Here is a 111,932-nt window from a genome sequence, read left to right on the forward strand (position 1 = left end):
CCTGTTCGAGGACGCCGCCCCGGTCTGTGTGCTCACCGATTCCGCGACGGGTGCGACGCTCCCTGCCGGGCCGCTGCGCCTGGCGCTGGACGACCCCGCGGTGCGGGCGGAATGGACCGCGGCAGAACCGTTCTCCGGCGCGCCGGACCTGCCCGCGGACCGGCTCGCCTACGTCATCTACACCTCCGGCTCGACCGGACGGCCCAAGGGCGTCGCGGTCCCGCAGTCCACCGTGGCCGATCTGGTCTGCTGGGCGACCGAGTACTTCACGGCCGAACAGCTGGCTTCGGTGCTGCTGTCGACGTCGCTGAACTTCGACGTCTCGGTGTTCGAGTTGTTTGCTCCGCTGGCCGCGGGCGGGTCGGTCGAGCTGGTCGAGAACCTGACCGCGCTGGTGGACCGGGGCTGGTCGGGCGGACTGGTGTCCGGCGTGCCCTCGGTGTTCGCGCAGGTGCTGAGCGCCGGCGTCGACTTGTCGGCGCGGAGTGTGGTGCTGGCCGGGGAAGGCTTGCCGGCGCGGGTGTTCAACCAGGTGCGGGAGGTCGTGCCCGGGGCGGAGATCGCCAACATTTACGGGCCGACCGAAGCGACGGTGTACTGCCTGGAATGGCGGTCGGCCGGCGACGAGACGCTGACCCGCCCTGCGCTGACCGGACGGCCGCTGGCGAATCACCAGGCGTACGTGCTGGACGCGCGGTTGCGCCCGGTGCCGCCGGGCGTCGCGGGCGAGCTGTACATCGCCGGAGCCGGGCTGGCCCGTGGATACCTGGGCCGGGCGGCGCTGACCGGCGAGCGGTTCGTCGCGAACCCGTTCGGCGCCAGCGGCGAGCGGATGTACCGGACCGGCGACCTGGTGCGCTGGACGGCGACCGGCGACCTCGAATACCTCGGCCGCGCCGACGATCAGGTCAAGGTGCGCGGGTTCCGGATCGAACTCGGCGAGATCGAATCGGTGCTGTCCCGGCACGACGGCCTCGAGCAGGTCGCCGTACTGGTGCGCGAGGATCGGCGCGGGGACAAGCAACTCGTCGCGTATGTCGTCGGCTCGACCGATGGCCTGCGGGACTATGCCGCGGCACAGCTGCCGGGCTACATGGTGCCCGCGGTGTTTGTCGCGCTTCCGGAATTCCCGTTGAACGCCAACGGAAAGCTGGACCGTCGCGCACTGCCGGACCCGGAGTTCGCGGTGGCCGGAGAGAGCCGGGAACCGCGCACGCGCGACGAGACCGTGCTGTGCGAGGTCTTCGCCGAAGTGCTGGAGCTGGAGAAGGTCGGCGTCGAGGACAGCTTCTTCGACCTCGGCGGCCACTCGCTGCTGGCGACGAAGCTGATCAGCCGGGTGCGCGCGGCGCTGAGAGTCGAGCTGCCGATCCGCGCGGTGTTCGAGACGCCGACCCCGGCCGGGCTCGCCCGTGCCGCGGGCGAATCGGGTGCTGCCCGGCAGGCACTGTCGGTCCGGGAACGTCCGGCCGAACTGCCGCTTTCCTTCGCGCAGCGGCGGCTGTGGTTCCTCGACCGGCTGGACGAGGAGGGCGGCATGTACAACATCCCGCTCGCCCTCCGGCTTTCCGGCGAGCTGAACGCCGAAGCGCTGGCCGCGGCCCTGCGCGACGTGGTGACCCGGCACGAGGCCCTGCGGACCGTCTTCCCGGACGTCGACGGCCGCCCGCACCAGCGGATTCTCGCCCCGGCCGACGCCGCGGACCTGCTCGTCCTGGAAACCGCCCCGGTGACTGACCTCGCCAGTCAGCTGGACGCGGCCGCCGCGACCCGGTTCGACCTCGCCCGGGAACTGCCGCTTAAGACGTGGCTGTTCGAGCTCGACGCGACCGAGCACGTTCTCCTCGTCGTGCTGCACCACATCGCCGGGGACGGCTGGTCGCTCACCCCACTGCTGCGGGACCTGAGCACGGCGTACCGGGCGCGGCACGCTGGTGCGGCCCCGGAGTTCCCGCCGCTGCCGGTGCAGTACGCGGATTACACGTTGTGGCAGCGGGAAGTCCTCGGGTCAGAAGAGGACAACGACAGCCCGCTGGCCGGTCAGGTGCGCTTCTGGCGCGACCGGCTCGCAGGCGCCCCAGACGTGCTGGAGCTGCCGACCGACCGCCCCCGTCCGGCAGTCGCCACGCACCGGCCCGGCTCGGTCGAATGGCGGCTGCCCGCCGAGGTGCACGGCCGCCTCGCGGAGCTGGCTCGCGAACACCGAGCGAGCCTGTTCATGGTGCTGCAAGCGGGAATCTCCGCTCTGCTGTCGCGGCTCGGCGCCGGCCCCGACGTCGTGCTCGGCACGGTGGTCGCCGGACGCACCGACCGGGCGGTGGAGGACTTGGTCGGGTTCTTCGTGAACACGCTGGTCCTGCGTACCGACACGGCAGACGGCCCGACGTTCGGGGAGCTGCTCGACCGGGTCCGCGACGACGATCTGGCCGTGTTCGCCAACCAGGATCTGCCGTTCGACCGGCTGGTGGAGCTGCTGAAGCCAGACCGTTCGCTGGCCCGGCACCCGCTGTTCCAGGTCATGCTCGTCCTGCAGAACACCCCCGAGCCGGACCTGGAGCTGCCCGGCCTCACCCCGGCGCTCGCCGACCTCCGCACGGCTCCGGCGAAGTTCGACCTGTCCTTCGACCTGAACGAGACCTTCGCCGAGGACGGCACCCCGGCAGGCATCGAAGGCGTCATCGGATTCGCCGCCGACCTGTTCGACGAGTCCACAGTGGATGGTTTGGGCGCGCGCCTTGCCCGGCTGCTCGACGCCGCGGTCCGCGGGCCGGACCGGCCGGTGGACCGGATCGGACTGCTCGACAGCGCCGAACGCAACCGCGAACTGGTGCGCTGGAACGACACCGACGTCCCGGTCGCGGGCACGTCCGTGGTGCAGCTGTTCGAGGAGCGCGCCGCCGAGACGCCGGACGCCCCGGCGGTGGTTTCCGCCGCCGGGACGCTCAGCTACCGGCAACTCGACGCGCAGGCGAACCGCTGGGCACATCGCCTGCTCGCCGCGGGCGTCGAGGCGGAAACCCCAGTCGCGTTGCTGCTGGAGCGTTCGCCCGAGCTGATCGCCGCGGTTCTCGGCGTGCTCAAGGCGGGCGGGGCATACCTGCCGCTGCACGAGTCGTACCCGGCCGAGCGGCTGGAGTTGATCCTGGACGAGGTCGGCGTGCCGGTGCTGATCACCGACCGGCCGGAGCTGCCCGCCGGGCTGACTCCACCGCCGCACGTGCTGCGCGCCGCCGACCCGGCGGACAGCCCGGAGCACGCGCCGGACCAGGAGATCCAGCTCGACCGGCTCGCCTACCTGATGTACACCTCCGGCTCGACCGGCCGGCCGAAGGGCGTCGCGGTCACCCACGCCAACGTGGTCGAGCTGGCTACCGACCGGGCTTTCGGCACCGCGCACCACCGGGTGCTGCTGCACTCGTCGCACGCGTTCGACGCCACCACCTATGAACTGTGGACGCCCCTGCTCAGCGGCGGCACCGTCGTGGTGGCCCCGCCGGGCGAACTCGACCTGCCCGGACTGTCCCGGCTGATCAGCACGTACGGCGTCACCGCGCTGTGGTTGACCGCTGGCCTGTTCCGCCTGGTAGCCGAGGAAGCGCCGGAGTGCCTGGCCGGGGTTCAGGAGCTGTGGACCGGCGGCGACGTCGTCCCGGCGGGAGCAGTCGCCGCGGTCCGGGCGCACTGCCCGGAGCTGACCGTGGTCGACGGATACGGCCCGACCGAGACCACCACGTTCGCCACGCACCACCGCGTCCGTCCGAGTGAGCCGGTGCCGGAGCCGATGCCGATCGGCTCGCCGCTGGACAACACCCGCGCCTACGTCCTGGACCGCCGGCTCGGCTTGGTCCCGCCAGGCGCCCCGGGGGAGCTGTACCTGGCGGGCACCGGTCTCGGCCGGGGCTACCACGACCGTCCGGCGGAAACGGCCGCGCGCTTCGTCGCCGACCCGTACGGTCCGCCGGGCTCCCGGCTCTACCGGACCGGCGACCTGGTCCGCCGCCGCGCGGACGGCGCGCTGGAATTCCTCGGCCGAGCCGACGACCAGGTGAAACTGCGCGGATTCCGGATCGAATTGGGCGAGATCGAATCGGTGCTTTCGCGCCACGACTCGGTGGCGCAGGCGGTCGTGCTGGTCCGCGACCGGCGGCTGGTGGCATATCTGGTCGGACCGGCCGAAAAGGACCTCGCCGGGATCCGCGAGGCCGTCGCGGCCACGCTGCCCGGCTACCAGGTCCCGGCCGCGTTCGTCGTGCTCGACGAGATCCCGTTGACTGTCAACGGGAAGATCGACCGGGCCGCGCTGCCGGATCCGGAACGCGCGGCGGCAGTGGACGCCGCTCCGCCGCGGACCGCGTTCGAGGATCTCCTCTCCGGAGTCTTCGCCGACGTGCTCGGCCTGGAGAAAGTCAGCGTCGAGGACGACTTCTTCGACCTCGGCGGCGACAGCATCGTCTCCATCCAGCTGGTCAGCCGCGCCCGCAAGGCCGGGATAGTCCTGACGCCGCGCGAAGTGTTCCAGGGCAAGACGGTGCGTGCGCTCGCCGCTGTCGCCCGCCCGGCCAGCGCCGAGGAACTGGCGGCGGACGACGGCGTGGGCGAGCTGCCGCTGACCCCGATCGTCGAATGGCTGAAGGCCGGCGGCGGGGCGATCGACGGCTTCAACCAGTCCTATGTGGTCACTACCCCGGCCGAGCTGACGCTGCCGGACCTGACCGAGGCGTTCGCCGCGGTGCTGGCGCACCACGACGCACTCCGGATGCAGCTGACCCGGACGGACGGCTGGGCACTGCACACCCTGCCGGCCGCGGATCTCGACGCCGCGCAAGCCGTCCGCCGGATCGACGCGACTGGCCTGGCCGGAGCCGAACTGGCTGGTCTGGTAGCCCGGGAAAGCGAACTTGCCCGCCGCGAACTGGACCCGGACGCCGCCCGGATGATCCGGCTGGTCTGGTTCGACAACGGCGACGCCCCCGGCCGCTTGCTGATCATCGCGCACCACCTGGTGGTCGACGGCGTGTCGTGGCGGGTTCTGCTGCCGGACCTGGCGGAAGCGTGGGCCGCGGTCCGCGCGGCAACGCGGCCGCAGCTGCAGCCGGTGCACACCTCGCTGCGGCGGTGGGCGAAGCTGCTCGCGGACGCCGCCGTGCGCGAGCGCTGGACGAGCCAGCTGCGCTTCTGGCTCGACGTCGCGGACACCGCACAGCCGAGAATCGGTTCCGTCGCGCTGGATCCGGAGCGGGACACGCTGGCCACCGCGCGGACCGTCGACCTCGACTTGGCTCCCGGCCTCACCGCCCGGTTGCTCACCACGGTTCCGGCGGCATTCCGCGCCGGAGTGGACGACGTGCTGCTCGCCGGTCTGGGACTCGCGGTCCGGGAATGGCTCCTGCGCCGCGACGAACAGCTGCCGGGCGCATTGCTGGTCGACCTGGAAGGCCATGGCCGGCAAGAGGAAACGGTGGCACCGGGGGTGGACCTGTCGCGTACCGTCGGCTGGTTCACCACGCTGTTCCCGGTGCGGCTGGACGTCGCCCCGCTGTCCTGGACCGAGGTCACCGCGGCTGGTCCGGGTCTCGGCGAAGCGTTGAAGCGGGCCAAGGAATCGCTGCGCGCGGTGCCCGACCACGGACTGGGCTACGGCCTGCTCCGCCACCTCAACCCGGAGACCGCGGACAAGCTCGGCTCCTGCGCCCCGCCGCAATTGGGCTTCAACTACCTCGGCCGCATTTCCGCGGGCGCGGCAGGCGGGTACTGGGCCCCGGCGGCGGACCACGAAGGCGACAGCGAGATCGGCGACGGTTCGCTCCCGTTCGGCCACGTGCTGGAGATCAACGCGGTCACCGAGGACGGACCCGACGGCCCCCGGCTGCGAGCGAGCCTCGCGTGGCCGGCCGCGTTGCTCGCCGAACCCGCCGTCGCGGAACTGGCGCGGCTGTGGCGGGACGCGCTGACCGCGCTCGCCGAGCACGTGCGGGAGCCGGACGCGGGCGGGCTCACCCCGTCGGACGTGGCGATGGTTTCGCTGTCCCAGCGCAAGATCGACCAGCTGGAGGCCAAGTTGAGGAAGGCAGGGCGACGCTCGTGACCAGGATCGACGACATCCTCCCGCTCTCTCCGCTGCAGCAGGGAATGCTCTTCCACTCGCTGTACGAGACCGAGGGCCTGGACTTCTACACCGTGCAGCTCTACGTCGAATTGCACGGCACTCTCGACGCGGACCGGCTTCGCGCGGCGGCGGAAGCGCTGGTGCGCCGGCACGCCAATCTGCGCGCGTTGTTCGTGCATGAGGGCGTAGACGAACCGCTGCAGGTGATCCCCAGCGAAGTCGAGCTGCCCTGGGACACCGTCGACTTGTCCGCTCTGGACGCGTCGGTGGCCGAGGCGCAGTTCATCGCCCGCTACGACGCCGACCGGCTCGAACGGTTCGCGCTCGGCGACGAGGTCCTGCTTCGGTTCGTGCTGTTCCAGTTGCCGGACGCGCAGTGGCGGCTCGCGCTGACCATGCACCACATCCTGCTCGACGGCTGGTCCGTCCCGGTGCTGCTGGACGAGCTGTTCGAGCTCTACGAGAACGGTGCCGATCCGGGTGCGCTGCCGCCGGTGACGCCGTTCCGGGATTACCTCCGCTGGCTTTCCGCGCAGGATTCCGAGGCCGCGCTCGCCGCGTGGAACCGGGTGCTGGACGCCACCGCCGAGCCGACCCTGGTCGCTCCGTTCGACCGCGGCGGTGCGCTGGCCCCGCATTCGCACCTGCTGGAACTCCCGGAAGACCTGACCACCCGGCTGTCCACAGTCGCCCGCCGTCGCGGCTGGACTCTGAACACGGTCGCGCAGACGATGTGGGGGCTGGTGCTCGGCCGGCTGCTCGGCCGCACTGACGTGCTGTTCGGCGGCACCGTGTCCGGACGCCCGCCGGAACTGCCCGGAGTCGAGCGCATGGTCGGGCTGTTCATCAACACGCTGCCAGTGCGCATCGCCTGGCAGTCCGGACAGTCGTTGGCGGCGCTGCTCGACGCGGTCCAGGACCGGCAGACGGAACTGCTGCCGCACCAGCACGCCGGGCTCGCTGAGATCCAGCGGCAGGCCGGGCTGGGCGAGCTGTTCGACACCAGCCTGGTGTTCGAGAACTACCCGGCGGACGCGGCCGACGGCGGGGCGGAGCTGACCGGCGGCGTGCGGGTGACCGAACTGGAGGCCCGCGATTCGACGCACTACGCGGTCACCCTGCTCGGCGTTCCCGGCCGCCGGCTGAAGTTCCGGATCGACTACCGGCCGGACGCGTTCGAGCCCGCACTGGTCACCCGGCTCGGCGACTGGCTGACGCGACTGGCCGAAGCCATTGCCGCCGACCCGGACCAGGCCGTCGACGCGCTCGAGCTGATCTCGCCCGCCGAGCGCACCCGCGTCCTGCGCGAGTGGAACGACACCGCGCACCCGCGCAGCCGGGAGACCCTGTCCGCGTTGCTGTCCGCGCAGGCGATACGCACGCCGGACGCGCTGGCTCTGCAGTCGGAGAGCGGCACGCTGACCTACGCGGAGCTGCACGCTCAGGTCAACCAGCTGGCCCGTGTCCTGCTCGCCCGCGGCGCCGGTCCGGAGCGGCTGGTCGCGGTGTCACTGCCGCGTTCGGCGGACCTGGTCGTCACGTTGCTGGCGGTGCTGCAGACCGGTGCCGGCTACCTGCCGATCGATCCCGCACTCCCGGAAAGCCGGATCTCGTTGATGCTCAACGATTCCCAGCCCGCGTGCGTGGTCACCGACACCGCCGAGCCGCCAGCGGGGCTGCTGGTGCGGCTGAGCGACCCGGCGCTGCGCGCGGAATGGGCGGCCGCGTCCCCAGCCCCGCTTACCGATGCGGAACGTGGCGGCCCGATCCTTCCGCAGCAGCTCGCCTACGTCATCTACACCTCCGGTTCGACCGGCACGCCCAAGGGTGTCGGCGTCGCACATTCCGCGATCGTGAACCGGCTGGAGTGGATGCAGGCGGAGTACCGGTTGGGCGCGGACGACCGAGTGCTGCAGAAGACTCCCTTCGGCTTCGACGTCTCGGTCTGGGAGTTCTTCTGGCCGCTGCTCACCGGTGCCGCGCTCGTGGTGGCCCGGCCGGACGGGCACCGGGACCCGGCGTACCTGGCTCAGCTGATCCGGGAACAGCGCGTCACAACTGTCCATTTCGTACCGTCCATGTTGGAAGTCTTCCTCGCCGAACCGACGACCGCCGGCTGCCGGGGCGTGCTGCGCCGCGTCGTGTGCAGCGGCGAAGAACTCCCAGCCGCCGCGAAGGACGCCTGCCTCGACCTGCTCGGCGCGGAACTGCACAACCTCTACGGCCCGACCGAGGCCGCGGTGGACGTCACGTACTGGGCCTGCACCCGCAACCTGGCCACCGTGCCGATCGGCCGTCCGGTGTGGAACACCGCGACCTACGTGCTGGACGCGCACCTGGCCCCGGTGCCGCCGGGCGTTCCCGGCGAGCTGTACCTCGCCGGCGACCAGCTAGCTCGCGGGTACGTCGGTCGCGCGGGCCTGACCGCGGAACGGTTCGTGGCGAACCCGTACGGTCCGCCGGGTGCGCGGATGTACCGCACCGGCGACCTGGCGCGCTGGCGCGAGGACGGGACACTCGGCTACCTCGGCCGCACCGACGACCAAGTGAAGATTCGCGGCCAGCGCATCGAGCCGGGGGAGATCCAGGCCGCGCTGTTGCGGCACCCGGCGCTGAGCCAGGTCGCGGTCGTGGTCCGCGCGGACCGGCCCGGCGACCAGCGGCTCGTCGCGTACGTCGTGCCGTCCGCCGAGCCCGCTCCCAGCGCCGCCGAGCTGGCCGAGTTCGCCGCCGCCACGCTGCCCCCGCACCTGGTGCCCAGCGCGTTCCTGACGCTGGCCGAGCTGCCGGTCAGCGTGAACGGGAAGCTCGACCGCCGGGCGCTGCCCGCACCGGAGCTGACCACCGCCGCCGGACGGGAAGCGCGCACGGTACCCGAAGAGCTGCTCTGTCAGGCGTTCGCCGAGGTCCTGGGCGTCGACCGGGTCGGCCCGGAGGACGGATTCTTCACTCTCGGCGGCCACTCTCTGCTCGCCACTCGGCTGGTCAGCGCGGTCCGCGCGCGGCTTGGCGTCGACCTGAGCGTGCGGACGGTGTTCGAAGCGCCGACTCCGGCCGCGCTCGCGCACCGGCTGGACGGCGGAGAACCGGCGGGCGACGCCCTCGACGTCCTGCTGCCGCTGCGGCGCGGCGGATCGCGGCCGCCGCTGTTCTGCCTGCCCCCAGCAGCCGGGCTGTCGTGGTGCTACACCGGGTTGCTCGGCGAACTGGACCCGGAGATCCCGGTGTACGGGCTGCAGACCCGTGACCCGCGCGACCCGCTCGCACCGCGGTCGATCGCCGACCGCGCGGCCGACTTCGCCGAACGCATCCGCACTATCGCGCCGCACGGCCCGTACCGGCTGCTCGGCTGGTCGCTCGGCGGCCACTTGGCCCAGGAAATCGCGGTGCAGCTCCAGGAAAAGGGCGAAGAAGTCGATCTGCTGGTGCTCCTGGACTCCTACCCGGCACCGGCCGCCGCGCCGCTGCGCCGCGACGAGATCTTCGCCGACGCGTTCGGCCCGGCCGGGCTCGTGCCGTCCGATCTGGACAGCCCGGAAGGCCGGGCCAAGGTGTTCGCGGTGCTGCGGAGGGAACTCGGCGACCACGACTGGGTCACCGACGAAGTCGCCGAAACCGTGCTGGAGAACTACCTCTCCGGCACCCGCGCGATGCTCGAACACCCGCCGCGCCGGTTTCGCGGACGGCTGCTGTTCTTCGCCGCGGATGCCCCGGCGGGCGACCCGGTCCGGCGGCCGGAGCGCTGGGAGTCCGTTGTGGACGGCCCGATCACGGTGCGCCGCACCGGCTGCAGCCATGAAGAAATGACCGGTCGGGAAACGCTCGACACGGTCGCCGAGGCGATCAACCAGGCCCTGGCAGACAACCCTGAGAAAGGAACCCGATGACGAACCCGTTCGAAGACCCCGAAGGCTCCTACTACGTCCTGGTGAACGACGAGGGCCAGCACTCGCTGTGGCCGGTCTTCGTGGACGTGCCCGCCGGCTGGCGGGTGAACTTCGGTGCGGAGAACCGCCAGGCATGCCTCGACTACATCGAGCAGAACTGGACCGACCTGCGGCCGAAGAGCCTCGTCGACGCGATGGACTCCTGACCTTCTCCCAAGCCGGTCTCCCGCGGTGGTCGACAAGGCTCGGGGCTGGGCCGTGAAGGGAACATTAAGGAACTCAGAGTCCCTCAATGTTCCCTTCACGGATCGCCCAGAGCCGCGCCCGCCCGCCCGAGACGAACTCTCGACTGGAAAGGCGGCCCGATGATGGCTGGAAACTCCGCGGAGTGGCTCCGCGTGCGCACCCCGCGCCCGCACGCCCGGTGCACTCTCGTCTGCCTGCCGCACGCGGGCGGAGCGGCGAGCTTCTTCCGCGACTGGGGAAGCGGCTTGCCCGCGGAGGTCGAGGTCCAGACGGTGCAGTACCCGGGCCGGGAAAACCGGTTGGGGACCGCGCCGCTGCTCTCGATGGCCGACCTGGCCGACGCGGTCGCCGAGGCGATCGAGCCGCTGTTCGCCCGGCCAGTCGTCCTTTTCGGACACAGTATGGGCGCTTCGCTGATGTATGAAACGACCCGTCGGCTGGAGGCGGCCGGACGGGAACCCGCGCTGCTCATCGCGTCCGGACACGCGGCCCCGCACCGGCGCGAACCCAAAGCGCTGCACCTGGGCAGCGACGACGACCTGGTGGCCGAACTGCGCCGCTACGAGACCGGACCGTCCGCGTTGGACGATCCGGACCTGCGGGAGATGCTGCTGCCCGCCATCCGTGCCGACTACCAGGTGATCGAGACCTACCGGCCTTCTTCTCCGGTCCCGGTGCGCGCTCCGCTGGCAGTGTTCCGCGGAGCGGTCGACGAGGACGTCACCGAGGACCAGGCGAACGGCTGGGCCGACCTCACCGCCGCCGGTCCGCTGCGCGCCCACCGGGTCTTCCCCGGCGGCCACTTCTACCTGCGCGAGCATCCCGGCGAGGTGCTCGCCGCGGTCTCCGCCGAGATCGCCACCGCCTATCGCTCTTGTCAGCCGGTCTGACCGGCCGTCCGTTTTCTCTGGAGGGACAATGCAAACCGTCGAAGACGGAGCGCTGGCCACGGCCACGCTCGACCTCGCCGAGCACCGCGAATTCGAACGGCTCGCCCGCACTCTGCTGCCGCTTTACGGCGGCAAGGTCGATTCGCCTGCCTGGGTCGCCGCGACCCGGCAAGCCTGGGAGGACTCGCCGATCGGGCTGCGCCGCAGCCTGCGCGAGTTCCGCCGGCACTCCGGCGAGGGCGGCGCGCTGCTGGTGCGCAACCTGCCGGTGGACGTCGAAAACCTGCCGGACACGCCGGTCGAGGACGGTTCGGTGCTGCGCGAAGCGACCGTGTCGGCCGCCGTGCTGATGCTGATCGCGCACGGCCTCGGCGACCCGGCCGCGTTCCGCCCGGAGAAGACCGGCGCGCTCGTGCAGAACGTGGTTCCGGTGCCGGGCAAAGAAAAGTTCCAGGGCAACGCGGGATCGGTGCGGCTGACCTTTCACACCGAGAACGCCTTTCACGCGCACCGCCCGGATTTCGTGATGCTGCTGTGCGTGCGGCCGGACCACGAGCGGATCGCCGAACTGCGCACGGTCTGCTCGCGGCAGGTGCTGCCGAAGCTGAGCGAATCCGCGCTGGCCACCTTGCGCTCGCCGCAGTTCGTCACCGAGGCCCCGCCCTCGTTCGGCGAAGGCGCCGGCCGGGCCGAACCGCACCCGGTGCTGCCCGGCAACCTCGACGACCCGGACCTGCGCATCGACGAGGCGGCCACCCGGCCGGTCACCGGAGAGGCAGCCGAAGCGATGGCCGAGCTGAGCGGGCTGTTCGAAGCCTCGTTCAGCCGGATCCGGCTGCGCGCCGGCGATCTGGCCATTGTGGACAACCGGGTCACCGTGCACGGCCGGTCCGCCTTCACGCCCCGCTACGACGGCCGGGACCGGTGGCTGCAGCGCACCCACGTGCTGGCCGACTTCCGCCGTTCGCGCGATTTCCGCACGAACGACGGATACGTGCTGGAAAAATGAGGCTCAGCCCCGGTTGCGGCGGTTGCGCCGCACCCGGAAGCTGAACCACAGCACGAGAATGCCGAGCACGCCTAGCAGGATACTCGCGTACGGCTGGTATTGCGGAACGTAATTCACGACGAAGAAACTCTCGGTGGTGTCCTTTCCCGCGATGCGCTGGCCCAGGGAACCGAATCCCTGGATCAGCAGGAGGACGCCGATGATGTCGACCAGAACCATTGAGCACCTTTTCGACAGGGGTTTTCCGCGGACGCGGCCGGGATGGCAGCCAGGATTGCAGAAAACCAGGGGAACAGGCAAACCGGCCGGCGGCCGGAAGGGGATGACATGGATCTGCTGAAAGGTAAGAGCCTTTTGGTGACCGGGGTGCTCACCACCTCCTCGATCGCGTTTCACGTCGCGCGTGCGGCACAGGAACAGGGCGCGCGGGTGGTGCTCACCGGATACGGCCGGCTGCGGCTGGTCGAACGGCTGGCCCAGCGGCTGCCCGAACCCGCGCCGGTAGTCGAGCTGGATGTCGCCGATCCGGCGCATCTCGAACGGCTGCCGGAGCTGGTCGGCGAGCACGTCGAAAGTCTCGACGGGGTGCTGCACTCGATCGCGTACGCGCCGGTCGAGGCCATGGGCGGGAACTTCATGACCGCGCACTGGACCGACGTCGCCCCGGCGCTGCAGGTGTCCGCGTATTCGCTGCAGGCGGTGGTGCGCTCGGTGCTGCCGATGCTCAACCGCGGTTCGTCGGTGGTCGGCCTCGACTTCGACGCGGCCCGGGCGTTCGCCGAGTACGACTGGATGGGAGTCGCGAAGGCCGGGCTCGAATCGTGTGCCCGGTACCTCGCGTCCTACCTCGGTCCGGCCGGAATCCGGGTGAACCTCGTCGCGGCCGGGCCATTGCGCACCACCGCGGCGAAGGCGATCGGCCCCGGCGGCAATGAAGCCGCTCGTGCGGAAGGCCAGCGCTGGGCCGCACGTGCCCCGCTGGGCTGGGACGACCAGGAATTCGATCCGGTCGCCCGCGCCTGCGTCGCACTGCTGTCCGACTGGTTTCCCGCCACCACCGGCGAAATCCTGCACGTGGACGGCGGAGTGCACGCGATCGGCGACCGGCCGGGCACGCCGCTGGCTCCGCTGCCGGTCCGGGCGGAGCAGCATGACTGAGCAGTACGCGGTCGAGGCGCGCGGCATCGTGAAGAACTTCGGCACGCACCGCGCCCTCGACGGGGTGGATCTGCTGGTGCCCAAGGGATCCGTGCTCGGACTGCTCGGTCCGAACGGTGCCGGCAAGACCACTATGGTCCGGGTGCTCACCACGCTGCTGGACCCGGACGAGGGCGAAGCCACCGTCGCCGGCCACGACCTGCGCACCGACCCGGGGGAGGTGCGCCGGTCGATCGGCCTGTCCGGCCAGTACGCGGCAGTGGACGAAGCACTGACCGGGTACGAAAACCTGTACCTGGTCGGCCGGCTGTACGGGCTGGGGCGCAAGGGATCCGCCGCGCGGGCCCGCGAGCTGCTCGGCCGGTTCCGGCTGACCGACGCGGCGGAGCGGCCGGCCAAGACGTATTCCGGCGGGATGCGCCGGCGGCTCGACCTGGCCGGCGCGCTGGTGGCGAGCCCGTCGCTGGTGGTGCTGGACGAACCGACGACCGGACTGGACCCGCGGTCCCGGATGGACACCTGGGACCTGGTCCGGGAATTGGTTTCCGACGGTACTTCGGTGCTGCTGACCACCCAGTACCTGGAGGAAGCCGACCAGCTCGCGGACTCGATCACCGTGCTGGACCGGGGCCGCATCATCGAACAGGGCACCGCGGACGAACTGAAGGCGCGAGTGGGCAGCGAACGACTGGAGTTCGTGGTCGCCACGGCGGCCGAGCTGCCCGCGCTGCGCGAGGTGCTGGCCGAGGTCGGCGCCGCCGAGCCGGTCGTCGAGAACCACCTGCGGCGCGGGCACGTGCTGGTGCACGCGGGGACCAAAACGGTGGTGGAAGCGTTGCAGCGGCTGGAGGACCGCGGCGTGCGCGTGCTGGACGTGTCGCTGCACCGGCCGCGGCTGGACGACGTTTTCCTCACCCTGACCGAAACCAGCGCGGACGGAGCGGCGGAATGACGACCCTGGCCAAGGGAGTGACCGACGGCTACATGATCGCCTGGCGGAACCTGCTGCACGTGCGCCGCAGCATGGACTGGGTGTTCGCCGCGGTGGTGCAGCCGATCATGTTCGTGCTGCTGTTCGGGTTCGTCTTCGGCGGGTTGCTCGGCGGCGCCTCCTACCGCGAGTTCCTGCTCGCCGGGATCCTCGCCCAGACGCTGGCGTTCAACTCCGCGTTCACCGTGATGGGGCTGTCCACCGACCTGGGCAAGGGCGTCATCGACCGGCTGCGCTCGCTGCCGATTTCGCGGGTCGCGGTGATGGTCGGGCGCACCGCGTCCGACCTCGCGGTGAGCGTGGTCGCGCTGCTGGTGATGTCGGTGTGCGGCCTGGTGATCGGCTGGCGCATCCGCGGCAGCGTGCTGGACGCGATCGGCGCGTACCTGCTGCTGTTGCTGTTCGCGTTCGCCATGTCGTGGATCGGCGCGCTGATCGGCCTGCTCGCGCCGAGTCCGGAAGTCGCGCAGAGCGCGGGGCTGATCTGGCTGACTCCGCTGACCTTCGTCTCCTCCGGTTTCGTGCCGGAGGCGTCGATGCCGGGACCGTTGCGGGTCATCGCGGAGTGGAATCCGGTGACCGCGGTCATCAACGCGGTGCGCGGGCTTTTCGGCAATCCGAGCCCGGCCGGCGTGCCGCGGTTGAGCGGCTGGCCGGTCGAGCACGCCACCCTGTACGCGTTGCTGTGGTCGGTCGCGATCATCGTGGTCTTCGTGCCGCTGAGCATGCGCGCCTACCGCCGCGTCGCGGCGCGCTGAGCAGGGCACGAAAAGAGAGGCAGGTGCCGGACTGCTCCCGGCACCTGCCTCCGGTGTCTGCGCCCTAGGGGGTACGGCGCAGACGGCTGTGGTCACCGCTGCCGCTGCCGTCCCCCGGTCATCGCGCGGTAGACCGCGGTGATCCCGACGATGAGCGCCGCGACGAGCACCAGGGTGATGGCGATGTTGGCGATCGCGGGCACGCCCTCGATCAGCTTCTGTTTCAGCAGGTTGGCGCCGACGATGAGCACCACGTAGACGTACCACGGAGCCCACTTGCCTTCGTTTTCGTTCTTTTCCGCATTCATGGTCAGGTCCCCTGGGTTTCAGCAGTACTTTTCGATTTTGCGTTTCGCGGCCGCGGTCTGGACGCCGTGCAGCAGGTTCTTGGCGGCCGACAGCACGTATTTCGTGGCGTTCGAACGGTCCGCTTCCTTGGTCGAGGACTCGGCTTTCTGCACCGCCGAGGTCAGCTCGCCGTCGACTTTCTTTTTCACCGAAGGATCGGCGGCGATCCAGGCTTTGGCGGCCGAGCAGACGAGATCCTTCTTGTCCCCCATGCCCAGCGGGTTGACTCTGCACCCGCTCACCAGCAACGCCGTCGCCACGACCAGCGCGATCAGTGCGATTCTCATCCCGCGATCCACTCCTCTGGCCGCCGGAAGGATTTCGGCGGTTCGGTGCAACCGGACGAGATCGAGTATGGCGAGGGGGCGTTCGGCGACGCATCGCCGAACGGACTGAGCCGGGGCTCATCAATTCGTAGGATGTGGCCGTTGCCGGGCCCATGCTGGGATGGTGTCGTGTTCGCCCGTCTCTGCGGCTTCCGCGCGGTGCTCGCTCGCCTGCGGACTCTTCCGCCGCGCAGCCAGGATCTGCTGATCGTCGCGAGTTCGGTGGCGTCCGGCACGGTGATGTACCTGGTCGGGCTTTATCCGTTGTACGAGACCGGAACCACGGATCTGACCCCGGGGTGGCTGCGCCCGACGCTGTTCGCCGCGATCTGTTTCGTCGAGGTGTTCCGCCGGCGTGCGCCGGTCGTCGCGCTCACCGCCGGCAGCGTGCTGCTCGTCGCGGACAGTCTTTTCGGGGTCAGCATGCCGATTCTCGTGGTGTTCGCGGATTTGCTGTACGCGGCGACGCTGTACGGTCCGCGGCGGCTGGGCCGGGGAATCCTCCCGCCGGCGGCGTTGGGTTTGGCCGGGGTGCTGCTGATCGGCCTGCTCTTCGACCCGGACTGGTGGGTGACGGTCATCGGCAGTTTCGTCGCGGTCCCGTTCGCGGTGATCCCGGTCTGGTGGGCGACGAGCATCCGCCAGCACCGCGAGATCGCCGACGCGGCCCGCACGAACGCGGAGCATCTGGCGAAGATCGGCGAACTGGACCGCACCGCGGCGGTGGCCGCCGAGCGGTCCCGAATGGCACGCGATCTGCACGACGTGATCGCCGGCCATCTGTCGGCGATCGCGATCCAGTCCGAGGCCGTGCTCACGATGAACAGCGAGGACCCGGCGACGGCGCGAAGGGTGCTGGTCGCGGTGCGCGAGAACAGCGTCCGTGCATTGGAGGAAATGCGCGCGATCATCCATCTGCTGCGCACCGACGCCGCGGAGCCGGACGAAACGACCGCTCCGGCCCGGCTGGCCGACCTGTCGAAACTGGTGGAGTCGGCCCGGGCCACCGGCGTCGAGGTGGACGTCGACATCGACGCCGCGGTGGCCGGTCTGCCGGATTTGCCCGCCGCGGTGGACTTGACGGCCTACCGGATCGCGCAAGAAGCGTTGACGAACGCGGTGAAACACGCGCCGCACAGTAAGGTTCGAGTGGAAATCAGCCGACGGGACGGCTCGCTCACCGTAGAGGTGGCCAATAAGCTGACCCGACGGCCCGGAACAACCGGCGACACCGGAACGGGGCTGCTGAACATGCGGGAGCGAGCAGCCGCCGTCGGCGGCACGGTGTCGGCCGGACCGTCCGAAGCCGGCTGGCTGGTCCGGGCCATCCTGCCCGTCGTGGAGGTGAACGCGTGACGATCGACGTGCTGGTCGCCGACGACCACAGCGCGGTACGGGCCGGGCTGGTGCTGATCCTGGACAACGCCAAGGGCATCCGGGTGGTCGGCGAAGCGTCGAACGGAACGGAAGCGGTAGCCCGGGCCCGGGAACTGCGCCCGGACGTGACCTTGATGGACGTCCGGATGCCTGGCGTCGACGGCATCGCGGCCACCCGCGAACTGGTGTCCGAGCGCCTGGGCGAGGTACTCGTGCTGACGGCGTTCGACCTGGACGAGTACGTGTACGCCGCGCTCCGCGCCGGTGCCGCGGGTTTTTTGCTGAAGTCGGTCGAAGCCCCGCGCCTGGTGGAAGCGGTCCGGCTGGTGGCGTCGGGCGAGGGGGTGCTGGCCCCGCAGGTGACGCGCAAGCTGATCGCCGCGTTCGCCGGTTCGGCTCAACCGCCGGAGCCCGCACAGCCGGGCGTCCCGTTGGACGGTTTGACCGACCGAGAGCGCGACGTTTTGACCTGCCTGGGCAAAGGCTTGTCCAACGCCCAGATCGCCAGCCGGTTGTTCATCGGCGAGACCACGGTGAAGACGCACGTCTCGAAGGTGCTCGCCAAGCTCAATCTCCGCTCGAGGGTCCAGGCGGCGATCGTCGCGCAGGAGGCCGGGCTGGCTGAGCGGTAGGGCTCTCGCCCGGGTCCTCCCGGCGTCCCGCCCCGCCCGGCTCCCGTCGTCGTCTCGGCGTGGTCCTGCCCCGCCCGGCTCCCTTCGTCGTCTCGACGTGGTCCGGCTCGCCGGTTCCGTCGTAGTCGGGCGATGGTCCGGCTCGCCCGGTTCCCGCTGTCGTCCGGCTCGCCCTATCCCGCCCCGCCTTCGTCGCCCTGCCATGGTCCTGCTCGGTCAGCGCCCGCTAGACCCTCCTGAAACCCGTTCCAGCCTCGCGATCGTCGGCGCGCGCATTCTGGCCAGTGCGCTGGCCGAAGCCCCCGGTCACGCGGAGGCTTTCGCGCGCTACGAAACCGAGCACCGGGTGCGCGTGAACTCCAAGCGACGCGGGGTTCAGACCGCGGCGGCGATGCTGGTCCCGCGGACCAAGACCGCGCTGCTGGCCCGCAACCTCGCTGCCCGGCTGCCACCCTGGCGAAAGAATTCCTTGACAAGAATATTCTGATCGATGAATACTTCTCTTCATGGACGGGATAGCCTCAGCGCTCGCCGACCCAGCCCGGTGGCGGCTGGTCGGACTGCTCGCCGAACGACCCCGGTCGGTCGGCGAACTGGCCGAGCTGACCGGGTTGCGCCAGCCGCAGGCGACCAAGCATCTGCAGACCCTCGCCCGCGCCGGCCTGGTCGCCATGGCCCCGCTCGGGCAACGGCGGGTCTACGCGGCCGAATCGGGTCCGCTGCGGGAGTTCGCGGACCGGCTCCGGGACCTGGCGGAGACGATCGACGCGCATGCGGGGGAGCGGGACGTGCTCGACCGCTACCGCGCGGCCATCGAGGCCGACACCGCTGCCGCCGATCAGGATCGCTGGGCCGACGGCCGGGCGTTCGTCTTCGAACGCGTGCTGCCGGTGCCGCCGGAAACCGTCTGGCAGTACTGGACGGACGCCGTGCGGCTGACCTCCTGGTGGGTCCCGCCGTCGTTGACCGTCACCGAATGCGTCCTCGAACCGACTCCGGGCGGACGCGTCGTGCTCGCCTACCGCGACGCCGAAGCCGACTACCGATCGGAAGGACAGGTCCGGACCGCCGTCGCCGCCGAGCGGCTCGAGTTCGACCTGTCGGTGCTGGACGCGGCGGGCGCTGTGGCGTTTCGCGGCCGCTACGACCTGGCACTCGCCGCAGCTGGCGAGGGCACCCGGCTGCGGCTGGATTTGGAGATCACCGAAACGACCGTCGAAGCCGTGTCCGCCATCGCCGGGATCGAAACCGGCTGGGGGCAGGTGCTCGACCACCTCATCGAAGTCATTGCCGGAAAGGAAGTCCAGTCATGAACGAACGCCGCGTCACCGCCAATCTCGCCCTCACCCTCGACGGCCGCTACCACGGTCCGGGCGGCCCCGGCGACCTGAGCGCGATCATCCCGTACGTCACCACCGACGTCGCCCGCGATCAGCTGACCCGGATCTGGGAGAACGCGACCACCGTGCTGCTCGGTCGCCGCAACGCGGAAGGATTCCTCGGCTTCTGGCCGACGGTCGCCGCCGACGAGAACGCGGACCCGCGCGACCGCGGCTACGCGAAGTGGTTGGTGGACACGGAAAAGGTGGTGCTGTCGAGCACTCTCGCCGAATCGCCGTGGGAGGGCGCGCGCATCGTGAACGCGCCGGCCGCCGAGGTCGTCGCCGAGCTCAAGGCGGCGGGGGAGGGCGACATCCTGGTCAACAGCAGCGTCAGCGTGATCAAGGCGCTGCTGGCCGCCGACCTCGTGGACCGCCTCTACCTGACCATCTGCCCGGAAATCGCCGGTGGCGGCCCACGGCTGTTCGACGACGGGCTGCCGGGAACGAAGTGGACTGTCGCGCATCAGGAGACCGGGGCGCAGGGCGAACTGGCACTCGTCTACGACCGCGCGCGCTGACCGGGCGCGCGGTGCTGTTCGCCTGAGTTTCTTGACCTTCACGCTTACGTCAATGTTTAGCGTCGGGTGTCATGACTGATGGACAGTTCACAGGCAAGACAGTGCTGGTCACCGGCGGTGGCACCGGGATCGGACGGTCGACCGCGCAAGCATTCGCCCAGCAGGGCGCGGATGTGCTGATCGTCGGCCGGACCGCGGCCAGTCTGGCCGCGACCGCCGCGACTCACCCCGCCATCCGCACGTTCGTCGCCGATGTCAGCGCACCGGAGTCGGCCGACGCGATCATCGAAGCGGCCGCCGGCGCGTCCGGTCGCCTCGACGTCCTGGTCAACAACGCCGGCATCGTCCGTCCGCGGCCGCTCGGCGAGATCCGGCCCGCCGAACTCGCCGAAGTCGTGGCGACGAACCTGCTCGCGCCGGTCTACCTCGTCCAAGCCGCGCTGCCGCACCTGACCGGTGGGCTGGTCGTCAACGTGACCACCGCGATCGGACAGCGCGGCTGGCCGATGCCCGGCCGCGAGTTCTACGCGGCGACCAAAGCCGCGCTGGACTCGCTGACCCGCAGCTGGGCGGTGCAACTCGCCCCGCGCGGCATCCGGGTCGCCGCGGTGGCGCCCGGACCGATCACCGCCACCGAGATCACCGCGAACGAAGGACTCTCAGCGGAGCAGACCCGCGCCCAACATGACCAGCTCGCGTCCTACGTTCCGTTGCGGCGCTTGGGTGAACCGGAGGAAGTCGCCTACTGGATCGTCCAGCTCGCCCGTCCTGAGGCCGCCTTCGCGACCGGCGTGGTCCTGCCCGTCGACGGCGGCGCGGTGATCGGCTAGCCGCGTACGCTCGGCTAGGTGCGGATCGGAGAGCTGGCGAAAGCAACCGGCACCACCACCTGAGCGTTGCGGTTCTACGAGGAGCAGGGCTCGTCCGGAACCACCCCGGTCCGGCGCTCCAGTGCGGCCCGCACCGTGTCGAACCCGGCAACGGCTCGCCGTCTGGCTGCGCACCGCACCCGGCCGATACCGCAAGGCCATCGCGGGTCTGTGGGGCTACCTCACCGTCCCGGTCGTCGTCGGGATCCTCGCGCTCGTCGGGGTCCACATCGACGGCGACACCGCGGCCTGGATCATCGCCGCCGGTGCAGCGATCCTCGGCACCGGTGCGGTCGTCCGGGCCAAGCCGAACGACGCGCCGCCGGCCGTCGACCCGCTGTACGCGGAGGACGTGCCGCGACTCCCGAACCCGGGCTGCAACAACGGGTAGCTCACTATCTGCAGATACAACGACGAGGGTCCCCGCGCACGCGCGGAGGGCCCTCAATTTGCGTGTGTCAGGAGCCCTTGTTGGCAGCGTCGCAGTAGTTGAGAACGGCGTTGTGGGCTGCGCCCTTGTTCACGGACCCACCGTCCATGGTCCGGAAGTCGATGGCGAGGTCGACGTATGTCATCAGGCCGGTTCGGCAGACGTCGCGACCGCTGCCTAGGGAACTCATCTTGCTGCGGTAGTCGTTCTCGTCAAGATTCAGACCTGCGGCATTGGCCTCGACGATGAAGGTGTGCACAGGTTCCGGCGCTGCTGGGGCCGGAGCTGCAGACGTCGTCGCAGACGGTGGGGAAGCGGCCGCAGGTTCCTCTTGGCCGCCCGACGAGCATCCAGCGGTCGCGAGCGTCGCAACACCTGCAAAGGCGATTGCAGCGGATACACGGATGGCCCGCCGGAACTTCATCTCGACTCCCGATTGTCGGCTATGTCCACCAATCTTGTTCGCGTCAACCGACGGTCGTGTTACAGCAGATGGGGCCAGGGCGCGGCCGGTCAGCCAGTCAGGCGGGCCCGGCGACCCGAGGGGGAGGGTGGGCACCGAGCCCGCGTCCCGAACGTTACCGAACACAACTCCGCCCCGCCGTGCAACCGAGGGGGAAGCACAGCGGGGCGGAGCTGTGCGGTGCTCACGTCTCGGTGCGATGGCGGACGTACTGTCGGGCCACCTCGGTGAGCTGGGGGAATGCCCCTCGATACGCCCACATGCCCATGATCAGGACTGCGAAGGCGGTCACCCCGTCGGCCGGCGCTTCCCGGTACGGCGCAATCTGCTGTGCCCATTCCTCGGCCTCGGCCGGGGCGTGGCCGCCCGCAACGAGCCGCAGCGTCAACGCGACGCCGTCGAGCCACGGTGCGCCGATGCTCGACCATGCCCAGTCGACCACGTGCGCGCGGTCCGAGACCAGGATGTTGAGGGGGTGCAGGTCTCCGTGCACGAGACTGTCCCCGCGTAGGAGGTCGATCCCTTTGCGTTCCCAGTCCACGAGCTCTTCGAGGTGCTGGTGATCCCACGCGTCTAGGTCGCGGTCCGTTGCTTTGGACAGCCGCCGCCACGGCGCGTTCCAGGCCCACTGCTCGGCCGCGGCGGGAAGGTCGAGCGTGCATCGCCCGAGCGTGCGCGCCATTGTGGCGGCGCTGTCGGCGACCAAAGCGAGGTCCGGGGAGCCGGGCGCGAGATTCGCGTGGTGCCCGGCGACGTGCTCGAACCCCAGCACCGACCACCCGCTCGACTCGGCCTCCCAGAGAAGACGCGGAGCAACGGAGTGCGGCAGGGCAGGATTCACCCTGGCCTCAACCTGCTGCATCCGCGCCCTCCGGGAGTCAGCCAGAACCCCTTTGACGAAGAAGCATCCGCGCTCGGCCCGGAGCGTCGCCAAGAAGTCCGAGTTGCGTCCGTCCTCCGGCGATACCGAAGACGACACAGGGCCCGTCTCGTTTTCGATCGCGCGACGGACCGCGGCGGGAATGTCCTCCCAGCTCTGACTGGTCATCGATGTCCCCTCGGATTATTTCCGCGCGGCTGCCGGGGGCGGGTCGTCGGTGCATCCGTTCTTGCACTGCGAGCATTTTGCGCACTTGGCGGCCCCAGTGAACCACAGCTCGTCGTCCACGACGAACCCGGCAGACGCGATCGCGACCGTTGTGCACGCCAGCATGTCAACGAGGGGAGTGTCGCTCAATTCCTCGCTGTCGTTAGGGACATGATGGATGAAGCTCCCCGAGATCCGGTCGCAGAAGTCCGCGTACTCGTGCGTGTAGAGGATGAACGTGTGCCAGCCAATATCGACCGTGTCGCTCGGCGCGAGCGGCTGGTCGGTCCGGGCGCAGGCGGCGAGAAATGCCAGAGCCTGATCCATGATTCGCCCCGCATATTCCAGAGGAACCGAATTCTCTTTCGCGACGCGGGCAGTGAGGCGATGGAACAGGTCTTCCGGGATCAGTCCACGGCCGGTAGGAGTTTCAACGACAACGGTCATTTCGTTCCTTTCGTGTTCGCCTGTTCAGGGGTGGAACCCCGGCCGCCACGCCACGTCGGGGAAACGCCGCGACCGGGAGACTCGTGCGCGGCTAGTCGCCGGCGTCGGTTTGAGCCGTGGCGATGACTTCGCCCGTGTCCGGGTCGGTGTCGGTTTCAGTGCCGTAGTGGTCGATCCACCAGCCCATGCCGATCACCACCAGACCTGTCGCGGTCCGCGCGGTCCGGTCCAGAAGCACGTCCGGCAGTCCTCGGCGCGGTCGCGGTCGTCGCCCAGTTCCGCCGACAGCTCCGAGGCGAAGCACGTGCGCTGCGGAACCCGCTTGCCCCGGGTGCACTTCGGCCAGAACACCTCGGCGCCCGGGTAGAACAGCTCTCGGTCGAACCGGTGATTACGGCCGTCCTTCGCCCACCGGTGCACGGCGTAGGTCGCCGCGGCTACCTCGTCGGCGGGCAGCTGGCCCGCGATCCGTGCTGTCATGCCAAGGACGGTAAGAACGATCTCCGGCTATCCGTGTCCCTCAGGGACACACGGACCACTGATCACCCGATAGGTGCAATGCCCATCCGCCACGCTAGCCCGCGCAGCTCTCGCCCGAACGCGTCACGTCCGACGGACGCGAGTTGGCTCATCACCGCCTCGCGCACAAAAACATCCCGGTACAGCTGATGCGGCGCAAGGGTTTCAGCTTTGAGCAGCGCCGCTAGTCCCTGCTCGCGGTGCGACCGCTCCGTCATCAACGCGCGACCGAGGTCGGTCCAGAAGCTGGCCTGCCGTCCGGTCGAGATAGTGCCCGGCCGGACTTTCCGTGCCACTTCAGCGATCCGGGCACCCTCGCCCAGTTCGACCCCGATGGACACACGGAAAATCCCGGCATTGGTGCGTCCGAACTGCATGATGCCGGACGGCCAGGGGCTGGTGTCCGGTCCGATTTCCTCGGCAATCCGCGCGGCCTCTGAGAGGTGGGTGAGCGCAGTGTCGCCGTCGCCTTGTGCCGCGGCCGCGAGCGCGGCGGTCAGGTTGGCCATGCCCCGAGTCTCTGGCCGATCCGGCGGAGCAGCATCCGCCACCTTCACCGCCAACTCGTATTGCCGCGGCCGGCTCGTGCTGGAGATGAAATGGGCACGGCCCCACCGGGCGACGGCCTGCCATACCGGGTCGTCGAGGTCGTCGGCGACCTGCTGCATCCGCTCCGCAGCCATCGAAGGCATCCCGGGCAGGCGCAGCCGAGCCGAGATGCTGCCCGCGACGTGGTAGGCGGTGAGCAGCGGCGCGAGAGCTTCCCGGCCGGTCGTCGGGTCGGCCGCCGCGGCCAACAGGTCGCGGATCAACGGGCCGAGTTTCGCCACCTGAGTCGGGTAGTCACCGGCGCCGGTCTGGCCGCTGCGGTTGCGGGACGCGTGGAACGCACGCAGGTCGGCCAGCACTTCCGCCAGCGGCCGCCCGGGCGCGTCCGGCACCTCGCCGACCCACCAGTCGCCGAGCAAGTCGGCGAGCGCGGTGGCAGCGTCGTGCAAGGCGGGCTCGACGTCGACCGGCGGGGCCGGGGAGATCCCGGTGATCTCATCCGGGGCGACGCGCAGCGCTCCCGCGATCGCTTCGAGCGTTTTCCTGCTGTTGATGGGTTTCTCGCCGCGTTCGAGCTTCCCGAGATACCCATAGGACAGGCCCGCGAGGTCGGCGGTGACGCGCAGATCGAGGCTCCGCCATGCGCGCAGTTCGCGGATCCGGCGGCCGACGTTGTGCATGAGGCCTCCTTCGCCGAGGACAGCGGGCTTGCTGTCCATCTGCTGTCCGCGGTGGTTCTCTAGCTCCTGCGTGCTCTGCTCCGACGCTGGTCAGAGCGTGATCGTGGGGCCGGAGAGACTCGAACTCTCACTGGCACGGACCTAAACCGTGTGCCTCTGCCAATTGGGCTACGGCCCCCAGGGGAACTTGGAAGAATCGTAGCGTGCGCCACGTTCGGGTCGGCTCGGCGTGGCCAGTCGACGTCCCGCACCCGATGTCCTCTACCGTGGAGCGCCTACAGTCCGATGCGGCGAGGAGGGCACGTGGCTCGCGACCCCGAGACCATCGAGCGTGAGATCGAGCAGGCGAGGACCGCCCTGGTGGCGACCCTCGATCAGCTGGGCACCAAAGCCAACCCGCAGAAACTCGCTGAACAGGCGAAGGACAGCGCACGGGCGAAGCTCGACAACCCGAAGGTCAAGTACCCGCTGATCGGCGCCGGCGTACTGATCGCCGTGCTGCTGGTGCGCAAGCTCTTCCGCTGACGGTTCCAGCCGGCGCGCCTACGGTTCCGCAGTTCAGTTCGCGGCCGTAGGCGCTGGCCGTCCCGAAGCGGTTGCAGTGTCGTGGCCCTGTTCGTAGTCGCGAGGCTTGCCCAGCCCACACTCGGCCCTGCCGTCCGTGCTGCGGACGTGCGTTGCCGGTGGGCGGCCGCGACCTTGCTGCCGGACTTGGTGGCGTAGTGACGGACCTATGCCGTGGGCTGCGATCGCGGACTATGCCCCGGATGCGCGCAAAGCCGCTGGTCGGCCGTGTGCTCCCCGCAATGGCGGCTCGGCAGCCGATGTGGTCACCGTCGGTCAGTTCCGTGCCCGACCGGACCACATCGACGGTCACCCGTTTGGCGGTCGCTCACCTGGGTCGCCCTACGGCTTGACGGCACCGAATTGGGCTACCCCGCATGGGTGAACGTCAGGTTCGCCCCGGGCGCGCTGGGCCTCGCCAGATCGGCCGCGAACGGGACCGTCGGCAGGTCGCGGCCAGTCGTTCGCGAGCGCGCGTGCGCGAGCGCGAACCGACTACTCGATCAACCAAGCAACGCCGCAGGTCAGGCGCGTGCGGCCGGCGGCGTTGCCGACGCGCCAGCGGTCACACCAGGGCGTTTGGCCTCCCCGGGCTTGCGGTCCTCGACCTCTTTCGGAAGCCGTTTGCCCGGCGGCATCGTCGGCTTGACCGGCTCCGCCTTCTCGACGGCAGCGGCGGCGGACGCCGGGCCGGCGGGAGCCTTCCCGTCCGGGGCGGCCGGCTCGTCCTTGTCGGAAGAGTCGGAGGAAGCTGCGTCCGAGCTGGGTTTGGCGTCGGCCGAGGCGTCCGCTTCGGACTCCTTCGCGGCCTTCGCCCCGCCGGACGGCGGGATCTCCAGCGGCTCGATCTCCGGCAGCGTCAGCCGGGCAGCCATGTACGCGCTGGTGAACTCAAGCGCGTTGCCGTTCAGCAGGTGCACGACTGTGGGACGCTCGTTCGGGGCGATCTTCTCCACGAGCTGGTCCGCCGCGTCGCGTGCGGCGATGATGCCCGGCGCTTTGCCGGTCAGCTCCTTGCCGTTGCCGCTGACGGTGATCGTCCAGTCGTCGTTGTCGTGCTCGTATGTCGCCGTGATCGTTTCCACCACTGCCTCACCCCTCTCGTCATCAGAATGCGTCACAGACCGAGACCCGGCCACCGCAGACTCATGACGCGATTCCCGCTCCCCCGCCGCTGGCGCGACACTCAGTGTGTCTTTCTACCGTGTCATCGATACCGCAAGGAAACTCTGTGTCACAAGTAACGAGACGAGATGCGCGCTGAGTAACGACCGAATGGCCTAATGCACGGTTGTCCTCACGTGCACGTCAGATCGCGCGCTGTGACAACCCCGCCCAGAGGAGATCCATCGCGTACTCGGTGGCCCGCTCGGGTGTCACCTCGGGAAACCGCTCGCACCAGATCGCCAGTCGTTCGCAGGCGCCGACCACGAACTCAGCCGAGGCTTCGGCGCGCAGGGTGTCGTCGCTGTCGAAGTAGCCGCTCATCAGGGCGGTGATCAGGTCGGTCTGCTGGCGACGGGTCTCCTCTATCTCGTCGGCGGCCGGAGTTCCGATCAGTGCCATCTCGTGCCGGAGCAGTGACCACGCCTGCCGGCGCTCCCGGATGAACACGAAGAACGACAGCAATCCGCGGCGCAGCGCCTCGTTGGCGGTCGGCGCGCCGACGATCGCCTGCTCAGTGGCCTGTTGCAGGGCGGATCGCGACTCGCGGATGCATGCCAGCAGCAGACCCTCTTTGGAGTTGAAGTACTCGTACAGCATCGGCTTGGACACGCCGACCAGTTCGGCGATCTCGTCCATCGACGCCATCGCGTAGCCGCGCTCGCCGAAAACCTGCTCGGCCACCTCGATCATCTGCCGTTCGCGTTCGGCTCGGGGCATGCGCTTGCGCTTCGCGGTGGTCATGCCGCACACTCTACCGGCAGTAACCTACTCCGAGTAAGCTGGACTTCGGGTAACAGTTAATGGGAGGACGCATGGGCAACCGCACCGAGACCGGGGTGATCGTGGTCGGCACCGGGTTCTCCGGGCTGGGCATGGCGATCCGGTTGCGCGAGGACGGCCGCGACGACTTCGTGGTGCTGGAGAAGGCGGACGATGTCGGCGGCACCTGGCGCGACAACAGCTACCCCGGTTGCGCGTGCGACATCCCGTCGCACATGTACTCCTTCTCCTTCGAGCAGAACCCAGGCTGGTCGCGGGCGTACTCGCCGCAGCCGGAGATTCACCGGTACCTGCGCGGCGTCTCGGACAAGCACGAGCTGCGCCGCTTCATCCGGTTCGGCCAGGAGATGACCGGTGCGCGCTGGGACGCCGAGGAAAGCCGCTGGCACGTCAGCACCCGCGGCGGCGACGAGTTCGTCGCACCGGTGCTGGTCGCGGGCGTCGGCGCGCTGCACCGGCCGATGATCCCGGAACTGCCCGGCATCGAGCGGTTCCAGGGCAAGGCGTTCCACTCCGCCGAGTGGGACCACGACTTCGACTTCGCGGGCAAGCGCGTCGCCGTGGTCGGCACCGGGGCCAGCGCGATCCAGTTCGTGCCGAAGATCGCGCCGCAGGTCGCGGAGCTGACCCTGTTCCAGCGGACCCCGCCGTGGGTGCTGCCCAAGGCGGACCGGGACATGCCGGGCTGGCTGCGCGGATTGTTCCGTGCGGTGCCGCCAGTGCAGCGTGTGTACCGGAATTTCCTTTACTGGACACTGGAAGCGCGGGCGATCGGGTTCAACGGGCAACCGTGGATCATGCGGCTCGGGCAGCGGATGGCCAAGGCGAACATCGATCGTGCGGTGTCGGATCCGCAGCTGCGGGCCAAGCTGACGCCGGACTACACCATGGGCTGCAAGCGGGTCTTGATCTCCAACGACTACTACCCGGCGCTGGCGCGCGACAACGTCGACGTCGTCACGGACGGGGTAGCGGAGGTTCGCGAGCACAGCGTGGTCGACCGGGCCGGGGTGGAACACGAGGTCGACGCGATCGTTTACGGGACCGGGTTCCACGTGACGGACGCGTTCGACAGCCTGGAGATCGTCGGGCTGGACGGGCGGAACCTCGCCAAGGAGTGGGCCGAGGAGGGAATGCGGACCCATCTGGGGATCACCGTGCACGGGTTCCCTAATCTGTTCTTCCTGCTGGGGCCGAACACCGGGCTGGGGCACAACTCGGTGGTGTTCATGATCGAGGCGCAGGTTTCCTATGTGTCGCAGGCACTTCGGCTCGCGCGGGGCCAGGCGCTGGAGCCCCGGGCCGAGGTGCAGGAGCGGTTCAACGCCGAAGTGCAGCGGAAGCTGGGGCAGGGGATCTGGACGCAAGGCGGATGCAAGAGCTGGTACTTGGACGCCAAGGGGGTCAACCGGACGTTGTGGCCTGGGTTCACCTGGCGGTACTGGCTCGATACCCGGCGGGTTCGGCGCGAGGATTTCGAGCTGCTCGGCTGAGGTTTGGGGGGGCGGGGCGAACCCGACGGCTCAGCAGAGCTTGCCGGCGGGACGGGATGTCTTGACGAGCGGTCCTGACCCGCGGTGCCGACTTCGGATGGCCGCGGGTACGAGGGGGACTTTCGCGACGGGGGTGGAGTCGCGAAAGTCCCCTCGTGATGGAGCGGCCGCGAGAGGCGGCCGGCGTGGTTCGGGTTTTGTGCTGGCACGGGCGGTATCCGGCTCAGGGTGAGCGGGCGGTGGCGTGCTGCGGAACGAGGGCTGCGGTGGTGCCCGAGTGCGGCGCGCGGAACGGCTGGGTGCGAGAGGGACTTTCGCGGCAGGGGAGGAGGCGCGAAAGTCCCCCTCGCAGTCTGGGGGCGTGCGGCAGTCGGGTGCGGTCCGTGGGTGCGGAACGGTTTACCAGGAAGAGAATCGATCGCCGGGCGTGACCCGCTTGCCGGGCAGCAACCCGCCTACCAGGGCAACCCGTCGACTCGCTGGGTGCGCTGAGCCGATTGCCGAGGGGCAATCCGATTGCCGGGAAGAAACTCCGTCGTGGAGCGGGAATCGCTTACCACGCAACGGAAGCGGAGGTACGAGGGCTTTCGCGGCAGGGGCGGAGTCGCGAACGTCTCGCTCGTAGTCCGTGCGGCCGGGATCAGGCCGGGGCGAGCTTGCGCAGGTGCGAGACCAGCTCGGCGGTCGGGAGCCCGCACAGCTCGGCCATCCGTTCCAGCGCCGCGAAGTCGAACGACACCTCGCCGTCCGACTGGGAGGCCGGCGCGTGGCTCGGTTGGCTTGGCGTGCTTGCGGATCCGGCGGCGGGGCCAAGTCCGCCGCCGGGAGTCTGGGAGGCACTGGAACCAGCACCGGAACCCGCCACGCCGCCGGAAGAACGAGTCCGCGAAGGGGCGACCCCGAGCTGCCGCAACCGGCCTTCGGCCCAGCGGCGCAACGGAGTCAGCTCCGGTCCGGCCTCCTCGACCACCCGGCGCAGGTCCACCCGGACCCGTCCGGGCTCTTCGGTGAACACCCGGCTGTGCACCTTCGCCAGCAGATCCTGCGGAAGCTCGTCCATCGCCACGCACAGTTCCACCAGGCGCACCACCGAACATTGCCGCGTGCCCAGCTCGTACGTCGCCAGTGTCTGCAGCGAGATTTCGCTCTGCAGATGAGCGTTCAGCTCCTTGCGCGTCCATCCTCGGCCACGCCTGAGCTTGCGCAGCTCGTCTCCCAGCACCCGCTGGTAGTGCTCAGCGTCGATCACGGCCCCTGCCCCTCACCAACATCGTGGACGCGGGCTTGCGTCCCGCCGGTGAAACGGCCGAAGTTACTGCTCATTACGCGGGTTTCGCGAAGAGTTCTCCACTTACCCCGAATGGAGCAACGACGTCAGTTGACGCAGGGCACGCCCGCGGCGGTGATGGTCTGGTCATCGGCCCCGGAAGCGGGCGGGGACGAGGGCGGCGGGGCCTGTGCGGCGCCGGTGCCGCTGGACGCACCGCTGGGCGGCTGGTAGTCCGAGCCCAGGAAAACCTTCACATGGCCCTTCGGCACGCTCTTGTCTTCCTGCACCGTCGCCTTCGTGCCGAGCGCGTCGGCGACCGCCTTGCCCGCCTCCTCGCCGCCGGCGGGGACCCAGATCACAGTGGTCTTGCGCGAGGACGCGTTATCGGTCGTCCCGGCGGTGAAGCCCTTGTCGCTCAACTGCTTCGACACGCTCGCCGCCAGTCCGGTACGGCCCGAGGCGTTGCGCACGTCGACCGTGACGGCTTTGTTCGCGTCGTTCTGCTGCGCCGCCTGGTCCGGTGCCGGCGCCTGGGCCGGTCCGGCCTGCGGACCGGCCAGGCCCTGCACGAAAGCCTTCACCTTCGCCGGGTCGACCTTGATCGCGGAGCCGTCGCTCGGGGTGCGGTAGTCGACGTTGTCGATCGGGATGGTCCGGAACTCCAGCTGGCCGCCGGTAAGGCCCTTCATCTGCTGGGCGAAGCTGAAGATGTCCCAGTTCTGGTTCAGCACCACGGACTTCTTGATCGCGTCGATCAGCGCGTTCAGCTTGCCCGGGTCGGTGAGCGTGCCCGCGGAAAGGACCTTCCGCGCCATGCCGGCCATGAACACCTGCTGGCGCACCACCCGGTCGAGGTCGCCGCGCGGCAGGCCGTGCCGCTGCCGGACGAACTCGAGCGCCTGTACGCCGTCGATGGTGTGCTGTCCCTTGGTGAACTTCGCGCCCGAGTACTCGTCGTCGACGTTGTCGTTCAGGCAGACGTCCACGCCGCCGATCGCCTTGGTGATGTCGCTGAAGCCGAGCAGGTTGATCGCGGCGTAGTTGTCGATGGTGGCGCCGGTCAGGTTCTGGACGGTCGCGATCAGGTTCTTCGCACCGGCCTGGTTCGCCTTGACGTCCAGTTCCTTCGGGTCCGTCACGCCCTGCGCCTGCAAGTCCTTGCGCGCGGTCAGCATCGCGCGGGCGTACGCGGAGTTGATCTTGTGCTTCCCGTATCCGCCGGCGATGTCGACGTAGGAGTCGCGCGGCAGCGACATCGCGACCGCTTTGCTGCCGTCGTTCGGGATGTGCACCAGGATGAGCGTGTCGGTGTTCAGCTCGCCGTCCGACTCGCCCGCGTTGAGCTGGGCGAGCTGGTCCGCGGGCAGCGGGTTGCCCTGCATGTCGGTCCGGCTGTCGAGACCGACCAGGAGGATGTCGCGGGCACCGTCGGCGGGCTGGTCGCCGCCTCCGCCGTCCCCGATGACGTCGGCGTAGTTGAGGCCGTTGACCAGGCCCTGCATCGCCGCCCATGCGTATCCGGTGAGGCCCATGACCAGCAGCGACACCACGGCGACGGCGATCTTCGCACCGCGCATCCCGCCGCGGCGGCGCCGGGGCGGCGGTCCGGACCGGCGGACCGGCCGGTACTCGTCCGGGTCTTCGCGGCGCGTCCGGGGCGGCGCGGGCTGCCGCGCCGGCGGCCGGCCGCGCTCGTCCTGCCACGAGCGGGCTGGGCGGCGATCGCCTTGCCCGTACCGAGGCGGGTAGTCCACGCGGTCGGCTCCTTCTCGTCGTACTGGTCTCCGGTTCTGAAGACGCATGGTGCCGGTCCGGGGTTGCGGCCGGTTCGCACCTCCCCCGGGCGGTGTGGTGTGCACCACCCATGGTCCGGTATCCGAAGCGGTTTCGCCCGGTTGGCGGTACGCGTGTCGCGGCTCAGCCCGCGGCCCTTGCCGCCGGTCTCGCCGGGACCAGGCAGGTGCCCGCCGCGACCAGCGCAAACACCGCGGTGGCGGTCTGCAGGACGAGCAGGACGGTGCTGTGCGCGTCGTCGGCCGCGGCGGCCACCAGGGACGGCACGCAAGTCAGCGCGGCGACGAACCAGGTTCCGGCGGAAGTCGCGGCGCCGGTCCGGACGGTGTGCAGCAGGAGCATCCCGAGCAAGAGGTGCACGAGGCTCTGGACTGGGTCCAGCTGCAGGCCGAGGAGGTCGGCGTCGGCGGAGGCGGCCCCGAACCGGGCGAGCGCGAGCCCGAAGACTCCGAGCGTCGCGTAACCGATGCCGAGGGCCGCGGCGGCGCGGGCGATCAGCACCTGACGGCCGGTGGTCGCGACACGCGGGCGAGCCGGCGGCGGCAGCGGGACGCCGGGCCTGGCCGGGTGCCGCTCGAACCACCAGAAGACGAGAGCCGCCGGTACGAGCAACAGCGCAATGGCGAGCAGCATCCGGGGACGCAAGAGCCAGCTGAGCCCGGTCGCGATCGGACCGGGCAGGTAGACGACGGCGACCAGCAGCAGCATCGTCGCGAGGAACGCGAGGTACAGGCTCATCGGAGCACGTAGTACCGCGGCGGCAGCTTGTGTGACGCGCGCGTTCGCGGCCCAGCGGCGTAGTGGCTTCGCGAGAAGGCCAAACACGCCTAGCTGCGAGACGCCGAGCAGCAGCACTGTCCACGGCCGTGCCGACAGCGCAGCCGGCGCGCCCGGGTTGCCGAGCAGCGTCGGCGAAGCGTGGAAGGCGACGACGGCTACCGAGAGAGCGCCGACGCCGATTACTGCGGCGGTAGTGAGGACGGCGCGGGGCAGACGGACGCCGCCTGCGTAGGCGAAAGCAGCCTGCTGCGCGAGGAGCGCGAGGGCCAGCGTCGCGACGTACCGCGGCCACGGGGCGTGTGCCCAGGCAGCGGTGAGTTCTCCGGCGACGACCGCGGCCGTCAACGCTGCCACTGACCACAGCCGCGTACGGCGGTACAGCGCTAGGAACGCGGGCGCGCAGACGACGGTCAGCAGGTAGACGCCGAGCAGCCACAGGGGGTGGAGCGCGATGCGCATGACGGTCGCATTGGTGCCTGCCGGGATGCCCAGGATCTCTAGCGCGAGCGGGACGATCAAGGCCACCACGGCGAAGATCAGCGCGGGGCGGAGCAACGGGCTGGAACGCTCAGCGAGGTAATGCCGGTAGCCGCGTCCGGCCTGCCAATCGGCGGCGTTCGCGAGCCCGCCGGCGAAGAAGAGCAACGGGGTCAGCTGGGCCAGCCAGGTCAACGGCCACCAGGTGCTCGGCGGCGCGCCCGCCCAGTCGGCTAGCGCGGTCACCGACTCGCCGACGATCAGGAGCACCGCGCTGGCGACCCCCAGAACAGCCCACGGACGCGGCATCCCGGCCGGACGCCGCCGGGGGACGGTGCGCCGGGTGAGGTGCCAGCCGCGCAATCGCATGACCAGCAGACAGCCGATCACGAGAACACCGGCGATCATCGGACCGAGCGGGTCGCCGACCGGCGGGCCCCAGCGCTGGTGCCACGAGTTGAGTACCAGGCCGGCCTCATAGAGGGACGCGACCGCGTGGCAGGTCCCCGCCGAGCCCATCGGGTTCAGGTCGCAGGTGTGGTGCATGTCCTGGATCAGCCGGTCGTCCAGGTCGGTGCGGGCCCACTGGTCGAGCGGATGGCCTTTGACGTTGGCATAGCGGAGGAGGTCGTAGCCGAGGTCGTGGGCACGGCAGGGGACAGCGAAGTCCCATTTGGTGTTGTCGTCGCCCCAAGGAGCGGAGCAGCCGCCGTCGGGGTGGACCGCTCGGACGGTGCCGTCGCGGGCGGGTTGCGCGGCGGGATGGCCGCCCATGACCTTGGTGAAGTCGTGCGGGAGAAGGGGGAGCGCGGTGGCGTCGGGGCCGGGATGGGTGAGCGCGACGATGGCGTTCTGCGCGGCCAGGACGTCGCCGGTCGGGGGGCCTTGGTCAGGCGGGGAAGCGGGACGGGAAGCGATCAGGCCGAAGGCGAAGACGGTCAGCAGGACCAGGAAGAGCCAGCCGGAGGCGGCCCAGGGGCGGCGAGTGGTCGCGGCGGCCTGGGGGCGGGTGGCGAGCGCTGGCATGGGGTCCAGGGTGCCAGGTGAGGTTCGGCGGGGGGAGGTGGACGGCCCCCGTTTGTGGGTGGGGTTGTCCAGGGGGCTTGGCCGGGTCTTGTGCGAGGGGCTTCCGCGGCGGCTGGGGTTCGCGGGGCCTGGGTGGCGATTGGGTTGTCGATTGGGTTGTCGTGGCTTGTGCGGTCGGACCTTCTGTACGCGGAGCATGCGGGGGTGCCGGGCGTGGGCAGGCGGGCGGTCCCCCGGGCGGGCGGGCGCCCGGCGGTGAGGTCGCCGGACGGCGAGGTCCCCAGGGCGGGCGGGCTCCCGGCGGACCGGTCGCCCGGCGGTCAGGTCGCCCGGCGGTGCGGTCGCCCGGGCGGACCGGTCGCAGGGGTGGTGAGGCCTCCGGGCGAGAGGTCGGCATTCCGTGAGGGGCCCCTTGAGGGACTTAGATTCCCTCAAGGGGCCCCTCACGGACATCGCCGGGAGGGCCGCGCAAGCCGGCGTAAGGCTGCACGCCGGTAAGTCCACAACCCGTGAGCCCGACAAGCCCGCACCCGAGCAAGCCCCAGAACCACCGATTCCGCCATCGCGGCCCGAAATCCGCACTCTCGGTTCACCAAACGGCCGCATCCGGCAACCCATGGCTTCTGAATCGTTTCGCGATTAATCGCAAAGCCGTCTCGATCGCCGGAATTGTGGATCACTCAAGAAGTCGGATTCGCATCCGCGAACCGAACCTGGTTCCGGCCGCCTTCCTTCGCCGTGTACACCGCGGCGTCGGCGGCGTGCAGCAACTGTTCCAGTGTCGTTCCGTTCACGCCGAGCAATGCGACCCCGATCGACGCCGTCCGGCCGGTGATCAATGCCGAACCGCCGCGTTTGTCGGTTGTCGAGATGCGTTGGTCGGCTACCGCGGCGCGGATGCGTTCCGCGGTCACCTTCGCGGCCGTAGTGTCCACATCGGGCAGCAGGATCAGGAACTCCTCGCCGCCGAAGCGGCCGAGGATGTCCTTGGGGCGGGTGATCTCGTCCAGTGTCTGCGCGACGGTCCGGAGGACGTCGTCGCCCGCCGGGTGGCCGAAGGTGTCGTTGATCCACTTGAAGTGGTCCAGATCGATCATCAGCAGGGCCAGGGTTTCCCCGCCGCGGGCGGACCGGGTCAGTGCCCGCTCCGCGGATTCCGACCAGCCGCGCACGTTGAAGATCCCGGTTTTCGGATCCGTTCGCGCCTCGGACTGCAGTTGGTTGATTTCCGCCAGCCGGTTGCCCAGCACCGTGATCAGCACCAGGATCACGATCGCCGGCGGAATGTCCACGAGCAGGATCGTCGCGATCGTGCCCAGGCCGATGGTCGACAGTTCCAGCAGGTTGTCGTCCTTGGTGCCCAGCACGTTGCTCAGCGTGGGCGAGGACGTGCCGCCCAGTGCGAGCAGTCCTCCGATGACCACGGCCTGCAATGCGGCGTAACAGAAACCAACCACCATCAGGATGCCGAAGACCTGCACCGAGTTCGCCGGCGACAGCTGGGCCAGTTCGGCCGACGCGAACGTCTGGAACAGGTAGTGTGCCAGCAACGCCGAGACCGCGTGCGTGAACGAGGTGAACACGAACTTGTGCGGCGGCCGGCGGGAGTTGAACCAGCGCTGCACGCGAAGCAGCACGATCAGCAGCAGAGTCAGCGGGATCGGCAGCAGCAGCGCGGCGGGGAACACCCAGATGCCGGACAGGTCGATGTGGACGGCGGTGACCCGGTTGCGCCGCCGTTCCTCCTGCCTGCGGGTGAGCTGGATGTGCACCGTGGCGCAGCCGGCGAGGATGCCGAATCTGGCCCAGTCCACGAGAGTCGGGCCCGGCGACGAGACCACGCCGAAGGTCAGCAGCGCGACCGCGATCGCTTCCCACGCCAGCAGGAACGCGACCATCCGGCGAGGTTTCGTCCAGAGATCCCATGACGGCACCGGATTCCCGGCGATGAGCGCGCGCGCCCGCTCGGCCAGTCCCCTCGCCCTGGTCGTCTCCTCCCCGGGGGCGCGGTGCTCACCGCTCGCCGGTTCGGTTCCGGGCATCGGGCCGTGCCTCCTCGGGTGTGCGATGCGGTTCCCGGAAGGTTCCCGCTTCTGTGTTGTTATCGTTTGCCGGTATCATCTCACTTACCGACTTCCCGAGCAGTATTCGGTCGCAGTCCCCGAACCCCGGAGACGTCTTCCGCGAGACCTGGTGTATCCATGAAGGGAATTGCGGAGGAGAGTCCGCCCGTCCCCCCGAGCGAGGTGTTTTCCGTGCGCGACCGCGAAGCCTGAATCGAGCTGTTGTCATTTTCCGATGAATTGTCAGCGAGCTGAGGTGAACAGCAGTGCGTGACCGCGAGGCGTGAGTTCCGTGACCGAACCAGGAGCAGATTCGTGACAATGCGAGCGGAGGTGTGTTCCGTGCGTGACCGCGAGGCGTGAAAAGACTTCCGGCCCGACAGCTTCGGGCCGTACCGGACCAGACTGCGACACTGTCGCGGCGTGTCCGGGCGACCACGACCGGCAACCATGTCAGGCTCCGGCCGCGACGGCGTGCCGCACCCGGATCCAGGAGAACGCGGTGGGGATCGCCAGCGCTACCCCGGCCAGCCCGGCCAGTGCGATGGCGGTGATCGCGGACCCGGTGAACTGGGCGACCACCCCTCCGAGAGCCACCCCGATGCCCTGCGCGACCCGCAGCCCGGTGCGGTACAACCCGCCGGCGCCGCCGCGCAGTTCGTTCGGAACCCAGGTGGAGAACGTCGCGGTCACGGTGATGATGTAGGCGCCCATCGCACCGGCGAGCGCGAGCAGGACGAGCGCGACCACCAGGTTCGGTTCCAGCAGGAACAGGGCGAGCAAGGCGAGCGAAGCGATCGCCAGCACGCCGAGCAGCCGCTGACGGACGTCGGCGGACGCGAACTTCGACAGCAAGTAGGCCCCGGCGACGAAGCCGAGCGGGTCGGCGGCGAGCAGCCAGCCGACCGCGGCGGACGGCGCGTTCAGCTGCTGGGCCAGCGGCGCGGCCAGGCCCTCGGGCACCACGGCGAGTCCCACCAGCCACGACAACGCGATCAGCACGCGCAGCTTGCGCTGCCCGAACACCCAGCGGGTCGCGGAGAACCACGTGGAGTGCTCGCCGCCCGCGGCGGGCCGGTTGTGCACCCAGCCCCGCACGATCGCCGCGGCGATCGCGAAGCTGACCGCGTCGATCGCCAGCGCCCAGGACGTGCCCACCGCAGTCACCAGCACGCCGCCACCGGCCAGGCCGAGCAGTTGCACGGTATTCGTGGTGATGCCGCGGAGGTCCTGGCTGCGCAGATACAGCTCGTCGTCGAGGAACACCTCGCGGGTGATCGCGTTCTGCGCCGCGTTCGCCGGGGAAGCCGCCAGCTGCACCGCGACCAGTAACAGGCACAGCACGACCAGTGGCATCCCGGGCAGGCTCATCAGCCCTACCAGCACCGCCTGCACCGCCGCGCTGACGCTCAGCACCGCGCGACGCGGATAGCGGTCGGCGAGGAACGACAGCCCGAGCCCGCCGGCGAGGGCGGGCAGGAAGGTGAGTGCGTAGACGACCGCGGCCCACAGCGCCGAACCGGTGCGGTGGTAGACGAGGATGGACAGCGCCACCTTCGCCAGCTGGTCGCCCGCGCTCGAGACGGCTTCCGCCGCCCAGAGAACGCGGTATTCGACATTCCGCAGCGGTGCTGTGAGCCGTGAAGTCGCTTCGGTCGTCACGGGGTGACCACTGCCCCCTCCCCGATCGAGTGAATGCAGGTGTTCCCGCATTGTGCCTTCGCCAGTGACGCTCCCGACCGGGAGTGTCACCGAGCCGGCCGAGGGTCCACCCTCAGTATGCCGCCGATCACACCAGGGTGAACAGCCGGGAAGAATCCGGTGGCCGGAACGCGCACGCCGTTCGTCGGGGGTCCGCGCCGGTCAGCCGGGCGACCGCCGGGCCGGAGCGCGCGACCGCCGGACCCCGGCCTGGGTGATCTGTCGCGGGGTATCGCCGAGCTGATCAGCCGTCCCGCGTTCGGCGCAGCACGCCCACCGTTCGCCGCGACCCCGGGGATCGGCCGTTCCGGTTGCGCCGAACGGGCGAACACTGGAAGGGACCCGGCGGAGCGGCCGTCGTCCTGCCGGGGCGCCAGTGGGGAGTGAGCATGGACAGGCTCTTGCCGGACAAGGCAGTGGTGGTGACCGGGGCCGGCCGCGGGCTCGGGGAAGCGTTCGCCGGGCACGTGGCACAGGCCGGCGGTGCGGTGGTGGTCAACGACATCGACCTCGAAATGGCGGAACGCGTCGCGGCGGCGATCCGCGCCCGGGGCGGGCGGGCGGTCGCCAGCGGGCACGACGTGGCGGACGCGGCGCAGGCGCAGGCGATCGTCGACCAGTGCGTCGGCGAGTTCGGCCGGATCGACGGGCTGGTCAACAACGCGGGCCTCAACTACGAAGCGCTGCCCTGGGAGGACGACGCCGAGCAGGCCCGGCAGCTGGTCGAGGTCAACGTGCTGGGCGTGATGTACACCGGGCTGGCCGCGATCCGCGCGATGGTCGACGCGGGCGGCGGCGGGGCGATCGTCAACATCTCCTCCGGCGCGTCGCTCGGGCAGCGGAAGCTGGGCGTGTACGCGGCGAGCAAGGGCGCGGTCGCGTCGCTGACCTACTCGTGGGCGCTGGACCTCGAAGAGTCCGGCATCCGGGTGAACGCGGTGTGCCCGGTGGCGCACACCCGGATGGTCTGGAAATCGGAACGCGCGCTGCGAGCCTGTCCGCCGGAGCGCACCCCGGACAAAATCGCGCCGGTCGTGGTGTTCCTGCTCGGCGCGGGCTCGGAAGGGATCACCGGGCAGCTGATCCGGTGCAACGGCCCGCAGCTGCACGTGATGGGCCAGCCGTATCTGAAGCAGCCGATCCTGGAACGGCCGGGCTGGGACGACGAAACCGTGCAGCAGGCGTTCGACGAGGTGTTCTCCGCCCACCTGGAGAACTACGGCCTGGAGAAGCGGGTGCCGCCGCGGCTGCGGAAGTGGACGGAGAACTCGATCCGGGCGTCGTGATCAGCGGGCTTTGGCGGCGGCCTCGCGGCAACCGGGCAGGTCGGCCGAGCGCAGGGTCGCGCCGACGGCGGCGAGGGCCGCGGAGTTCATCGACAGGCTGGTCACCCCGAGCCCGGCGAGGATCGGAGCGAGGGCCGGATCGGCGGCGGCCTCCCCGCAGACGCCGACCGGCTTCCCGGCGACGGCCCCGGCCTCGGCGACCAATCCGACGAGCCGCAGCAGCGCGGGCTGACCCGGGTCGTTGAGCGCGGCGACCGCGCCGAGCTGGCGGTCGGCGGCGAAAACGTACTGCGCGAGATCGTTCGTGCCCAGCGAAACAAAATCCACCTCGGCGAGGATTTCCTTGGCGCACAAGGCTGCAGCCGGGATCTCGATCATCACGCCGGCCCGGGCGATCCCGGCCGCTCGCGCTCGCTCGGCGAACCAGCGCGCTTCCGCGGCGGTCGCGATCATCGGGGCCATCACGGAAAGTTCGGCCCCGGTGTCGGCGGCGGCCGCCGCGATCGCGGTCAGCTGCCGGTCCAGCAGCTCCGGCCGGTCGAACGCGACGCGCACCCCGCGTACTCCCAGCGCCGGGTTCGGTTCGTCGCCCATGTCCAGGAACGCCAGCGGTTTGTCCGAACCGGCGTCGAGCGTGCGGACGATCACCGGCTTCCCGGCGAACGGTTCGAGCACGGCCGCATAGGCCGCTCGCTGCGCGTCCACGGTCGGCTCTTCGGTCGCGGCGAGATAGCAGAATTCCGTGCGGAACAAGCCGATTCCCTCCGCTCCCGCCTCCGCCGCAGCACGCGCGTCCGCGGCCGAGCCGACGTTCGCGAGCAGCTTCACCGGATGCCCGTCGGCCAGCGCGCCGACGCCGTCCCACTCCGCCCGCGGCTTCCGGGCCACCGCACGCACGGTGCCATCCGACGGCGAAACCGTGCCGGCGGCACCGTCCACTTCGAGGCCCGGACTGTCCACGGCGAGCACTCCGGCGCACGCGACGACGGCCGGAATTCCCAAGGCGCGAGCGAGAATCGCGGTGTGGCTCGTCGGCCCGCCTTCTTCGGTCACCAGGGCGAGAACCAGGGCCGGATCGAGCCCGGCGGTGTCCGCGGGGGCGAGGTCTCGGGCGACCAGGACGCTTGGCGACGTCAGCTCGGGCACGCCCGGCGGCGTCACGCCGAGCAGGTCGGCGACGATCCGGTCGCGGACGTCGGCGATGTCGCGGACGCGTTCGGCCAGGTAGCCGCCCGCGGCTTCGAGCGCCGTCATGAATTCCGCCGCGGCCTCCCAGACCGCGCGCGGGGCAGGAAGCGACTGCGCGCGGACGAACCGTTCGGCGGACGCGAGCAGCGCCGGGTCCGCGGCCATCGCAGCGGTCGTTTCCAGCACCGACCGGGCATCACCGGACACAGAACGGGCACGATCGGACAACCGGGCAGCGACCCGGGCGGCGGCCGGGCCGATCCGGCCGGACTCCACGTCCAGGTCGCCGGGAACCGGGCGGTCGGTGGGTTGGTGCAGCTCAGTGGCCACGACGACGCGTGGGCCCGCGGCTTGACCGGCGCTGACTCCGACTCCGGACAACGACATGACGAGACCTCCGAGAGCAAAGGATCTTGTAACTGGGGATTGACACTACGGTAACAACGGGCACAATCAAATGACAACGGGCAAACAGCGGAGAGGAACGGGCATGTACGCCGCCGAACGGCACCAGCTCCTGGCACAACGGGCACGCCGCGACGGACGGGTCGACGTGGGCGACCTCGCCGCCGAACTGGGGGTCGCCCCCGAGACGATCCGCCGCGATCTCGGTGTGCTCGAACGCCAAGGCGTCGTCCGCCGGGTCTACGGCGGCGCGGTCGCGGTGGACCGGCTGGACTTCGAACCCGAGGTCGCCCAACGAGACCAGACCAACGCCGCGGAGAAGGACGCGATCGCCCGAGCCGCTCTCGACCAGCTGCCCGAACGCGGTTCGGTGCTGCTCGACGCGGGCACCACGACCAGCCGCCTGGCGACGCTGCTCCCGGCCGACCGGGACCTCACCGTCTTCACGAACTCGATCCCGATCGCCTCGATCCTCGCCACTCGCCCGGGAATCACGTTGCAGATCCTCGGCGGCCGGGTCCGCGGCACGACGCTCGCCACCGTCGGCACCGGCTCCCTGCACGCGCTCGACGGGCTGCTCGCCGACGTCGCTTTCCTCGGCGCGAACGGGTTTTCCGCCGAGCACGGCTGCACCACCCCGGACCTCGAAGAGGCCGCGGTGAAGTCCGCGCTCGTCTCGGCCGCCCGCCGGCGCGTCCTGCTCGCCGACCACAGCAAGTACGGCACCGACCAGCTCAGCCGGTTCGCGCGGCTGTCGGAGATCGACGTCCTGGTGACCGACGGCGGGATCGACGCGGGCGCGGTCGCCGAGCTCGAAGAAGCCGGCCCCGAGGTGGTGCTCGCATGATCGTCACCGTCACGCCCAACCCGAGCCTCGACCGCACTGCGCAGCTCGGCGTGCTGCGCCGCGGCGAGGTGCTGCGGGCCTCCCGCGTCCGCCTCGATCCCGGCGGCAAGGGCGTCAACGTCTCCCGGGCGCTGGCCGCCGCCGGGTCGCCGACCGTCGCGCTGCTCCCTGCGGGCGGCCCGGTCGGCGAACGGCTGGCCGACCTGCTCGCGCCGGAGGGCGTCCCGGTCGTCGCGGTGCCGATCGCCGGCACCACCCGCAGCAACATCACCCTGGTCGAAGCGGACGGAACCACCACCAAAATCAACGAGCCCGGCCCGGAGATCTCCCCGGCCGAGCTGGCTGTCCTCGAACAACGCACCGTCGAACTCGCCGGCCGCGCCGAGTGGCTGGTGTGCTGTGGCAGCCTGCCGGCCGGAGTGCCGGACGACTTCTACGCCCGGCTCGGCAAACTCGCCCACGACGCCGGCGCGAAGGTCGCCGTCGACTCTTCCGGAGCGCCGCTGGCCGCCGCGCTCGCCGCCGGTCCCGACCTGATCAAACCGAACCTCGACGAGCTGGCCGAGCTGGCGGGCCGCGCGTTGCCGCTGCTCGGCGACGTCGTCGAGGTGTGCGAGGACCTGGTCGCCGACGGCGTCGGCGCGGTGCTGGTCAGCCTCGGCGCACGCGGCGCCGTGCTGGTCGGCCGAACCGAGACCCGCCACGCGCTCGGCCCGCTGGTCGCCGTGCGCAGCACCGTCGGCGCCGGAGACGCCGCACTCGCCGGGTTCCTCCACGCGGGAGGAACCGGCCCCCGAGCCCTGCGCGCCGCGGTCGCCTACGGCACCGCCGCGGTCGCGCAGGAGGGCAGCCGCATGCCCGCCCCGGAGCACGTGCACCCGGACCAGGTGCGCCTGCTCGCCGCCGATCCCACCCTCACCCTCAGCGGAGCCGCCGCATGACCACGCCAGACCTGATCACCGCCGACCTGGTCGACCTCGAGCTCGCCGCCGCGGACAAAAACGCCGCGGTTCGCGCGCTCGCCGGACGGCTCGTCTCCGCCGGGCGGGTGACCGACCTCGACCTCTTCCTCAAGGACGTCGCTGCCCGCGAAGAGCAGATGGCCACCGGACTGGAAGGCGGGATCGGCATCCCGCATTGCCGTTCGGTCGCCGTCACCACGCCCACGCTCGCCTTCGGCCGCAGTGCCGGGGGAATCGACTTCGGCGCGCCGGACGGACCGGCGAAGCTGATCTTCCTGATCGCCGCGCCCGACGGCGCGGATTCCGCTCACCTGAAGGTTCTCGCCGCGCTCGCCCGCCGGCTCGTCCGCGCCGAGTTCAAGCAGACGCTGCTGGACGCCGCCGATCCGGCGGCGGTCGCGGCCTACATCAGCGAGGAGGTGGCCTGACATGAAGTTCGTCGCCATCACCGCGTGCCCCACCGGCATCGCGCACACCTACATGGCCGCCGAATCGCTGGAGCAGACCGCGAAGGCCAACGGCGACACGATCGTGGTCGAGACACAGGGTTCCGCAGGTTCCGAGCCGCTGTCCGCGGCGGACATCGCGGAAGCCGACGCGGTCATCTTCGCCGCCGACCTCGCCGTGCAGGGCCGGGAGCGGTTCGACGGCAAGCCGATCGTCGAGGCTCCGGTCAAGGCCGCCATCAACGACGCGGCCGGGCTGTTCGCGCAGGCGAAAGCGGCGGCCGCGAATCCGCCGGCGGCGAGCCCGGCCAAGACCGGACCCGAACTGGCCACCAAGGTCGGCGAGCACGACCGGCTCGGCACGCGCATCCGCCAGTGGCTGATGACCGGTGTCAGTTACCTCATCCCGTTCGTCGCCGCGGGCGGCTTGCTCATCGCGGTGAGCTTCGCGCTCGGCGGATACCAGGTCGCCAACGCGCCCAAAGTCACCGAGCATTTCGACGCGGGTTCGGTCGCGGGCTGGGCCGCGCTGATGTTCCAGATCGGCAGCGTCGCGTTCCAGTTCCTGGTGCCGGTGCTGGCCGGGTTCATCGCGTTCGCGATGGCGGACCGGCCCGCCATCGCCCCCGGTTTCGTCGGCGGCGCGATTTCGGTCGCCATCGGCGCCGGCTTCCTAGGCGGTCTGGTGGCCGGTCTGTTCGCCGGCGGCGTCGTGCTGGCGCTCAAGAAGATCCGGGTGCCGAAAGCGATGCGCGGGATCATGCCGGTGGTCGTCTACCCGCTGCTCGGGTCCGTGGTGGTCGGGGTCCTGATGTACGTCGTGGTCGGCAAGCCGATCGCGATTGCCACGACCGGCCTCACCCACTGGCTCAACAGCCTCAGCGGCACCAGCGCGGTGCTGCTGGGCGCGCTGCTCGGCCTGATGATGGCGTTCGACATGGGCGGGCCGGTGAACAAGGCGGCCTACGCGTTCGCCGTCGGCGGTCTCACCACCGGCAGCGCCGGCTCGCTGCAGATCATGGCGGCGGTGATGGCGGCCGGGATGGTGCCGCCGCTCGCCCTCGCACTGGCCTCCACTGTCCGGAAGAAGCTGTTCACGGCCGCGGAGCGGGAGAACGGCCGGGCCGCGTGGCTGCTCGGCGCGTCGTTCATCACCGAAGGCGCGATTCCGTTCGCCGCGGCGGATCCGTTCCGGGTGATCCCGTCGATCATGTTCGGTTCGGCCGTCACCGGTGCGCTGTCGATGGCGTTCGGCACCACGCTGCGCGCGCCGCACGGCGGAATCTTCGTGCTGCCGCTGATCGGCAACCCGCTGCTGTTCCTGGTCGCGCTCGTCGCCGGGACGCTGGTCGCCACCGCTTCGGTGATCTTGCTCAAGCAAGTGCGGTCCCGCTCCGCCGACGAGACCGCCGTCGTTTCCGCCCAGCCGATTAACGCCTGAGGAGGCCACTGTGTATCAGCGCCGCATTGCCGTTGCCAGCAGCGTCGGATTGCACGCCCGTCCGGCCGGGCTGGTCGCGCAGGCCGCCGCCGCCCAGCCCGCGAAGGTCCGCATCGCCAAGGTGTCCGGCGGAGCTGCCGGTGACCCGGTCGACGCGGGCAGCGTGCTCAGCCTGATGACGCTCGGCGCCGCGTACGGCGACGAGGTGGAGCTGAGCGCGGACGGCGAACAGGCCAGGGAATCGGTCGACGTGCTGGTCGAGCTGATCGCCCGGGACCTGGACGCCTGACGCTTGTTTCCCGTGGTGCTGTCGTGATGTCTGGGCGGCCGGTGTGCCGGTCTGTCCGTGAAGGGCCCCTTCAGGGACTTGGATTCCCTCAAGGGGTCCTTCACGGATAGGTCAGCGGACCGTTCGGCGCGCACCACATGAGACAAGCTCTTGGCGAATGGCTGGGGCCGGTTTTGACCGGCCCCAGCCATTCACGCGTACAGGGAGGCGATGTCCGGCTCGTACCGGTCGTTGATCACCCGCCGCTTGAGCTTCAGGGTCGGGGTCAGCTCGCCGGTTTCCGGCGTCCACGCGGTGGTGATCACGTGGTACCGCTTGATCTGCTCGACCCGGGCGAGCCTGCTGTTGGCGGATTCCACGGCCCGGTCGATCTCCGCGCGCACCGCCTCGTGCCGGGCCAGGACTTCGATGTCCGCCGCCTCGACGCCGTTCGCCGCGGCCCAGCCGGGAGCGATCTCGTCGTCCAGCACGATCAGCGCGGTCACGTAGGGGCGGCGGTCGCCGATCGCGACCGCCTGGCCGATCAGCGGGTGTTCCTTCAGCAAGCCCTCGATCCGGGTCGGCGCGATGTTCTTGCCGCTCGACGTGATGATCAGTTCCTTCTTGCGGTCGGTGATCGTGACGTAGCCGTCCTCGTCGATCGTGCCGATGTCGCCGGTCGCGAACCAGCCCTCGTCGTCGGTCGCCGGCTCGATCGTGCCGTCCTCCTGCAGATAGCCCAGGAAGACGATCGGGCCGCGGACGAACAGTTCGCCGTCTTCGCCGACCTTCACCTCGACGCCGTCGATCGGCCGGCCGACGGTGCCGGCCCGGAACGCTTCGGCACTGTTGGCGGTCGCCGCTCCGGTGGTCTCGGACAGGCCCCAGACCTCGCGGATCTCCACGCCCAGCCCGGCCAGGAAGTACAGCACCTCCACCGGCAGCGCGGCCGCGCCGCTGGACGCGACCGCCAGCTTGTCCAGCCCGAGCAGGCCGCGCACCGGGGCGAGCACGGCCTCGTCGGTCTTCGCGATCCGCTCGGCCAGGTCGGCGGGCACCTCCTCGCCGGCGCTGCGGAGTTTGTAGCCTTCCTGCAGCAGTTCGTTGGCCGCGAGCAGCGCGTCGCGCCGGTCTTCGGGGACGCCGGCGAGCATGTTCTTCAAGCCCGCCACCATTTTCTCCCACACCCGCGGCACGCCGAAGAAGCTCTGCGGACGCACCTGGCCGAGCGCGGCGACCACCCCGGACGGGTCGCCGACGGTGTGCACGTGCCCGGCGGCGACGATCGGAAGATAGATCGACAATTCGCGTTCGGCGATGTGCGCCAGCGGCAGGTACGCGATGTTCGTGGCGTGCCACGGTGCTTGGTGGAGGGTGTGCACCGCGAGTCCTTCGTGGATCGCGTTGCGGTGCGAGAGGACGACGCCCTTGGGGTCGCCGGTGGTGCCGGAGGTGTAGATCATCGCGAGCGGGTCGTCCGGGCGGATCGCTTGCCAAGCTCGGTCGAACGCGCCCGGATCGGCGGCCAGCGCGGCGCGGCCGGCTTCGCGGACGGCGGAGTAGGCGATGAACCGGTCGTCGCCCTCCGGAATCGCGGTCTCGTCGAACAGGACGATGCGGCGCAGCGCGGGCAGCTCGCCGAGGACCGGCAGCCAGCGGGACAGTTCGTCCTCGCCGGCCAGTACGACGACCGGCGCGGCGCTGTGCTTCGCGACGTAGCCGATCTGCGACGGGCTCAGCGTCGCGTACGCGGTGCACGGGATGGCGGCGAGGTGCACTGCGGCCAGATCGGCGATCAAGTGGTCCGGCGAGCTGGGGGCCATGATCAGCATGCGGTCGCCGGCACCGAGACCCAGCTCGGCGAGCCCGCGGGACACTTCGGCGATCGCGGTGCGGAACTCGGCCCAGGTGAGGGTGGGCCGTCCTTCGAGATCCAGCGAAGTGAGCGCGGGCTGGTCGCCGTACTCGACGGCGTTGCGCCGCAGCAACAGCGGGATGGTCTGGCCTTCGGTCTGCTCGGCAATCGACTGGGTCAACGCTGACCTCCTCCATGGCGCCTGGTGAGGGTCACTGTAGGTGCTCGGGGCCGGTGCGGATAGAGAATCCCGGCCAGCCTCGGCCCTCGATATCCGCGGTCCGGTCCTGTTTCAATGAGTCCGACCCGGTACCTGAGGAGCATGTGATGACCGAAACCGCCGCGCCTGTCGCGAGTCTCGCCGCCGAGGCGGCCGCGCTGGACGGTGCCGACCCGCTCGCCGCGAAGCGCGCGGAGTTCGACCTTGACCCGGAAGTGGCCTACTTCGACGGGAATTCCCTTGGCGCGCCGCCGAAAAACGTGGCCGAACGGGTGACCGAGGTGATCCGGCAGCAGTGGGGACGGCGGCTGATCCGGTCCTGGGAGGAGACCTGGTGGGCGGCCCCGCAGCGGATCGGGGAACGGATCGCGCCGCTGGTCGGCGCGGCGGCCGGACAGGTCGTGGTGGCTGATTCCACCAGCGTCGACGTGTTCAAGCTGCTGGTCGCGGCGGTCCGGGCGAATCCGGGTCGCGACGAGATCCTGGTGGACGCGGGCACCTTCCCGACCGACGGCTACCTGGCCGACCAGGTCGCCCGGCTGACCGGGCACACCGTGCGCCGGGTGCCGGTGGCGCGGATGCCCGGCGAGGCGAACGAGCGGACCGCGGCGGTGCTCGCCAATCACGTGGACTACGTGAGCGGCCAGTTGCACGACATGCCGTCGGTGACCGAGGCGGTGCACGCCGCCGGCGCGCTGGCGGTGTGGGATCTCTGCCACAGCGTCGGCGCCATCCCGGTGCGGCTCGACGCGTGCGCGGCCGACTTCGCGGTCGGCTGTACGTACAAGTTCCTCAACGGCGGTCCGGGTTCGCCCGCGTTCGTCTACGTGGCGCAGCGGCATCAGGCGGAGTTCGACCAGCCGCTGGCGGGCTGGGCCGGGCACGCGGACCCGTTCGGGATGGAGCCGGGATACCGGGCGAATCCGGGAATCGAGCGGGCCCGGACCGGCACTCCGGACATCCTGTCGATGCTCGCGCTCGACGCGGCGCTGGACGTGTGGGACGGCCTGGATCTCGCGGTGCTGCGGGCGAAGGGGCTGGCGCTGGGAGACTTCTTCTTCCGGTGCCTGGACGAGCTGATTCCGGACGCGGACGTGGTGACGCCCCGGAACCACGCGCGGGGCCACCAGGTTTCGGTTCGCGATCCCGGCGGGCGGAAGACGATGGACGCGTTGTACGCACGCGGAGTGCTCGGCGATTTCCGGCCGCCGGACGTGCTGCGGTTCGGGCTGGCGCCGCTGTACACGACGTTCGGCGAGGTGCTGCGCGCGGTGACCGTGTTGCGCGAGGTCCGCTGAGGTGCTCGTCCGTGAAGGGCCCCTGCGGGAATCTGAGTCCGGTAAGGGTCCTTCCCGGACCGCGTCGTCCGGCCGGCGCGGAACGCAACCGCGGCTGGACGGCGCGGCGCTGCTTTTCGGGAACCGTCCGCAGAATGGTGTCCGCCGCTGAATTCGGGAGCTATTTCTTCAATTTCCGGTCGATTCCGCCGCCAATGTCAAAATGCGCATGTGGTTCTTGTTAATTCGATCTTGCTGGAGGTGCGCGCGTTTTCGTGATGGACCTCACGTGAGGGGCGCGTCGACGGGCCGGATCGGCGGTGCGAGCAAGATCACGTTCGGCAGTGATCGGTTTTCCCAGCGTGCCGGTAGGTTACTGACAGGTAGCCAGAATTGTACGGTCATTTGGTCCCGGACTTGACTCACCCGTCCGGGTTGCTTACCTTCGTTGGGGGCAACACAGACCACGGTGAGTTGTGATCCGGCTGGTCGGACCGGTGTGAAAACACCGAGGACCCGAATACCTGATACGGCCGGAAAGGTTAATAGATCACGGTGGAACAGAATTCCGGGCGACGCGGCCGCGGCTCGTCGATCCGCTCGCGCGTCCTCTCGATCGCGTTGATTCCGAGCGTGGCACTGCTTCTCGTCGGCATCGCGCTCGCCGGCTATCTGATCGTCGACGCGCTGCAGGCACGCAGCTACGCGCAGAAGATCCGCACCGCAGAAGGGCCGGCCATCCCGTTCCTGCTGGCCGCCGAACAAGAACGCCAGCTGTCGATGAGCGTGCTCGCCGGGCAGGAACCGGCGCGCGTGGCGCTGCAGGCCGTCCGGCAGAAGACAGACACCGTTGCCGCGCAGACCGCCGCAGTGCTGGAGGGAAGCTTCGCGACCGACTCGAAGGTGCCGGTCAGCGTCAAGCAGAACATCGCGCAGTTCGTGGCGCTGTACGCGAAACTGCCGCAGCTGCGCCAGCAGGTGGACGCGGGCCAGGTGCCGCGGCTGGAAGTCTTTTCTTTCTACAACAAGGTCATCGACCAGTTCACTCAGGGCGTGACTGGGCTGGCGCAGGCCGCCCGCGACGCGGGCAACGCGTTCGCCCGGCTGTCCGCGATCCCGATTTTCAACGCGGCCGAGGAAATGCAGCGCAGCGACGCGCTCGCGTCGGCCGGACTCGCCTCCGGCGGGCTGGCCGGCGACGAGCAGCGCGCCTACCTCAGCGAGATCGGCGCGTACCACGCGCAGCTGGAACAGTCCGTGCCGCAGATGATCCCGGAAGTACGGGCGAACTACGACAAGCTCGTCAGCGGGGCGGCGTGGCAGACGGTCACCCAGGTCGAGAACGCGCTGCTGGCCGGTGCGAAGCAGTTGCCGGTGCCGATGGACCAGTGGCGCACCGACGCCATCCAGGTCGGCACCACCTTGATGACCATGTTCGCCGCGCAGAGTTCGCACGCGACGAACGCGGCGATCACCGACGCGGACGAGACGCTGCGGAACTCGATCATCGCTGGTGTGGCGGCAGTGCTCTTCGCGCTCGCGGTGGTGCTGATCGCGCTGCGGCTGTCGAACCGGTTCATCGGCCGGCTCGCCCGGCTGCGCGAGGACACCCTCGACGCGGCCGAGGTGCGGCTGCCGGAACTCGTGAGCCGGGTGCGCGCCGGCGAACCGGTCGACCTCGACGAGGGCGGGCACCTGCTCGACCACGGCACGGACGAGATCGGCGAGGTCGCCGAGGCGTTCAACCTGGCGCAGCAGTCCGCGATCGCCGCCGCCGTCGAAGAAGCCAAGACCCGAGAGGGAACGAAGGCGGTGTTCCTCAACATCGCGCACCGCAGCCAGGTGATCGTGCACCGGCAGCTGAAGGTGCTTGACGCGGCCGAGCGCAAGCAGGAGGACCCGGACCAGCTGGACACCCTGTTCCAGCTCGACCACCTCTCCACCCGGGCCCGCCGCAACGCGGAAAACCTGATCATCCTCGGCGGCGGCCAGCCGGGACGGCAGTGGCGGAACCCGGTGTCGCTGGTGGAACTCGTGCGCGGCGCGGCGGCCGAGACGGAGGACTTCGCGCGGGTCAAGACCGCCAAGCTGCCAGACGCCGCGGTGCGCGGCCCGGTCGTCGGCGACCTCGTGCACCTGCTCGCCGAGCTGATCGACAACGCGACCTCGTTCTCGCCGCCGGAAGCGCGCGTCGAACTGCGCGGCAACGTGGTGGGCAAGGGCGTGGTGATCGAGGTCGAGGACCAGGGCCTCGGCATGGAGCCCGAGCAGGCCGAGGAGTTCAACGCGATGCTCGCCGACCCGCCGGACTTCGGGATCATGGCGCTGTCCGAGGAACCGCGACTCGGCCTGTTCGTGGTCGCGCGGCTGGCGTCGCGGCACGGGATCTCCGTGCACCTGCAGGACTCGGCGTACGGCGGTACCCGGGCGATCGTGCTGGTGCGCAAGGAATTGCTCGCGCCGTTGAGCGAGGCCGACGACCAGCCGGCCGACGCCGGCGAGATCGCGGAAGCCGCCGAGGTACCGGTGGAGTCCGGGCCGGCGGAAGTGCGGCAGGAGTTGCCGCGGCGGCCGCGTTCGGAAGTGCCGCCGCGGGCCGAGCAGCCGCGGTTGGTGCCGGACGCACCGCGATCGGCCCCCGAACAGCCGCGCCTGACGGAGAAGCCACGAGTTGACCAGCCGCGTCCGGCGGAACAGCCGCGACCGGTGGACCAGCAGCAGCCGCAGCCGCCGACCCGGCGGGCGACGCGCCCGGCAGCCGACGCGTCGCAGCCGCCGGGCCGTCCGCCGCGGCCGCCGCAAGCCCGGCCGCAGCACGCGCAGCGGCCGGTCGCGGAGAACGGCCGTGCGAAGGCGACCCCGCCGCCGCGTCCGGCGGCCGACAACGGCCGCGCCGCACTCGCCGGGCCGCCCGGACGTCCGCCGTTGCCGCAGCGGCATCGCCAGCAGAACCTGGTGCCGCAGCTGCGCAGCGACCGTCCGGTCGCGGAGACCGAAGAGGTCCGGGAGGACTCGCCGGAGCAGGCGCGTTCCCGGCTCACCGCGTTCCAGCAAGGCACGAGGCGGGCCCGCGAAACCGATCAGGAGCACGACAACAGGTACGGAGACCGCGACTGATGGCGAACAACGGCCTCAATGAGCTCGACTGGCTGCTGGACGACCTCGTACAGCGGGTGACCGGCGCGGACCGCGCCGTGGTGCTTTCTTCGGACGGGTTGCTGATCGGCCGGTCCGGCAATCTGTCCGAGGCGGACGCGGAGCACCTGTCCGCGGTGGCTTCGGCGTTCCAGAGCCTCGCCCGCGGCACCGGACGGCATTTCGGCGGCGGCAACGTGCGGCAGACGATGGTCGAGATGGACCACGCGTTCCTGTTCGTCACCGCGGCCGGCCGAGGCGCCTGCCTCGCGCTGCTGGCCGGCGTGGAAGCGGACATGGGCTTGGTCGGCTACGAGATGAACCTGATGATCAAACGAGTCGGGGCGGTGCTCACCTCCGCGCCGCGGACGTCTCCGTGATGGCCGAGCCGCGCGAGTCCTGGTACGAGGACGAGGCCGGCCCGCTGGTGCGGTCCTACGCCGTCACCGGCGGCCGGACCCGGTCGGACACCCGCGGGCTGGACCTCATCACGCTCGTGGTCGCGTTGCGCACCGCGGCCGACGCGCCCGGACTCGAACCGGAGTACGGGCGGATCCTTTCGCTGTGCCAGCGCCCGGTTTCGGTGGCCGAGGTGGCCGCGCTGGTCGATCTGCCGCTGCCGGTGGTGAAGGTGCTGCTGAGCGATCTGATCGAACACAACCTTGTGCTGTTCCGCACCGCCGAGCCGGTGACCGACGCCCCCAACCCCCACATCCTCCAGGCGGTTCTCGATGGCATCCGAAAGCTCTGAGCCCCGGCGGTCGCTGACCGCACAGGCGGTAAAGGTGCTCATCGCCGGCGGATTCGGGGTCGGCAAGACGACCATGGTCGGCTCGGTCAGCGAGGTGCCGCCGCTGCGCACCGAAGAGGTCATCACCGCCGCGTCCGAGGGCGTTGACGACCTCTCCGGGGTCGAAGGGAAGACGACCACGACGGTCGCCCTCGACTTCGGCCGCATCACCATCAATCCGGAACTGATCCTCTACCTGTTCGGCACGCCCGGACAGGACCGGTTCTGGTTCATGTGGGACGAACTGGCCGAGGGCGCGCTCGGCGCGGTGGTGCTCGCGGACACCCGGCGGCTCGACTCCTGTTTCCCCGCAGTGGATTTCTTCGAACGGCGCGGGTTGCCGTTCGTGGTCGGCGTCAACTGCTTCGACAACGCCTACCGCTACGGGACCGAGGAGCTGCGCGCCGCGCTGGACCTCGACCCGGAGGTGCCGTTGCTGCTGTGCGACGCGCGAGAGCGGGACTCCACCAAGCAGGTGCTGACGGTGCTGCTGGAGAAGGTGTTAGCGACGGCGCTGCTGGTCCAGTGACACCGCGCCCGGGCCGACGACCGCGATGACCAGGAAGATCCAGGAATACAGCGCGGCCGGCTCGCCCAGGTTGTGCAGCGGCAGCAAGCCTTCCGGGGCGTGCACGGTGAAGTACGCGTAGGCCATCACTCCGGAGAGCACGATCGCGGAGATCCGGGTGCACAGCCCGGCGAACACCAGCACCGCGCCGACGACCTCGATCACGCTCGCCCACCAGCCCGGCCACTGGCCGAGCGGCAGCGCGCCGCCGGCGTTGTCGATGCCGCCGAAGAGGCCGAAGCCCATCAGGGCGTGGCAGAGGAAGAGGAACGACACGACCGCGCGGAACAGAGCGAGGACGGCTGGTCGGGCGCGGTCGGCGAGGCGGGCGGCGGTCTTGGCGACGGACGTCTCGGCAGGGTGGGAGGTGGCTGTCGTCGTGGTCATCGCAGTGGTCCTTCCGAGGTGGCTGCTGGCTGCTTTCCCCTGTCCGTCGAACGGCTCGGCCGCGGATCGACACCGACCCGGAAACTTTTTTCGCGCCCGTGTCGAGCCTGGTCAGCGGCACCCGGCAGACTGGGCGGATGGCTGTCAGGCGTAGCGCGGGGCTGTTGCTTTTCCGTCGGTCCTCCGACCGGCCCGAGGTGCTGCTCGCGCACATGGGCGGACCGTTCTGGGCTAAGAAGGACGAGGCCGCCTGGTCGCTGCCCAAGGGCGAACTCGACGAGGGCGAGGACGCCGAGGCGGCGGCGCGGCGCGAGTTCGCTGAGGAACTGGGCCTGCCGGTCCCGGACGGCCGGTTGCGGCCGCTGGGCGAAGTGCGCCAGTCCGGCAAGGTCGTGGCCGCGTGGGCGGTCGAGGCGGACCTCGACCCGGCGACCGTCGTGCCGGGCACCTTCGATCTGGAGTGGCCGCCTCGGTCCGGGAAGGTCCAGCAGTTCCCGGAGGTGGACCGGGTCGAGTGGTTCGACCTGGACACCGCGCGGGAGAAGCTGGTCAAGGGCCAGCGGGCGTTCCTCGACCGGTTCGCCGAGCTGGAACTGGACGAGGCGGACCTGGACGCCGGTGCAGGCGCGGCGACGCAGGTCAGGGAAGGGCCCGTTGAGGGAATCTGATTCCGGCAGGGGCCCCTTCACGGCAGTTCCGCCGTAGAGCGGACAGAATCACGCGCCACTAGCCAAAGGCGTGAAGGGAACATGCACCGACGCTGATTCCCTCCGGATTCTCTTCACGAACCGAACTGCGCCAGCAGCGCGCTGAGCGGTTTCGCGGCGAAGGACGGCAGAACCAGGTCCGCCTTGCCGAAGTCGAGTGCCGCGGTGATCGGGTTCGGCACTGCCACGGTGATGATCCCGGCCGCCTTCGCCGCGCTGACTCCGTGCGGCGAATCCTCGAACGCGAGCGCCTCTTCCGCGGTGACACCAAGGGCGCGCAGTGCCGCGAGATAGGTGTCCGGCCGCGGTTTGGCCGCGTGCCGGTCGCCGGTTTCCACCGAAGCGAACCGGCTGGCGAGACCGAGCCGTTCGAGCTGCGCGTGCACCCAGGTGCTCGACGAACTCGACGCGACGCCCAGTGCCAGCCCGCGCTCGGCGGCTTCGTCGAGGTAGCTGAGCACGCCTTCGCGGGGTCCGTCGGCGACGAGCAGCTCCTGCACCCGGGCGCGCATCGCGGGACGCAGCGCTGCCGGGTCCACGTTTTCGACGTGCTCGGCCAGCAGCGCGAACATCGTCGTCGCGGTATTCTGGGTGCCGATCACCGTGTGCCAGACGTCCAGCGGAAGCTCGACGCCGTGTGCGGTGAACATTTCCTGCCATGACCGGAGCACGGCGGCCTCGGTGTCGGCGAGCGTGCCGTCGAAATCGAAGATCAATGCTTTCGTGGCCACGTCAGGCAGCCTGCCGCACGCCGCGCGGCCGGGGACCAGCGGGTCAGCTCGCCGCGAAGAACTCGGCCAGAACTGGGGCGAGCGCGGCGGTTTTCACCAGGTGGGTCTGGCCGGGAAGGGTGCGGTACCGGGCGCCGGGCAGCTGGGCAGCCGCGGCCGCGACGCCGTTGCGCATCCAGCCCGGGCTCTTGCCGCCGTCGGCGATCAGCGTCGGCGCGGTGATACCGGACCAGCGACCCTTCGGCAGCGGACGGCCGGCCTGGTTGTCGTCCATGATCCGGGCGTCGTAGGCGAGGGTGTGCGCGACGCGCTTCATCCGCGGCCACGCGGGCATCAGGCGCATCATCACGACCATCAGGGCGGGGAGCCCGACGCCTTCGGTCATGAAGGTCTTGATCGCGGCGCCCGGCTTCCCGGCGTTCGTCGCCGCTTCGAGCTTCGCCTGGTAGTCGGCGGGAACGCGCTTGCGCGTGGCGTCCACGATGAACGGCGGTTCGTAAACGGCGACCTTCTTCACCGGAACGCCCCGGTGCGCGGCTTCGAGCACGAGGGCGGCGCCGGAGGAGATGCCGTAGAGCCCGACCTCGCCGCCGGCTTCCTTGACGATGGCCGCGATGTCTTCGATTTCCCGCTCGACGTCGTAGGGCGCGGTGTCTCCGCTCTCGCCTCGGCCACGCCGGTCGAAGGTGTAGACGGTGAAGCGGTCGGAAAGTGCTTTGGCGAGGTCGTCGTTGGGGGTGGAGCCGCGGTAGCAGAGCGCGCCGTCGACGAGCACGAGCGCGGGGCCGGTGCCGATCCGGGAGTAGGCGATCAGGGTGCCGTCGGCGGAGGTGACAGTGGACATGGCTGCCTCCTAGGGCAGTGCGGGTGCGGTGGTTCGGTGTCGAGGAAACTCTCGCATCCGATGGTTTGAGTTGTCAAGACAAAAAAAGTTTTCGGTGGGACGGCGGGCGAAGGACAAGGGGGAAGGAAGAAGCGCTGTCGGCGTGCCCGCCCGATCAGCCAGCGCGCAGGGTCAGCAACGCGATCTCGTTGGGCGCGAAAACCCGGAACGGCGGACCCCAGAACCCGGACCCGCGGCTGTTGTAGAGCTGGGTCGGGCCGTGCCGGGTGAGGCCGGAGAGGGTGGGCTGGTCCAGCCGGACCAGCAGGTGGAACGGCCAGATCTGGCCGCCGTGCGTGTGGCCGGAGATCTGCAGGTCGATGTTCTCCGCCTGCGCCTGGACGACCTGTTTCGGCTGGTGCGCGAGCAGGACGACGGGCACGTCCGGGTCGGCGCCGTCCAGGGCGGCGGCCAGGTCGGGGCCGTGCCCGGGCAGTCCGGAGGCGGCGCCGGTCGGGTCGTCGATGCCGGCGAAGAGGAGCTGGGCGCCGTCGCGTTCCACCAGGGTCGAGCGGTTGTGCAGGGTGTCCCAGCCGAGGCTCGCCATGTGGTCCAGCCAGGCTTGCGCCTCGCCGAAGTACTCGTGGTTGCCGGTGATGTAGAACCGGCCCATCGGCGCTTGCACGCCGCCCAGCGGGTCGACCTGCTTGCGCCGTTTGGCGACTGACCCGTCGGCCAGGTCGCCGGCGTGGCAGACGACGTCGGGTTCGAGCTGGTTCACCTTGGCGACCAGGCGTTCGGACCAGCGGGTGCGGTCGAGCGGGCCGTAGTGGGTGTCGGTGATGACGGCGACGCGCAGGCCGTCGAGACCCTTGCCGAGCCGGGGAATGCGCACGTCGACCGGCTTGACCGGCGGGACGCGCATCGCGATCCGGTTGCCGGCGACGAGGAGAACGGCGGCGACGGCGAGGGTGGCCGCGGCTACGATCCGTGGCCGGGTCGGAGCGGCCACGCCGGAGAGGTCCAGGGCCAGCCGGAGGACGTGGGTGAGGACGCTCCAGGAGAACAGCACCCAGATCGTGCCCAGCGTGACGTCGCTGACCTTGGCCGCGGTGTCGTTCTGGCGCGGGCCGTGGCCCAGGAACATCAAGGCCGGGAAGGCGAGCGCGGCGACGGCGAAGATCGTGGTGCCGGCGATGGTGACCGCGGCGGGCCAGTCCGGGAGCAGGATCAGGACCGACCAGGGTTCGCCGAAGAGCAGGAGAACGGCGGCGAGGAGGAAGGTTGCTCTGCGGATGCCGCTCATGGTGCTGCCTTCCCTTCGGCGTGGTGCTACCTAGCGTAGCCGTTTCGCTGGGAGCGGCGGGTCCGGTTCCGGTTGCGGCGGCGGCCCGGTGGCGCGGCCCGGTGGATCGTTCCTCGTGGCTGGGGTTCCCGCGGCGCACACCGCGGCACTCGGCGTCAGCCTTCGCCGCGCCCGTTCCGCCAGCTCGCCACCGTCTCCTCCACGTCCAGCGGCCGTGCACGCAGCGGCGGTCCGGCTTGCGGGCGCGCGTGCGCCTCCCGGATCCGCGCGTTCAAGTCCTGCACGATCTCCCGCACTTGCCGTTCCGCGCGCACTTTCGCAAGTTTCCCGGGCAGATCCTGGATCTCCCTCGGGATCGACAGAGACGGGGGCAGAAACGCGGACCTGTCCAGGTCGCCTTCCTTCGCTCGGCGCAGCGCCCAGTCCGTCGCGGCGTCGCGGCCGGTCGGCGGAGGGAGGGGTTTTCCGGCTCCCGGAAGGTTTTCGAAGGCGCCGCGGGCTTCCGCCTCGGCTATCTGCCGGTCTGCCCACGAGCCGAAAGACGCGCCGGGCGGCTTGCGTTCCGTCACGGGAACCACCTCCGTCGCCGCCCACCGTAACGGCGATCGCGGCGGTGCGGAGGGGACGAAGGTCCTGAAACGGCAGGTAGGATCCCGCGTTGAGGCGAAAAACTGCCGGAGGGGGCGCGGGATGACCGTCGGGAGCACGGCGGGCGGCGGTTCCGCGGCACGAGAGCCGGGCGGCGAAGAAATCGCCCGCACGCTCGAATTGCTGTGGCGCGCCCAGCCGGAACCGTCGGCGCGCGGGCGGCGGCCGGCGTTCACGATCGAGCGGATCGTCGCGGCGGCGATCGGGGTGGCCGACGCGGACGGGCTCGTCGCGACGTCGATGCATCGGGTCGCGAAAGAACTCGGCGCGGGGACGATGACGCTCTACACCTACGTCCCGGGCAAGAACGAACTGGTCGATCTGATGGTCGACACGGTGCTGCGGGAACGGAACCTTCCCGCGCCCGGCGAGGAGCGCCCGCCCGAGTGGCGTGCGCAGGTGCGGGTCTACGCCGACCGGACGCGCGAGAGCTACCGCAAGCATCCTTGGCTGCGCGAGACTTCCCGGGTCAGGCCGGCGCTGGGACCGGGCCAGCTCGCCGGGCAGGAGTATTTGCTGTCCATTATGGACAATCTGGGGCTGCCGGCGAAAGAAGCGGCCGCGGCCGCGAACTCGGTGGCCGGTTACGTCGCCGCCAACGCGGCCGTCGAGGCGGAGAGCATTCACCTCGAACGCAGCACCGGCCAGACCAACGACGCCTGGTGGGGACAGCGTTCGTCGTTCTGGCACACCTACTTCGACGTCGAGTCCCATCCGTCGATGAACCGGATCTGGCTCGCCGGCGGGTTCGACAAGCCGACCGCGCAGCAGGCGGCGGACGCGTCGGAATTCGGGCTGGACCGGTTGCTCGACGGGATCGCCGCCCGGGTCGGCCGGGATTAGCCGGCGGGCGGCGAGTCAGGAACCCCCGAGCGCGAACGTGATCCCGGTGGCTTCCTCCGAAAGCGCCCACAGCTGACGCGCTTTCGCCTGGTCGCGGGACGCGGCGGGCGGCCGTCCCGACCGCGTGCGGCCGACGCTGCCGAACGCGGGACCGTAGTAGGAACCGCTGGTCGCGGCCGGATCGACGGCGGCTTGGACGAATGGCCAAGCCCCGCGGTCTTTGCCGTGCGTGCCGGGAGCGAGCACCCGCATGATCGGGACCGGCGTGGTGATCCCGGGCCGCGCCGGGCTGGTGCGGTCGAGGCTGAAGCCGGGGTGCGCGAGGATGGACCGCACCGGTGAACCGGCGGCGCGCAGCCGCCGGTCGAGCTCGAAGGCGAATGACTGGACGGCGTGCTTCGACAGCGCGTAGGCGCGAAAATCCGAGTACTTCCGGGAACTCTGGAGATCGGCTACGTCGTACGGGTACATCCGGGTGATCAGGCTGCCGGCCAGCACGACCCGCGCCGAGGACGCGGTCAACGCGGGCATGGCCAGCGCGGTGAGCGCGAAGTGGCCGAAGTGGTTGGTGCCGACTGCCAGCTCGAGGCCCTGGCGAGTGGTCCGGCGCACCGGACCGGGCGCGGTGAGGCCGGCGTTCTCAATCAGCGCGTCGATGCGATCAAGCCTGCCGAGGGCGTCGGCCGCCGCCGGGACCGTGTCCAGATCGGCGAGGTCCAGCGGAATGGTGCTCAGCGACGCGGAATCCCCGACCTGGGCACGGACCATGGCGACCGCCGTTCGCAGCCGGGCCGGGTCGCGTCCGAGCAGTGCGACGTGCGCCCCGGCCGCGGCCAGCTGTTCGGTGATGAAGTAGCCGATCCCGGCATTGCCGCCGGTCACCGCGTACACCCGGCCGGACAGGTCGGGCAGGGCCCGGGGATTCCACGACATGAAGATCTCCCCGGGTCCGGCGATTCGGTCTGCCCGGACTATACGAACCCGGTCGTCACTTCGACGGGGTGGTCCCGGTGGTGGTGCTGGAGCTGGTCGTGCTCGGGTTCGCCGGCGCGGCTGAGCTGGTCGGGGCGCCACTCGGCGTCGGGCAGGCGGCCGTGCCGCTCGTCGGGGTAGCCGGAGTGGCCGGGGTGCTAGTCGGCGTCGGGCAGGTGGGCGTGCTGCTCGTCGGGGTGGTCGACGTCGTCGACGAGGGTGCGGTGCTGGTCGGCTTCGACGACTCGCTGCTGGTCGGCACGGTGCTGCTGCCAGGAAGGTGCGTCGGCGTGCCCGGTGCGGGCGGGGTGACGCTCGGCTGGCCGGGAATCGCCGGTGGGGCGGACGGGGCGACGTCGCCGGCCGGGCTGCCGGCCGCCGCGTCGACCGCGCCGGGGCCGGGCGGGGCGCCGACCGGGACCGGGCTGTCCGGCAGCTTCGAGACGCTGCCGCTGCGGTAGCCATTCGCGTACGCCATTACCAGGTCGACGTAGGACTGCGAATTGTTGTACCGGCGCACCGCCAGCCGCTGTGCCGCGTCGCTGGACAGGTCCATGCCGCCGGAGCACAGGTAGCGCGCGGTCGCGAGGGTCTCGTCGTAGACGTTGTTCGGGTCGGAGACGCCGTCGCCGTTGCCGTCGGACGCGTAGGAAGCCCAGGTGGACGGAATGAACTGGGTGGCGCCGACCGCGCGGTCCCACACCGGGTCGCCGTCGTAGCGGCCTCCGTCGGTGTCGCGGATCGCCGCGAACCCGCCGGAACCGTCGAGCACCGGGCCGAGGATGCGTTCCAGGGTGTTGCCGCGGCTGTCGACGTAGCCGCCGCGCGCGTGGTTCGACTCGACCCGGCCGATAGCGGCGATCAGCTGCCAGTCGACATGGCAGTTCGGCTGCTCGCGGGCCATGATGTCCGCCGCGTTCTGGTACGCCTTCAGCATGCTGTCCGGGATGCCCAGCGGGCCGGCGGTGGTCGCCGAACCGGGGCTGTTCGCGTAGCCCGGCACGCCCAGCGCCTCGGGGACCGGCGGTTGCGGCAGGCTGCCGTCCACACCGATCGGCGGGATGGTGACCCCCGGCGGCAGCGACGGCAGGTTCGGCGCGGCCTGCGCGACCGGGGCCGCGGGAGCCCCGCTCAGCGCGACCGGAATACCGGACGAAGTGACGGTCGGCAGCACCACCAGGGCACCTCCGGCGAGGGCCGCGATTGCCCGGCTCCGGGCCTTCCGTCCCTCCTGGCGGTGTGACCCGCGAGCGGCCATGTTCTTCTCCCCGTTCTGTTCTGCCGGACAGTCGCCAAGCTATCCGATCGTCCCGCCTTCGCGAGAGGGGTCAGCGGATTTCTGTCCTTTCCGGCCAACTTTCGTTCGTCTGGCATAAAACCTTCGGCGGGTTCTGGTCATCGAGACTTAACCGTGTCTTTTCCGGATTACGCCGAATGGTCTAATCCGTTCGTAGGGTCCACTGTGGACTCGCGGCGGATCCGCCGCGGGCGTGTTGCCCTCAACCGGGCAGCCGGAACCGTTTCCGGTACTCCGACGGTGACAACCCAGTGTGCTTGCGCAGGTGCAGACGGAGATTCGCGCTGGTGCCGAGCCCGCTGCGGGCGGCGATCCGGTCCAGACCATGCTCGCCTCGTTCGATCAGCCTGCGCGCCAGGCTTACGCGTTCCGTGGTGAGCCAAGCGAGCGGGGTAGTGCCGAGTTCGGCGCGAAACCGGCGATGCAGCGTCGCGGCACTGGTAGCTGCCCGGGCGGCGAGGTCATTGACGGACAACGGCTGGTCAAGACGTTCGCGCGCCCATTCCAGTACCGGCCCGAGCGAGGCGTCCGGGACGTGCGGTAGCGGCCGTTGCACGAATTGTCGCTGGCCGCCGTCCCGGTGACCGGTGAATACCAGTCGCCGGCTCACCGCATTGGTGATTTCCGCACCGTAGTCCCGCTGAATGACATGCAACGACAAATCCAGCGCCGCCGCGCTGCCGGCGGCGGTGAGCACCCGGCCGTCGTCGACGAACAGCACGTCCGGTTCCAGCCGGACCTCGGGGTAACGCGCGACGAATTCGCCGGCCCACCGCCAGTGCGTGGTCGCGCGTCGGCCGTTCAGCACGCCCGCGGCGGCGAGGGTGAACGCGCCGGTGCAGAAACTCATCAGCCGGGCGCCGCGGGCGTCGGCGCGGCGGATCGCGTCGAGCACGCCGGGATGGACGGCCTCGGCCGGGTCCGGCCGGTTCGGGACGATCACCGTGTCCGCGGTGTCAACGGCGTCGAGGTCGGCGACGCCGGACAGGGTGAACATGCCGAGATGCATCCGTGCCCGGCCGCCTGGCGCGGCGAGCGCGAACTCGTACCACGGGCGGTCCAGTTCCGGCCGGCGCAGGCCGAACAGTTCGGTCGCGACACCCATTTCGAACGGGTTCGAGCCGTCGCCGACGAGCAGCACCACGCGGTGCGAGGATTCTTGCGACATGTGCGATTCCTAGCACTCCCTGCGTCGCGAGGCCAGGTCGATGATCAGCACATGACGACTCAGCCCCTTGACCTGTCGGACGTGCTCGCCGGATTCAGTGAGCCGTGGAGCCCGCGCATCGTCGCCACCGTCAACGACTACGACGTCCGGCTCGCCCGGTTCGCCGGCGAGCACGTGTGGCACAAGCACGATCACACCGACGAGTTCTTCCTGGTCCTTGACGGCAGCATCGAACTCGGCCTGCGCGAAGCGAACGGGGAGCGGACCGTGAAGCTCACCCGTGAGCAGCTGTTCGTGGTGCCGCGCGGCACGTTCCACAAGCCGTCGTCGGCCGACGGCGCGGTGGTGCTGCTGGTGGAGCCGTCCGGCACGCTTTCCGTCGGCGACGAGCACGAACAAGTGCCGGACACCGTGGACGTGACCGTCGGCCATCGGGTCTGACCTGCTGGGTTGCACTCTCGGACCGGCGTACGCTCGCGGCATGAAACGCACTTCCTTCGCGCAGTGGCCGTGCTCGATCGCGCGGACCATGGACCTGCTCGGGGACTGGTGGACGCCGCTCGTGCTGCGCGACGCCTTCTACGGGGTCCGCCGCTTCGACGAGTTCCAGCAAGCGCTCGGCATCGCGCGCAACACCCTCGCCGACCGGCTGCGCCGGCTGGTCGACGAGGGACTGCTGGAGAAGCGCGCCTACCAGAACGAGCCGGTGCGCTACGACTACCTGCTCACCGAGAAGGGCCGCGATTTCTGGAGCGTCCTGGCGGCGATGACGGCGTGGGGGGACCGCTGGCTGTCGACCGAGGCGGGCCCGCCGATCACCCTGCACCACGAGAGGTGCGGGCACGACACTCAGGCGCGGGTGGTGTGCGCGGAATGCGGCGAGCCATTGGCGGCCGACGACACGCAGATGCGGCGCGGGCCGGGCTTTCCGGAACGGCTGGCGTCGCGGCCGGATGTGCAGGCGCGGTTCGCTCCGCAGGAGAAGTGAGGAACCTGGCGTGAAGGACCCCTTCCGGGAATCTGATTCCGGGAAGGGTCCTTCACGGCTTCTTGGGGCGAGCTGATTGACAATGACGGTCTTTCTACGCAACTATGCTGGTCAAGCTGCTAATGGAGGAGTACCACGATGGAGTGGACCGGCGCGCGGTACGCGGACGCCCCGACCGTTCAGGTGGACGCCTGGATCGACGGGCCGCCCGAACAGGTGTGGGAGCTGGCGTCCGACGTCCGCCTGATGCCCGAGCTGAGCGGCGAGCTGCAGACGGTCGAATGGACCGGCGAGGCCCCGGCGATCGGGCAGACCTTCATCGGGCGCAATCACCACCAGGCACGCGGCGAGTGGGAGACCATCTCGCACATCATCGAGTGCGAACAACCGCGCGTGTTCGCCTGGGCGGTCACCGATCCGGCCAATCCCACGGCGGTCTGGCGGTTCACACTCACCCCGGAGAACGGCGGCACCCGGCTGACCCAGTGGGTGCAGATGGGTCCCGGACCGTCCGGCGTGTCCCAGGTGATCGCCCGGATGCCGGAGAAGGAACAGAAGATCGTGTACGTCCGGCTGCAGGAGTTCGAGGCGGCGATGACCGCCACCGTCGGCGCGATCAAGGAGCGCGTGGAGACCGCCGGATGATGCGGACGGCCACCACGGTCGAGGCTTCCGCCGGCTGGCCGGCGACCCGGGACTTCGTGCTGGAGGCGGAAAAACTGGGGCTCGGCGAGTGCTGGGTGGCCGAGGCGTGGGGTTCGGACGCCCCGTCGGTGCTCGGCTATCTCGCCGCCCGCACGGACCGGATCCGGCTCGGTTCCGGCATCCTGCAGCTCGGCGTGCGCACCCCGGTCGCGGTCGCGCAGACCGCGCTCACGCTTGCCGAGATGTCCGGCGGACGGTTCGCGCTGGGGCTCGGCGCATCCGGTCCGCAGGTGATGGAAGGGCTGCACGGCGTGCCGTTCGCACGGCCGCGGACCCGGATGCGCGAGACCGTCGAGATCATCCGCCGAGCGTTCGCCGGTGAGAAGATCGCTTTCTCCGGCAAGGAGTTCCAGCTGCCGCTGCCCGGTGAGGCCCGGCCGATGCGGCTGTCGACCGCGCCGAACGAGGACATCCCGATCTACCTGGCCGCACTGTCGCCGCGCATGCTGGAGCTGACCGGCGAGATAGCGGACGGCTGGCTGGGCACCAGCTTCGTCCCGGAAGGCGCGGACGCCTACTTCCGGCACCTCGACGCCGGGCTCGCGCGAGCGGGACGGCAGCGCGGCGATCTGACCGTGTGCCAAGGCGCGGAGGTCGCGTTCGCGTCCGATGAGGACGAACTGCGGAGGATGGTCGCCGGCCGCAAGAAAGAACTCGCTTTCTCGCTGGGCGGCATGGGTTCGGCGAGCACGAACTTCTACCACGACGCGTACAGCAGGCAGGGTTGGGCGGACGTCGCCGCTGAGGTGCGGAAACGTTGGCAGGCAGGCGATCGTGACGGGGCCGCCGCACTGGTCACCGACGAGATGGTGCTGGGGACGACGCTGATCGGCACCGAGGTCATGGTCCGCGCCCGGCTCCGGGTGTGGCGCGCGGCCGGAGTCGACACCGTGCGGCTGTACCCGGCGGGCGACACGCTGGAAGCCCGGCTCGCGACGCTCGGCCGCGCCCTCGAATTGGTCACGGAAGTGCCCTGACTGACCAAGAATCGGGCGAATCGGCTGCGTTCGCTTCGCGGGATGCGCCATAGTGTCGGCGATCCCGAACTCCAAGGAGCCGCTCGATGCGCAAGATCGTGTCCACTTTGTTCGTCTCGCTCGACGGAGTGGTCGAAGCGCCGGACCAGTGGTCGCTGTCCTATTGGAACGACGAACTCGAACACGCGGTGGGCGAGGGGATGGCGGACGCCGACGCGATGCTGCTGGGACGCGTGACATACGAGGGTTTCGCCGAGGCGTGGCCCGGCCGTACCGACGACCCGGGCGCGGAGTTCATGAACAGCGTGCCGAAGTATGTCGCGTCGACGACGTTGACGGCGGTGGAGTGGAGCAACACGACCTTGCTGCACGGGGATCTCGGCGAGGCGATCGCCGAGCTGACCTCGACCGCGGGCGGGGACATCATGACCAGCGGGAGTACGACGCTGGTGCGGTGGCTGTTGTCGCGCGGTCTGGTCGACGAGCTGACGTTGCTGCAGTACCCGGTGGTAGTGGGGAAGGGGCGGCGGCTGTTCCCGGACGACGGCGGGCGGCTGGGGTTCCGGCTGGCGGCGAGCCGGGCGTTCGGAAACGGGGTAGTGCGGTTGGTCTACCGGCCGGTGGACGGCTGACCGGCCGCTGCCGCCGTGGCGGACTCGATGGGGCCCCTTGAGGGAATCCAGGTCTGTGAAGGGAACATTGAGGGAATCAGAGTCCCTCAATGTTCCCTTCACGGACACCCGGGCAGCGGTGCGGGCTCAGTTGACCTGACGGCCCTGGCCTTCCCAGAATGGCTGGCGCAGCTTGAACTTCTGGATCTTCCCGGTGGCGGTGCGAGGCAGTTCGGCCAGGAATTCCACGCGCTTCGGGCATTTGTACCCGGCCAGGTGCTCGCGGCAGTGCGTGATCAGTTCCTCCGCGCCGACGTCGGTCCCGTCGGTCACCACCAGCGCGGTGACCAGCTCGCCCCATTTCTGGTCCGGGATGCCGATCACCGCGACCTCGCGCACCGCCGGGTGCGAGTTCAGTGCGTCTTCCACTTCGATCGACGACACGTTCTCGCCGCCGGTGATGATGACGTCCTTCTTGCGGTCGGCGATGGTCAGGTAGCCGTCGGAGAAGGTGCCGCCGTCACCGGTGTGGAACCAGTTTCCTCCTTGGACCCGGGCGGTTTCGTCCGGGTTTTCCCAGTAGCCGTCGAGGTTGTGGTTGCTTTGGGTGAGCACTTCTCCGTCGGTGTCGATGGCGACTCGCACGCCCAGTGCCGGTGCGCCGGCGCGGCCCAGCAGCTTCGCTTGCTCGTGCGGGTCCAGCTCCGCCCATTCGCTGCGGAACCGGTTCACGGTCACCAGCGGCGAAGTCTCGGTGAGGCCGTAGATCTGGATGAATTCCCAGCCGAGCTCCGCGCGCACGCGTTCGATGGTGCGGGTCGGCGGCGGCGCGCCGGCCACGACGATCCGGACCCGGTCGCGGCCGGGGATTTCGCCGTCCCAGCCGGCCGCGCCGTCCAGTGCCGCGGTGACGACCGCCGGCGCGGCACACATGATGGTGACGCCGTGTTCCTCGATTCGGCGCAGGATTTCGGTGCCGTCGACCTTGCGCAGCACGATGTGCCGTCCGCCGAGTCCGGTCACCGCGTACGGCATTCCCCAGCCGTTCGCGTGGAACATCGGCAGGGTGTGCAGCAGGACATCGTTGTCGTTGAGAGTGGTGTGCAGGCCGAAAACAGCCGCGTTGAGCCACAAGTTGCGGTGGGTGAGCTGCACGCCCTTGGGCCGGGCGGTGGTGCCCGACGTGTAGTTGATCGTGGCGGTCGCCGATTCGTCTCCGGTCCACGGCCGCGGTTCGGCGTCGCCGCCCCAGATCTTGTCGTCGTCCTCGCCGAGGACGAACACGTGTTTCGCGGTCACGCTGTCCAGCAACGGTTTCAGCTCAGGATCGACGAGGAGCACTTCGGAGCCGGAATGCTCGACGATGTAGCGCACTTCGGCGGGCGCCAGCCGGAAATTCACCGGTACCAGCACCCGGCCCCAGCCGGAGACGCCGAAGAACGACGTGAGCAGCCGCGCCGAGTTGTGCGAAACGATCGCCACCCGGCCGCCGGCCGGCACGCCGAGTGCGTCGAGATTCGCCGCCTGTGCGCGGGCGCGGCGCGCGAGTTCGCGGTAGGTCACCGAGCCCCAGGACTCGGCGGGCTGGGCGGGTTCGTCCACCACCGCGATCCGGTCCGGGTACACCGTTTCCGCGCGGTCGAGGAAGTCGCGGACACTGAGGTCGTAAAACACGTGCCGATCCCTTCGCGTTGCCGGGCAGCACTGCCCGTGCCGAGATTTTCCCTCGCCGGAGGGAAACCGGCTACCCCACAACGGGGGTGGGCGCTGAATCGGTTCACGAGGGGAATGCTTCGCGGACAGAAAGGAGAAGGACCCCGAACGGATCCAGCAGCGCGCCCAGCTCAGCGCAGCAGACCGGCCGCCCGTGCGCGATTGACCGCCTGCACCCGGTTCGAAACCGCTAGCTTGCGCATCGCGTGCTTCAGATACGACTTGACGGTGTTCGGCAGCAACCCAAGCCGGTCGGAGATCTCGTCGTTGGTGCAGCCCTCCGCGGCCAGCCGCAACACGTCCACCTCGCGCGGGGTCAAGGTGCCGCCAGGCAGGTCCTCCTCTGGACGGAGCCGTTCGCACACTGCCAGCAGCCGCTGCCGGGCATCGTCGTCGTTGAGCGAGCCGGCTATGGCGGTCAGTTCCGCGTACAGGTCGCCGCGGTCGGCGGCGGGCACCGCGGCCGGGGCGGCGAGCCGGCGTCGGACCTCTTCTTCGACCTCGATGTCGCGTTCGAGCCGGGCCGCCACCGCCGACGCCGCGCGCAGCACGCGGTCGCCGAACGTGATCGAGTCCCGGGACGCCGCGTACAACACCGCGCGGGTGGTTTCTCCGACCCGCACCGGCAGCGCGACCATCGCGGACAGCCGCTCCGGCGCGACCGCGTGGTCGTACTTGTGCGTGATGCCCTGCGCGCTCAGATAGTCCACCACGGTGGACGGCCGGGCCAGCGCCACCGCCTTGCCGCCGAGACCGGCGCCGGTGTCCACCTGCACGTGCTGCATCGACCGGGTGAAAGTGCCGCGGAGCTGGTCGATCACATGCGAACGGGACGACATCGCCACCGGTCCGCCCATCGCGACCGGGAGCTCGGTGGCGACCTGCAGCGCTTTGAGCGCGCTGGCGATCAGGGGGCTGGCCGTCAGCGTGAGCCGGCCCGAAGGCGTCATGCGCGCTCCTCCCCGCTTCACCCGACCTTGTGTGGTGGACGTCTACCGTACGCGTTGCGTCGCGTTCGGACTACTCGTGTGGTTCGGTGGAACCCGTGGCAACCTCGGACTTCGACTCCGTCGCCGACCGGCTCTACGCCGGCGAACCGGCCGCGTTCGTCGCGGAGCGCACCGCGGCAGCCCGCGCGGCCAAGGAAGCGGGCGACGTCGAACTAGCGCGCCGGATCCGCGCGCTGCGCAAGCCGACCGCGGCGGCGGCGCACATCAACCGGCTGGCCCGAGCCGGTTCCGGCCCGCTGACCGAGCTGGCTGCGCTGGGCGAGCAGCTGCGCGACGCGCACGAGCACCTCGACGGCGCCCGGTTGCGCGAGCTGGCGCACCGGCGGTCCGAGCTGGTGCAGCGGATCGTGCGGGACGCCGCCGCGCTGAGCGAGTCGGTCGTGCGCGAAGTGGAGGAGACGCTGGAGGCGATCGTCGCCGACGCCGAGGTGGCCCGGCAGGCGCTGGCCGGCCGGTTGACGTCGAAGGCGCACCACGATGCCGACCGCTGGCTGTCGCTGCCGACGAATCCCGCGCCGGCGAAAAAGACCCGGCAGTCCGAAAAGGACCGCAAGGACGAGGAGGAAACGCGGATCCGGGCGTTGGAGCGGCGCCATGCGGTGCGGGCGCGGGCGGACGCGGAGCGGAATCTCCAGCGCGCGGAGCGGGCCGCCGAGCAAGCCGGCGAACGGGTGGCCGAGCTGCGCGAACGTCTCGCCGAGGCCGAAGAACGCTCGGCCCGGGCGACCGCCGACCTCGCCAAGGCCCAGACGGCTTTCGAGGAGGCGGACGATGCCGTCCAGCGGTCTTGACTGGCCGTCGGACGGAGTTGTCCGGTTGACCCCGATCCATCCGGACGACGCGGAGGCGCACCTCGCCGGGGAGGACGCGGAACTGGTTCGCTGGCTCACCGGCGGCCTCGGGACACTGTCCGGGACCCGGATGTACTTCCAGTACTGCCAAGAGGAATGGGCGGTGGACGGTCCGCTGCGCGGATTCGGCATCCGGGTGGCCGGACTGCTCGCCGGGACGCTGGACCTGCGATTCGCGGGGGAACATCTGGAGGCGGGCGAGGTGAACGTCGCGTATGGGCTGTACCCGACGTGGCGGGGCCAGGGGCACGCGACGCGCGCGGTCCGGCTGGCGGCGGACTACGCGGCGCGGGTCGGGGCGAAGCGGGCAGTGATCAAGGTGGAGCCGGAGAACGGCGCTTCCTGCGCGGTCGCGGCCCGGGCCGGGTTCGAGCCGGGCGGGACGGTGGTCGAGCACGGCGAAGTGCTGCGGTTGTACTTTCGCGACTTGGGTTGAAGTCGGTGAAGGGAACATTGACGGACTCAGAGTCCCTCAATGTTCCCTTCACGGAGTTCCCTTCACGCGGACCTGCTCACCGCACGCGGTACCGCAGCAGCAGTGAGCTGTCGTCGACCAGCGCGGACAGCAGTTCCAGCCGCTTCGGATCGATCGCGTCACCCATCGCGACCCGCGGGGCGTTGCCCGCGACGAGCATCGGGGACACGGTAAGCCGCAGTTCGTCCACCGCGTCCGCGGCCAGCAAGGACGCGAACAGGTGCGGTCCGCCTTCGCAGTCGATCCGGCGCAGACCCCGTTCAGCCAGCGAAGCGACCGCGAGCGCCAGATCCGGGACAGCTGTCCCAGCGACCAGGACGTCTGCCCCGGCCGCCGCCCACGCGGCGCGCAGGCCGGGGTCGGCAGCCTCGCTGGTCACGACGATCGTCGGCACCAGCGCGCGGGTGATCACCGGGGCGTCCGGCGGCAGCGAGCGGCCGGTGGTGACCACCGCGATCGGCGCGATCGGGGCCAAGCCGCGCCGGCGCCGGCGCTGCGCGGTCTGCTCGTCCGGCCGCATGCCCTCGAAGCCTTCGGCCATCGCGGTTCCCGCGCCGACCAGCACCACGTCGGCGAGATCGTTGCCCAGCCGGTAGACGATCCGGTCCGCGGGCGTGGAAAGCCCGCCGGAGCGGCCCTCGATCGTGATCGCCCCGTCCGCGCTGGAGACGAAGTTGACGGCGACCCATTTCGGCTCGTCCGGGAAGAGATAGAGCTGTTCGACCTCGGCCTCGGCGAGGTCCCGCGAACCGGGGAAGATCTCGCGCATCAGATCGACCGCACGACGTTCGCCGGCGGCCGGGTGCCGGCGATGCTGGCCACCATCTCCGCCACTTGCCGCGTTTCGCGGACCTGGTGCGCGCGGAACATCGCCGCGCCGTGCAGCGCGGACACCGCGGTGGCGGCGAGCGTGCCGATCACCCGCTCGCCTACCGGCAGGTCGAGCGTCTCGCCGATGACATCCTTGTTCGACAGCGCCATCAGCACCGGCCAACCAGTCGCGACCAGCGCGTCCACGTGCCGCAGCAGTTCGAGCGAGTGGTAGGAGTTCTTCCCGAAGTCGATGCAGGGATCGATCATGATGCCCTCGCGCGGCACGCCCGCGGCCAGCGCGCGCTCGGCCAGTTCGGTGGTGCCCGCGACCACCGCGGCCACCACGTCGTCGTACACCGGCCGGACGGCTTCGGTGCGCGGCACGAGACCGTTGGTGTGCGCGCAGATGTAGCCCGCGCCGTGCTCGGCGGCGACGTCGAGGATCTCCGGTTCGACCGCGGCCCAGTTGTCGTTGACCAGGTCCGCGCCCGCGCGGCAGATGGCGTCGGCGACTTCGGCGCGGTAGGTGTCCACGCTGATCACCAGGTCAGGGAAGTTCTCTCGGGCCCAGGCGACGGTCGGCACCACGCGGCGGATCTCCTCGGCGGCGGTGACCTCGGGTCCCTTGCCGGCCGGCACGCCGCCGATGTCGATCACGTCGGCGCCCTCGGCGACCGCCTTGCGGATCGCGGCCTGCGCGGGCTCTTCTTCGAAGGTGGCACCGTTGTCGTAGAACGAATCAGGGGTGCGGTTGATGATGGCCATCACCAGGGCGCGGTCACTGGCGAGGCGACGGCCTCGGAACACGAGGTCGGGCGTGTGCATGGGGTCTCCCGGGCCGAGAACGTCGAATCTCGCGTGATCATAGGCGAGTTCGCGTCGGGAGTACGTCCGGCAGGTGGCGGGCGGAGTGGTCCGGAGGCCACCTGCGTCCGGGCGTTCGGCGTCGATCTTTCGGGTCGGGCGGACCTGCGGATCAGGAGGCGAGCGCCTCGTTGACGGTGAGGAACTCGCCGGCGGTGCGGGTGGCGGAGAACTCGATGACGCGGTAGTGGGCGAGGCGTTGCAGGACGAGCGGATCGGTGGCGAGCACGGCGTCGAGCTTGCCGCGCAGGCACGGGCGCGAGATGATGACCTGGTCGGCGTCCTCGGTTCCTTTTCCGGAAACGAGGAACAATCCGTGTGCGAACTGGCTTCGTAGCCAGTCCGCGTGTTCGGCCAGTGCGTAGTCGACTTCGTTTCGGGGCGCTGTGTAAGTCAGCAATGCGATGTACATGGGCTCAGAGTAGGACGCTGAGACGGATGGTGCATCCTCCTCCCGAGTGTCGGCGCGTCCGGAGTTTTGTCATCCGTTGGTCAAGAATTCCCAATAACTCTTTACGGATAACCGTACTGCTTGGATTTCCGGTGGCGGGTGCGGAAAATCCGCCGGATCGACGTCGTCGTGGCCCGCTTCGCGCCAGTGGTCAGGACCAGCCCCAGTTCTGCGTGAAGCAGCCGGCCAGATAAAGATCCACGCGGTCGGCGAACCGGCCGGGATCGCGTCCGGTCAGTTCGCCGATCCGGGTGATCCGGTATCGCAGAGTGTTCACGTGCAGGTGCAGTGCGGCGGCGGTCCGCGTCCAGGATCCGGAATGCTCCAGGAACGTCTTCAACGTCGTGATCAGTTCGGAACCGTGCGCCGCGTCGTACGCGAGTACCGGGCCGAGTACTTTTTCGCCGAATGTCCGGCGCACCTCTTCCGGCACCGCCGCGAGCAACAGCAAATGGGACGCGACCTCGTCGCCGGAGAGCACCGTCGCGCGGCCGGGGTTCATCGCGGCCAGCGTGCGGGCGTGCCGTGCTTCCTGCACTCCGGAGCGCAGGCCGGCGGCGTCGGCGGCCCGGCTGAGGCCGAGCGTCAACCGGGCCGAACCGAGGGCGGGCTCGAGGGTGCGGACCGCTTCCCGCAGCTGCCGCGCGTCGTGCGGCGCGGAGAAAAGGCCGAACGTCTCGCCGTCCACGGTGGCGACCAGGACCGGCTCCCCCGCCGCGTCCAGCAGTTCTTCGACCAGCACCTGCGCCAGCCCCGGCCCGCCGCCGCGGACCTCGGCCGACAGCATGGCCAGCGGCTCCTGCGGGGCGAACCCGGCGGCGACCAGCCGCGAGGTCAGCTCGCCCGGGGCCGCGTCGTCGGAAAGCGCCAGCCGCAGCAGCGGCTCGGCCGCGCGGTTCTCGATCCGGCGCGCTTCGTCCACCCGGGACCGTTCGAGCCCGACCAGCGCGGCGAATTCCTGCGCCAGCTCGCGGCGCGTCGGCGACCAGTCCGCCGGGTCGCCGTCCACCACCAGGAACCAGCTGGCCACCCGGTGCCCGGACCGGCCGGACGCGCCCAGCAGCGTGACCGGTCCGTCCTGGCACGGCAGCCGTTCGGCGCGCAGGAACCGGCGGGCCAGAGCGGTGCGGCGGGCGGCGGGCAGCTCCGGGCCGCCGGCCAGCTGCCGACCGGTCGCGCTGAGCACCCAGCAGCCGGTGCCGAGCTCCTCCGCGCCCGCCTTGACCAGCGCGGACAGCCCCTGCCCGGAGGTCACCGCGGCGACCAGCCTGCGGTGCGAATCGCGAGCCGGCGCGGAGCGTTCGGCCGCCAGGCCCAGGATCACGCGTTCGGCCACGGTCGCGAACGAGACCGAGAGCGGGACCTCGAACAACGGGAGGCCGACCCGCTCGCAGGCGGTCACGAGGTGGTCCGGCACCGGCCCGCCGACCTCGGCGGTGCCCGCCCCGAGCGCGGCCACGCCGGCCGCGGCGAGCCGGCCGACGAACTCGTCCGCCTCGGCCGGGCCGGGCAGCCAGCGCAGGCCGCACAGCACGATCTCCCCGCCGTCCAGATACCGCGTCGGGTCCTGCAGGGTCGCCTGGAAGACGCGGCTGAACTCGCGGTCGCGCGCGCTCGCGCCGACCAGCAGCCGCAACCCCAGCTCCGGGGTGTCCAGCAGTGCACCCAGCCGCATCCGCGCCTCCTTCGCCCATCAGTACCTCACACCAGGGCGGTTTGGCGGAACCTCCAAAAACCCGGCCTGCCGGTCCGGTCGCTTTCGGTGGATTCGCCGTGGTCCGCGCCACGTGGCGGCGTGTGTACTCACTCGGCGAGCGAAACGGAAGGGATGACCAATGGCGATCGTTCTGGGCGACAACCGCTACGGCAAGGCCGAGAACCGGCTGGTTCGCATCGACCGCGACGGCGACGAGCACCGGATCACCGACCTCACCGTCAGCGTGGCGCTGTCCGGCGACCTGAGCGACACCCACCTGACCGGGGCCAACGACAAGGTGCTGGCTACCGACACACAGAAGAACACCGTGTTCGCCTTCGCCCGCGACGGCATCGGCGAGATCGAGGACTTCGCGCTGCGGCTGGCCCGGCACTTCGTCTCGACGCAGGACAGCATCCACCTGGCACGGGTCGGGATCGTGGCGCATCCGTGGGAGCGGCTGCGGGTCGGCGGGAAACCGGCGCACCACTCGTTCGCCCGCTCCGGAGCCGGAACCCGGACCGCCCGGGTCACCTACGACGGCGAACGAGCCTGGGTGCTCGGCGGTGTCGAAGACCTGACCGTGCTCAACTCCACCGGTTCGGAGTTCTGGGGCTTCCCGCGCGACCGGTACACGACGCTGGCCGAGGTGAAGGACCGGATCCTCGCCACCGCGGTGTCCGCGACCTGGCGGTTCTCCGTCGAGGAGACCGACTGGGCGGCCGCGCACGAGACCGCGCTGGCCACTCTGCTCGACGCGTTCGGCGGCACGCACAGCCTGTCGCTGCAGCAGACGCTGCACGCGATGGGGCAGGCGGTGCTGGAGGCGGTCCCGGAGATCGCGGAGATCCGGTTCTCGCTGCCGAACAAGCACCACTTCCTCGTCGACCTCGAGCCGTTCGGCCTCGACAACCCCGGCGAGGTGTTCTACGCCGCCGACCGGCCCTACGGCCTGATCGAGGGCACCGTCCTGCGCGACGACGCCCCGCCGGCCGGACCGGCCTGGTCCTGAACCCGCGAACGAAGGAGCAGTACCGTTATGACCGTGTCCATCGACCTCGAACGCACTTGGCTCTCCGAGTGCCTGCGGATCGCCGAGCAGAACGTCGCCGACGGCGGCGGCCCGTTCGGCGCGCTCGTGGTGAGGGACGGCGAGATCGTCGCGACCGGCGTCAACCGCGTCACGCCGTCGCTGGACCCGACCGCGCACGCCGAGGTCGTCGCGATCCGCGCGGCCTGCCAGGCACTCGGCAAGTTCAGCCTCGCCGGCTGCGTGCTGGTGTCCTCGTGCGAGCCGTGCCCGATGTGCCTCGCGTCGTCGCTGTGGGCCCGGGTGGACCGGGTGCTGTACGCGGCCGACCGGCACGACGCCGCCCGCGCCGGGTTCGACGACCGGGCGTTCTACGAACTTTTCGACCACCCGCGCGAAACGTGGCAGACCCCGGTGTCGCGAGTGTCCACACCGGACCAGTTCGCCCCGTTCGCCGCGTGGCTCGGCCGATCCGACCGGGTCGAGTACTGAGCCTTCGTGCGCGCCTGCCCCGGTAGAGCCGCGGCCCGCGCGCACTAGCCCCCACCCCACCGGGCCACCCTCCCGGTGCTGACCGGAGCACCAGAAAAACCCAACCGTCCACTGTGTCTCGTCCCGGCCGTTTCCGGCCGGGGCGCGGTGCAGCACACCCACCGGCAAGGGGAGGACGCATGACCCAGGTACGCCTCGACGAAGCGGTTACCTCGGCTCCCGGACAACCGCGCAAGTCCATTATGGAGCGACTGTTCGAACTGCGCGCACGCAACACCACGGTAGGCCGGGAAGTACGCGGCGGCATCACGACGTTCGTCGCGATGGCCTACATCGTCTTGCTCAATCCGCTCATTCTCGGCGCTTCCGCCGACATCACCGGCGCGAAACTCAGCGCCGCGCAACTGACCACGGCGACCGCGCTGGCCGCCGCGGTGATGACTGTCGTGATGGGACTGGTCGGCAACGCGCCGCTCGCGCTCGCCGCCGGACTCGGCATCAACGGCATCGTCGCGTTCCAGATGGCCCCGGCGATGACCTGGGCGCAAGCCTTCGGCCTCGTCGTGCTCGAAGGCGTCTGCATCGTGCTGATGGCGGTCAGCGGCGTCCGGGAACGCATCATGAACGCGATCCCCGGACCGCTGAAAACCGCGATCACCGTGGGCATCGGGCTCTACATCGCGCTCGTCGGCCTGGTGAGCGCCGGGTTCGTCACGCGGACCCCGGACGAGGCGCATTCGACCGTCCCGGTCCGGCTCGGCCTCGGCGGGCATCTGCACGGCTTGCCGATCGCGGTGTTCTGCTTCGGCCTGCTGCTGATGACCGTGCTGATGGCGCGGAAGGTGCCCGGCGCGGTGCTGATCAGCATCGCGGTCTCGACCGTGCTCGCGGTGGTGCTGCACGACGGATTCGGCGTCGGCGAATGGGGCCTGACCACTCCGACGCTGCCGCATTCGGTGGTCGCCGCCCCGGACTTCGGGCTGTTCGGGCACGTCGACCTGTTCGGCGGGTTCGCCAAGGCGGGCGCGCTGACCGCGACGATCTTCCTGTTCACCCTGGTGCTGTCCGGGTTCTTCGACGCGATGGGCACCATCACCAGCGTCTCGGACGAGGCCGGGCTGTCGAAGGACGGCCGGGTGCCGCGGATGGGCCGGATCCTGTTCGTGGACGGGGCCGGGGCGATCGCGGGCGGGGTCGCCGGTTCGTCGCCGAACACGGTCTTCCTGGAGTCCGCGGCCGGCGTCGGGGAGGGCGCACGGACCGGACTGGCGAGTGTGGTGACTGGACTGTTGTTCGGGGCGACGCTGCTGTTCACGCCGATCGCGGGGATCGTGCCCGCCCAGGCGGCGGCCCCGGCGCTCGTGGTGATCGGCGGGATGATGGTGGCGCAGTGCCGCAACATCCCGTGGAACGACTCGGACTACACCATCCCGGTCTTCCTGACGGTCGCGCTCATTCCGTTCACTTACTCCATCACCAACGGCGTCGGCGCGGGGCTCATCGCGTTCGTGCTGATCAAGACCTTCCGCGGGAAGTGGCGTGAGGCGGGGTGGATCCTCACCGTGCTCGCGCTCGTGTTCACCGTCTATTTCGGAATCGACGTGGTGAAGGCGATCCTCTAAACAGAAAGGGACCGGCAATGCCTCTGATGTTCCTCAACGGCGGCGCGATGCGCGGCGAATCCCTGCACCACCTGCTCGACGGCGCCCCCCTGGTGGTCGAGACGAAAACGGCCGCCAAGTACCGGTTCTACTCGGTAGGCGGGCAATGCCCGGCGCTGGTGCCGGTAGCGCACGGCGGCGCGGCGATCTCCGGCGAGGTCTACGACCTCACTCTGGACCAGCTGCGCGACCGGGTGCTCCCGTCCGAACCGCCGGAGCTGGAGCTGGGCGTGATCGAACTGGCCGACGGCAGCTCGGCGTTCGCGATGCTGCTGCGGCGGCCGCAGACCTCGCACGTGCAGCTGCGGGACATCACCGAAATCGGCGACTGGCGCGCGTTCCGGGCCGCCGCGTGACCGTCCTGGTCGCCCCGGACAAGTTCAAGGGCTCGCTCACCGCGGCCGAGGTCGCGCAGGTGGTAGCCGCGGCGTTCGCCGAGGTCGCACCGGGCGAACCGGTGCGGCAGCTGCCGGTGGCCGACGGCGGCGACGGCACGGTCGCCGCCGCCGTCGCCGCCGGGTTCCGGCGGGTGCCGGTACGGGTGTCGGGGCCGACCGGCCGCCGGATTACCGCGTACTACGCGCTGCGTGGTCCGGTGGCGGTGGTCGAGCTGGCGGAGGCTTCGGGCTTGCACCGGTTGCCCGGCGGCCGGCCGCAACCGCTGACCGCGTCGAGTCACGGCACCGGCGAGCTGATCGCGGCCGCCCATGCCGCCGGGGCCAAGCAGATCGTGCTGGGTGTCGGCGGGAGCGCGTGCACCGACGGCGGGGCCGGGTTGTTGACGGCACTGGGGGCGCGGCTGCTGGACGCGTCCGGTGCCCCGATCGGACCGGGCGGGGCGGGATTGGCCGCGGTGTCCACCGCGGATTTGTCCGGACTGCCCGACCTGGACGTCGTGTTGGCGTCCGATGTGGACAATCCGCTGCTCGGCGGGAACGGAGCGGCGGCGGTCTACGGGCCACAGAAGGGAGCCGGGCCCGCTGAGGTCGCGTTGCTGGAACGCGGGCTGTCGCGGTGGGCCGACGTAGTGGGCTCCGCGCACGTCACCACCCCGGGGGCGGGCGCGGCGGGCGGCGTCGGGTTCGGTGTTCTCACCGGACTCGGCGCTCGCCTTCGGCCGGGGATCGAGCTGCTGCTGGAGCTGCTCGGTTTCCCGGAAGCGGTTCGCGACGCCCGGCTGGTGATCACCGGGGAGGGATCGCTGGACGGCCAGTCACTGCGCGGGAAGGCGCCGATCGGGGTGCTTCGGGCAGCGGGCAAGACGCCGGTGGTGGCACTGGCCGGGCGGTGCTTGCTGGCTGAGCCGGAGTGGCGGGAGGCCGGGTTCGCCGGGGTGTACGCCCTGACGGACGTGGAGCCGGACGAGCATCGGTGCGTGGCGGACGCCCGGGGGCTGTTACGAGACCGGGCACTGCGGCTGGCGCGCGATTTCGCGCGGACGGTGCCTGCGAGCCGGGGCTAGGTCGGTGGGCGCCCTCTGCCGGAGTCGGGGTCCGTGCGGGGCCCCTTGCCGGAATCTAGGTCCCTCAGGGGGCCATTCACGGAATCAGGGTCTCTCAGGGGTCCCTTCACGGAATCTAGGTCCCTCAAGGGGCCATTCACGACCACGGCGGACTCAACCGAGCAGGACCTGCCGGACGTGGTCGGACAGGGGGAGCTCGGCCGCGTCGTCGGGAGTCAGCCAGCGATGCGCGTCGTGTTCGGCTGGGTCGAGTCGGAGCTCGCCCTGGAAATCCGGGTGGGCGTCGAAGTACGCGGCATGCACGGTGAAGGGCTTGCCGGTGCGGTCTGGCCAGGACCGGCGGGCCCGTTCCCCGGTCAGGCGTACCCGCAGACCGGTTTCTTCGGCGGCTTCCCGTATCGCGGTGTCCTCCGGCGCTTCGCCTGGTTCTGCCGTGCCGCCGGGGAATTCCCAATGTCCGGCCAGGAACGTGCCGGGCGCGCGGCGAATCAGCAACACCTTCTCGTCTCGCCGGAGCAGGACGTACGCCAAGTGTTTGTCGTTCATGCGGCTCCTCCGTCGGCGACCAGGGCCTGGCGTTTCACCCAACCACCAGCCGGTTCGCGGACGAACGCGTATTTGGCTTCCATGCCGGGGACCGTTTCGTCGGCACCCCAAGGCATCCGGCGGTCGTATTCGGGCCAGTGGGCGGTGATGCCGGTCCAGCCGTCTTCTTCGAGGCGCTTCGCGATGACGGTGCCGGTTCCCGCTCGCCGGCCCGTGCCGGCGACCAGAGCGATCCGCTCAATACCCTCGCCAAAGAAGTCTGACCCCACCAACCGCAACCTCGGCTCCCGGCCCGGTCCCGACCACCCCAATGTGGCATTCGGTGCGTCGGACGCACCCAATGTGGCATTGGGGTGCTCGGGGGCGGGGCCGCGTCGGTGACCGGAGCGATCCGGTCACTCTTCAACGGCCCCGCCTTCCGCGCGCAAATGCTGCCGGAAAGTGTAGGAACTGTCTTCTGCCCGGCGGCTCAGGAATGCGTCGAATCGGACTTGGTCCCGCAGGGTCGTCCCGGTGCGAATCAGCTCCGCCTGCCGGCGCTCGGTGTCGCGAATGCCCTCGGCCAGCCGGAAGACGTCTTCGGCGTTGGCGGCGGGCACGAAAAGCACGCCGTCGTCGTCGCCGAACACCAGGTCGTCGGTGGTGACGGTCCATTCGCCGACGGTCGCGGCCAGCAGCGCGTCCGAAGCGCGGTTGGCGTGGTGAAGCGGGCCGGTGGACAGCGAACCCAGGCTGAACACCGGCAGGCCGATTTCGCGCAGCTCCGAGGTGTCCCGGTGCAGGCCCCAGATCACGATGCCGCCGAGCCCGGCGGCGGCCGCTTCCGCGGTGACGAGGTCGCCCACACAGCTCTCGTCCAGCCGGCCGAAGTTGTCGACGACGAGCACGTCGCCTGGCTGCGCGTCGCCGAGCGCTTCGAGGAAGACGTCGACGCTGCCTGCGTGCCGGGCCGGCAGCACCCGTCCGGACAAGCGTTGACCCGGGACGACGGCCCGGGTCCCGGCCGGCGCGCACCGCACCGTCAGCCGGGCACGCAGGCAGCCGTCGGCGAGGTGTGCCGTGGTGAGTGCCGCGAAACGTTCTGTCAGGTTCAGGTATTCACCGTCCATACCGCACGCTACCGGACGGATCGTCCGCCGCGGAACGGGTTTCGGGCGACGACCGGCGGAGCTAGTGTGGTCGCCGACACCTGCCCGCCTCTCTCGGAAAACTTGGCGATAACCGGCGAATCGGACTGGGGGAGTTGGCATGCTTTGGCGGTTATATCCGATTTGGTTCGGTTTTCTGGGTGAAGCCCTGGTGAATTCCCGGGTAGGCGACGTGCGCAGCGGCGGATTCTTCACTTTCCGCACGCATAATTCCGTTCCGGTAGCCCGAACGAGTGGCAGGAGGCAGGAGTGCCGGGGTCGGTTCGCGCCCGCTTGATCGCGGGTGGTGCGGTCGCCGTGGTCGCGGCGGCGGGCGTCGCGTTCGCGGTCTGGCCGGACGGAGCGTCGGCACAGGATCCGGAGATCGAGATCTCCCGGTCCGCGTGCGGTCAGGGCTGGACCGACCCGCGCGCCGGGGTCCAGACCTTTCACCTGCGCAACACCGGCACCGTGACGTCCGAAGTGGACTTGATCGACCCGGCGACCGGCGTGATCTACGGCGAGGTCGAGGGACTGGGCAGCGGGACCACCCGGCCGCTGCCGGTCACGCTCGGGAACGGCACCTACGCCTTCCGCTGCCTGCCGGAGGATTCGCCCGCGATCGTCGGCCCGGCGGTCACCGTGTCCGGCGGCAGCGAGCGCGGCCCGGGCGTCGCACCGGTGACCCAGAACGACCTGCTCGCGCCGCTGAAGTCCTACCAGAAGCACGTGACGGACGGTCTGGACCAACTCGGCGGCGACGTCGCCAAGCTCAAGGACGCGGTCCAGCGCAACGACCGCGGCTCCAGTCAGGCTGCCTGGCTGGTCGCGCACCTGGACTACGAACGCCTCGGCGCCGCCTACAACGCGTTCGGCGACTCCGACCAGGCCGTCAACCGCACGGCCGACGGCCTGCCCGGCGGGGTCAAGGATCCGGGCTTCACCGGCTTTCACCGGATTGAAGCCGGCCTGTGGCACAACGAGGACCTCGCCGCCCTCGCCCCGGCGGCCGACCAGTTGGACAGTGACGTGCAGAAACTCCGCAAGTCCTTTGCCGACCGCCAGGTCGATGCCAATGACCTCGGCCTGCGCGCACACGAGATCGTGGAGAACACCCTGCAGTTCGAACTGACCGCCCGCACCGACTACGGCAGCGGCACCAACCTTGCCACCGCCCGCGCGAACATCGACGGCGTCCAGGCCGTCCTCGACGTGCTGCGCCCGGTCCTCGCCCCGCGTTACCCCGCACTGTCCACGGTGGACAACTGGATGAAACGCACCGCCGCCGCGCTCGACGCCGCGAAGCGGCCGGACGGCTCGTGGACCCCGGTGAACCAGCTTTCCGCGCCGCAGCGCCAGAAACTGAACGCCGATGTCAGCCAGTTGGCGGAGCTGCTTGCTCCGATCGCCGCGATCGCGGAGCCGAGGAGGACGTCGTGACCGAGTCCTCCCGTCGTACCTTCCTGCGCCGTACGGTGATGAGCGCGGGCCTGACCGCGGCGGCCGGAGTCGGCGTCGCAGCCAGTGCCGGCGCCGGCGAAGACTCCGGGGCGATCCCTTTCCACGGCCCGAAGCAGGCCGCGATCCTGCGGCCGCCACCGGCGCAGACCATCGTCGCGTCCTTCGACATCGTCGCCGAGAATCGCGCCGAGCTGACCCAGTTGTTCCAGGAGATCACCGACCGTGCCCGTTTTCTCACGAACGGCGGCGCTCCGCCCTCGGTCGGCATCACCGCGCCGCCGGCCGATTCCGGCATCCTCGGTCCGGAGGTGCCGCGCAGCGACCTCGGAGTGATCGTCGGCGTCGGGTCGTCCCTTTTCGACAGCCGGTACGGGCTCGCCGACCGCAAGCCCAAGAAGCTCAAGCCGATGGCGATGTTCCCGAACGACGCGCTGGATCCGGCGCAATGCCACGGGGACCTGTCGCTGACGTTGTCCTCGAAGGACACCGACACCGTCCTGCACGCACTGCGCGACCTGGCCCGCGCCACCCGCGGCGGAATGCAGCTGCGGTGGAAGATCAACGGGTTCAGCTCGCCGTCGCGGCCGTCCGGAGCACAGCGCAACCTGATGGGGTTCAAGGACGGCATCGTCAACCCGGCCGAGTCCGAAATGGACCGGCTGGTGTGGGCGGCCGGCGCGGGCGAGCCGTCCTGGACGACCGGCGGCAGCTACCAGGTGATCCGGCTGATCCGGATGCTGGTGGAGTTCTGGGACCGGGTGTCCATCACCGAGCAGGAGAACATGTTCGGCCGCCGGCGCGACACCGGAGCCCCGCTGGACGGGGCCGCCGAAACCGACGAACCGCGCTACGCGGACGACCCGATCGGCACCGTCATCCCGCTGACCAGCCACATCCGCAAGGCCAACCCGCGCACCCCGCAAACCGACTCCAGCCGGATCCTGCGCCGCGCCGTCAACTACGACCGCGGCATCGACAGCAACGGCAACCTCGACCTGGGCTTGGTGTTCGTCTGCTACCAGCAGGACCTCGAGCGCCAGTTCGAGACGGTGCAGAAGCGGCTCGTCGACGAACCGCTCGTCGACTACATCTCCCCATTCGGCGGCGGCTATTTCTTCGCGCTGCCGGGCGTCACCGGTCCACAAGACCACTTCGGCCGGGCGCTCCTCGCCTGAGGAACGTCCCAGTTCCCCAACCCCGACCCAGGAGGAATCCTCAGTGGACACAGCATTCGGCAGACGGCGCCGTCGCCTGCTCGGTGCGGGCGCGCTCGCCTCGGCGGCCGCGCTGGCCATCGTGACCGGCTCCGCGGCGTCGTCCGCGCAGGCCCAGCCGCTGCACTCGATGCCCGCCTCGTGGCTGCCGACGCTCACCCCGATCAAGCACGTCGTGGTCATCTTCGGCGAGAACGTCTCGTTCGACCACTACTTCGGCACCTACCCGAACGCGACCAACGAGAACGGCACCCCGTTCCAGGCCGCGAAGCACACGCCGAAGGTCAACGGCCTCGACAAGTTGCTGCTGACGAACAACCCGAACGCGTACAACCCGAAGCGGCTCGGGCCGGACCAGGCGCTCACCTGCGACCAGAACCACAACTACGGCGCCGAGCAGGCCGCGTTCGACGGCGGCAAGATGGACAAGTTCGTCGAGAAGACCGAGACCGACAAGTGCACCGGGCAGCCGGTGCTGTTCGGCGAGCCGGGCCTGGTCATGGACTACTACGACGGCAACACCGTCACCGGCATGTGGAACTACGCTCAGCACTACACGATGAGCGACAACTCCTACAACACCACGTTCGGTCCGTCCACGCCGGGCGCGATCAACCTGATCTCCGGTCAGACGCACGGGATGCAGGCGGTCGACCCGGTCACCCACGAGCCGAAGAGCGACTCGTACGTGGTGGCGTCGCCGAACGCGAACGGCGTCGGCACCGTGATCAACGACCCGGACCCGGCCTGGGACGACTGCTCGGACAAGAACCACACCGCCAAGGACAACCTGGGCGCGATGCAGGGCCGCAACGTCGGCGACCTGCTCAACGACCGGCACGTCACCTGGGGCTGGTTCCAGGGCGGGTTCCGGCCGACCGGCACCGCCAACGGGTACTCGGTGTGCGGTCAGAAGCACGCGAACGTCGGCAACCAGTCCTCGGCGGACTACAGCCCGCACCACGAGCCGTTCCAGTACTACAAGCAGACGTCGAACCCGAAGCACCTGCCGCCGTCCTCGGTGCAGGCGATCGGGCAGACCGACCAGGCCAACCACCAGTACGATATGAGCGACTTCAACGACGCGCTCAAGGCCGGTTCGACGCCCGCGGTGAGCTTCCTGAAGGCGCCGGAGTACCAGGACGGCCACGCCGGCTACTCGGACCCGCTGGACGAGCAGCACTTCATCGCGGACGAGATCAACAAGATCCAGCAGTCGCCGGAGTGGAGCTCGACCGCGGTCGTGCTCGCCTACGACGACTCGGACGGCTGGTACGACCACGCCAACTCGACGATCGTCAACGGGTCCCACGACGCCTCGAAGGACCAGGCGGTCTGCACCGGCAAGCCGACCGTTCTGGGCGGCTACGCCGACCGCTGCGGCTACGGCCCGCGGCTGCCGCTGGTGGTCGTCTCGCCCTACAGCAAGGTGAACTACGTCGACCACAGCCGGACCGATCAGACCTCGGTGTTGAAGTTCATCGAGGACAACTGGTTCGCCGGCCGCGTCGGCGACCACTCGTTCGACACCCGAGCGGGCGGAATCTGGAACATGTTCAACTTCGGGTGGCCGCAGGCGGGCAAGCTCCCGCTGGACCCGAAGACCGGTGCGGTCGTCGGGCGGCAGTAGCCGAAGATCGCAGTCAGGATTGAAGGCCGCCGGGGCTCGCCCCGGCGGCCTTCGCCGTTCCCGGGAGCAGTGCCCGGATCGCAGGTCCGGGAAGGGCCTCTTCCGGGAATCGGATTCCCGGAAGACGCTCCTCACGGACGTCCGGTGCGGGGTGCGGAATGGCGGGAAGGCGAAACTGTGCTGGAAACTTTTCCAGTGCATCCGCGTGCCGGTTCGCCGGGAAATGGGAGTCGCGCTGCGCGCTCCGTCACTCGACACGATAGGGTAATCGCAGGCACATCCTGTAGAAGGTGAAGGAACGCGAATCATGGCGCAAAAAGTCCATGTCGAGATGGTGGACGACATCGACGGCAGCATCGCCGAGCACACTGTCCCGTTCAGTCTCGACGGCGTGAGCTACGAGATCGATCTGTCCGAAGAGAACGCTGCCGCGCTGCGCGACGAGCTGTCTCGCTACGTCGCCGTCTCGCGTCGGGTCGGCGGGCGCAAGGTCCGCATGGCTGCCGGGCAGCCGCCGCGGCCGGCATCGACCGCTGCGGACCGCGAGCGCAATAAGGCCATGCGCGAGTGGGCCGAGCAGAACGGCTTCGCGGTGTCCGACCGCGGCCGCCTGCCGGCGGAGATCGTGAAGGCATACGAGGAGCGCGACACCGAGGTGCCCGCCGCGAAGCCGGCCCGCAAGCGCGCGACGCGCAAGAAGGCCAACGCCTGATCTTCCTCTTTCGACAGCTGTGCCGCGGTCGCCGCGGCGAGTGATCAACGACAGGGCGCTGCCGGTATTCCGGCGGTGCCCTGTCGCGTGTTCGGTCGATTTCTCCCGGTGCCGCCGTTCACGGAATCGGTGCAGATCAGCTGGGCCGGGGAATCGTTTTCCCGCTCACGGTTCGCCGAGGCCGAGCCGCGCGTCCAGATCGATCTTTCCGCCCGCGGCGTCGCGGATCGCGCGCATCGCGTCGGCTGTGGAAAGGGGTTCGCCGTGCTGGTCGGCGTGCGCGCGCAGCAGGTTGCCGATGTGCCGCTCCGGGACTGTCCACGTTGGCCAGCGGCGCCGGGCGATCGTCGCCAGCTCGGCGAAGTCCGGTGTCTCCGGGCCGGACGTCGCGTCGAGCAGCCAGTGCAGGTAGGTGCGCAGCACCGCCACCGGGAAGCTGCCCGGGTGGCTGAGCGCGCCGTGGCCGGGCACGAAAGTGCGCACGTCCGGGAACATTTTGTCGAGCCAGTCGAGCGCGGTCAGCCAGCCCGGCACGGACCCGTGCACGGCGAACGGAGTAGAGCCGACCGACAGCAGGTCGCCGGTGAACAGCGTCCCGGTGCGTGGTTCGAACAGCACCAGGTCGCCGTCGGTGTGCGCGGTGCCGGGGAACGGCACGACCTCCACCACGACGCCGCCCAAGTCCACTTCGACTGGTTCGATGACCGCATGCACCGCGTCCGCCCGCGGCGCTTCCAGCTTGCCCCAGTTCGCGCAGTCGAAGATCTCCTCGTGGCGCTGCGGTCCGGACCGGACGATCGGGACCGCGGTCGGCGCGGCGAGGATCCGGCCGCCGTTGCGCAGCGCGACGCCGGCGCCGTTGTAGTGGGTGGCGTGCGCGTGGGTCAGCACCAGGGTGAGCGGCATCTCCACCCGGCCGTACTTGCGTACGTCGCTGACCAGGTCGAGCGTGTCGCGCTCGGTGCCGCAGGTGTCGACCAGCAGCACCCCGTCGCGGCCGCGGATCCAGCCGCAGTTCGACACCATCCAGTCGCTGGGGCTGCGCACATAGGCGACCACGCTCGGGTCGGAGTACCGGAGCGGAACGATGTTGCGCCTGATGACGGCCATGGGATCCCCTCGAGAATCACCGGACGGTAATTGATCACCGAAATGGTATAGACCAGGTCACCTGCTGTCAGCGGGGTGGAGACCACGCTCACGCGGGCACGGCCCGGCCCGGCGGTGCGGCACGGTCGATCGGTTCGCCCTGCCCGGTTTCGCGCGCATCGTTGCCCCCGGATCCGTCAATGCGCGTCAGCGTATACCCGTCGGCGAAGGATTTCCGGTTGGTCCACAGAGGACTCCGCGGAAGCTGATCACGCGCAGGTGATCACCGGATACCGGCAGTGAGTCCGGCTGCGCCCAAGGCGACCGCCTTCGCGCCGTTCCGGGAGAGCCGCACCGTCACCGGTGCGCCGGACAGCAGCGGCTGCTCCTCCAGCGCTGCTTGCAGCGGCTTCTCCAGCAGTGCCCAGGACCGGGCCACCGAACCGCCGACTACGCAGGTCGCGAGGCCGAGCAGGCCCGCGGCGTGTGCGATCGCTTGCCCGAGGAAGCGCCCGGCATCGGCGAACACCGCCTGCGCGGCCGGGTCGCCGGCCAGCGCGGACGCGGCTACCGCTTCCGCCGGGAGCTCCTGTCCGGTCGCCTCGGTGTAGCGGCGGGCCAGGGACCGGCCGGACGCGTACGCCTCCAGATGCCCGATCTGACCGCAGGTGCACGGTTGATTCCCGTACTGGCCGACGTGCCCGATCTCCCCGGCGCCGGTTCCGCCGCCGTGCAAGAGCCGGCCGTCCACGAACAGCGCGCCGCCGACGCCGGTGCCGAGCGCGACGCCCAGCACGTGCTCCTCGCCCGGCAACAGCTCGCCGAGCAGAAACGCGTTCACGTCGTTCTCAGTGCGCACCGGCACCCCGCCAAGCCGCTGAGACAGCTCCGCGTTCACCGGCGTGCCCGCCCACCCGTCGAACGAGTCGCCGGTGACCACCACTGTTCCGGTGAGCGGGTCGACCACTCCGGCCGCGCCGACGCCCACCCCGGCCAGGGTTTCGTGCTGCGGCGCCAGCGAGCTGATCAGCTCCGCTGCCCGGTCGAGGATCGCCGCGCCGCCCCGCCGCGCCTCGGACGGCGCGGAGGCGCTGCCGAGTTCCCGGCCGTCCGCGTCGCACACGACGACCAGGGTTTTCGATCCGCCGATGTCGACTCCGGCTCGCAACCCGGTCACTTCGCGTCGGCCAGCGCCTCGCGCCGGCTCCGCTGCAGCTGCGGGTCCGGCACCGGCGAGGACAGCAGCAGCGCCTGCGTGTAAGGGTGCTCCGGCGTGCGCAGGACGGTCGACGCGGGTCCTTCCTCGACCAGCTCGCCGGACCGCAGCACGGCGACGCGCTCGCAGAGGCTGTCCACCACCGCGAGGTCGTGGCTCACGAACAGGCAGCCGAAGCCGAACTCGCGGTGCAGTCGCCGGAACACCTCCAGTACCGAAGCCTGCACGGACACGTCCAGTGCGCTCGTCGGTTCGTCCGCGATCAGCAGCTTCGGGCCCAGCATCAGGGCGCGGGCGAGGCTCACCCGCTGCCGTTGTCCACCGGACAGCTCGTGCCCGTACCGGTCCAGCGCGCTTTCCGGCAGCTCTACCGCGTCGAGCAGCTCCCGCACTCGCCGGTGCCGCTCGCGGCGTCCGGCGGAGGTATGGACCACCAGCGGCTCGGCGACCGTCTGCGCGACGGTCATCCGCGGGTCCAGCGACGACGCCGGGTCCTGGAACACCGCGCCGATTTTCTGGCGCACCGCCCGTGCCGCGCGGCCGGTGCCCTTCGGCAGCGGTCCGCCGAGTACCTCGACCGCGCCGGATTTCGGCGTGACCAGGCCCAGCGCGCAGTTGCCGAGCGTCGTCTTGCCCGAACCGGACTCGCCGACCAGCCCGACGATCTCTCCGGGCGCCACGGACAGCGAAACGTTCTTCACCACCGGCCGCCCGCCGTACTCGACGACGACCTCGGACAGCTTCAGCACCGGCTTCTCCCGTTCCGGCGCGGGCTCGTGCCGGAACGACCCGAGCCGCGGGGCCGCGGCCAGCAGCTCCCGCGTGTAGTCCGCCGCCGGCCGGGCGAACAGCTCCTCCGCCGGTGCTTCTTCGACGAGCTTGCCGTGCCGCAGCACCGCGACGCGGTCCGCGATGTCGGCGACGACGCCCATGTTGTGCGTGATCAGCAGCGTCGCGGTGCCTTCGTGCTCCCGGATGTCCCGCAGCAGGTCGAGGATCTGCTGCTGCACGGTGACGTCGAGCGCGGTGGTCGGTTCGTCGGCGATGATCAGCTGAGGCCCGGCGGCCAGCGCGATCGCGATCATCACCCGCTGGCGCAGCCCGCCGGACAGTTCGTGCGGGTACTGCCTGAGCCGCGCGGCCGGCTCCGGGACGCCGACCCGGTCGAGCAGTTCGGCGCACCGGGGGTAGTAGCGGCGGTGCCGCTGCCGGACCGGATCGTGGTTGCGGATCGCCTCGGCGAGCTGGAAGCCGATGGTGCGCAACGGGTTGAGCGCGGTCATCGGCTCCTGGAACACCATCCCGGCGGCCGCGCCGCGGAGCCGGCGCAGCTCCTCGCCGGCCAGGTCGAGCACATTCTGCCCGGCCAGCTCGATCGAGCCGGTGATCCGCGCGGAGTGCGGCAGCAGCCCGAGCACCGCCAGCGCGGCCGTGCTCTTGCCGGAGCCGGACTCGCCGACCACCGCCACGATCTCGCCCGGCGCGACCGACAGGTCCAGCCCGTCCACCGCCGCCGCGCCGCCGGAATAGGACACTCGCAGGTCGCGGATGTCCAGCACTGCCTCACTCATCGCCGCCCCTTCACTGCGAACGCGTCCCGCAGTCCGTCGCCGAGGAAGTTGATCGCGCACACCACCAGCACGATCGCGATGCCCGGCGGCAAGATCAGCCACCAGGCGCCGTCGAAGGTGTAGGTGATTCCCTTGGACAACATCGCGCCCCAATCGGTATCCGGCGCCGGCACGCCGAGGCCGAGGAAGCTGACATAAGCGACCAGCAGAATCGCGTCGGCGATCTGGAACGTCGCATTCACCACCACCGTGCCGATCGCGTTCGGGATGAGGTGCCGGAACACCACCCGGGTCCGGCTCGCGCCGAGCACGGTGATCGCCCGGATGTAGTCGCGTTCGCGCAGGCTCACCGTTTCCGCGCGCATCAGCCGCGCCGGGACCAGCCAGGACACCGCGCCGATCAGCAGCGCCAGCACGCCGACGCTCGGCGTCACCAGGGTCGCGGCCACCAGCAGCAGGAACAGCGCCGGAATGGCGACGCCGGTGTCGACGATCCGCATCAGCACGGTGTCCAGCCAGCCGCCGGTGTACCCGGCGACCGCGCCCCACACCGCGCCGATCGCGGTCGCGATCAGCCCGGCCAGCACGCCGATGACCAGCGACGTCCGGCCGGCGATCATCAGCCGGCCGAGCACGTCATAGCCGAGGTCGTCGGTGCCGAGCAGGTGCCCGGCTCCCGGCGCCAGCCGCGCCGCGGCCAGGTCGGTGTGCGACTGGTCGGTGCCGTAGAACAGCGGCCCGAGGAAACAGAACGCCACGACCAGCACCAGCAGGAGCGCGCCCGCGACGGCGGTCTTGCGGGCGATGAGTCGGGAAAGGACAGTCACGACCGGGCTCCCTTCACTCGCACCCGCGGGTCGACCGCCAGCTGCACCAGGTCCGCGAGCAGCGAGCCGAGCACGGTCGCCACCGCGATCACGAGCACGACGCCCAGCAGCACCGGGAAGTCCGCGGTGCGCGTCGCGGTCCAGAACAGCAGGCCCACCCCGGGGTAGTTGAACATCGACTCGACCACCAGTGAACCGCCGAACACCACCGGCACGTAGTAGCCGAGCATGGAGATCACCGACGTCAGCGAGTTCGGCCAGACGTGCCGCCAGATGATCGTGCGCTCCGGCGTGCCCTTCGCCCGTGCGGTGCGCACGAAGTCCTCGGCCAGACTGTCCAGAGTGGACGCGCGCATGTACCGGCTGAACGCGGCCAGCGCCGCGCCGGTGCCGGCGAGTACCGGCAACACCAGCGACGCGGGCTGGGAGAGCAGTTCGCCGATCGTCTCGCCTTGCGCGGCCTGCGCTGGGAACCAGGGCAGCACTTGCGCGAACAGGATGATCAGCACCAGCGACAGGAAGAACACCGGGGTCGCGTAAAGGACGAATGTGATCGCGGTGGTCAGCAGGTCGGCGGTGCGGCCGCGCCGGACCGCCTGCCACACGCCGAGCGGCAGCGCGACCAGGATCGCCAGTGCCGTGGACAGCACGGTGAGCAGCAACGTCTTCGGCATCCGCTCGGCGAGCAGCGTGCTCACCGGCGAGTTCTGCGTGTAGGACTCGCCGAGGTCGCCGTGCAGCAGGCGCAGCAGGTAATCCCAGTACTGCACGGGAAGCGGCTGGTCGAAGCCTTGCGCGTGGTTGAACGCGGTGATCTGCGCCTCGGTGGCCTTCACTCCGAGCACGCCGCGGGCCGGCCCGCCGGGCAGCAAGTGCAGCAGCACGAACGTGACCACGGTGACCAGCAGCACGACTATCACGGCCAGCGCGAGCCGGCGGAGAAGGTAGCGCGTCATGTCCTCACCTCGTCCAGAACCAGCGTTGCGGCTGCAGTCCGGCGGTCGGGTCCTGGCTCACCCCGTGCAGCGCGGTGTCGATCGCCGAGACCTGGTACGGCGGGTTCGGCAGCCACAGCACCGGAAGCTGCTCGGCCAGGTAACCGCTGTAGTCGAGCATCGGCTGGTCGTCCGCGGCCAGGTTGGTGGCGGCGATCAGCTTGTCCGCCTTCGGGTCGGTGTAGCTGCCGAAGTTCGTACCGGCCCCGGTGGAGAACAGCTCCTCGCCGCTCGGGTTCGCCGGGAAGTACCAGCTGCCCTGGGTGCCGAAGTAGGACAGCTGCCAGCTGCAGGAAGCGTCCTGTGGTTCACAGGAGGTCCCGTTGGCCAGCACGGTGTTCAGCGGCTGCGCGTTGATCTTCATGTCGATGCCGACCTTCGACAGTTCCGAGCGCAGCTCCTGCATGGTGCCGTCGGTCTCGTCCGAGCCGGATTCGGTCAGCATGGTCATCGACAGCCGGGTGCCCGCGGCGATGCCCTCGCCGCATTCCGCCGGATCCGCGCAGGCGAGGACGCCGTCCGGGCCGGGCTTCCAGCCGTGGTCGGCGAGCAGCTGCCGGGACTTGTCCAAGTCGAACGGATACGGGTTGGTCTTCTGCTTGGGGGACAGGTACTTCGTGTCGTTGTCCTGGGGGACCGGGCCGTAGCCGACGCGGGCTGTGCCGCGCCAGATCACCTTCGTGATGGCGTCCTGGTCGACCGCGTGCTGGATCGCCTGCCGCACGTACAGCTGCGAGAACACCTTGCCCAGCTGCGGATTGTGGAAGTTGTACGGCGAATACGTGATGGACCAGCCGTTCCACGGTTCGACCCGGTAGCCCTGCGATTCCAGCCTCGGCCGCTGGCCGAGGTTCGACGTCGCCAGGTAGCCGTAGTCGACGCCGCCCGCGCGCAGCACGTTGTACTCCGCCGAGGAGCTGGTGAAGGTCAGGAACCGCACGGTGTCGAGCTTCGCCGGGTCCGGGCCGGTGTACTTCGGGTTCTTTCGCAGCGTCACCTCGCCGGACGTGGTGAACCCGGCCAGCGCGAACGGGCCGTTCCCGACCTTCCACAGCGGATTGGTGCCGTACGAGCCGAGCTGTTTGGCCTGTCCGACCAGGAAGTCGAAGACCCGCTTCGCGCCGGCCGGCGTGCGGTCGTGGTCGCCGACCGGGCCGTCCGCGCTGGTCTTGTCCCAGGCATGCGGCATCGGGACGATCAGGCTGAGCTGGTTGGCGGTGAACCAGTCGGGGTTGTACGCCTTGTCCAGGGTGAGCGTGAAGGTGCGGGCGTCGGCGGCGTGGAAACCGGTGATGCTGTCCGGAATCAGGCCCTTCGAGTACTTGCCCCAGTTGTCCTTGCCCGCCCGGGCGAGGTTGAGCCAGAACTCGACGTCGCGAGTGGTCACCTGCTCGCCGGTAGACCAGCTCAGCGGCTTGAGCGTGATCGTCACGGTCTTGCCGTCGGGGGAGTAGCTCGGCGGGTTGGCGGCGCTGGCGGCGTCGTCGAGGGTGACCGAGCCGGAGCTGCCGTCGTAGCTGTACAGCGGCACGTACAGGGTCGAGCGGACCATCGCGTTGTACGACCCGCCGTAGCCGGGGATCGAGAACGGCATGATCCAGTTCGGGGTCGCCGACGGCGGCAGCGCGAACCGCACGGTACCGCCGGCTTTTGGCGCGCCGGAGCCGCCGCCGTGCTGTTCCCGGCTCGCCGCGCACCCGGACAACGCGAGCGCGGCGGCAAGCGTGACCCCGAGCGCGGCGCGCCACGGGCGTCGAGCCATTCGCATCACTTCCCATTACTTGCAACAAGTCTGATGAAAGTCATCGACCAGGGACTCTGCCTCGTTCTGGCTGTGGGGTAATGTCGCACGGGTCGTGGGAAATGCCAAGGCATCTGGTTTACGGTTTAGTTACATCAGATCTGGTTAAAGAGGTGTCCGATGGACCCGTTGCGGTTGTTGCGGCTGGTCGCGCACGGCCATGCGACGTCGCGAATGGACCTGGCCCGCGCGCTCGGACTGCCGCAGTCGACGGTGTCGGTGCGCATCCAAGCGCTGATCGCGGCGGGCGTGCTGAGCGAGTCCGGCGAGGGCCGGTCCGCGGGCGGACGGCGGCCGAAGCTGTTGACCGTCAACGCCGATTTCGGGCATGTCTGGGCGGCCGACGTCGGGTCGAAGCACGTCCGGATCGGCGCGCTGGACATCGCGGGCAATCTGCTGCAGGTGCACGAGCGGCCGCTGGAGATCGGTCAGGAGCCGCGCGAACTGGTCGCGGCTTTCGTGGCGGTGACGCGCGAGGTGATGGCGAACGCGGACTGCCCGGGCCGTCCGCTCGGGCTCGGCGTCGCGTTCCCCGGTCCGGTCGACGTGCGCACCGGCACCATCACGCTGCCGTCGCGGATGCCCGGCTGGCGCGGGTTCCCGGTGCGGGAAGCGCTCGCGGAGCACTTCGAGCTGCCGGTGGTCGTGGACAACGACGCGAACATGCTGGCACTGGGCGAATCCGTGGCGGGCCCGCCCGGCCGGACCCTGCTGGTGGTGAAAGCCGGTACCGGCATCGGGTCCGGCATCGTGCTGGGCGGCGAGCTGTACCGCGGTCGCGCCGGGGTCGCCGGCGACATCAGCCATGTGCGGGTGGCGGCCGCCGAAGACCAGCCGTGCACCTGCGGCAACCGCGGCTGTCTGGAAGTGGTGGCCAGCGGTGCCGCGCTCGTCGCGCAGTTGCAGGCGCAAGGATTGCAGCTGGAGACCACAGTGCAGGTGATGGCCACCGCCGAGGACGGCCATCCCGAGGCGACCACGGCGGTGCGGCGCGCGGGCTTGCGGCTCGGCGAGGTGCTGGCCACCGTGGTCAACTTCAGCAACCCGGACGAGGTGCTGCTGGGCGGCGCGCTGTCCGGCTCGGAAGCGTTCGTCGCGGCCGTCCGCGGCGCGCTGTACGAACGATGTCTTCCCCTGGCCACCAGGGAACTGCGGATCGACCGGGTGCGCTTCGGGGCGGACGCGGGGCTTTACGGCGCGGGTGCGCTCGCGCTGGACGCGGTGTTCGAGCAAGCGATCAAACGGAGTGGACGATGAAGAAGCTGCGGGTCGGGATCACCGGAATCGCCATCGAATCGAGCACCTTCTCCCCGCATCGTTCCACAGTGGACGACTTCCGGGTGCTCCGCGGCGACGACCTGCTGGCCCGGTACGACTTCCTCGGCGCGAACTGGGCCGCGGGGGTCGAGTGGGTCCCGCTCGTCGACGCCCGGTCGCTTCCCGGCGGCGCGGTCACCCAGGAGGCGTACACCGAGCTGTCCGGAGAAATCCTGGACCGGCTGCGCTCCGCGGGTGAGCTGGACGGCCTGTTCTTCGACATCCACGGTGCGATGAGCGTGGTCGGCCGGTCCGATGTGGAGGCTTCGCTGGCGCGGGAGATCCGCACGATCCTCGGTCCGGACGTGCTGGTATCGGCGTCGATGGACTTGCACGGCAACGTTTCGCGGGAACTGGCTGACGCGCTCGACCTGATCACCTGCTACCGGATGGCCCCGCACGAGGACGCTTGGGAGACCCGCGAGCGAGCGGCGCGGAACCTGGTCGCCCGGCTGCGTTCCGGCGGCCGCCCGAAGAAGGCGTGGGTGCAGGTCCCGGTGCTGCTGCCGGGGGAGAAGACCAGCACCCGGCTCGAACCGGCGAAGAGCATCTATGCGGCCGTGGAAGAAGTCGAGGCGCTGGAGGGCGTCCTGGACGCGGCGATCTGGGTCGGCTATGCCTGGGCAGACGAGCCGCGCTGCCAGGCCGCGGTGGTGGTGATGGGCGACGACACCGAGCAGATCGCCAAGGAAGCGCAGTATCTGGCTCAGTCCTATTGGGACGCTCGAAAGGACTTCGCGTTCGTCGCGCCGACCGGCACGCTGCCGGAATGCCTCGCTCAGGCGGTCGCCTCCGAAGCGCGGCCGTTCTTCATCAGCGATTCCGGTGACAACCCGACAGCCGGCGGTGCCGGGGACACGTCGTGGAGTTTGGACGTTCTGCTCCGTACTCCCGCCGTCGTGGACTCGGCGCTGTCCACTGTGTACGCAGCGATTGTGGACCCGGCCGCGGTCGCGGTTGCGGTAGCCGCCGGGGTCGGCGCGACGGTGTCGGTTGAGCTGGGCGGGAAAGTCGACTCCGGCCCGCACGGTCCGGTCGCACTGACCGGGGAGGTCGCAGCGATTGACACCGACGATCCGGTGGCCGGAACCGCGGTCGTGTTCGCGGTCGGCGGCCTGCGCGTGATCGTGACCGCGCGGCGGAAGCCCTACCACCTCGAATCCGACTTCCGCGCGCTCGGCTTGCACCCGCGCGAGGCGGACGTGGTGATCGTGAAGATCGGCTACCTGGAACCGGAGCTGTACGACATGGCCGCGGACTGGTTGCTGGCCCTCACCCCGGGCGGCGTGGACCAGGACCTGCTGCGGCTGGGCCACCAGGGCATCGAGCGTCCGATGTTCCCGTTCGATCCGGAGATGCCGGCCCCGGCGCTGGCACCGGAAGTCCTCTGAGCCCGGCGGCGATCAGTACGCCGAAAGCGACGTGATCCAGCCACTGCGGCCCGCGCGGCAGTGCCCGGATCGCCGGGTTCCTCCGGCCGAGCAGTTCCAGATCCAGCAGTGCGATGACCGCCCCGGCGGCCGCTCCGTCCACGAGCCGGAGCGGCCGCCGCCGGTCGATCCGCGCGAGAACCGCGGCCCAGAACGCGGACACCGCGACGTGCGCGACCAGTCCCCGAAGCAGGCCGCCGCGCCCGCCCGGCAGCAGCGTCCCGGCCGCCCGGGTCGCCGCGAGAAGGTCACTGTGGGTGAACGCGGCGTGCGCGGTCGACGGCAAACCACTGCCCACCGCCGCCACTGTCCAGGCTCGTAAACCGTTCCTCACCGGTCAAGACTAACCCGATCCTTGACATGCAGTCGATTGCCTGCCTTACTTTAGGTGTGCAACCGGACCTGGATCTCCTCTTCAAGGCGCTGGCCGATCCGACCCGGCGCTACCTGCTCGACCAGCTGCGCCAGGAGAACGGCCAGACCCTGGGCGAACTGTGCCGCCGCCTCGACATGACGCGGCAGTCGGCGACCCAGCACCTGGCCGTGCTGGAGGCGGCGAATCTGGTCAGCACGGTCCGCCGCGGCCGGGAGAAGCTGCACTACCTCAACCCGGTGCCGTTGCACGAAATGCAGGAACGCTGGGTGGGGCGGTTCGAAGAGCCCCGTCTGCGTGCACTGAGCACCCTGAAGCGACGAGCCGAGGACACTATGAGCGACAAGCCGAGTTTCGTGTACACCACCTACATCGAGGCCTCTCCGGAGCGCGTCTGGGAGGCGCTCACCGACGCGGACCTGACCGCGCGGTACTGGGGCCACCGCAACGAATCCGAAAACTGGCAGGTCGGGTCCCGCTGGGCGCACGTCCGCATCGACGGCTCGGGGGTCGAGGACGTCTACGGCGAGATCATCGAGGCAGTCCCGCCGAAGCGGCTCGTGCAGACCTGGCGCGACCCGAACGGCCCGGCCGATCAGGCCCCGTCCAAAGTGGAGTACGACCTGGAAGAGCGCGACGGCGTCGTGCGGCTGACCGTTACCCACACCGACCTGTTCGACGCGCAGGCGCACCGCGACGTCTCCGGCGGCTGGCCGGCCGTGCTGTCGAACCTGAAGTCGTTCCTGGAGCGGGGAAAGCCGATGTCGGTCGACCCGTGGACAGTGGGCTGAGCTGCTTGGCCGAGCCTTCGTAGCTGCCGCGACGAAGCGCTTCAAGAAGAAGTACCTCAGCGCGGTCGGCACTGAACCGGTTGCCCCGCTCCGCCGCGGCGCAGGTCGTGGTGGTGCGGAGGTGCAGCCGGGCATCCAGGGGAACAAAACGACGACCGCGACTGTTCGAACAGGTAGCAGGCGCACGACCCGGGCACCGGGCGCGGCGAAGTCGCGCGTCCGGTCCGGTGGGTGGATCGATCGCCAGACGGCCGCTAGCGTCGCATGATTCTGTCCGCGTTATGGCGGAACTGCCGTGAAGGGGCCCTTGCCGGACTTAGATTCCCTCAAGGGGCCCTTCACGGACCTGGGGGCCGCGCCTTCGCCGGCGGATCACGAGACTGGCGACGCCGCCGCGGATCACGAGACTAGCGACGCCGCCGCAGCGAACGTGACTAGCGACGCCGCCGCGGCGAACGTGACGAGCGCGCCGCCGCGGCGAACGTGACGAGCGACGCCGCCGCGGCGAACGTGACGAGCGCGGCGGCAAGCGAGAGCGCGCCGGGTGAGCCGCCGCCGAAGGCGCAGCCTGCCACCGCACTGGGCGTGGAAGCTGTGGCCGCCGACATAGCCACTTGTGGCCGATGCTGTCGGCAGGCTACAGTGGCGGGCATAACCGGGTAGCTGGCATCGCCACCCCGATGATTTCTCCGGAAGCTCTTGTTTCCGTGTTCCGCAGCGCGAGCCGTATCGCACCGCGTATTCCGAAGCAGGCCGTCCGGCCGCTTCGCTGTTCGGCGATCCGCCCTCCCGGCGATCCGCCTCCCGGCGTAGATCGCCCACCTCCAGAAGGACAATCTCATGACTCAGCAAGGCATTCTCGATGTGCGCGGCAAGACCGCCGCGCTCGGCTACCACCCCGGTGGCCCGTCCGTCCCGTATGCGCTCGTTCGCGAGCACGGCCTCCGTCGCGGCGACGAAATCGTCCTCGACGCGGGCGAGCTGCGTTCGGTGAACGGGGCCGAACCCGGCACCTCGCGTGCCGAGTTCACTCAGCTCACCCCGATTCACCCGAACGAACGGCTGGTGCTCGAAACGACCCGGCACCAGCTCACCACTCGGGTACTCGACCTCGTCGCCCCGCTCGGCAAGGGCCAGCGCGCACTGATCGTCGCACCGCCGCGCACCGGGAAAACCTCGGTGCTGCAAGCGATCGCGCAGGGCGTCGCGATCAACCACCCGGAAGCGCATCTGATGGTGCTGCTCGCCGACGAGCGGCCGGAGGAGGTCACGGAGATGCGCCGCACCGTGCACGGCGAGGTCGTGGCATCCACTTTCGACCGCAAACCGGGCGAGCACACGGCAGTGGCGGAACTCGCGCTGGAACGAGCGAAACGGCTCGTGGAGACTGGCCGGGACGTCGTGCTGCTGCTCGATTCGCTGACCCGCCTCGGCCGTGCCTACAACCTGGCCGGCCGCCCGTCCGGCCGGATCCTGTCCGGCGGCGTCGACGCCGCCGCGGTGCATCCGATGAAGAAGATCCTTGGTGCGGCAAGGAACATCGAGGGCGGCGGCTCGCTCACCATCGTCGCGACCGCCCTGGTCGGCACCGGTTCGCTCGCCGACACGCTCTTCTTCGAAGAGCTCAAGAGCACCGGCAATTCGGAACTGCGCCTCGACCGGGTGCTCGCCGACCACCGGCTGTTCCCCGCCGTGGACTTCTTCGCCTCCGGCACCCGCCGCGAGGAACTGCTTCTCCCGCCCGCGGAACTCGCGGTGATGTCCGAAGTCCGGCGCGCGTTGTCCGGACAGGACCCGAAACGCGCCGCGGAACAGTTCCTGGACCAGGTTCGCACGACCAGGTCGAACGCGGAATTCGTCGCCAGGGTAAGCGCTTCGCTCATCCCGGTCGCCCGCGCGGCATAAGGTGCGGAGTGCACAACGCCCGCGCGCGATGTGCTGGTACGGCTGGGTTTCGCCTACCAGCACGACATTAAGCACCGCGGCGAACCGTTCGCGTTCTCCGAACTCTCCCTCGGCGGCTGAACGTTCCGGCACGCCAGACCCCAGCGAGAACCGGCGCCGTGCCCGTTCTGCTGAGACACGACACCGGTTCCCGGAGAACCCCGCGGATTAGGGGATAACGCGGTTGCGCAGATTGTTCGGGTACGGGCCTTCGCCGTGGATGCTCAGTTCGCGGGCGACGTCGAAGGTGTAGAACGGGTGCGAGGTGAAGTAGCCGTTGAGGTCGCCGATGTTGCTCATGAAGCAGATGCCGTCGGCGTGACCGGCGGCGTTCGGGCCGTTGCACAGGCTGAGCGTCGGGTATTTGAAGCCGTCAACCGGCCGCAGACCGGATCCGCCGGGGCCGGGGACCGGGAGGTGCCCGATGAGCCCGCCCGGATCGCCTGGCCAGTTGGATTCCTGTGCCTGACGACGGCCGTCCGAGAACAGGATGCCCTGGATGTTGCGCCCGGGCGGCTCGGTTTCCAGCACGGTGCCGGCGACCAGCGCGCCGAGGCTGAACCCGGCGATATAGACCTTCGTGTCCAGGTCGCAATGCGACTTCACATACAGGTTGTACAACGCGGTGCGCAGGTTCGCGACGCCGGTGTCGACGTCGGTGTAGAGGTTGATGTCGCTTTCCGCGTTGGGATAAGGAATGCGGACCGGATTCACCCCGGCAGGGGCGTGGTCCAGCATCTCGTGACCCCCGTCCCGGTATCCCGGAACCACGAACATGACCGGCCCGCACGCGTTCGCCGTCCGCGCCGGAGCGGCGGTCGCGGCGGTGGTTCCGGTCGCGGCGAGCAAACTCCAGAGCGTCAGCACCGCTGCCGCGGCGCGCCACCTTCTCCTGAAATACATGAGCCCCCTTCGGTTTCTGCTCGGTTGAGCACTTCGTCGATGTACCGCGCAATGATGATCCACTTCGATGAAATCCTCATGAAATCCCCACGGTCGCGCAGAGAGTAATTCGAATGGGTGGCACAGGTGGTGCTGTCGTGATGCCTGGGCGGATGACGGCTACTTTGCCGGTCTGTCCGTGAATGGCCCCTTGAGGGAATCCAAGTCCGTGAAGGGCCCCTCACGGACACGACCAGCGGACCGTTGGGCGCGCGCCACCCGAGGCAAGCTCTAATTCGATGGGGTGAATTTCTCTGACTCGCTTCGCGAAAACCGCCGCGTATCACGGCGCCGACTGCTGCGGGCGGTCTCTGCTGCCGAGCCGACGACCGCACGGAACCGGTCGGGCAGCTGTCCCTGCGGCCGGTCTGCGACCAGCCGCAGTTCCACGAAATGGAGCAGATCCCGCGCGACGCGCTCATCGGGGCGTGGAAACTGTTCTGATCGGCAAGCCGCTGGGGGAAATCGGACTCCCTGAAGGAGGCATTCGCCGCGCGCCGGATCCCGCTACGCTGATCTTCGTTGCCGACCAACGGGAGGAAAACGCGTGGCGCAGTGGAACGACCTGGTCGCGTACATCAGGCAGACTTACCGGGTGATCCGGGACGATCCGGGCGAGATCCGGATCCGCGTGCTCTTCGGGGACGACGCGGAGACGACCGGGCGGGCGCAGGTCGTGGTGATCGCGCGGGAGATCTTCGACCAGCGCGAGGACTGGGTGCAGATCGCCACCCCGTTCGCCCGGGTCGACGAGGTGGATCTGCTCGAGGTGCTCACCGAGGTCGGTCAGACGCTGGTGGTCGGCGGAATCGTGGTGATGGGGGAGCATGTGGTGCTGCGGCATTCGCTGCCGCTCGTCAATCTCGACCTCAACGAGTTCACCGATCCGCTGGAACTCGTCGCCGGCTCGGCCGAGCTGCTGGAGCAGCAGTTCACCGGGCGCGACGACTACTGATCGCGAGAAGCCAAGCGGGGCCCCGAAACCGGGGCCCCGCTTCGTGTTCAGTACAGCTGGGTGACCGGTGCCCGCGGGCCGTCCATCCGGGACTGTGCTCCCGGCTGCACCGCCGCGCAGTGCTTGCCGCGGCCCGGGCTGGTCCCGTCGATCAGGAACGCGTCGGCGGCATCGGTGACGCACTGGCTGTTCTTGAAGTAGGCGCCGTGGCCCCAGCCGTCGTAGGTCAGCAGGGGCACCCGTGCCTGCTGCGACGCGCGGACCGCCCACTCGTACGGCGTCGCCGGGTCGTACTGGCTGTTCAGCATCAGCACCGGCGTGCCCGGCCGGACTGACAGCGCGTGCTGCGGGTTGCGCACCTGGCCCGGCCAGCCGGCGCAGCCGGTCGCCGCGCTCCAGCCGAGCGGCGAGAAGTGCACGTCCGGGGCGACCCCGGCGAGCGCGCGCCGGTAGTTGTCGAGCTGGGGGAAGCTGGTGATCGGCAGCCGCCAGTCGGAGCAGAAGATGCTGTTGAACGGGTCCGGAACGCTCAGTTCGTCGCTGGCGAACGCGGCCGCCGGTGCCTTCCCGTCGCGGAGGCTGACCAGCCGCTCGGCGAGCTTGCTCCAGGTGGGGCCGTAGAAGCTCGAGTTCACCATTCCGATGAGCGCCATCGGGTCGATCTTGTCGTCCGGCGTGCCGAGTTCGCCGCGTTCGGCGCGGGCGTACAGGCCGGCCAGCACCGCGCGCACGTCTTGGCCGTGCAGCGCGCAGGACGCCGTTCTGTCGCACCAGTTCACGAACTGGTCGAACGAACTCTGCGTGGCCTGCGCTTCGGTGCGCAGGAACTCCCAGGTGCTGTGGATGGAGTGGTCCATGTTGCTGTCCAGCACGAGCGCGCGGACCCGGTCCGGGTAGGTCTCGGCGTACTGCTGGCCCATCAGCGTGCCGTAGGAAACGCCGTAGTAGGTGAGTTTCTGGTCGCCGAGCGCGGCCCGGATGGCGTCCATGTCGCGGACCACGCTGCGCGTGTCGACGTGGTCGGCGAGCGGCCCGGTGATCCGCGCGCAGCTCTGGCCAAGCGCGCGGTCGTGGTCCAGCAGCTGCTGGAACTCGGCGGGACTCTTCGGCAGCGCCGGGTACTGCGCGGTGCTTTCGGTGAGCCCGCAGCGCACCTGCGTGCTGTTCCCGACGCCGCGCGGGTCGAACCCGACGGTGTCGAACCGCGCGAGAACCTTGGCCGACAGCGCCCAGCCGTTCTGCACCGAGGTGGCCCCTGCCCCGCCCGGTCCGCCCGGATCCATCAGCACCGAGCCGATCCGGTGCGCCGGGTCGGCCGCCTTGCGCCGGGCGAGCGCGAGCTGGATCGTGCCGTCGCCCGGACGGTCCCAATCGAGCGGCACGGTGAGCTTGCCGCATTCGACGCCGTGGCCGGTAGGACACGGCCGCCAGTCGATCCCCTGCCCGGCGGCGTCTGCCGGGGCCGCGGTGAACAACGCCGTCGCCGCGCAGACCGCGGTGGTGACGGCAGCCAGTTTTCTGCCCAGACCCATTCCCCGGCCCCCTGTCTTCGTGGCGTGAACTGGAAACGTCAAGGAAGTCGATCGTGCCAGAGATCGACAGCGAGGACCAGGGCGGGTCAGTGTCCTTTGTGGACGGTGGCCAGCTGGACGCGGAAGACCAGCGGAATCCGGCCGTCGGGCGCGGCGAGCGCCGGTGCTTGAGCATGGAACGCGCCGCGCAGCGCCTCGACCGCGCCCTCGCTGAGCGGCTGCAGGTTGTAGGCCGCTGCGACGAATTCCCAGACCTGGTCGAGCGAAGCGCCGAAGTCGAGCGGTTCGGTGCGCCAGCGAACGGGACCGAATCCGGCCGGGGAGAGGATTTCGCGTAGTCCGTCCGCGGTGCGAGTGCGCCGGTCGCCGAGCCGGGGGAGGTGCTCTTCGGCGGGCGCTTCGGCGAGGATTTCGCGCAGCAGTCTGGTGAACAGCGCGTACGCCTCGCCTCCGCCCGCCCCGCCGCTGAGCACCAGTGAAAGCCGCCCGCCCGGGCGCAGCACTCGTGCCAGCTCCGTCGCGACCTGGTCGATGTCGGACATCAGCATGAACGCCATGTGCGAGACGCAGGCGTCGAACGCGTTGTCCGCGAACGGCAGTTGCTGTGCCCGGCCCTCGACCAGCGCCGTCGAGTTCTCGCTGGCGATGACCAGGTCGGTGGTCGACAAGTCGAGGCCGGCCGCGAAGTGCCCGGCCCGGGAAAGCAGTTCGAGCAGGAACCCGTCGCCGCAAGCGAGATCGAGGACGCGGGGGAAACCGGCGACCTCGTCGCGGAGCAGTTCGTAGCTCGACCGGCCGTCCGCGCTTCGTCCGGTGCCGAACGCGCGGGACGTGACACCCGGATGCCGGGCATGGAAGTCGCGGAGGAAGGTTTCCGTGGGATCAGCCGTCACCGCCCCAGCCTAAAAGCAGGCCTCATGTGGTGCTGTCGTGCTGTCTGGGTGGCCAGTGCGCCGGTCTGTCCGTGAAGGCCCACTTGCGGGAATCCAAGTCCGTGAAGGGCCCTTTCATGGACAGACCAGCGGACGGTTCGGCGCCCAACCCCCCGAGACAAGCCAAGCAGCCACCGGGAAAATCCGGCCGGTCTTTGTAGAATCGCCGGATGGCGGACGAGACGTGCACCGGGCGCGAGGCCGAGGTCTGGTGTTCCTACCAGCGGCTCCAGCGTGCTCTCGGCACCGCGCTCGACCGGCGGCTCGAACACGGCGCCGGCATCTCCGCGGCCGACTACGCGCTCCTGGTCCCGCTGGCGACCGCGCCCGGCGGCGTCCTGCGGATGCGCGAGCTCGGCGTGACCGTCGAATGGGACCGGAGCCGGCTGTCGCACCACGTGAGCCGGATGGTCAAGCGCGGGCTGGTCGTGCGGGAGAACTGCACCGAGGACGCGCGGGGCGCGAACGTGCGGCTCACCGAGGACGGTCGCGCCGCGATCGCGGCCGCCGAGGGCCACTACCGCGAGGCCGTCCAGCGGTACTTCTTCGACCAGGCCAGCGCGGACGAACTCGACCTGCTCGGCCGGGTCTTCCGCCGGATGCTCGCCGGCCTGGCCGACGCTGACCGACGCTGACCCGGCCGGTCAGCGCTCCGTGCGGGAACGGTAAGCGGCGCGCCGCACTGTTGCGGCATCGCCCAACCGACCCAGGGGAGCAGAGATGACCAGCAAGACCGTTCTCGTGTCCGGTGCCAGCGTCGCGGGTCCGTCCGCCGCTTACTGGCTGCACCGCGCCGGCTATTCGGTGACTGTCGTCGAGGCCGCGCCGCAGCTGCGGCCGGGCGGGCAGGCCGTCGACTTCCGCGGCGAGCAGGTCAAGCTCGTCAAGGCGATGGGCCTGTTCGAGGACCTCAAGGCACACGAGACCGCACTTCGCGAGCAGGTACAGCTCGACCCCGAGGGCCAGCCCGCCTTCACCCTGCCGCCCGGCTTCACCAACGGCGAGCTGGAAGTCCTGCGGGGCGACCTGGCCCGCATCCTCTACGAGCACACCAACGGCTACGCCGATTACGTCTTCGGCGACCGGATCACCCAGCTCGCGGAGACCGCCGGAGGCGTCGACGTCACCTTCCGCCACGCCGCGCCGCGCCGGTTCGACCTGGTCGTCGGCGCGGACGGCATCCACTCCGGCGTCCGCACCGCCGCGTTCGGTCCCGAGGCGAAGTTCCGCACCGGCCTCGGCTACCACGTCGCCGGCTTCACCGCGCCCAATCACCTGCGCCTCGACCACGCCGGCGTGCTCTACAACGAGCCTGGCATCGGCGCGATCATCAGCAATCACCGCGACCCGGACGCGGTCGCCGTCGGCCTCGCCTTCCGCGGCGACCCGGACGGCTACGGCCGGCCGGACCTGGCCCGGCAGAAGGACATCGTGACCGCGGTCTTCGCCAACGCCGGCTGGGAACTGCCGCGGCTGCTGGCCGCCGTCGCGGACGCGCCCGATCTGTACTTCGACACCGTCGGCCAGATCAAGCTCGACAGCTGGTCCCGCGGCCGGGTCGTGCTGCTCGGCGACGCGGCGTGGTGCGCCGGGCCGGGCGGATCGGGCACCGGCTTGGCGATGATGGGCGCGCAGATCCTGGCCGGCGAGCTGACCGCCGCCGGCGGCGACCACGTGACCGCCTTCGCCCGCTATGAGCAGCGGCTGCGCAAGGCCGCACGCGTCGGGCAGAAGAACGGCGCCGGTTCGGGCGACTTCCTCGTGCCGGCCACCGCCGAGTCGCTCCGCAAGCGGAACCGGATGTACCGCTCGCTGACCGGCCCGATCGGCCGCCGGATCTGGGAGTACCTGGGCAATCGCGGGGCGAACGCGGTCAAGTTCCGCGAATATCCGCAGCCGCGTGCGCACGCCTTGCCTTGACGTCAGCGAGAAGGTTTAGCGTCGGGACATGCGGATCGGCGAATTGGCCAAGCGGACTGGAACGACCACCCGGGCCCTGCGCTTCTACGAGGCGCAGGGCCTGCTCCCGGCGGCGCGCGCCGCGAACGGCTACCGCGAGTACGACGAGAACGACCTTCGCCTGGTCACCGAGATCCAGACCCTGCGCACGGTCGGCTTCAGCCTCGACGACACCCGGCCGTTCGTCGACTGTCTCCGGACCGGGCACGAAGCCGGCGACGCGTGCGAGGCGTCGGTCGACGTGTACCGGCGCAAGCTCGCCGAGGTCGAGGCTTGCATGCGGGACCTCGCCGAGGTCCGCTCCGCGTTGCTGGACAAACTCGCCGCCGCCACCGCGCACCCGGCCGACACCTGCGCCGGACCCGACCCGAGGAGCCCCGATGACGACTGATGCCACCTTCGCCGCCGAAGTGCTGGAGCACGACCAGCCGGTCCTGGTCGACTTCACCGCCGACTGGTGCCCGCCGTGCCGGATGATCGCGCCGGTGCTCGCCGAGGTCTCCGCCGAACGGCCCGGCCTCACCGTCCGCGTGGTCAACACGGACGAAAACCCGGAAACCATGCGCGCGTACCAGGTGATGGCGCTGCCGACGCTGATGCTGTTTCGCGACGGCCGTCCGGTCGGCTCGTTCGTCGGCGCGCGCCCGAAGGCGAAACTGCTGGCCGAACTGGACGAACTTCTCCGCTGAGCCGGTGCGGGAGTGACCGGGCAGGTACAAAGAGTGCACGACTTCGGGAGGCCGTGCCGTGGACACGTTCGTGCGCTCTTACCTGTTCCTCCGCCGCGCGATCGGCGTGCTCGGCATTTCGTTGCCGATCGTGGTGATCGTCGGCAAGGAGATCGTGGATGGCGGCGGCCTGCTCGGCTCGCTGAGCGGTTACTACTACAGCGATCTCCGCAACGTCTTCGTCGGCACGCTGTGCGCGATCGGCGTCTTCTTGATCGCCTACCGCGGCTACGGGCGGATCGACGACATCGCGGCCAATGTCGCCGGAGTCGCCGGCATCGGCGTCGCGTTGTTCCCGACCAGTCCGACCGCGCCGACTCCCGTCGAGCACGCCATCGGCGTCGCGCACCTCGTGTTCGCCGGGATCTTCTTCCTCACCCTGGCGTTCTTCTGCCTGTTCCTGTTCACGAAGACCGACGGCACGCCGAGCCCGCGCAAGCGTTCGCGCAACGTCGTTTACCGCGTTTGCGGCGTGGTGATGCTCGTGTCGCTCGCACTGCTCGTCATCAACGCGGCGTTCTTCAACGCGGCGACGGTGTCCTTGCACCCGACGGTCTGGCTGGAGTCGCTCGCGGTGATCGCGTTCGGCTTCGCCTGGCTGGTCAAGGGCGAGACGCTGCTGGCCGATCCGCCTCAGCCGAGCCGGCCGTAAGCCTCGGAGACCTGGGTCAGCCAGGCGACTTCGGCGGCGAACGTCTGAGCGTTGTGGTCGTCGAACGCGCTGTTGTCCCGGCTTTCCGCCGGGGCGACGCCGGAGGTCTTCGCGGCCAGCGCCTGCCGGATCTTGCGTGCCTCGGCTGCCGCCTGGTCATTGCCCGGCTCGGCGCCGTCGGCGCGGTCCATGTACGGGCGCAGCGCGCGCCAGCCGTCGCGGATCTCGATCACGCGGCGGTGCAGCCGGTAGTGCAGGTCCGACCAGTGCCGGTCGCGCTCGCCGGCGGACGGCGGTTCCAGCGCGATGCCCGGTGAGGACTGGTACAGCGAGTGCCACAGCGGGTAGAGCGCGCGATAAGAGCTGTAGTTGCGCCGCCATCGGGCGACCGCGGACACGTGCTCGCCCCACGACGGCATGGTCAGCCCGAAGGACACCATCACGATTCCCGCGGTGCTGAACACCGACGGCAGGATCGCCCACTTGCCGAGGTGCCAGCCGAACGCCGGGCTCAGGATGTTGACCGTGCGCGTGGCGCAGTAGCAGAACAGCACGACCGCGCCGACGGCGAGCGTCCGCAGCGTCCGGCGAAGCCACGCCCGGGAGGTGCTGCGCGCGTAGGGCAGGCATTGCCGGTAGATGGTGACGCACGGGACCGCTTGGGAAATGATGAAAAGCAGCAGGTAGGTGAGGATCAGCGGCTCGCGGCTGCCGAACGCGTACGCCGAAGCCGGCGTGCCGTTCCGGTTGCTGATGAAGAACAGCGCGGTGAGCACGACGAACAAGGCCGCCCCGGACAGGATCCAGGCTCGGATCCGGGCGCGGATTTCTTTCAGCGGGTTGGCCCACAGCATCAGCAGCAGCTGCGCGCTGATGCAGTACGCCACCGCCGCCAAATGCAACAGCAGGATCGCCAGATTGGGCACGCCGAACAGCGAACCGAGGTTCGGGGACAGCGCGCCGAATGTGAACGTGACGCATTGCAGGATCAGCGTCGTCATGAGCGCGATGTACGCCGGATCGCGCCAAGAGCGCCGCATGGAGAAGAGCTTGTACAACAACGCGGTATAGGAGGAGGCCGCCGACAGCGCGAACAGCGTGGTCCTTAATGCGTCCAATTCGCGGCCCCTGTAGTGCGGTCACTGCCCCCGATGGGACAGCAAACGGAAACTGCCCACGTTGCGCGACCATACACCACCGCACGGTACTCGCCTAGAGCCGGAAAACAGGTCCTGGCCTGGGTGAACTCAGTGTCAAGGGGTGGTCTCGCCGAACTGGTCCAGGCCAGTGGACAGTGGCCGGTAAATGAACGGTGGATGTCTGCGAGGAGAACTGCGGAGCCGGGCCGCGGAGGTGGCTAGGGTGTCGGCTATGGGTCTGCACGTGGTGATCGGGTTCGGGCCGGCCGGCGCGGCCACCGCACGGCTGCTAGCCGGCCAAGGCGAGCGGGTGCGGGTGATCGGCCGCTCGCCTCGCGAAGAAGAATCCGGTCTGGAGCACGTCGTGCTCGACGCGACGGACAGCGCCGCGCTCGCCGCCGCTGCCGAAGGCGCGACCGCGATCTACAGCTGCGCGAGCCCGCCGTATCACCTGTGGGCGCGGGACTGGCCGCCGCTGCAAGCCGCGATCTGCGCGGCCGCGGAGCAGACCGGCGCACTCCTGGTGTCGCTCGGAAATCTCTACGGCTACGGCCCGGTCGACGGGCCGATCACCGAGGACCTGCCGCTGGCCGCGACCGGGACCAAGGGGCGGATCCGCGCGCTGTTGTCCCAGCAGCTGCTCGAACTGCACGCCGAAGGCCGCATTCGTGCGGTGGAGGTGCGCGCCTCCGATTTCTTCGGTCCGGGGGTGACCGACGGCGGGCATCTGGCCGCCCGCGTGGTGCCCGCGGTGCTGCAGGGGCGAAAGGTGCAAGTGCTGGGAGATCCGGACGCGCCGCACAGCTGGACCTACCTTCCGGACGTCGCGCGCACGCTGGTCGCGGTGGCCCGGGAGGAAAAGACCTGGGGTGCCGCGTGGCACGTGCCGACCGGCGCACCGCGCTCCGCCCGCGTGATGGTCGCGCTGTTGTGCGAGGCGGCCGGAGTCGCGCCAGTCGGGGTGCAGCGCCTTTCTCCGGCGTTACTGCGAGTGGCCGGATTCGTGTCTCCGCTGCTGCGCGAGCTGCACGAGGTCCGGTACCAGTTCGACCGGCCATTCGTGCTGGATTCTCATGCGGCACAAGAGATTCTCCGGATCGCTCCGACATCGGAGAAGGAGCAGGCGGCGGCGACCGTCGCGTGGTGGCGTGATCGCGCCGCTACTGTCGGTTGATTTTTTTCCGCCTTTCCGTTCGGATTTTCGGAACCGCTTGAAAAACCCGGCGGAACCGGGCAATCTCGGGGCCGACTGGTGGGGATCGGCGCGAGGAAGTCACATCATGGCGTCTGCGGGATCAGGGTGGGAAAAATCCGAAAATAGCCAGGACATCGCCGTTGTCGGAATGGGGTGCCGTTTTCCCGGGGCCCGCAACGTCAACGAGTACTGGAGCCTGCTGAGCGAGCCGAAGCCGCAGTTTCGGCGGGTGCCGGATTCGCGCTGGCGGCGCGACGCGTTCTACACCGAGGACTTCCGGGACAGCTCGGGCGTCTACTCGGACCGGATGGCGCTGCTCGACGAGGTCGAACAGTTCGACGCCGGCCACTACAAGATTCCGCCGCGGCGGGCGAAATCGCTCGACCCGCAGCACCGGCTGCTGGTCGACCTGACCCGCGAGGCGCTGCAAGACGCGGGCTGGGAGGCCGAGGGCTTCGACCGCGACGACACGTCGGTGATGATGTCGCTGAGCGAGAGCGGCTACCGCGGGATGAGCACGCTGCACCTGCGGCTGCGCCAGCTGATCGGCGGCGAGTTCGGCCGCCCGGGCGACCCGGCGATGGCAGGGACCGCCTCCGCGGTGGGCAGCCTGCACGCCACCGCGATGGCCGGCCTGCTGCTCAACATGGGCCCGAGCTCGATCAGCAACGTTTTCGACCTGCACGGCGAGAGCTACGCGCTGGACTCGGCTTGCTCCGGTGGCCTCACCGCGGTGGCCAACGCGGTGTTCGCGCTGCGCGCCGGCCGCTGCAAGATCGCCGTCGCGGGCGGCGCGCAGCTGATCCTGGAGCCGGACCTGTTCGTCGGCCTGTGCCGGATCGGCGCGATCTCGCGCACCGGCGAATGCCGCCCGTTCGACCGTCGCGCCGACGGTTTCGTGCTGGGCGAAGGGGCCGGTGTCCTGGTGCTGCGCCCGCTCGCGGACGCCCGTGCCGCCGGAGACCGCGTGTACGCGGTGATCCGCGGAGTCGGACTGTCCAACGACGGCACGGTCAAAGGCGGCATGATGCCGCAGCGGGAGGGCCAGCTGCTCGCCCTGCGGCGGGCTTATGCGGACGCCGGCGTGGACCCGGGTTCAGTCGGCTATCTGGAAGCGCACGGCACCGCGACCGCGGTCGGCGACGACGTCGAGCTGAGTGCGCTGGCGGAGCTGCGCCGTGGTGCGGATCGGCCGGCCTACCTGGGCGCGGTGAAGTCCGTGGTCGGGCATTCCCTTGGCACTGCTGGTATCGCCGGACTGATCAAGTCTATTTTGTCCGTCCACAAGGGACAAATTCTCCCGCAGCCGGACTTCGCCCAAGCCGGGCATCTGGTACTGGACGAAGCCGGACTCCGAGTCGTCGACCGGCTCACGCCCTGGGGCGGCGACGGACCGCGCCGAGCCGGTGTGAGCGCCTTCGGCTTCGGCGGCTCGAACGTGCACGTGGTCGTCGAAGCGGAGGAGCTGGCGGCCGAGGCGGCAGAGAGCCCGCGCTTGCTGCTGCTCACTGCTCGCGACCGTGCGGGTCTGGCGCGGCACGCTCGCGAGATGGCCGAGACGCTGGCCAGCGAGAACCCGCCTCTGGCCGCGGTAGCCGGAACGCTCGCCCGGCGCACGTTGTTTCCGGAGCGCCTGGCCGTGGCGGCGGACAGCGTCGCCGACGCGGCGGCGAAGCTCGGCACCGCGTCCGTCGTCCTGGAATCCGGCCAGACCGGCGAACTGGTGCCGGGTGTCTTCGCTGGCGTCGTCGCGCCAGGGGAGGAGCGGGTCGAGGACGGCGAGCCGGTCGACCTGGCCGCCCGCGCGGTGACCGGTGCCGGACTGCGGCCGTCGGCGGCCGGCCTGCCGCTCTGCACGCTGCCGCCGAGCCCGCTCAGCCCGCGCCGCCACTGGGTGGTGGACGACAAGAAGCTCGCGCAAGCCCAGGCGCTGGCCCCGCTCGGGACCGGCCAGGCCCCGGCAGCGGAAGCGGACGAGGAGACGTCGTCGGCGCGGGACGGGCTGGCTGTCGTGCTGGAAGAGGTCGCCCGGACGACCGCGTTCCCGGTCAGCGAGCTGTCCGCCGGGCAGCTGCTGGTGGACGACCTCGGCTTCGACTCGCTGATGCTGACCGAACTGGAAGCACGGCTGCGCAAACGCTTTCCTGGCGTGTCGGTGGACATCGAGCAGGAACGGGAGATCACCGTCGGCCGGGTCGCCGCCCTGCTGGCCCCAGCCGCCGACCTGCTTCCGGTTGTCCCCGCTGCCGCTCCGGCCGCGCCCCAATGGGACCCCGCGAGTGCCGCGATCGAGGAGTTCCCGGAAGCCGCCGCCATCGACGCCCGCCTCCGCCAGTTCGACGAGCTGGGCGTCCCCAACCCGTACTTCCGCAAGCACGAGGGCCGGATGGACGCCACGACCTCCGTCGCCGGCCGCGAGTACCTCTCGTTCTCCAGCTACAACTACCTGGGTCTGGCCGGCCACCCCGCGGTGACCAGCGCGGTGCACGAAGCCGTGGACCGCTACGGCACGTCGGTGTCCGGCAGCCGGCTGCTGGCCGGCGACCGCGACTTGTCGCGGGAGCTGGAAACCCAGCTGGCCGCGTTTCTGGGCACCGACGACTGCCTGGTCCTGGTGAGCGGCCACGCGACCAACGTGTGCGCGATCGGCCATCTGGTCGGCCCCGGCGACCTGATCGTGCACGATTCGCTGGCGCACGACAGCATCCTGCAAGGCTGCGCGCTGTCCGGCGCCACTCGTCAGCCGTTCCCGCACAACGACATGACCCGGCTGGAAGACATCTTGCGCAGGTCCCGGTCGAGGTTTCGCCGAGTGCTGATCGTCGTGGAAGGCGTGTACAGCATGGACGGCGACCTGGCGGACCTGCCGAGCCTGATCGAGCTGAAGCGGCGCTACGGCGCCCTGCTGATGGTCGACGAGGCGCACAGCATCGGCACCCTGGGGCCCCGGGGCGCCGGAATCGGCGACCACTTCGCGGTAGACCGGTCCGGCGTGGACCTGTGGATGGGCACCCTGTCCAAATCCCTGGCCGGCTGCGGCGGTTACCTGGCCGGATCGGCAGGCGCCATCCGCTGGCTGCGCTACTCCCTGTCCGGCTTCGTCTACAGCGTAGGAATCACTCCGGCCAATGCGGCGGCGTCCTTGGCCGCGCTCAAACTGCTGCAAGCGGAACCGGAACGACTGACCAGACTGCGGGAAAACTCGGAGCTGTTCCTGAAACTGGCGGCCACCGCGGGGCTGGCCACCGGATCCGCGGCGGGCACCCCGGTCGTCCCGGTCGTCGTGGGCGACTCCACCACCACTCTCAAACTGGCGACCAGACTCTACGAGCGCGGCATCGTGGTGGACCCCATCCTCTACCCAGCAGTGGCCGAAGAACAAACCAGGCTGCGCTTCTTCATCACCGCGGAACACCGGAAAGACCAACTGCACTACGCCGCGACCACCGTCAAGAACGAACTGGCGGCCCTGACCCGCGGGTAGCCGTCCTCGCTTGCTCCGACCGCATTCCGCCGACGCTGCCCGACCGAGGCGCGCATTCTGGTCGTGAGCTGGCAGACGTCCCTTGGGCGACGGCCGAAGTGCTCTGGTCCTGCGCGGAGGTCTGCCGTCTGCTGGTCGCCAGAGGCGGCGTCGTTCCCTGGAGGATCGAGATGGCGAGATTCAAGGGCGAGATCACGATCGGTCGTCCCGTGGACGTGGTGTTCGACTACGTCGCCGACCAGACCAACGAACCGCGGTACAACCCCGCCATGGTGCGCGCCGAGAAGGCCACCGCCGGGCCGATCGGCAAGGGAACCCGGTTCAGATCGGCAGTGCGGTCGGCGGGACGGACCGCTGACCTGCTCATCGAGTATCAGGACTACGACCGGCCGAAGACGCTCGCCTCGTCCACCACGATGAAGCAGGCCGAGATCGACTACACGCTGACGTTCGAGCCAGCCGGGACAGGCACCCGCATGCGGTGGTCCGGCCAGGTGCGGCCGAAGGGCGTCATCCGATTGGCGGGGCCGCTGATCACCTGGCTGGGAGTGCGCCAGGAGCGGCGGACCTGGGCGAGCCTGAAGAAGCATTTGGAAGGCACCCCCGTCGGCGGGGCGTAGTTCGGGACGGAATCCGGGTCTGCCCGGCATCGACGCCGGGTACGACGACGTCCTCTCGTCGCTGCTGGTCATTGGCTCCGGTGCTCGCGATTGGCTCCCTCGCACCAGGAGACCGTGGGACGGGAAGTGCGCGGACCTACGCCCCTGGCCGGCGACCGCGAAGACGTGAAACGACCAAACCGCAACGAGAGGCGAGGCAATGGCATATCTGAAACCGCCGGGGTTCACCCGGCGCGTGGTCAACCCGGTCGCCGGCAAGCTCAAAATCGGCGGCGTCGAGCAGCTGACCGTTACCGGCCGCCGCACCGGGGTGCCAGAACGCGTCCCGATCATCCCCGTTCAAGTGGGATCGCGTCGCTACCTGGTGGCACCCTACGGAGTGTCCGACTGGGTGCGGAACCTGCGTGCCGCAGGCGGGGGCGAACTGCTCGGTCACCAGCCGCCAGTGCGCTTCCAAGCCCGCGAGGTGCCGGTCAACCAACGAGCCGAGATCATCGACGCTTACCGCAAAGTCGCCGGGCGCGCCGTGGAGCGATGTTTTCGTTCGCTCCCTGACCCGGGTGACCACCCGGTATTCGAGATCCAGCAGCCAAC

104 protein-coding genes and 1 tRNA gene (2 of these 105 only partly in view) are annotated in these 111,932 nt (G+C 70.0%); 60 read left to right on the forward strand and 45 right to left on the reverse strand.

What is annotated here, in order from left to right:
- The 5 genes from AMYBE_RS0100555 to AMYBE_RS0100575 all read left to right on the forward strand — a co-directional run.
- On the forward strand, positions 1-6,085 hold the 3' portion of the coding sequence (locus AMYBE_RS0100555; RefSeq protein WP_027927250.1) for a non-ribosomal peptide synthetase. The gene continues 4,841 nt to the left of window position 1, outside the view; 6,085 of the gene's 10,926 nt are visible here — the last part of the coding sequence; the start codon falls outside the window, past its left edge; its stop codon occupies positions 6,083-6,085.
- A complete protein-coding gene (locus AMYBE_RS40765; RefSeq protein ID WP_020657370.1) occupies positions 6,082-9,993 on the forward strand; it encodes a non-ribosomal peptide synthetase in 3,912 nt (1,303 codons plus the stop codon). Before AMYBE_RS0100555 ends, AMYBE_RS40765 begins: the two co-directional genes overlap by 4 nt.
- Positions 9,990-10,199, forward strand: coding sequence for an MbtH family protein (locus AMYBE_RS0100565; protein ID WP_020657371.1), 210 nt, complete (start codon positions 9,990-9,992; stop codon positions 10,197-10,199). Before AMYBE_RS40765 ends, AMYBE_RS0100565 begins: the two co-directional genes overlap by 4 nt.
- Positions 10,200-10,361: 162 nt before the next feature.
- Positions 10,362-11,129, forward strand: a complete 768-nt coding sequence (locus AMYBE_RS0100570) for a thioesterase II family protein (RefSeq protein WP_027927251.1) — start codon at positions 10,362-10,364, stop codon at positions 11,127-11,129.
- Between the two features lie 28 nt (positions 11,130-11,157).
- Entirely contained in the window at positions 11,158-12,138 is a 981-nt protein-coding gene (locus AMYBE_RS0100575; RefSeq protein ID WP_020657373.1) for a TauD/TfdA family dioxygenase, read from the forward strand.
- Positions 12,139-12,141: 3 nt separating this feature from the next.
- On the opposite strand, the gene AMYBE_RS0100580 is transcribed toward AMYBE_RS0100575, so the two are convergent.
- Positions 12,142-12,357: a hypothetical protein gene (locus AMYBE_RS0100580; protein WP_020657374.1), complete on the reverse strand. Its 216-nt coding sequence runs from the start codon at positions 12,355-12,357 to the stop codon at positions 12,142-12,144.
- A gap of 108 nt (positions 12,358-12,465) precedes the next feature.
- On the opposite strand from AMYBE_RS0100580, the gene fabI reads away from it, so the two are divergent.
- Genes fabI through AMYBE_RS0100595 form a run of 3 tightly spaced genes read left to right on the forward strand, consistent with a single transcriptional unit; the run spans position 12,466 to position 15,045 of the window.
- A complete protein-coding gene (gene fabI / locus AMYBE_RS0100585) occupies positions 12,466-13,296 on the forward strand; it encodes an enoyl-ACP reductase FabI (RefSeq protein WP_020657375.1) in 831 nt (276 codons plus the stop codon).
- Positions 13,289-14,248: a daunorubicin resistance protein DrrA family ABC transporter ATP-binding protein gene (locus tag AMYBE_RS0100590; RefSeq protein ID WP_020657376.1), complete on the forward strand. Its 960-nt coding sequence runs from the start codon at positions 13,289-13,291 to the stop codon at positions 14,246-14,248. The genes fabI and AMYBE_RS0100590 overlap by 8 nt, the downstream gene beginning before the upstream one ends.
- Positions 14,245-15,045 carry an ABC transporter permease gene (locus AMYBE_RS0100595; protein WP_020657377.1) on the forward strand — a complete coding sequence of 267 codons (801 nt, stop codon included), beginning with the start codon at positions 14,245-14,247 and terminating at the stop codon, positions 15,043-15,045. Before AMYBE_RS0100590 ends, AMYBE_RS0100595 begins: the two co-directional genes overlap by 4 nt.
- A gap of 92 nt (positions 15,046-15,137) precedes the next feature.
- On the opposite strand, the gene AMYBE_RS0100600 is transcribed toward AMYBE_RS0100595, so the two are convergent.
- Together AMYBE_RS0100600 and AMYBE_RS0100605 are read right to left on the reverse strand one after the other, a co-directional pair.
- On the reverse strand, positions 15,138-15,353 hold the full coding sequence (locus AMYBE_RS0100600) for a hypothetical protein (RefSeq protein ID WP_020657378.1): 216 nt from the start codon (positions 15,351-15,353) through the stop codon (positions 15,138-15,140).
- Between the two features lie 18 nt (positions 15,354-15,371).
- Positions 15,372-15,680 carry a hypothetical protein gene (locus AMYBE_RS0100605; protein ID WP_020657379.1) on the reverse strand — a complete coding sequence of 103 codons (309 nt, stop codon included), beginning with the start codon at positions 15,678-15,680 and terminating at the stop codon, positions 15,372-15,374.
- Between the two features lie 168 nt (positions 15,681-15,848).
- On the opposite strand from AMYBE_RS0100605, the gene AMYBE_RS0100610 reads away from it, so the two are divergent.
- From AMYBE_RS0100610 to AMYBE_RS0100640, 7 genes are all read left to right on the forward strand, one after another.
- Positions 15,849-17,075, forward strand: coding sequence for a sensor histidine kinase (locus AMYBE_RS0100610; RefSeq protein WP_020657380.1), 1,227 nt, complete (start codon positions 15,849-15,851; stop codon positions 17,073-17,075).
- The gene (locus tag AMYBE_RS0100615) at positions 17,072-17,728 is read left to right on the forward strand and encodes a response regulator (protein WP_020657381.1); all 657 of its coding nucleotides are present in this window, start codon (positions 17,072-17,074) and stop codon (positions 17,726-17,728) included. Before AMYBE_RS0100610 ends, AMYBE_RS0100615 begins: the two co-directional genes overlap by 4 nt.
- Positions 17,729-17,930: 202 nt before the next feature.
- The gene (locus AMYBE_RS0100620) at positions 17,931-18,215 is read left to right on the forward strand and encodes a Rossmann-fold NAD(P)-binding domain-containing protein (protein ID WP_020657382.1); all 285 of its coding nucleotides are present in this window, start codon (positions 17,931-17,933) and stop codon (positions 18,213-18,215) included.
- A 19-nt stretch (positions 18,216-18,234) separates the two neighbouring features.
- Positions 18,235-19,041: a metalloregulator ArsR/SmtB family transcription factor gene (locus tag AMYBE_RS0100625; protein ID WP_020657383.1), complete on the forward strand. Its 807-nt coding sequence runs from the start codon at positions 18,235-18,237 to the stop codon at positions 19,039-19,041.
- The gene (locus AMYBE_RS0100630; RefSeq protein ID WP_020657384.1) at positions 19,038-19,628 is read left to right on the forward strand and encodes a dihydrofolate reductase family protein; all 591 of its coding nucleotides are present in this window, start codon (positions 19,038-19,040) and stop codon (positions 19,626-19,628) included. Before AMYBE_RS0100625 ends, AMYBE_RS0100630 begins: the two co-directional genes overlap by 4 nt.
- A gap of 71 nt (positions 19,629-19,699) precedes the next feature.
- A complete protein-coding gene (locus AMYBE_RS0100635; protein ID WP_027927252.1) occupies positions 19,700-20,458 on the forward strand; it encodes an SDR family NAD(P)-dependent oxidoreductase in 759 nt (252 codons plus the stop codon).
- A gap of 121 nt (positions 20,459-20,579) precedes the next feature.
- Positions 20,580-20,888, forward strand: coding sequence for a hypothetical protein (locus AMYBE_RS0100640; protein WP_020657386.1), 309 nt, complete (start codon positions 20,580-20,582; stop codon positions 20,886-20,888).
- A 67-nt stretch (positions 20,889-20,955) separates the two neighbouring features.
- Here the strand turns inward: AMYBE_RS0100640 and AMYBE_RS0100645 are convergent, their stop codons facing one another.
- The 6 genes from AMYBE_RS0100645 to AMYBE_RS0100675 form a co-directional block, all read right to left on the reverse strand.
- Entirely contained in the window at positions 20,956-21,186 is a 231-nt protein-coding gene (locus AMYBE_RS0100645) for a hypothetical protein (RefSeq protein WP_020657387.1), read from the reverse strand.
- A gap of 388 nt (positions 21,187-21,574) precedes the next feature.
- Complete coding sequence (locus tag AMYBE_RS40770) at positions 21,575-22,252, reverse strand: phosphotransferase (protein ID WP_169515202.1); 678 nt, start codon at positions 22,250-22,252, stop codon at positions 21,575-21,577.
- Positions 22,253-22,453: 201 nt separating this feature from the next.
- Entirely contained in the window at positions 22,454-22,924 is a 471-nt protein-coding gene (locus tag AMYBE_RS0100655; RefSeq protein ID WP_027927253.1) for a glycine-rich domain-containing protein, read from the reverse strand.
- 192 nt (positions 22,925-23,116) lie between these two features.
- Positions 23,117-23,404, reverse strand: a complete 288-nt coding sequence (locus AMYBE_RS0100665) for a hypothetical protein (RefSeq protein ID WP_020657391.1) — start codon at positions 23,402-23,404, stop codon at positions 23,117-23,119.
- A gap of 62 nt (positions 23,405-23,466) precedes the next feature.
- Positions 23,467-24,672 (reverse strand): helix-turn-helix domain-containing protein, encoded by a 1,206-nt coding sequence (locus AMYBE_RS0100670; protein ID WP_154676096.1) that lies wholly within the window; start codon positions 24,670-24,672, stop codon positions 23,467-23,469.
- A gap of 104 nt (positions 24,673-24,776) precedes the next feature.
- A tRNA-Leu gene (locus tag AMYBE_RS0100675) sits at positions 24,777-24,850 on the reverse strand.
- 125 nt (positions 24,851-24,975) lie between these two features.
- Between AMYBE_RS0100675 and AMYBE_RS0100680 the strand changes: the two genes are divergently transcribed.
- Positions 24,976-25,197 carry a DUF3618 domain-containing protein gene (locus AMYBE_RS0100680; RefSeq protein WP_020657393.1) on the forward strand — a complete coding sequence of 74 codons (222 nt, stop codon included), beginning with the start codon at positions 24,976-24,978 and terminating at the stop codon, positions 25,195-25,197.
- A 563-nt stretch (positions 25,198-25,760) separates the two neighbouring features.
- Here AMYBE_RS0100680 and AMYBE_RS45970 read toward each other — a convergent pair.
- Both AMYBE_RS45970 and AMYBE_RS0100690 read right to left on the reverse strand, forming a co-directional pair.
- Complete coding sequence (locus tag AMYBE_RS45970) at positions 25,761-26,324, reverse strand: hypothetical protein (RefSeq protein WP_020657394.1); 564 nt, start codon at positions 26,322-26,324, stop codon at positions 25,761-25,763.
- A 220-nt stretch (positions 26,325-26,544) separates the two neighbouring features.
- Entirely contained in the window at positions 26,545-27,144 is a 600-nt protein-coding gene (locus AMYBE_RS0100690; protein ID WP_020657395.1) for a TetR/AcrR family transcriptional regulator, read from the reverse strand.
- 71 nt (positions 27,145-27,215) lie between these two features.
- On the opposite strand from AMYBE_RS0100690, the gene AMYBE_RS0100695 reads away from it, so the two are divergent.
- A complete protein-coding gene (locus AMYBE_RS0100695) occupies positions 27,216-28,676 on the forward strand; it encodes a flavin-containing monooxygenase (protein ID WP_020657396.1) in 1,461 nt (486 codons plus the stop codon).
- A gap of 640 nt (positions 28,677-29,316) precedes the next feature.
- Here the strand turns inward: AMYBE_RS0100695 and AMYBE_RS46830 are convergent.
- The 5 genes from AMYBE_RS46830 to AMYBE_RS0100720 form a co-directional block, all read right to left on the reverse strand.
- Positions 29,317-29,925 carry a helix-turn-helix domain-containing protein gene (locus tag AMYBE_RS46830; protein ID WP_020657397.1) on the reverse strand — a complete coding sequence of 203 codons (609 nt, stop codon included), beginning with the start codon at positions 29,923-29,925 and terminating at the stop codon, positions 29,317-29,319.
- Between the two features lie 125 nt (positions 29,926-30,050).
- Positions 30,051-31,700, reverse strand: a complete 1,650-nt coding sequence (locus AMYBE_RS0100705) for an LCP family protein (protein WP_020657398.1) — start codon at positions 31,698-31,700, stop codon at positions 30,051-30,053.
- Positions 31,701-31,863: 163 nt separating this feature from the next.
- The gene (locus tag AMYBE_RS0100710) at positions 31,864-34,023 is read right to left on the reverse strand and encodes a phospholipase A2 (RefSeq protein WP_020657399.1); all 2,160 of its coding nucleotides are present in this window, start codon (positions 34,021-34,023) and stop codon (positions 31,864-31,866) included.
- Positions 34,024-34,703: 680 nt separating this feature from the next.
- A complete protein-coding gene (locus AMYBE_RS0100715) occupies positions 34,704-36,065 on the reverse strand; it encodes a GGDEF domain-containing protein (RefSeq protein WP_084469842.1) in 1,362 nt (453 codons plus the stop codon).
- Between the two features lie 474 nt (positions 36,066-36,539).
- Positions 36,540-37,748, reverse strand: a complete 1,209-nt coding sequence (locus AMYBE_RS0100720) for an MFS transporter (protein WP_020657401.1) — start codon at positions 37,746-37,748, stop codon at positions 36,540-36,542.
- 428 nt (positions 37,749-38,176) lie between these two features.
- Here AMYBE_RS0100720 and AMYBE_RS0100725 point away from each other — a divergent pair, with 428 nt between their 5' ends.
- Positions 38,177-39,073, forward strand: coding sequence for an SDR family NAD(P)-dependent oxidoreductase (locus AMYBE_RS0100725; RefSeq protein ID WP_020657402.1), 897 nt, complete (start codon positions 38,177-38,179; stop codon positions 39,071-39,073).
- Here the strand turns inward: AMYBE_RS0100725 and ptsP are convergent, their stop codons facing one another.
- Positions 39,074-40,648 carry a phosphoenolpyruvate--protein phosphotransferase gene (gene ptsP / locus AMYBE_RS0100730; protein WP_020657403.1) on the reverse strand — a complete coding sequence of 525 codons (1,575 nt, stop codon included), beginning with the start codon at positions 40,646-40,648 and terminating at the stop codon, positions 39,074-39,076.
- A gap of 103 nt (positions 40,649-40,751) precedes the next feature.
- Between ptsP and AMYBE_RS0100735 the strand changes: the two genes are divergently transcribed.
- Genes AMYBE_RS0100735 through AMYBE_RS0100755 form a run of 5 tightly spaced genes read left to right on the forward strand, consistent with a single transcriptional unit; the run spans position 40,752 to position 44,651 of the window.
- The gene (locus AMYBE_RS0100735) at positions 40,752-41,513 is read left to right on the forward strand and encodes a DeoR/GlpR family DNA-binding transcription regulator (protein WP_020657404.1); all 762 of its coding nucleotides are present in this window, start codon (positions 40,752-40,754) and stop codon (positions 41,511-41,513) included.
- The gene (gene pfkB / locus AMYBE_RS0100740; RefSeq protein ID WP_020657405.1) at positions 41,510-42,454 is read left to right on the forward strand and encodes a 1-phosphofructokinase; all 945 of its coding nucleotides are present in this window, start codon (positions 41,510-41,512) and stop codon (positions 42,452-42,454) included. The genes AMYBE_RS0100735 and pfkB overlap by 4 nt, the downstream gene beginning before the upstream one ends.
- Entirely contained in the window at positions 42,451-42,903 is a 453-nt protein-coding gene (locus AMYBE_RS0100745) for a PTS sugar transporter subunit IIA (RefSeq protein ID WP_020657406.1), read from the forward strand. Before pfkB ends, AMYBE_RS0100745 begins: the two co-directional genes overlap by 4 nt.
- A gap of 1 nt (position 42,904) precedes the next feature.
- Positions 42,905-44,362, forward strand: a complete 1,458-nt coding sequence (locus AMYBE_RS0100750) for a PTS fructose transporter subunit IIC (protein WP_020657407.1) — start codon at positions 42,905-42,907, stop codon at positions 44,360-44,362.
- A gap of 10 nt (positions 44,363-44,372) precedes the next feature.
- The gene (locus AMYBE_RS0100755; protein ID WP_020657408.1) at positions 44,373-44,651 is read left to right on the forward strand and encodes an HPr family phosphocarrier protein; all 279 of its coding nucleotides are present in this window, start codon (positions 44,373-44,375) and stop codon (positions 44,649-44,651) included.
- A 191-nt stretch (positions 44,652-44,842) separates the two neighbouring features.
- On the opposite strand, the gene AMYBE_RS0100760 is transcribed toward AMYBE_RS0100755, so the two are convergent.
- On the reverse strand, positions 44,843-46,666 hold the full coding sequence (locus AMYBE_RS0100760) for an AMP-dependent synthetase/ligase (protein WP_020657409.1): 1,824 nt from the start codon (positions 46,664-46,666) through the stop codon (positions 44,843-44,845).
- A gap of 146 nt (positions 46,667-46,812) precedes the next feature.
- Here AMYBE_RS0100760 and kynU point away from each other — a divergent pair, with 146 nt between their 5' ends.
- From kynU to AMYBE_RS0100785, 5 genes are all read left to right on the forward strand, one after another.
- Positions 46,813-48,003: a kynureninase gene (gene kynU, locus AMYBE_RS0100765; RefSeq protein WP_020657410.1), complete on the forward strand. Its 1,191-nt coding sequence runs from the start codon at positions 46,813-46,815 to the stop codon at positions 48,001-48,003.
- A gap of 534 nt (positions 48,004-48,537) precedes the next feature.
- A complete protein-coding gene (locus tag AMYBE_RS0100770) occupies positions 48,538-51,099 on the forward strand; it encodes a sensor histidine kinase (protein ID WP_020657411.1) in 2,562 nt (853 codons plus the stop codon).
- The gene (locus AMYBE_RS0100775; protein ID WP_020657412.1) at positions 51,099-51,497 is read left to right on the forward strand and encodes a roadblock/LC7 domain-containing protein; all 399 of its coding nucleotides are present in this window, start codon (positions 51,099-51,101) and stop codon (positions 51,495-51,497) included. The genes AMYBE_RS0100770 and AMYBE_RS0100775 overlap by 1 nt, the downstream gene beginning before the upstream one ends.
- Entirely contained in the window at positions 51,497-51,868 is a 372-nt protein-coding gene (locus AMYBE_RS0100780; protein ID WP_020657413.1) for a DUF742 domain-containing protein, read from the forward strand. The genes AMYBE_RS0100775 and AMYBE_RS0100780 overlap by 1 nt, the downstream gene beginning before the upstream one ends.
- Positions 51,849-52,436: a GTP-binding protein gene (locus tag AMYBE_RS0100785; RefSeq protein WP_051124613.1), complete on the forward strand. Its 588-nt coding sequence runs from the start codon at positions 51,849-51,851 to the stop codon at positions 52,434-52,436. The genes AMYBE_RS0100780 and AMYBE_RS0100785 overlap by 20 nt, the downstream gene beginning before the upstream one ends.
- On the opposite strand, the gene AMYBE_RS0100790 is transcribed toward AMYBE_RS0100785, so the two are convergent.
- Complete coding sequence (locus AMYBE_RS0100790; protein ID WP_020657415.1) at positions 52,410-52,862, reverse strand: DoxX family protein; 453 nt, start codon at positions 52,860-52,862, stop codon at positions 52,410-52,412. The two genes, AMYBE_RS0100785 and AMYBE_RS0100790, sit on opposite strands and share 27 nt — an antisense overlap.
- Positions 52,863-52,999: 137 nt before the next feature.
- On the opposite strand from AMYBE_RS0100790, the gene AMYBE_RS40775 reads away from it, so the two are divergent.
- The gene (locus tag AMYBE_RS40775) at positions 53,000-53,530 is read left to right on the forward strand and encodes an NUDIX hydrolase (protein ID WP_051124867.1); all 531 of its coding nucleotides are present in this window, start codon (positions 53,000-53,002) and stop codon (positions 53,528-53,530) included.
- 113 nt (positions 53,531-53,643) lie between these two features.
- On the opposite strand, the gene AMYBE_RS0100800 is transcribed toward AMYBE_RS40775, so the two are convergent.
- The 4 genes from AMYBE_RS0100800 to AMYBE_RS0100815 all read right to left on the reverse strand — a co-directional run bounded on the left by AMYBE_RS0100800 (position 53,644) and on the right by AMYBE_RS0100815 (position 56,998).
- The gene (locus tag AMYBE_RS0100800) at positions 53,644-54,300 is read right to left on the reverse strand and encodes an HAD family hydrolase (protein WP_027927256.1); all 657 of its coding nucleotides are present in this window, start codon (positions 54,298-54,300) and stop codon (positions 53,644-53,646) included.
- 43 nt (positions 54,301-54,343) lie between these two features.
- Positions 54,344-55,144 (reverse strand): alpha/beta fold hydrolase, encoded by an 801-nt coding sequence (locus tag AMYBE_RS0100805; RefSeq protein ID WP_020657418.1) that lies wholly within the window; start codon positions 55,142-55,144, stop codon positions 54,344-54,346.
- 154 nt (positions 55,145-55,298) lie between these two features.
- A complete protein-coding gene (locus AMYBE_RS0100810) occupies positions 55,299-56,429 on the reverse strand; it encodes a metallophosphoesterase (RefSeq protein ID WP_020657419.1) in 1,131 nt (376 codons plus the stop codon).
- A 155-nt stretch (positions 56,430-56,584) separates the two neighbouring features.
- On the reverse strand, positions 56,585-56,998 hold the full coding sequence (locus AMYBE_RS0100815; RefSeq protein ID WP_020657420.1) for a DnaJ family domain-containing protein: 414 nt from the start codon (positions 56,996-56,998) through the stop codon (positions 56,585-56,587).
- A 121-nt stretch (positions 56,999-57,119) separates the two neighbouring features.
- Between AMYBE_RS0100815 and AMYBE_RS0100820 the strand changes: the two genes are divergently transcribed.
- Positions 57,120-57,920, forward strand: coding sequence for a TetR/AcrR family transcriptional regulator (locus AMYBE_RS0100820; protein ID WP_020657421.1), 801 nt, complete (start codon positions 57,120-57,122; stop codon positions 57,918-57,920).
- 15 nt (positions 57,921-57,935) lie between these two features.
- Here the strand turns inward: AMYBE_RS0100820 and AMYBE_RS0100825 are convergent, their stop codons facing one another.
- The 3 genes from AMYBE_RS0100825 to AMYBE_RS0100835 all read right to left on the reverse strand — a co-directional run bounded on the left by AMYBE_RS0100825 (position 57,936) and on the right by AMYBE_RS0100835 (position 61,357).
- The gene (locus AMYBE_RS0100825) at positions 57,936-58,853 is read right to left on the reverse strand and encodes an SDR family NAD(P)-dependent oxidoreductase (RefSeq protein ID WP_020657422.1); all 918 of its coding nucleotides are present in this window, start codon (positions 58,851-58,853) and stop codon (positions 57,936-57,938) included.
- A gap of 55 nt (positions 58,854-58,908) precedes the next feature.
- Positions 58,909-60,150 carry a lytic transglycosylase domain-containing protein gene (locus tag AMYBE_RS0100830; protein ID WP_027927258.1) on the reverse strand — a complete coding sequence of 414 codons (1,242 nt, stop codon included), beginning with the start codon at positions 60,148-60,150 and terminating at the stop codon, positions 58,909-58,911.
- Positions 60,151-60,391: 241 nt separating this feature from the next.
- Positions 60,392-61,357: a helix-turn-helix domain-containing protein gene (locus AMYBE_RS0100835; RefSeq protein WP_020657424.1), complete on the reverse strand. Its 966-nt coding sequence runs from the start codon at positions 61,355-61,357 to the stop codon at positions 60,392-60,394.
- Positions 61,358-61,408: 51 nt separating this feature from the next.
- Between AMYBE_RS0100835 and AMYBE_RS0100840 the strand changes: the two genes are divergently transcribed.
- The 5 genes from AMYBE_RS0100840 to AMYBE_RS0100860 all read left to right on the forward strand — a co-directional run bounded on the left by AMYBE_RS0100840 (position 61,409) and on the right by AMYBE_RS0100860 (position 64,659).
- On the forward strand, positions 61,409-61,798 hold the full coding sequence (locus AMYBE_RS0100840) for a cupin domain-containing protein (protein ID WP_020657425.1): 390 nt from the start codon (positions 61,409-61,411) through the stop codon (positions 61,796-61,798).
- A 40-nt stretch (positions 61,799-61,838) separates the two neighbouring features.
- On the forward strand, positions 61,839-62,345 hold the full coding sequence (locus AMYBE_RS0100845; RefSeq protein ID WP_020657426.1) for a winged helix-turn-helix transcriptional regulator: 507 nt from the start codon (positions 61,839-61,841) through the stop codon (positions 62,343-62,345).
- 138 nt (positions 62,346-62,483) lie between these two features.
- Positions 62,484-62,990: an SRPBCC family protein gene (locus AMYBE_RS0100850; RefSeq protein ID WP_020657427.1), complete on the forward strand. Its 507-nt coding sequence runs from the start codon at positions 62,484-62,486 to the stop codon at positions 62,988-62,990.
- A complete protein-coding gene (locus AMYBE_RS0100855; protein ID WP_020657428.1) occupies positions 62,990-64,027 on the forward strand; it encodes an LLM class flavin-dependent oxidoreductase in 1,038 nt (345 codons plus the stop codon). Before AMYBE_RS0100850 ends, AMYBE_RS0100855 begins: the two co-directional genes overlap by 1 nt.
- Before the next feature lie 86 nt (positions 64,028-64,113).
- Positions 64,114-64,659, forward strand: a complete 546-nt coding sequence (locus tag AMYBE_RS0100860; RefSeq protein WP_020657429.1) for a dihydrofolate reductase family protein — start codon at positions 64,114-64,116, stop codon at positions 64,657-64,659.
- 126 nt (positions 64,660-64,785) lie between these two features.
- Here the strand turns inward: AMYBE_RS0100860 and AMYBE_RS0100865 are convergent, their stop codons facing one another.
- Both AMYBE_RS0100865 and AMYBE_RS0100870 read right to left on the reverse strand, forming a co-directional pair.
- The gene (locus AMYBE_RS0100865) at positions 64,786-66,312 is read right to left on the reverse strand and encodes an AMP-binding protein (RefSeq protein WP_020657430.1); all 1,527 of its coding nucleotides are present in this window, start codon (positions 66,310-66,312) and stop codon (positions 64,786-64,788) included.
- Positions 66,313-66,482: 170 nt separating this feature from the next.
- Positions 66,483-67,301 (reverse strand): helix-turn-helix transcriptional regulator, encoded by an 819-nt coding sequence (locus tag AMYBE_RS0100870; protein WP_020657431.1) that lies wholly within the window; start codon positions 67,299-67,301, stop codon positions 66,483-66,485.
- 95 nt (positions 67,302-67,396) lie between these two features.
- On the opposite strand from AMYBE_RS0100870, the gene AMYBE_RS0100875 reads away from it, so the two are divergent.
- Positions 67,397-68,152 (forward strand): hypothetical protein, encoded by a 756-nt coding sequence (locus AMYBE_RS0100875; RefSeq protein ID WP_020657432.1) that lies wholly within the window; start codon positions 67,397-67,399, stop codon positions 68,150-68,152.
- 25 nt (positions 68,153-68,177) lie between these two features.
- Positions 68,178-68,648: a GNAT family N-acetyltransferase gene (locus tag AMYBE_RS40780; RefSeq protein WP_245573138.1), complete on the forward strand. Its 471-nt coding sequence runs from the start codon at positions 68,178-68,180 to the stop codon at positions 68,646-68,648.
- A gap of 76 nt (positions 68,649-68,724) precedes the next feature.
- Here AMYBE_RS40780 and AMYBE_RS0100885 read toward each other — a convergent pair whose 3' ends face one another.
- The 4 genes from AMYBE_RS0100885 to AMYBE_RS0100900 all read right to left on the reverse strand — a co-directional run bounded on the left by AMYBE_RS0100885 (position 68,725) and on the right by AMYBE_RS0100900 (position 72,490).
- Complete coding sequence (locus tag AMYBE_RS0100885; protein WP_020657434.1) at positions 68,725-69,456, reverse strand: pyrimidine reductase family protein; 732 nt, start codon at positions 69,454-69,456, stop codon at positions 68,725-68,727.
- Positions 69,456-70,325: a dihydropteroate synthase gene (folP, locus tag AMYBE_RS0100890; RefSeq protein ID WP_020657435.1), complete on the reverse strand. Its 870-nt coding sequence runs from the start codon at positions 70,323-70,325 to the stop codon at positions 69,456-69,458. The genes AMYBE_RS0100885 and folP overlap by 1 nt, the downstream gene beginning before the upstream one ends.
- A 151-nt stretch (positions 70,326-70,476) precedes the next feature.
- Positions 70,477-70,776, reverse strand: coding sequence for a YciI family protein (locus tag AMYBE_RS0100895; RefSeq protein WP_020657436.1), 300 nt, complete (start codon positions 70,774-70,776; stop codon positions 70,477-70,479).
- Positions 70,777-70,966: 190 nt separating this feature from the next.
- On the reverse strand, positions 70,967-72,490 hold the full coding sequence (locus AMYBE_RS0100900; RefSeq protein WP_020657437.1) for a helix-turn-helix domain-containing protein: 1,524 nt from the start codon (positions 72,488-72,490) through the stop codon (positions 70,967-70,969).
- 160 nt (positions 72,491-72,650) lie between these two features.
- On the opposite strand from AMYBE_RS0100900, the gene pucL reads away from it, so the two are divergent.
- From pucL to AMYBE_RS0100925, 5 genes are all read left to right on the forward strand, one after another.
- Positions 72,651-73,523, forward strand: coding sequence for a factor-independent urate hydroxylase (gene pucL / locus AMYBE_RS0100905; RefSeq protein WP_020657438.1), 873 nt, complete (start codon positions 72,651-72,653; stop codon positions 73,521-73,523).
- A 27-nt stretch (positions 73,524-73,550) separates the two neighbouring features.
- On the forward strand, positions 73,551-74,033 hold the full coding sequence (locus AMYBE_RS0100910; protein ID WP_020657439.1) for a nucleoside deaminase: 483 nt from the start codon (positions 73,551-73,553) through the stop codon (positions 74,031-74,033).
- Positions 74,034-74,212: 179 nt separating this feature from the next.
- Complete coding sequence (locus AMYBE_RS0100915) at positions 74,213-75,655, forward strand: NCS2 family permease (protein ID WP_027927260.1); 1,443 nt, start codon at positions 74,213-74,215, stop codon at positions 75,653-75,655.
- Between the two features lie 17 nt (positions 75,656-75,672).
- On the forward strand, positions 75,673-76,050 hold the full coding sequence (locus tag AMYBE_RS0100920; protein WP_020657441.1) for an allophanate hydrolase-related protein: 378 nt from the start codon (positions 75,673-75,675) through the stop codon (positions 76,048-76,050).
- Positions 76,047-77,156: a glycerate kinase gene (locus AMYBE_RS0100925; RefSeq protein ID WP_020657442.1), complete on the forward strand. Its 1,110-nt coding sequence runs from the start codon at positions 76,047-76,049 to the stop codon at positions 77,154-77,156. Before AMYBE_RS0100920 ends, AMYBE_RS0100925 begins: the two co-directional genes overlap by 4 nt.
- Positions 77,157-77,309: 153 nt before the next feature.
- Here AMYBE_RS0100925 and AMYBE_RS0100930 read toward each other — a convergent pair whose 3' ends face one another.
- The 3 genes from AMYBE_RS0100930 to AMYBE_RS0100940 form a co-directional block, all read right to left on the reverse strand.
- On the reverse strand, positions 77,310-77,702 hold the full coding sequence (locus tag AMYBE_RS0100930; protein WP_020657443.1) for an NUDIX hydrolase: 393 nt from the start codon (positions 77,700-77,702) through the stop codon (positions 77,310-77,312).
- On the reverse strand, positions 77,699-77,971 hold the full coding sequence (locus AMYBE_RS0100935; protein ID WP_020657444.1) for a hypothetical protein: 273 nt from the start codon (positions 77,969-77,971) through the stop codon (positions 77,699-77,701). Before AMYBE_RS0100935 ends, AMYBE_RS0100930 begins: the two co-directional genes overlap by 4 nt.
- Before the next feature lie 126 nt (positions 77,972-78,097).
- On the reverse strand, positions 78,098-78,811 hold the full coding sequence (locus AMYBE_RS0100940) for an RraA family protein (protein WP_020657445.1): 714 nt from the start codon (positions 78,809-78,811) through the stop codon (positions 78,098-78,100).
- Positions 78,812-79,099: 288 nt separating this feature from the next.
- On the opposite strand from AMYBE_RS0100940, the gene AMYBE_RS0100945 reads away from it, so the two are divergent.
- From AMYBE_RS0100945 to AMYBE_RS0100960, 4 genes are all read left to right on the forward strand, one after another.
- Entirely contained in the window at positions 79,100-80,269 is a 1,170-nt protein-coding gene (locus AMYBE_RS0100945; protein WP_020657446.1) for an EfeM/EfeO family lipoprotein, read from the forward strand.
- Positions 80,266-81,465 carry a Dyp-type peroxidase gene (locus AMYBE_RS0100950; RefSeq protein WP_020657447.1) on the forward strand — a complete coding sequence of 400 codons (1,200 nt, stop codon included), beginning with the start codon at positions 80,266-80,268 and terminating at the stop codon, positions 81,463-81,465. Before AMYBE_RS0100945 ends, AMYBE_RS0100950 begins: the two co-directional genes overlap by 4 nt.
- A 43-nt stretch (positions 81,466-81,508) precedes the next feature.
- Positions 81,509-83,134, forward strand: a complete 1,626-nt coding sequence (locus AMYBE_RS0100955) for a phospholipase C (RefSeq protein WP_020657448.1) — start codon at positions 81,509-81,511, stop codon at positions 83,132-83,134.
- A gap of 307 nt (positions 83,135-83,441) precedes the next feature.
- The gene (locus tag AMYBE_RS0100960) at positions 83,442-83,846 is read left to right on the forward strand and encodes a histone-like nucleoid-structuring protein Lsr2 (protein WP_020657449.1); all 405 of its coding nucleotides are present in this window, start codon (positions 83,442-83,444) and stop codon (positions 83,844-83,846) included.
- A 165-nt stretch (positions 83,847-84,011) separates the two neighbouring features.
- On the opposite strand, the gene AMYBE_RS0100965 is transcribed toward AMYBE_RS0100960, so the two are convergent.
- The 6 genes from AMYBE_RS0100965 to AMYBE_RS0100990 form a co-directional block, all read right to left on the reverse strand.
- Entirely contained in the window at positions 84,012-84,956 is a 945-nt protein-coding gene (locus AMYBE_RS0100965; RefSeq protein ID WP_020657450.1) for an MBL fold metallo-hydrolase, read from the reverse strand.
- Between the two features lie 262 nt (positions 84,957-85,218).
- Positions 85,219-86,112 carry an ROK family protein gene (locus AMYBE_RS0100970; RefSeq protein WP_020657451.1) on the reverse strand — a complete coding sequence of 298 codons (894 nt, stop codon included), beginning with the start codon at positions 86,110-86,112 and terminating at the stop codon, positions 85,219-85,221.
- A complete protein-coding gene (locus tag AMYBE_RS0100975; RefSeq protein WP_051124615.1) occupies positions 86,109-87,722 on the reverse strand; it encodes a dipeptide ABC transporter ATP-binding protein in 1,614 nt (537 codons plus the stop codon). The genes AMYBE_RS0100970 and AMYBE_RS0100975 overlap by 4 nt, the downstream gene beginning before the upstream one ends.
- Positions 87,719-88,549 carry an ABC transporter permease gene (locus AMYBE_RS0100980; protein WP_020657453.1) on the reverse strand — a complete coding sequence of 277 codons (831 nt, stop codon included), beginning with the start codon at positions 88,547-88,549 and terminating at the stop codon, positions 87,719-87,721. The genes AMYBE_RS0100975 and AMYBE_RS0100980 overlap by 4 nt, the downstream gene beginning before the upstream one ends.
- Complete coding sequence (locus tag AMYBE_RS0100985; protein ID WP_020657454.1) at positions 88,546-89,505, reverse strand: ABC transporter permease; 960 nt, start codon at positions 89,503-89,505, stop codon at positions 88,546-88,548. The genes AMYBE_RS0100980 and AMYBE_RS0100985 overlap by 4 nt, the downstream gene beginning before the upstream one ends.
- Positions 89,506-89,509: 4 nt before the next feature.
- Positions 89,510-91,306 (reverse strand): peptide ABC transporter substrate-binding protein, encoded by a 1,797-nt coding sequence (locus AMYBE_RS0100990; RefSeq protein WP_020657455.1) that lies wholly within the window; start codon positions 91,304-91,306, stop codon positions 89,510-89,512.
- 159 nt (positions 91,307-91,465) lie between these two features.
- Here AMYBE_RS0100990 and AMYBE_RS0100995 point away from each other — a divergent pair, with 159 nt between their 5' ends.
- The 4 genes from AMYBE_RS0100995 to rho all read left to right on the forward strand — a co-directional run bounded on the left by AMYBE_RS0100995 (position 91,466) and on the right by rho (position 97,161).
- Entirely contained in the window at positions 91,466-92,602 is a 1,137-nt protein-coding gene (locus tag AMYBE_RS0100995) for an ROK family transcriptional regulator (protein ID WP_020657456.1), read from the forward strand.
- Positions 92,599-94,053, forward strand: a complete 1,455-nt coding sequence (locus AMYBE_RS0101000; protein WP_020657457.1) for a M81 family metallopeptidase — start codon at positions 92,599-92,601, stop codon at positions 94,051-94,053. The genes AMYBE_RS0100995 and AMYBE_RS0101000 overlap by 4 nt, the downstream gene beginning before the upstream one ends.
- Positions 94,054-94,482: 429 nt before the next feature.
- A complete protein-coding gene (locus tag AMYBE_RS0101005) occupies positions 94,483-95,256 on the forward strand; it encodes an ArsR/SmtB family transcription factor (RefSeq protein WP_020657458.1) in 774 nt (257 codons plus the stop codon).
- Between the two features lie 840 nt (positions 95,257-96,096).
- Positions 96,097-97,161, forward strand: a complete 1,065-nt coding sequence (gene rho, locus AMYBE_RS0101015) for a transcription termination factor Rho (RefSeq protein WP_020657460.1) — start codon at positions 96,097-96,099, stop codon at positions 97,159-97,161.
- A gap of 207 nt (positions 97,162-97,368) precedes the next feature.
- On the opposite strand, the gene AMYBE_RS0101025 is transcribed toward rho, so the two are convergent.
- A complete protein-coding gene (locus AMYBE_RS0101025) occupies positions 97,369-98,103 on the reverse strand; it encodes a hypothetical protein (RefSeq protein WP_034286678.1) in 735 nt (244 codons plus the stop codon).
- A 586-nt stretch (positions 98,104-98,689) separates the two neighbouring features.
- Here AMYBE_RS0101025 and AMYBE_RS0101030 point away from each other — a divergent pair.
- Entirely contained in the window at positions 98,690-99,097 is a 408-nt protein-coding gene (locus tag AMYBE_RS0101030) for a hypothetical protein (RefSeq protein ID WP_020657463.1), read from the forward strand.
- Between the two features lie 47 nt (positions 99,098-99,144).
- On the opposite strand, the gene AMYBE_RS0101035 is transcribed toward AMYBE_RS0101030, so the two are convergent.
- Both AMYBE_RS0101035 and AMYBE_RS0101040 read right to left on the reverse strand, forming a co-directional pair.
- The gene (locus AMYBE_RS0101035; RefSeq protein WP_020657464.1) at positions 99,145-100,629 is read right to left on the reverse strand and encodes an alpha/beta hydrolase; all 1,485 of its coding nucleotides are present in this window, start codon (positions 100,627-100,629) and stop codon (positions 99,145-99,147) included.
- Between the two features lie 86 nt (positions 100,630-100,715).
- The gene (locus AMYBE_RS0101040) at positions 100,716-101,522 is read right to left on the reverse strand and encodes a class I SAM-dependent methyltransferase (protein ID WP_020657465.1); all 807 of its coding nucleotides are present in this window, start codon (positions 101,520-101,522) and stop codon (positions 100,716-100,718) included.
- Positions 101,523-101,731: 209 nt separating this feature from the next.
- Here AMYBE_RS0101040 and AMYBE_RS0101045 point away from each other — a divergent pair, with 209 nt between their 5' ends.
- The 5 genes from AMYBE_RS0101045 (at position 101,732) to AMYBE_RS0101065 (ending at position 104,900) form a co-directional block, all read left to right on the forward strand.
- Entirely contained in the window at positions 101,732-102,196 is a 465-nt protein-coding gene (locus AMYBE_RS0101045; protein ID WP_020657466.1) for a MarR family winged helix-turn-helix transcriptional regulator, read from the forward strand.
- A gap of 85 nt (positions 102,197-102,281) precedes the next feature.
- Complete coding sequence (locus tag AMYBE_RS0101050; RefSeq protein ID WP_020657467.1) at positions 102,282-103,481, forward strand: FAD-dependent monooxygenase; 1,200 nt, start codon at positions 102,282-102,284, stop codon at positions 103,479-103,481.
- Positions 103,482-103,509: 28 nt separating this feature from the next.
- On the forward strand, positions 103,510-103,911 hold the full coding sequence (locus tag AMYBE_RS0101055; RefSeq protein ID WP_020657468.1) for a MerR family transcriptional regulator: 402 nt from the start codon (positions 103,510-103,512) through the stop codon (positions 103,909-103,911).
- Positions 103,901-104,209 carry a thioredoxin gene (gene trxA / locus AMYBE_RS0101060; RefSeq protein WP_020657469.1) on the forward strand — a complete coding sequence of 103 codons (309 nt, stop codon included), beginning with the start codon at positions 103,901-103,903 and terminating at the stop codon, positions 104,207-104,209. Before AMYBE_RS0101055 ends, trxA begins: the two co-directional genes overlap by 11 nt.
- 58 nt (positions 104,210-104,267) lie before the next feature.
- Entirely contained in the window at positions 104,268-104,900 is a 633-nt protein-coding gene (locus AMYBE_RS0101065) for a hypothetical protein (protein WP_020657470.1), read from the forward strand.
- Here AMYBE_RS0101065 and AMYBE_RS0101070 read toward each other — a convergent pair.
- A complete protein-coding gene (locus tag AMYBE_RS0101070; protein ID WP_020657471.1) occupies positions 104,882-106,018 on the reverse strand; it encodes an MAB_1171c family putative transporter in 1,137 nt (378 codons plus the stop codon). The two genes, AMYBE_RS0101065 and AMYBE_RS0101070, sit on opposite strands and share 19 nt — an antisense overlap.
- A 253-nt stretch (positions 106,019-106,271) precedes the next feature.
- Here AMYBE_RS0101070 and AMYBE_RS0101075 point away from each other — a divergent pair, with 253 nt between their 5' ends.
- The 4 genes from AMYBE_RS0101075 to AMYBE_RS0101090 all read left to right on the forward strand — a co-directional run.
- Positions 106,272-107,213, forward strand: a complete 942-nt coding sequence (locus tag AMYBE_RS0101075; RefSeq protein WP_020657472.1) for an NAD-dependent epimerase/dehydratase family protein — start codon at positions 106,272-106,274, stop codon at positions 107,211-107,213.
- A 106-nt stretch (positions 107,214-107,319) separates the two neighbouring features.
- Entirely contained in the window at positions 107,320-110,718 is a 3,399-nt protein-coding gene (locus tag AMYBE_RS0101080) for an aminotransferase class I/II-fold pyridoxal phosphate-dependent enzyme (protein WP_084469846.1), read from the forward strand.
- Positions 110,719-110,888: 170 nt separating this feature from the next.
- On the forward strand, positions 110,889-111,338 hold the full coding sequence (locus AMYBE_RS0101085) for an SRPBCC family protein (RefSeq protein WP_020657474.1): 450 nt from the start codon (positions 110,889-110,891) through the stop codon (positions 111,336-111,338).
- 199 nt (positions 111,339-111,537) lie between these two features.
- Positions 111,538-111,932 carry the 5' portion of a nitroreductase/quinone reductase family protein gene (locus AMYBE_RS0101090; RefSeq protein WP_020657475.1) on the forward strand. The gene runs 28 nt beyond the window's last position, so 395 of the gene's 423 nt are visible here — the first part of the coding sequence; it begins with the start codon at positions 111,538-111,540; its stop codon lies off the right edge, out of view.

Origin of the sequence: Amycolatopsis benzoatilytica AK 16/65, from assembly GCF_000383915.1 — a bacterium.
In the GTDB taxonomy this organism is placed as follows: domain Bacteria; phylum Actinomycetota; class Actinomycetes; order Mycobacteriales; family Pseudonocardiaceae; genus Amycolatopsis; species Amycolatopsis benzoatilytica.

Excerpts from the sequence above, each read along its gene's own strand:
- AMYBE_RS0100565 (WP_020657371.1), top strand. The coding sequence starts at position 9,990 with ATGACGAACCCGTTCGAAGACCCCGAAGGCTCCTACTACGTCCTGGTG.
- AMYBE_RS0100570 (WP_027927251.1), top strand. The coding sequence starts at position 10,362 with ATGGCTGGAAACTCCGCGGAGTGGCTCCGCGTGCGCACCCCGCGCCCG.
- AMYBE_RS0100575 (WP_020657373.1), top strand. The coding sequence starts at position 11,158 with ATGCAAACCGTCGAAGACGGAGCGCTGGCCACGGCCACGCTCGACCTC.
- AMYBE_RS0100580 (WP_020657374.1), bottom strand. The coding sequence starts at position 12,357 with ATGGTTCTGGTCGACATCATCGGCGTCCTCCTGCTGATCCAGGGATTC.
- fabI (WP_020657375.1), top strand. The coding sequence starts at position 12,466 with ATGGATCTGCTGAAAGGTAAGAGCCTTTTGGTGACCGGGGTGCTCACC.
- AMYBE_RS0100590 (WP_020657376.1), top strand. The coding sequence starts at position 13,289 with ATGACTGAGCAGTACGCGGTCGAGGCGCGCGGCATCGTGAAGAACTTC.
- AMYBE_RS0100595 (WP_020657377.1), top strand. The coding sequence starts at position 14,245 with ATGACGACCCTGGCCAAGGGAGTGACCGACGGCTACATGATCGCCTGG.
- AMYBE_RS0100600 (WP_020657378.1), bottom strand. The coding sequence starts at position 15,353 with ATGAATGCGGAAAAGAACGAAAACGAAGGCAAGTGGGCTCCGTGGTAC.
- AMYBE_RS0100605 (WP_020657379.1), bottom strand. The coding sequence starts at position 15,680 with ATGAGAATCGCACTGATCGCGCTGGTCGTGGCGACGGCGTTGCTGGTG.
- AMYBE_RS0100620 (WP_020657382.1), top strand. The coding sequence starts at position 17,931 with ATGGTCCTGCTCGGTCAGCGCCCGCTAGACCCTCCTGAAACCCGTTCC.
- AMYBE_RS0100625 (WP_020657383.1), top strand. The coding sequence starts at position 18,235 with ATGGACGGGATAGCCTCAGCGCTCGCCGACCCAGCCCGGTGGCGGCTG.
- AMYBE_RS0100630 (WP_020657384.1), top strand. The coding sequence starts at position 19,038 with ATGAACGAACGCCGCGTCACCGCCAATCTCGCCCTCACCCTCGACGGC.
- AMYBE_RS0100635 (WP_027927252.1), top strand. The coding sequence starts at position 19,700 with ATGACTGATGGACAGTTCACAGGCAAGACAGTGCTGGTCACCGGCGGT.
- AMYBE_RS40770 (WP_169515202.1), bottom strand. The coding sequence starts at position 22,252 with ATGCAGCAGGTTGAGGCCAGGGTGAATCCTGCCCTGCCGCACTCCGTT.
- AMYBE_RS0100655 (WP_027927253.1), bottom strand. The coding sequence starts at position 22,924 with ATGACCGTTGTCGTTGAAACTCCTACCGGCCGTGGACTGATCCCGGAA.
- AMYBE_RS0100665 (WP_020657391.1), bottom strand. The coding sequence starts at position 23,404 with ATGACAGCACGGATCGCGGGCCAGCTGCCCGCCGACGAGGTAGCCGCG.
- AMYBE_RS0100670 (WP_154676096.1), bottom strand. The coding sequence starts at position 24,672 with ATGCACAACGTCGGCCGCCGGATCCGCGAACTGCGCGCATGGCGGAGC.
- AMYBE_RS0100690 (WP_020657395.1), bottom strand. The coding sequence starts at position 27,144 with ATGACCACCGCGAAGCGCAAGCGCATGCCCCGAGCCGAACGCGAACGG.
- AMYBE_RS0100695 (WP_020657396.1), top strand. The coding sequence starts at position 27,216 with ATGGGCAACCGCACCGAGACCGGGGTGATCGTGGTCGGCACCGGGTTC.
- AMYBE_RS0100710 (WP_020657399.1), bottom strand. The coding sequence starts at position 34,023 with ATGCCAGCGCTCGCCACCCGCCCCCAGGCCGCCGCGACCACTCGCCGC.
- AMYBE_RS0100715 (WP_084469842.1), bottom strand. The coding sequence starts at position 36,065 with ATGCCCGGAACCGAACCGGCGAGCGGTGAGCACCGCGCCCCCGGGGAG.
- AMYBE_RS0100725 (WP_020657402.1), top strand. The coding sequence starts at position 38,177 with ATGGACAGGCTCTTGCCGGACAAGGCAGTGGTGGTGACCGGGGCCGGC.
- ptsP (WP_020657403.1), bottom strand. The coding sequence starts at position 40,648 with ATGTCGTTGTCCGGAGTCGGAGTCAGCGCCGGTCAAGCCGCGGGCCCA.
- AMYBE_RS0100735 (WP_020657404.1), top strand. The coding sequence starts at position 40,752 with ATGTACGCCGCCGAACGGCACCAGCTCCTGGCACAACGGGCACGCCGC.
- pfkB (WP_020657405.1), top strand. The coding sequence starts at position 41,510 with ATGATCGTCACCGTCACGCCCAACCCGAGCCTCGACCGCACTGCGCAG.
- AMYBE_RS0100745 (WP_020657406.1), top strand. The coding sequence starts at position 42,451 with ATGACCACGCCAGACCTGATCACCGCCGACCTGGTCGACCTCGAGCTC.
- AMYBE_RS0100750 (WP_020657407.1), top strand. The coding sequence starts at position 42,905 with ATGAAGTTCGTCGCCATCACCGCGTGCCCCACCGGCATCGCGCACACC.
- kynU (WP_020657410.1), top strand. The coding sequence starts at position 46,813 with ATGACCGAAACCGCCGCGCCTGTCGCGAGTCTCGCCGCCGAGGCGGCC.
- AMYBE_RS0100775 (WP_020657412.1), top strand. The coding sequence starts at position 51,099 with ATGGCGAACAACGGCCTCAATGAGCTCGACTGGCTGCTGGACGACCTC.
- AMYBE_RS0100780 (WP_020657413.1), top strand. The coding sequence starts at position 51,497 with ATGGCCGAGCCGCGCGAGTCCTGGTACGAGGACGAGGCCGGCCCGCTG.
- AMYBE_RS0100785 (WP_051124613.1), top strand. The coding sequence starts at position 51,849 with ATGGCATCCGAAAGCTCTGAGCCCCGGCGGTCGCTGACCGCACAGGCG.
- AMYBE_RS0100790 (WP_020657415.1), bottom strand. The coding sequence starts at position 52,862 with ATGACCACGACGACAGCCACCTCCCACCCTGCCGAGACGTCCGTCGCC.
- AMYBE_RS40775 (WP_051124867.1), top strand. The coding sequence starts at position 53,000 with ATGGCTGTCAGGCGTAGCGCGGGGCTGTTGCTTTTCCGTCGGTCCTCC.
- AMYBE_RS0100805 (WP_020657418.1), bottom strand. The coding sequence starts at position 55,144 with ATGTCCACTGTCACCTCCGCCGACGGCACCCTGATCGCCTACTCCCGG.
- AMYBE_RS0100810 (WP_020657419.1), bottom strand. The coding sequence starts at position 56,429 with ATGAGCGGCATCCGCAGAGCAACCTTCCTCCTCGCCGCCGTTCTCCTG.
- AMYBE_RS0100820 (WP_020657421.1), top strand. The coding sequence starts at position 57,120 with ATGACCGTCGGGAGCACGGCGGGCGGCGGTTCCGCGGCACGAGAGCCG.
- AMYBE_RS0100825 (WP_020657422.1), bottom strand. The coding sequence starts at position 58,853 with ATGTCGTGGAATCCCCGGGCCCTGCCCGACCTGTCCGGCCGGGTGTAC.
- AMYBE_RS0100830 (WP_027927258.1), bottom strand. The coding sequence starts at position 60,150 with ATGGCCGCTCGCGGGTCACACCGCCAGGAGGGACGGAAGGCCCGGAGC.
- AMYBE_RS0100835 (WP_020657424.1), bottom strand. The coding sequence starts at position 61,357 with ATGTCGCAAGAATCCTCGCACCGCGTGGTGCTGCTCGTCGGCGACGGC.
- AMYBE_RS0100840 (WP_020657425.1), top strand. The coding sequence starts at position 61,409 with ATGACGACTCAGCCCCTTGACCTGTCGGACGTGCTCGCCGGATTCAGT.
- AMYBE_RS0100845 (WP_020657426.1), top strand. The coding sequence starts at position 61,839 with ATGAAACGCACTTCCTTCGCGCAGTGGCCGTGCTCGATCGCGCGGACC.
- AMYBE_RS0100850 (WP_020657427.1), top strand. The coding sequence starts at position 62,484 with ATGGAGTGGACCGGCGCGCGGTACGCGGACGCCCCGACCGTTCAGGTG.
- AMYBE_RS0100855 (WP_020657428.1), top strand. The coding sequence starts at position 62,990 with ATGCGGACGGCCACCACGGTCGAGGCTTCCGCCGGCTGGCCGGCGACC.
- AMYBE_RS0100860 (WP_020657429.1), top strand. The coding sequence starts at position 64,114 with ATGCGCAAGATCGTGTCCACTTTGTTCGTCTCGCTCGACGGAGTGGTC.
- AMYBE_RS0100870 (WP_020657431.1), bottom strand. The coding sequence starts at position 67,301 with ATGACGCCTTCGGGCCGGCTCACGCTGACGGCCAGCCCCCTGATCGCC.
- AMYBE_RS0100885 (WP_020657434.1), bottom strand. The coding sequence starts at position 69,456 with ATGCGCGAGATCTTCCCCGGTTCGCGGGACCTCGCCGAGGCCGAGGTC.
- folP (WP_020657435.1), bottom strand. The coding sequence starts at position 70,325 with ATGCACACGCCCGACCTCGTGTTCCGAGGCCGTCGCCTCGCCAGTGAC.
- AMYBE_RS0100895 (WP_020657436.1), bottom strand. The coding sequence starts at position 70,776 with ATGTACATCGCATTGCTGACTTACACAGCGCCCCGAAACGAAGTCGAC.
- AMYBE_RS0100900 (WP_020657437.1), bottom strand. The coding sequence starts at position 72,490 with ATGCGGCTGGGTGCACTGCTGGACACCCCGGAGCTGGGGTTGCGGCTG.
- pucL (WP_020657438.1), top strand. The coding sequence starts at position 72,651 with ATGGCGATCGTTCTGGGCGACAACCGCTACGGCAAGGCCGAGAACCGG.
- AMYBE_RS0100910 (WP_020657439.1), top strand. The coding sequence starts at position 73,551 with ATGACCGTGTCCATCGACCTCGAACGCACTTGGCTCTCCGAGTGCCTG.
- AMYBE_RS0100915 (WP_027927260.1), top strand. The coding sequence starts at position 74,213 with ATGACCCAGGTACGCCTCGACGAAGCGGTTACCTCGGCTCCCGGACAA.
- AMYBE_RS0100920 (WP_020657441.1), top strand. The coding sequence starts at position 75,673 with ATGCCTCTGATGTTCCTCAACGGCGGCGCGATGCGCGGCGAATCCCTG.
- AMYBE_RS0100930 (WP_020657443.1), bottom strand. The coding sequence starts at position 77,702 with ATGAACGACAAACACTTGGCGTACGTCCTGCTCCGGCGAGACGAGAAG.
- AMYBE_RS0100940 (WP_020657445.1), bottom strand. The coding sequence starts at position 78,811 with ATGGACGGTGAATACCTGAACCTGACAGAACGTTTCGCGGCACTCACC.
- AMYBE_RS0100960 (WP_020657449.1), top strand. The coding sequence starts at position 83,442 with ATGGCGCAAAAAGTCCATGTCGAGATGGTGGACGACATCGACGGCAGC.
- AMYBE_RS0100965 (WP_020657450.1), bottom strand. The coding sequence starts at position 84,956 with ATGGCCGTCATCAGGCGCAACATCGTTCCGCTCCGGTACTCCGACCCG.
- AMYBE_RS0100975 (WP_051124615.1), bottom strand. The coding sequence starts at position 87,722 with ATGAGTGAGGCAGTGCTGGACATCCGCGACCTGCGAGTGTCCTATTCC.
- AMYBE_RS0100985 (WP_020657454.1), bottom strand. The coding sequence starts at position 89,505 with ATGACGCGCTACCTTCTCCGCCGGCTCGCGCTGGCCGTGATAGTCGTG.
- AMYBE_RS0100990 (WP_020657455.1), bottom strand. The coding sequence starts at position 91,306 with ATGGCTCGACGCCCGTGGCGCGCCGCGCTCGGGGTCACGCTTGCCGCC.
- AMYBE_RS0100995 (WP_020657456.1), top strand. The coding sequence starts at position 91,466 with ATGGACCCGTTGCGGTTGTTGCGGCTGGTCGCGCACGGCCATGCGACG.
- AMYBE_RS0101000 (WP_020657457.1), top strand. The coding sequence starts at position 92,599 with ATGAAGAAGCTGCGGGTCGGGATCACCGGAATCGCCATCGAATCGAGC.
- rho (WP_020657460.1), top strand. The coding sequence starts at position 96,097 with ATGACTCAGCAAGGCATTCTCGATGTGCGCGGCAAGACCGCCGCGCTC.
- AMYBE_RS0101025 (WP_034286678.1), bottom strand. The coding sequence starts at position 98,103 with ATGTATTTCAGGAGAAGGTGGCGCGCCGCGGCAGCGGTGCTGACGCTC.
- AMYBE_RS0101035 (WP_020657464.1), bottom strand. The coding sequence starts at position 100,629 with ATGGGTCTGGGCAGAAAACTGGCTGCCGTCACCACCGCGGTCTGCGCG.
- AMYBE_RS0101045 (WP_020657466.1), top strand. The coding sequence starts at position 101,732 with ATGGCGGACGAGACGTGCACCGGGCGCGAGGCCGAGGTCTGGTGTTCC.
- AMYBE_RS0101050 (WP_020657467.1), top strand. The coding sequence starts at position 102,282 with ATGACCAGCAAGACCGTTCTCGTGTCCGGTGCCAGCGTCGCGGGTCCG.
- AMYBE_RS0101055 (WP_020657468.1), top strand. The coding sequence starts at position 103,510 with ATGCGGATCGGCGAATTGGCCAAGCGGACTGGAACGACCACCCGGGCC.
- trxA (WP_020657469.1), top strand. The coding sequence starts at position 103,901 with ATGACGACTGATGCCACCTTCGCCGCCGAAGTGCTGGAGCACGACCAG.
- AMYBE_RS0101075 (WP_020657472.1), top strand. The coding sequence starts at position 106,272 with ATGGGTCTGCACGTGGTGATCGGGTTCGGGCCGGCCGGCGCGGCCACC.
- AMYBE_RS0101080 (WP_084469846.1), top strand. The coding sequence starts at position 107,320 with ATGGCGTCTGCGGGATCAGGGTGGGAAAAATCCGAAAATAGCCAGGAC.
- AMYBE_RS0101085 (WP_020657474.1), top strand. The coding sequence starts at position 110,889 with ATGGCGAGATTCAAGGGCGAGATCACGATCGGTCGTCCCGTGGACGTG.